This window comes from Nocardia sp. NPDC051756, assembly GCF_040681495.1.
GTDB lineage: Bacteria > Actinomycetota > Actinomycetes > Mycobacteriales > Mycobacteriaceae > Nocardia.
This window is the reverse complement of record NZ_JBFAYV010000006.1, coordinates 228,942-344,284: the sequence shown is the minus strand read 5'-3', so window position 1 is coordinate 344,284 and position 115,343 is coordinate 228,942. Positions and strand designations below refer to the sequence as shown.

The window sequence follows — 115,343 nt, the reverse complement described above, 5'->3', positions numbered from 1 at the left end:
GCTGGAAGGCAACGGCCATCGCCTCGACGGCGCACAGGCGCAACAGCTTTCGCTGGCTCGCGTGGTTATCGCCGACCCGCACACCGTTGTACTCGACGAGGCGACCGCGCAGATGGACCCGACGTCCGCGCGCGACACCGAGCGAGCACTGGGCGTCGTCCTCGAAGGGCGCACGGTGATCGCGATCGCGCACCGGTTGCAGACGGCACACGATGCGGATCGGGTCGCCGTGATGGACGCCGGTCGGATCATCGAACTCGGTACCCACGACGACTTGGTCGCGCGCGACGGAACCTATGCGGCGCTATGGCGCTCCTGGCACGGATAGCCCCGAAACATGCTGTGATTCAGTCGTTTTCCCCCACCGGCGAGTCGAGCTGCTTTGCGAGCCAGGCCAGCGACAGCGGGTAGCGGTAGTCGATCCCGCCGTGCTTGGCGTCGAACAGCTCAAAGTTGATGATGTCCGCGGAGACGCCGACGTCGAGCAGGGACTGCTGGAAGGCTTCGCCGCCGATGTCCAGATACCACTCGTCCTTGGTGCCGCCGTCGATCCAGATCGCGCGCATCGAGCGCATGGCCTCGGCGTGCACCGACACCATCCGGACCGGGTCCCACTCCAGCCAGCGTTGCCAGACCTCGGGTTTCAGCACGCCGGTGCGGGTGTCGAAGGGCAGCTCGGGACGGCCGTCCGCGGCCGGCGAGAAGCAGGCGGCGACCGCGTAGAGCGAGAGAAGTTCCATGTCTTCGGGTTTGGTGAACGCCACCCGGTTCCGGAACTCCGCCCACCAGCGCTCGATATCGCCGTCGTAGGCGCGCAGGTGGCGCACCGCGACGGGGAATTCGGGGAGGTAGCTGTACTCGTAGAGGGCGTCACCGGCGTGGGTCGCCAAGGCGCCGAACAGGTCCGGGCGCAGCATCGGGGTGATCATGGCGCCGAAGCCGCCGCTGCTCTTGCCGGTGATAGCGCGGTGGTCGCGGTCGGCGACCGTGCGGTAGTGGGCGTCCACCCACGGGACGATCTCGTTGCACAGGTAAGAGTGGTAGGGGCCGGTGCCGCGCGAGTCGACGAATTGGCTGCCGCCGTAGGCGGTCCAGGCATCGACGTAGACCACGATCGCCGGTGGCGCCTCGCCCGCCGCGAACACGGCATCGGCGGTTTCGGGGAACGGGCGGCGGAACGGTGTCCGGTTGCGCCACATCGTGACATGACCGGTGTAGCCCTGGATTACGTAGATCGAGGGATACCGCCGGTCGCTGTCGTCGTCGTAACCCGGTGGGACGTATACCCAGAGCGGGCGTTCGTGCGGGTCTTTCAACGGATTGTCGCGGAGCAGCGTGCTGTCGAAGATGTGTTCGTCGAGACGACCGGCAAGTTCGGCAGACCAAGGCAACATTCGTCCTACGTTAGTCGCGCCAGGCACCGTTCAATGCTGTTTCCGAACGGTCGGATCTCCGCTCACGAGCGAGCGGCCCTTCGAACAGCGTTACCGCACAGCATCGTTCGCCACGCTGCCCAGAGTTTGCCGATAGCGACTCGAGGATCGACTTCAGCCGGCCGTGGTGAACAGGTTGAGCTTGTAGGTCCGCACCGGCGGCGTCCACCCGATGACTTTGAGCCCGTAGCGGTATCGCGCCGGCCAGGTACCGGCTACCGCCGGTTGCGGGTTGGCGAAGGTGCGTGACTCGCGCATTCGCAACCCGTACTGGTCCAAGGTGGCCGGGTCGTCGCAGATCCATTTCATCCGCGCGGGAACGGCTTTGAAGACCGGGTTGCTGTCCTGATTGTTCATCATGATCGCGCCGCCGGTGTCGAAGGCGAACGGGCTGGCCGGGAACGTCGCGGCGATCCGCGTCAAGGTTTCGTGGACCTGGTCCGCGGGGAAATACAGCATGACCGCTTCGCTGAGGATGAAGATCGGGCCGGATCGCTCGGCGACCTGTGCGTACCAGTCGGTGTCGAAGAGCGACCCGGCGATCATGGTGTAGCGGTCGCTGTCGTCGAAGAACTTGCGCCGCAACGCCATTGTGTCCTCGACGTCCAGGTCGAACCACCGCAGGCGGCCGTTGTCCAGGCGATCGAACCGGGTCGACAGTCCGCAGCCCAGGTCGACGACCGTGCCTTCCGGATGCTCGCGCAGGAAGCCGCGTACGTACTCGTCGAAGATCGACGCCCGCAGCACCGACCCGGCCAGCGACGGGCCACGGAACTTGTCGAAGTCGTAGTCGATCGAGTCCACCAGCTCGATTGCCTTGCGGTCGCTCAGCACGCTCCGGCGTTGCCGGGCGTCCCGAGCACGCCCGTACAACGGGATCAGCAGTGTTTCCTGAACTTCGCCCAACGCCACGGTTTCAGCCACTCACGCAGCGTAACTTAGGGTTACCTAAGGTGTCTACCAGCGATTGTTCGGGGCCGGCGAATCGACGTTGTAGCGCAACGAGATCCCGCGAAGTAAGGTAACCCTTACTACCCCTTTTGGAGGCGTATATGACGACCACCTGGCTGGACACCCTGCTCCGACAAACCCGTCGAGGCGACTTCCCCTATCCGCACCAAGCCGCGTTCCTACTGGACAATCCCGTACGACGACTCTTCACGAACCCGCGCGACACCGTCGACCAACTCGAACTGACCCCGACCGACCAGGTGCTGGAACTCGGCCCCGGCCCCGGTTTCTACAGTCTCGAACTCGCCCGCGAACTCACCGACGGCAGGCTCGAGCTGTTCGACCTCCAGCCGCAGATGCTCGACAAGGCCCGCCACAAACTCGTGGCCGCCGGATGCGCCAACGTCGGCTTCCACAGCGGCGACGCCGGCGCGGGCCTGCCCTTCCCGGACAAAACCTTCGACGTCGCGTTCCTCGCCGCCGTGATCGGCGAGGTTCCCGACAAGCCCGCCTGCATCCGCTCACTCGGTCGCATCCTCAAAACCGGCGGACAACTCGCCTTCTTCGAACACTTCCCCGACCCCGACCGCCTGAGCGTGACGCAACTGCGGGAACTCGTTGAGCCCGAAGGCTTTACGCTGCTCGACGCAACCGGCACCCGATGGCACGACACCGTCCGCTTCACCCGCAACCCGTCCGAAAACTAGTCGGCGCGGCTTGTGCGGGAAGCCGATGCCGCAACCCCGATCCGCCGGTTCGTGAATACTCGCTGGTGTGCGTGTAGAGATCTGTGTCGAGTCGGTTGGTGGGGTGCGGGTTGCCGAGGAGGCGGCTGCGGATCGGATCGAGCTGTGCGGCGGTTTGTCCGATGGCGGGTTGACGCCGAGTTTGGCGCTGATCGAGCAAGCGGTGGCGTTGACGGTGAAAACCCAAGTGCACGTGTTGATTCGGCCGCGAGCGGGTGACTTCCGGTACTCGCCGGACGAGATTTCGGTGATGGTTCGCGACATTCAGGCGGCGCGGGCGGCGGGTGCGGATGGGGTCGTGGTGGGCGCGCTCGGCGCGGACGGGGGGCTCGATCCGGTCAATGCGGCGTTCGTGGAGGTGGCCGAGGGGCTGGAGGTCACGTTGCATCGGGCGATCGATGTGAGTGCGTCTTCGCGACAGGCGTTGGATCAGGCGGTCGCGTTCGGGTTCGCTCGCGTGCTGACTTCGGGTCGGCAGCGATCCGCGCTGGCAGGTGCGGCGGTGATCAAGGAGTTGGTGCGGCAGGGTTCCGGCGCGATCGAGGTGATGGCGGGCGGCGGGATTCGACCGTCGAACGTCGGCGAGGTGATCGACGCGACCGGAGTTTCAGCCGTGCATGCCGCAGTGCGCGCGCCGGTGCCCGGGGCCGCGGATCTTTTTGCGGGAGTTGGTGTCCCGCAAGGCTTTGATCGGTTCGACACCGATCCCGCGGAGGTCAGCGCGTTGTGTGAACTGGTCCGCAGCCGAAACTGAGAAGTGCGGTCCGGCCGCGGCTGCGACCGGACCGCCGTCCGCTCAGCGGGAGGCTTCGATCAGGCGCTGCCGCAGCCAGGTCAGCGGGGTGGCACCGCCGCCGATGGCGTAACCGGGGTAGCTCTGATGGATGCCGGACTTCAGGAAGTCGTCGACCTGACGCTTGCGCTCCTCGTAGGCCGAGTTGTTGAGCTGGTCGGCGAGCAGGCCGAGACCGCCGGCCGCCAGGGCGTCGGCGATGAGCGAGTTCGCCTGCTGCTGGTAGCTGCCGAACAGCGCCGGGTTCGGGTTCGACATCTGGGCGAACAGGCCGGCGAATCGCGCGGCGAAGTCGCCGTCGGGGGTCGCGCAGTACAGATCGCCCGCGGCGCAGAACGTGTAGGTCTGCGGGCTGAGCCAGCCGAAGCCGCCGATCCGCGGGCCACCCGCGCCGGCGCCCGCGACGGGCGGGCCGATCAGGGTGTCGGTGGGCGAGCGGCGCGGATCGGAGATGAGTCCGACCAGGGCGACGCGGTTCGGCGACACCACGCCGAGCCCGGTGCCGATCTCGGCGGCGAGGTCACCGGCCGCGTCGGCGCCCTGGCTGTAACCGAGCAGCGCGAATCGGGTGTTGTCGCAGTGCTGTGCCATGGTGGCGACCAGGCCGCGCGCATGGTCGATGGCCTCGCCCTTGGACCGGCCGTAGACATCGCCTTCCCACGGAAACGCGGTCGCCGGGTAGACGACGTAGTCGGTCCGGACATCGCCCGGCAAGTTGTCGGCGACCCCGGCGAGCATCCCCTTGCCCGGGTCGGAATTGGAGGTTTCCCAGGTTCCGGGAACCGCAACCACATACATCTCGGGGCAGTCCTGCGGGGCGGCCTGCGCGGTCGACGCGACACCGACCGGTAGGGCGGCCGTGACCATCGCTGCCGCGCATGCGGCGGTGTTCTTCCATCGCGATAACATCGTGTACTCCGTGTTCACTGCCGGGTGAGGCCCGGTCGGCGATGGCGCTCGGTGTCCGTTTGAGCGCCGATGACTGTCTTTTCTTCAGGTGGATATTTTCGTGTTGCCGTCGGGAACGTCCCCGCAGATGGGAACAGTGTCCCCAGAAAGTCCGCCCAGCGCCAGCGGTTCCGACAGTACGCGAGGTGTATTCGTGCTAACGCCTGGATTTCGGAACTCTCACGCAGCAGACAGCCGAAAGAACCCCAGGACCAACCCGGTCCGCGCCGGCGGTTGATCCTGGGGTTCAACAAGATAGCGATCCGCTATGACACGGAGTGGAGCACTCGACAGTTCCCGCCGGGCAACTACACCGCGGAGCTCATCGGCCGAGTTGCCTTGCCGACGCTGTGCAGGTGTTGCAACGCTTGGGCATACGAGTCGAACAGCCCGGTCTGGCAGTAGGGCACCCCGATCTCGGAGCAGAACTCGATGACAATCGGTTGCGCCCGGCGCAGATTGGATCGCGGCATGGACGGGAACAGGTGATGCTCGATCTGATAGTTCAGACCGCCGAGCGCGGTGTCGACCAGCAGGCTGCCGCGCACGTTGCGCGAGGTGAGCACCTGCCGGCGCAGGTAGTCGGTGGCGTCGTCTTCGGCCAGCACCGCCATTCCCTTGTGATTCGGGGCGAACGTGCACCCCATGTAGAACCCGAACAGCCCCTGCTGAACCAGGATGAACGCCACCGCTTTACCCGGCGAGAGCACCAGGAACACCGCGGCGAGATACCCGGCGAAATGCGCGCCGAGCAGCACGCCCTCCCACACCCGGTTGGGGATCGACCACCGGAACACCGCCCGCACGCTGGAGAAGTGCAAGCTGCCCGCTTCCAGCAGCAGCATCGGGAAGAACAACCAGCCCTGGTGCCGAAAAATGAAGCGCCGGAACCCCTTACCCGTCCGCGCCCGGCCATCGGAGTGGGCGAGGATGCCCATGATATCGGGATCGGCGCCCTCGGTGTTCGGGTGCGCGTGATGCCGATTGTGGTTGCTGGTCCACCACCCGATGCTCAGCCCGATCGCGAGATTGCCCGCGAGCACCCCGTACAGGTAGTTGGCCCGCCGGGTGCCGAAGATCTGCCGATGCCCCGCGTCATGCCCGAGGAAGGCGAACTGGGCGAACACCGCAGCCAGGAACACCGCGACGCCCAACTGCCACCACGAGTTGCCGAGCAGGAAGAACGCCGCCCACCCCGCGACGAACGCGCCGACGACGATCGCCGTCTTCCCGATGTAGTACCGCAATTGCCGGTCCAGCAGTCCCGCGTCCCGCACGCGGCGCAACAGCACCGCGTACTCGCTGCCCCGTTTCATCGGCCGGGTCGTCGTCGATTGCTCGGCGCTCTGTCCGCCCGGATCCATGTCCAACACGTCCGCGACCGTACTCGCCGTCGCGGCGGATCCCGGTGCCGCCGAGCCGGTAGATCTTCCTGTTACCACGGGGCGCCTACGCATCCTGTTAGCAGTGGTGTTCTGATGGCAATAACTGTCGCCTGCCAGGCCGCGGCCGATGACAGCGGGTAGCGGAAGTCGGCACCGTGCGGCTTGCCTGCCTCCATACAGGATCGTGCGGCAAGGCCACGATCAGGTGAACATATGTCCGGATCGGCGACACATCTGCGTGACAATTCCGCCCGGTCGACCGGCGGTTCAGGCGCCGAGCGCGCGTCCACCGTCGACCACGATGCGCTGACCGGTGACGAACCCGGCGCCGTCGGAGGCGAGGAAGCTGACCGCGTGCGCGATGTCCTCGACGGTCCCCATCCGACCGACCGGCACCGACGCGAGGTAGGCCGCGGTGTCCATCGCCGCCACTTCCAGCTGCCGCTCGTCGTGCCGCTCGAACGGAATATAGCCCGGTGCAACGGTATTGACGGTGATACCGAACGGCGCCAGCTCGCGCGCCCAACTCATCGCCACACCGATCTGGGCGTTCTTCGCGACCGCGTACGGGGAGTGTCCGGGCGAGGGCCGATGCGCGACCTCGGAATCGATGGTGACGACCCGGCCGAATCGCCGCTCCTGCATACCGGGAATCACCGTGCGCCCGAACAGAACCGGGCTCTTCACGAAGAACGCCAGCTGCGCCAGGTGATCTTCCCAAACGGTGTCGACAATGGCGGCACCCGGCTGCGGGCCGGTCGCGTTCAACACCAGCACATCGATGGGCCCCAGCCGCTCCCCCACCGAATCGACCAGCCCCGCTACCTGATCCGCGTCGGTCACATCCGCGGCGAACAGATCGGCGACGCCGCCCTCGCCCCGAATCGCGTCGACGACCTCGCGCGCCGCCGGACTCTCGCGTAATCCGTTGACCGCCACCGCCATTCCGTCCCGCGCCAGCCGCAGCGCGATCCCGCGCCCCAGCCCGCGCGAACTTCCGGTCACCAACGCCACCCGCCGCACACCCGCATCCATCCGCAGATCATCTCATTGCTCAGCAGCTTCGGCTCATGTCGTCCTGCCGGCCGTGCCCGCGCCTGCTGTTCGCCGCCGCGCGGACCGCCACCGACACCGCGAAAGCCGTCTGCCGGATCTGTCTGCTCGCCCGATCCACATCGAGACTCGACGCCGCATCCCCGATGGCCACCGCCGCGATCGGCCGACGCCGGTGCCCGTCCAGCACCGGACAGGCGACGCACCGGACGCCGCGCACGAATTCCCCGTCGTTGACCGCGATTCCGAGGTCGCGCGCGGCCGCGAGCTGCGCGCTCAGTTCATCGATATCGGTGATCGAGCGCGGCGTGACCGGGACCAGCGCGCCCGGCCGGGTCAGTTCCAGCGGCCGATCCGGCGCGTAGGCCAGCAGGATCTTGCCGATCGCCGTGCAGTGGGCGGGCGCGAAGGTGCGCCCGTAGGACGGCGTCCGCGCCGCCAGGTGCCCGTAGATCCGTTCGAGGTAGCGCACCTCCGAGCCGGCCAGCACACCGAGGGACACCATCGCCCCGGTCCGCACGTGCAGATCGACCAGGAACGGCACGGCCGACGCGCGCAGCAGCTCGTGGTCCTCCGGCAGCGCCGCGATGTGCACCAGTCGCGGGCCGACGACATACCCGACGTCTTGCCGTTCGACCAGGCCGTTCGCACTGAGAATCCGCAGCAGCCGCCACACCGTGGTCTTCGGTATCCCGGCCCATCGGGCGATATTCGACAGCGCTACCGGGTTCGCATGATCCCCCAGCAGATCCAGTACCCGCGCCGCCCGGCTCACCAGATTGTCGGCCTCCGGCGACTCAGACATCGAACCGGATCTCGACTCGGCGAACTACCGCACTCGACGACCGCGCACGACAATCGCGCATACCGCTCAGCGGGCTTTGTGACCGCGATGGAATCAACATTCGCAACTCCCTGATGAAAGGCCTGTTCCCGAGCCCGCGAATCCGGACTTTACGTCACGGACCACCCGAAACGGCACTTCCACATAGGGTTTGCACGTACACCGTGCAAAGCGCTGCAGCGCAGCTACACAACTAATGTCGCATCCCCGAGTTTAGTGCGCCAGCGTTTATCTACCCGCATAGCCGATTTCATGGCAATTCACGAACATCGAGTCGAATTCCGTTCGCCCTGGCGATGTTCCATGGCCCGGAACGCTCGCTTCGGTACACCCCGCCGCATATCTAAGGTCGCGGAGTAGTCGGCATTTTCCCGACCTTCTCGACCACAGCAAGTCAGGTGATAACGGTGTCACAGATGATCGAAATCGTCCTGGTCGGTGGACCTTCCGGCGAACCGGAACTCTGGCAGATCGACGAAGCCCAGGTGTCCGCACCGGTCAAGGTACCCCGCCTGAGTGGCTACGAACACTTCGATCCGACCGGCTACAACGTCGAACTCGACGGCAATTACTTCCCGGTCTTCCTCTGGTCGTTCCGCACCAGGGCGGCCGAGTGAGCGGCCGCCCGCACCGGTCGGACGTGTGCACCTGGGGCCGGTGGGCGCGCAGCTCCATGGCGGCTACCGTTCGAATCATGCCGGAGCTACCGATTCCCGACCCACCACTCAACGATAACGTTGTCGCGCTTCGCCTTTGGCGCACGTCCGACCTGCACCAACGGCTGGCCGGATACGCCGATCCGGAGTTCCGGCGCTTCTCGCTGCTGTCCGCCGAACCGGTCACCGAGGCACGCCTGCGCGAACATTTCGACCAGGAGACCCGCGATCGGGAGCGCGGCCGCAAACTCAGCCTCGCCATCGTGGACGCCGCCGATCCGCGGCACGTCTGGGGCGGCTGCTCGGTCTACGACATCGACCTCGAGCAGCAACGCGCCGGCGTGGGCTACTGGCTCGCGCCGCCGGCCCGCGGACGCGGTGCGGCGACCAGAACCGTTCGCCTGCTGGCCCATTGGGCCTTCGAGGTGCTCGACATCGCCCGCCTGGAGCTGACCTGCGCGCCGGACAACCTCGCCTCCCAGCGCGTCGCCGAACGTGCCGGGTTCGTCCGCGAGGGGCTCCTGCGCTCGCATATGCGCTCGCACGACGAGCGCCGCGACTCCGTGCTGTTCAGTTTGCTGCCCGGCGAGCTCCGCGAATCGGAGCAACCCCGGACAGAATGAAGGTTCCGCCTGCGGACAGGCGGAACCTTCAGTTCGATCGGGTCAGCGATACAGCCAGACGCCGCCGCCACCGAGGGCGATGACGCGGTCCAGCTGATGCGGAACACCGTTGTCGTCGTTCTGTGTGCAGTCGTACGGGAACAGCGAGTAGTGCCCGTCCCCACCACTGCACATGATCGGCCTGCTGGTGCCGTACGGACTGATCACGATCCGCGACGACAGGCGCAGGTTGTCCTGCGACATGAACTCACCGGACCAGTCGTGCCGGTTGGCAAGCCTGGCGTCGGCGTCGGGGTCAGCGGAGGCGATCGGAGCAGCGAACAGCAGAGCAGCGGCACCGATACCTACGCACGCGAGTACTCGTTTCATGCCCTGACTATCGGTGATACCGCCAGACTATTACAACCGACCGGTATCGCCCGCCCACATCCCGCGAGCCGGGCCCCGATCAGGCGGTCTTGGCGGCCGCGGTTTCGATGAGGTCGACGACGGCCTGCGGCTGGGACAGGGCGATGGCGTGGCTGCCCGCGTGCTCCACGACCGTGGCCTTGATCCTGGCGGCCATCTCGCGCTGTCCGGCCGGCGGAATCATCTTGTCGTCGGTGGCCACCAGGGTCCAGCTCGGCAGCGTCTTCCAGGCCGGTTCCGCAGACGGCTCGGTGAACGAGGCCACCGCGATGGGACGCTGTCCGGCCGCGAGCACCGCCGCGTCGGCGGCGGGCAGGTCCTGGGCGAAGAACTCGCCGAACTTGTCCTGCGCGATGACCAGTTCGGGCGCGTTGCCCTTCCCGTCCGGCAGCGGGTACTCGCGCGGCGCCGCGATCTTGCTGGCCGGACCGCCGAAGCGCCCGTCCAGTTCGCCGAGGCTTTCGCCCTTGTCGGGAGCGAACGCGGCGATGTAGACCAGTCCGGCTGCCTTGGGCGAGCCGGTCGCGGCATTGCTGATGACCGCGCCGCCGTAGGAGTGGCCGACCACGATGGTCTTGCCCGGCATGCCGTCCAGCACGCCGCGGATGTAGGCGGCGTCGTAGGTCAGGCCGCGCAGCGGGACCGCGGCGGTGGTGACCTGGTAGCCGTCACGCTGGAGCTTCTCGGCGACCTTGCTCCAGCTGGAGCCGTCGGCGAACGCGCCGTGCACGAGCAGCACCGACGGCTTCTCGAACGACTGGTCCGCGGCCGGGCTTTTGTCGGCCTTGGCCGAGCACGCGGACGCGGCCATGCTCAGCGCGACCGCCATGCCGATCAGCATGGTGCGGCCGACGCGAGTGCGCTTGGTCTTCATTGTCGATGTGCCTTTCGTGGTGAATCCGATGTTCAGGAATTGCGTGGTGCCGCTCAGGGAGTAAGCACCGCTTTGACCGTCGTGCCGGCTTTGACGTCGGCGACGGCGGTGTTGATCTGGGCCAGCGGGTAGGTGCGGACCAGCCGATGCACCGGGAATCGGCCTTCCTCGTACAGGCGCAGCAGCCGCGGAATCAGCACTCCCGGCGCCTGATGGCCCATCACCGAACCGGTGACCGTACGGCCCTTGAGCAGTTCGAACACGTTCGCCTGCAAGGCCGCCTCGGGCGCGGTCACGCCGAGGATGGCCGCCGCGCCCAGCGGTGCGAGCGCGGCGATGGCGGTGTTCATCACCGCGAGCACGCCGGTGGATTCGACGCTGTAGTCCACGCCGCGACCGCCGGTCAGCTCGCGCACGGCCTCGGCCGGGTCTACCTCGGTGGCGTCCACTAGGTGGGTCGCACCGAGTTCGCTTGCCAGCGTGAGCCGTTCGGCATTGCGATCGACCACGATGATCTGCGCGGCGCCCGCGACCACCGCGGCCAGCACCGCGCTCAGCCCGACCGCGCCCGCTCCGAACACGGCGACCGTGCTGCCCGCCTGCACCCGCAGCGAGTTCAGCACCGCCCCGGCGCCGGTGATCACGCCGCATCCCATCGGCGCGAGCACTTCCAGCGGTGTCCGCGAATCCACCTTGACCAGGCTGCGCGGATGCGCGAGCCCGTGGGTGGCGTGCGAGGACTGGCCGAAGAAGTGGTCGTGCACGGGTTTACCCGCGGCGTCGCGCAAGCCCACCGAACCATCGGCGCGTGCCGCGTGGAAGTTCAGCGGGATGTGGCGATCACAGTAACCGGGCTGACCGCCAAGGCAATTGACGCAGGAGCCGCAGGAATCCAGGCTCAGCAGCACCCGGTCGCCGGCCGCGAAACCGGTGACCGCGGAGCCCACCGCGACGACCTCGCCCGCGCCCTCGTGCCCGAGGACGACCGGCCGCGGTGTCGGCACGTTGCCGCGCGCGGCCTCCAGATCGGTGTGGCACAACCCCGAGGCGATGTAGCGGACCAGCACCTCATCGGGGCGCGGATCTTCCAATTCCAGCTGCTCGACTTGGAATTCGTCGATGCCCGCGCGGGCGACGGACGCGGTGATCGTGGTCGTCATCGGAGTTCCGCCGTCCGATCGAGGATCAGGTCGGCGGCCTTCTCACCGATCATGATGCTGGGGCCGTTGGTGTTTCCGCTGGGCAGCGTCGGCATGATCGAGGCATCGGCGACGCGCAGCCCGGAGAGGCCGTGCACGCGCAGTTCCGGGTCGACGACCGACGCCGCGTCCAAACCCATTCGGGCGGTGCCGACTTGGTGATGTCCGCTGACCACGGTGGCGCGCGCGTGATCGCGCAATTGCTCGCGCGTGCGCACCCCGGGACCCGGTACCGCCTCACCGTCGACCCAGTCCCGCATGGCGTCCTGGGCGGTGATCGCGCGCAGCATTTCCAGGTTGTCCACCAGGGTCTCGAGGTCGCGCGGATCGGCGAACACGCGCGGGTCCAGAATCGGCGCCGCGGTGGGATCCGCGGAGCGCAAACGCAATTCGCCACGGCTGTACGGGTGCAGCAACTGCGCGACCGCGGAGAATCCCTGCTCCGGCAGTTCGACACCCGGCAACGGATAGACCCAGGACAGGAACAGTGGCTGGATGTCCGGCGCGATCAGACCCGGACGGGTACCGGCGAAAAAATGTGCCTCCAAGCCCTGCGCGGCCCACGGCGGGCTCGGCTGCTTGGATCGCCAGACCAGCGGGCTGGACCAGTGGTCTTGCAGGTTCTGCCCGACGCCGGGCAGGTCCGCGCGCACCCGCAGCCCCAGCGACCGCAGGTGCTCCCCCGGGCCGACGCCGGAGAGCATGAGCAGCTGCGGCGACCCGAAAACACCTGCCGAGAGCACGATTTCGGCGTCGGCGTACGCGGTGTGCCGGAGTCCTTCGCGCAGGTACTCGACGCCGATCGCCTGATCGCCGTCGAACAGCACCCGGGTGGTCTGGGCGCCGGTGAGCACGGTCAGCTTCGGGTTGTCCTGCACGGGACGGCCGTAGCCGACCCAGGTGCTCTGCCGCTGGTGGTCGCGAATGGTGTGCTGGGTGTAGCTCACGCCGGTGATGTCGCCGGTGTTGTAGTCGTCGTTGAACGGCAGGCCGTATTCCTGCGCGGCGGCGACCCACGCCCGCACCAGCGGATCCGGTCCCGGGTTGCGCTGCACATACTGCGGCCCGTCGGTGCCGCGGCCGTCCGCGCCGTCCTCGAACCGCTCCAGGCGGCGGAAGTACGGCTCGACGCCGCGCCAATCCCAGCCTGCCGCACCCTGATACGCCCACGCGTCGTAGTCGGCGGCGATCCCGCGGACGTAGATCATGCCGTTGAACGCGCTGCTGCCGCCGAGGGTCTTGCCCCGCGGCCAGGGCAGCGAGCGGCCGTCGGCGTAGGTCTGCGGCTCGGTGCTGAACGCCCAGTCGACCTCGCTCCCCCACAGCTCGACCGAGCGGAGCGGGTCGTGAATCGCCGGATTGCTGTCTGCGGGACCGGCTTCCAGGAGCAACACCCGGTGTCCGGCGTCGACCAGACGACGCGCGAGGACCGCACCCGCGGAGCCGGCGCCGACAACGATGTAATCGTGGTTCACGTCATTCCTCATGCTGGAGTTACCGAACTTCGTTGCCGCGGTGCAGGGCCGCGGCGACCTCGATGGCCCGGCGGGTCTGGAATTCCATGGCGGCCAGCTCGGTCTCGCCCGGCGCGATCGCGCCGTTGTCCGAGACATGGCTTGTGCCGTAAGGGTTTCCGGACTTGTGCTGGATGGGGTCGGCGTAGCCGGGCGGGACGATGATCGCGCCCCAGTGGTAGAAGGTGTTGCCGATGGCCAGGATCGTGGTCTCCTGGCCGCCGTGCAGGGTGCCGGTCGAGGTGAACGCCGAGCACACCTTGTTCACCAATCCGCCGCGCGCCCACAGTCCGCCCGCGAGGTCGATGTACTGCTTGAGCTGGGCGGCGGGCAGGCCGAACCGGGTCGGCGAGCCGAACAGGATGACATCGGCCCAATCCATGTCGCCGACAACGGCTTCCGGGATGTCCCTGGTGGCCGCGAAGTGGGCGGCCCAGCGCGGGTTGGCCGCGATGGCCTCCGGCGGCGCCAGCTCGCGCACCCGGCGCAGCCGCACGGTCGCGCCCAGCTTCTCGGCGGCGTCAGCCGAGGCCTGGGCCAGTGCGTGCACGCTGCCGGTGGCCGAGTAGTAGATGATCGCGACGTTGATATCCGAACTCATGCACTTCCTTGTCTGAGAGCGAGTGCCGCGCGGGTGCCCGGCACTCGGCACAGATGATGTGGGCGGCAGCTCGAGGCCCACTGAACGGTTTCCGAACGCGCAGCTCAACGGCGGTGCGGAACGCCGCGTTCGAGGTCAGAGCGCGGCGAGCGCCGCGGCGCGGTCGACCACCTTGCCGAGGGCGCCGAACTCGTGCAGGTCGCCGAACACCTCGATACGGATCGACTGGTCGAGGCCGCCGACCGGGATGGGGTCGAAGCCTGCCGCGGTGATCAGCTCGGCGACCGTCTTACCGGCCGCCTCGTCGTCCGCGGCGTAGAAGCCGACCGCGAGTTCCGGGGTCCGGCGGGCGGCTGAACCGAGCGACTCGGCGGACAGCGTGCCGAAGGCCTTGACCAGCTTGGCGTTCGCCGGGACGAGGGCGGCCAGGATCTGACCCGCGGACTGGTCGGCGGGAATCGTCTTCACGAAACCGCCGTCGCCGGCCGGTGCGATCGGGTTGGACGGGTCGACCAGGATCTTGCCCGACAGCCGGTCGCCGTATTCGGCGAGCAGTTGCTTGGTGGTGTCGAGCCAGACGGCGAAGATGATCACGTCCGCCTGGTCGACGGCCTGGTCGACGGTGACCGCGGTCGCCCGCTCGCCCAGCTGCTCGGCGAAAACCTGAGTGCCGACGAGGTCGGTGCCCGCGAGCAGCAGGTCTACGCCGCCCGCGATGAGGTCGGCCGCCAGGCGGCTGCCGATGTTGCCGGTGCCGATGATTGCGGTGGTCATGGGAATCTCCTTGTGGGGTTGATTTTCGGGTGCGCGGGGCGGAGCCAGCGGCGCAGTGCGCGGGTGACCAGTGGCATGGACACGTAGGTCATCAGGACGCTGAACAGCACGGCGAAGACGGCGGTCCGCAGCACCAGCGGCAGCGCGGTCAGGTGCGGGGCGAGAATCGCGCTGCCGAGCAGGGAGATCGGGAAGATCCCGATCGCGGAGCCGGCCGCCATCTTCCACCGGGGCGGTGCCGCGGCGGCCGGGTTCAGGTCCGCGAACCAGGTCTCCATGCCGGTCAGTTCACGTCGCGCGACCTCGGTGTGCCGGTGTCCCGCGGAGTTGTCGAAGAACCTGGCCCGCCGCGGGGAGTCCAGCCACGCTCGCAGCGCGTGCTGATTCTTGAAGCGGTGCACGATGATCCACGGGTCGCCGTCCGCGGCCGGGTGGAACAGGCCGCCGCCCAAGTAGCCGTCCATCGTGGCGGCGGCCGCCAGGATCCCGCGCGCCCACTCCTGGAATGGCCGCTCGTGGCCCGGTTCGACCGTTCGGGCCACGATCAGCGCCACATCCCCGCGGTGCGCGAGGACAACGGACGACATGCTCAGCCTCGCGCGGCCGCGTGCACGAAATGCTTTGTCTCCTGGAACTCTTCGAGACCACGCAGACCGTTGAGCCGGCCGAGTCCGGACTGTTTGAAGCCGCCCTCTTCGAACATGTCGTGCACGATCGCCCAGGTGTTGGTCCAGACCGTGCCCGCCTTGATCTCCCGCATGACGCGCAGCGGAAGATCGACGTCGCGCGTCCAAATCGACGCCGCCAAACCGTATTCGGTGGCATTCGCGCGAATGATCGCCTCCGCTTCGGTGTCGAACACCTCGAAGGTGGCGACCGGGCCGAACACCTCGTGCTGCACGATGGGCGCATTCAGGTCGTCGACCTCGACCAGGGACGGGTGCAGGAACGCGCCGTCGCGCCGGCCCCGCACCAGCACCGTCGCGTAGGCGGCGGCGTCGGCGACGACACCCTCGACCCGCTCGGCATTGCGCTCGTCGATCATCGCGCCCATCTCGCTGTCCGGGTCATCGCCGGGACCGACCCTGACCGCCTCCAGCGCGGCGACCATCCGGCGCCGCAACTCGTCGGCGACGCCGCGCTGCACCAGGATTCGGCTGCCGGTCATGCAGAACTGGCCGGTGAACGTGGTGATCGCCTTGGTCAGCACCGGTACGGCGGCGTCGAGGTCGGCATCGTCGAAGACGATCATCGGACTCTTGCCGCCGAGTTCCAGCGACAGCGGCTTGAGCGTCGGCGCGGCGTTCGCCATGATCGCCCGGCCCACCGCGGTCGAGCCGGTGTAGCTGACCACGTCCACGTCGGGCGACGAAATGAGCAGCGGCGCACCGTCATTGCCGGACTCGGTGAAGACGTTCATGACACCGGCGGGCAGGCTCCGGGTCTGCGCGACCAGCTCGCCGATCAAGCCGTTGATCAAACCGGTCTGACCGGGCAGCTTCAGCACCACTGTGCAACCCGCGGCAAGGGCGGGCGCGAAGGACCGAACGGCAAGCACCAGTGGCGAATTCCACGGCGCGATGACTCCGGCGACACCCGCGGCTTCCCGAAGCGTCATGGAGTACAGGCCCGGCCGGACCTCGGCCGCGCCGCCATGGTCGCTCAGCGCGAGCGCGGCGTAGTACCGCAACTTCGGAATGGTGAGGTCGACCTCGAAAGTCGCGTCGCCCAGGATTTTTCCGTTCTCCCGGGCGAGCAGCGTGATGAATTCATCGCGGCGGGTCTGGAGGTGGTCCGCTATTTCGAACAGCGCCCTGGCCCGCAGAGTGCGGTCGCGGGCCCAGTCGGTGGTGTCGAAAGCGGTTCGGGCGGCGGCGATCGCGGCCTTGGCCTCGTCGGCGCCGGCATCGGCGAAGGTGCCGAGTACCTTGCCGGTGGCCGGGTTCAGGGTTTCGGTGTGCGTGGTGGAGTCGGTCCACTGACCGTCGATGTAGTTGCGGGCGTGCGGGAGACCGGAATTGGTCACAGTGACGATATTTCCTTCAGCCGAGCGAACAGGTGACAAATGGTGCGGTGGTTCAGATCTGGCGGGCGATGTGTTCGGCGGCGGCGATGACCGTGAGGTTGGTCGCCGCGGAGGGGACGTCGGGGAAGATCGAGGCGTCGACCACGCGCAGGCCGGGGACGCCGCGCACCGCGCCGAGCCGGTCGGTCACCGCGGTCGGGTCGTCGTCGGCGCCCATCGGGGCGGTGGAGGTCGGGTGGTGGTAGGTGTCCAGGGTGGCGAGCATCGACGCCTCGAGGTCGGCGGCGCTTACTGCTTGCGGTCCCGGGTTCAGCTCGCGCACAACTAGTTCGGCCAGCGGCAGGGTCCCGCCGAGGCGGCGGGCGAGTTCTATGCCCTCGATCAGGCGACGGCGGTCGTCGGGCTCGGCCAGGAAGTTCAGCTCGATGCGCGGCGCGTCCGCCGGGTCCCGGCTGACCAGGGTCAGGGTGCCCTGCGACTGCGGCCGCACCAACGCCACCGCGAGCACGAATCCGACACCGGTGGGGCTGGTGCTGTGGTCGAACAGGTGCGTGGCGGTGATGTGCAGATCCAGTTCCCCCGCTGCCGCTGCCGAACTCCCGGTCCAGACCTTCGCGCCGATCACCGGAGTCTGCGCCCCGATGCGGTCAGGGTCGGCGGCGTAGGCGTTGTAGTAGAAGGGGTGATCCTGCAATCGCAGCCCGACGGGCAGGTCCGCGATCAGCGGAATGTCCAGGGCGGCAAGGTCGGCGGCGGGGCCGATGCCCGAGCGCAACAGGATCGCGGCGCTGCCGTAGGCGCCCGCGCTGAGGATCACCTCGTCGGCGCGCGCCTCGGTGCCGTCGGCGAGGACGACGCCTGCCGCCCGCCCGTCCTCGACGAGCACACGGTCGACGAGCAGGCCGGCGCTGATGGTGAGATTGGGCCGGGCGCGCACTTCGTCGGTCAGGTAGGCCATGCCGGTGTTGACGCGGACACCGTCGCGCACGTTCATCGGGTAGGGGCCGACGCCGTCGGGGTCGGTGCCGTTGAAGTCGTCGACCCTCGACATCCCCTGGGCGAGAGCCGCATCGACGAACGCCCGCTGCATCGGACTGAGGTCGTCGCGGGTGAGCTGCTCGATGGGCAGCGGTCCGGTGCGCCCGTGCAGGGCGTCCGCACCCGCGCTGGTGGACTCCAATGCCCGGAAGGCAGGCAGCAGATCCGCATACGACCAACCCGCCAGCCCGCTCTTCGACCAACGATCGAAATCCGACGGAAGCGCGCGAACGGCGACGGAGCCGTTGACCGCCGAGCTGCCGCCGAGCACCTTGCCGCGGTAGGCCGCGACCGGGTGGCCGAGGTAACCGGGCTCGGAGTGGTAACCCCAGTCGTGACCGGTATACCCGCCGAGCACGCTGCTGTTCGCGACCTCGTCGGGATACCCGTCCGGAGCGTAGGCCGGGCCAGCCTCCACCAGGAGCACGTGGCGATCGGGATCCTCGGTGAGCCGGGCGGCGAGGACGGCCCCGGCCGAACCGCCACCGACGATGACGGTGAGCCGAGATGGGTTGTCGTCGTTCATGCCAACGACGCTATGAGTTCGCGCGCCGCCGGAAATCGGTCATCGAATAGGTCGGTGACCGACGTCACCGACCTAGGTCACGGCGAACTGTCGACCGTCAGGCGCAGACCGTTCTCGAAATCGATTCTGGCCAGTTCGCCGCGTCCGACGATGCCGAGTTTCGGGAAGACGCTGGACAGGTGGTGGCCGACGGTGCGGGGGCTGATCAGGAGTTGGGCGGCGATCTCGCGATTGGTGAGGCCGTCGGCGGCGAGCCTGGCGACTCGCAGTTCCTGCGGAGTGAGCGGGACTTCGATACCGCCCTTCGGCGATTCGGTGCGGCGCAGTTGCTGGCCGGTCAGTTCCTGCTCGTTCAGGCTGCGTTCGAGCATCGGCACGGCGCCGAGGCGGCGGAAGACCTCGGCGGCCTCGGCCAGTTGCACGCGTGCGTCGGTGCGGCGGCGGGCTCGGCGCAGCCATTCGCCGTAGAGCAGCCGGGTGCGCGCGTGGCAGAAGGGGCGCTCGGCCGCGCCCGGGACCTGAAGGGCGCGCTGGAACAGGTCTTCCGCGTCGTCGGTCGCAAGTAGCGCCGCGCTTCGGTACGCGGCGGCCACGGCCCAGGGTGCTCCGGTGCGATCCGCCCATTCCTGCAACGGGCGCAACGCGGCGGCACCCTGTTCGGCGCGTCCCGCCCGGCACGCCGCTTCCACGGTGTCTTCGGCGGCGAGCAGGGCGAAGGTCGGGTGCTCGGCGTGGTGTCCGGGTTCGGTCAGCCGGAGCAGGTCCTCCAGGCTCTCGCCCGGTCGGCCGGCGAACAAGGCGGCCTGGCCGCGGTGCCAGTAGGCGGCGGCGGTCAGCGCGCGCACGCCGCGTGGGATCGATAATTCCAGTGTCCGAGAGGTGAGTTCGGTGACCGCCTGCTGATCGCCGCGCAGTGAGGCGAGCCAGGCCAAGGAGTTACGGCATTGGGAGGCACCGTGTTCGGCGCCGATCTCCTCGGCGAGGCGCAGCGTCTCCGTCGCGTTGGCGGTCGCCTCGGTCCAGCGCCCGCGGACGATGTCGAGGGTCACCGTTTGCGAGGTCGTCAGGATCAGGCCGATGATCGCGTTCGTCCGGCGTAGTTCGTCGACCTTGTGCCGGTAGACATCTCGCAGTCGCAGTTCCAGGCCCCATGCCACGCCCAGCGGTGCGGGTGGCATCAGCCGCCAGGAGACCGCGTCGAGTTGAGCAACGGTGTCGTCCGTCCACGGCACGGGCTGCGGTCCGGGATCGGTACTCCACCACTGCCCGACGGTGGAGATGAGGGTGACCTCCGGGAATTCGGCGGCGGTCGCCAGTTCCGCGAGCCGGTGCAGCGCGTCGGCCTGCCGGGTGACCGACCCGCCCGACCAGCCGGCTCGGATCGCCAGGCACGCCAGCTCCACAGCCTCGGCCGCGTGGGCCACCGCGTGCGTGTCGCGCAGCAGCAATTGATTCGCGCGTTCCTGATCGCCGCAGGCGAATTCGATGATGCCGCGCAGGCCGCCGCTGCCCAGCGCCACGGCTTCCGCGGAGGCCAATCGGTCGGCGCGATCGAGCAGCTCGCGGGCCGTGTCGACCTGGCCAGCCTCCCAGCCGGATCGGGCGCCGAGTGCGAGTCGTCGGCCCGCATCCGCAGGCATCGGTGACAACGCCGCCGCCCGCCGCATCGCTCGCGCCGCCGTGGCATAACCGCCGCGTCGCCAGCAGTCTCGCGCGTGGTTCTCCAGCAGCGCGGCGATTTCCTCGTCGGCCTCGTCGGCGGCCGCGGCCAGGTGCCAGGCGCGCAGTCCTTCGTTGTCGTGGCCGCGCATCGTCTGCGCCAATGCACGGTGTGCCGATTGGCGTTCCGGGAAAGGCGCTTCCTCGTAGACGACGGCCGAGATCAGTGGGGTGCGGAACCGGGTTCGGCCGTCGGCGGCGACGAGCAGGCCGGACCGTTGTACCTCGTCCCAGGCCGCGGGGCCCGCGCCGAGGGTGGCCGCCGCCTCGCGGATCGCGCGCGCGTCACCACGGTTCTCCGCCGCCGCGACCAGCAGCAGGGTCCGGGCTTGCGGAGTGAGCCGGGCGGTGCGGGCACTGAACGCGCGGCGCAACAGCGGGCCGACCGGTGCGCGCTCTCCGTCGGCGTCGTTGATGCCGGGAAGTTCACGCAGCGCCAAGGGATTTCCCGCGGCCATTCGCACGGTGCGGCGGATGGTGTCCGCGTCGGCACCCTCGACTTCGTGCCGCACGTAGTCGCTCGCGTCGGCGTCGGACAGCGGGGCGACTTCCATCCCGGCGATCTGTTCCCAGGGTCCGCCGTGCGCGGGGTCGTCGTGTCCGGCGAGCAGCATCGCGATCGGTTCGGTGCGCAGCCGCCGGGCGATGAACGCGAGGCATTCGGCGGTCGGCTCGTCGAGCAGGTCGGCGTCGTCGACGGTGATCAGCAGTGGTCGTTCGGTGGCGAGATCGGAGAGCAGGGTGAGGGTGGCCACGCCGATCAGGAAGCGGTTCGCGGCCGCACCGCTGCGCCCGAGTGCGCCGTGCAGGGCGGCGGCCTGGGGCGCCGGCAGCGCGTCGATCCGATCGATCACCGGCCACAGCAGCTCGTGCAGTGCGGCGAAGGCGAGGCCGGACTCCATTCGGGTGCCGCGGCAACACAGCACGGTGAAGTCGGCCGCGGCCGAGGTCGCGTACTCCAGCACCGCGGTCTTCCCGATGCCCGGGTCACCCCAGAACATCAGCGCCGACCCCGTGCCGCGGCGCGTGCCGTCGAGCACCCGCTCAAGCTCCGTCTTTTCTTGGCGCCGTCCGAACAGTTTCATTTCGAAGGAATCGTACGGGAACCTGGGCGGCTGACCATCGGTGCGTAGCGCGCGTCACGCACGACCGATACGGTGACCGATTCGCTCTAGACCGGGAAGACCGTACGGTCGACAGAGTGAACAGCGATCCTCATGACGATGGCGCCTACCTCGCCGAACAGGTGGCGGCGGCGACCGGGGCAAATCTCGGGCAGCGACTGCTGCACGCGCGCGGCGGCTGGGCGACCGGCGAATTCATCCCGCACACGCGGGCGGCGCAGCTGAGCACCGCGGCGATCTTCACCGCGCCGAGCACCCCGGCGACGGCTCGCTTCTCCAGCACACTCGGCGACCTCGACGGGCACGACGGCAACCCCGGCGACCACGGCCTCGCGACCCGCGTCGGTGGCCTCGATCTGATCATGTTCACCCTGCCGGTCTTCTTCGTGCGCAACGGCGCGGACATGGTGGCCTTTCTGCGAGCCACCCAATCCGACGATCCGGCCGCCGTTCCGGCCTTCCTCCGTGACCACCCCGAGGCGGCCACGGCGCTGGGCCTCGCCGAAAAGTCCCGGCCCATCACCAGTTTCACCGGCGTGGAGTTTCACTCGGTGCACGCCTACGGAATGGTGGACGCGGCGGGCACGGCTCGATGGGCTCGATTGAGCTGGCGGCCATTGCGCCCCTTGCCGACTCTCGCCCCGGAGTCCGCGCAGGCCATGCCGCGCGACTACCTCGTGACGGATCTGACCGATCGTCTCCCGGTCCAGTTCGAACTCACGGCTCACCTGCCGGATGCCACCGACGAGGTGCACGACCCGACCCAGCTGTGGCACGGCGCGGAAACGATCCCGCTCGGCACGCTCACCCTCACCCGAAGCGAATCACCTTCGGCGGAACCGAATTTCGATACGCTCCGGGTGCCGGACGGCATCACCGCGCCGCAAGACCAGCTGTCCAAGGACCGCAGCAGGATCTACGACGCGGCTCGCGGATACCGGACCGGCCGGCTGGACCTGCCCGCTGCCGGATAGCGTCACTGGGTTTCGGCTTGCGGGCCGTGCTGGTCGGAGGCGAGTTCGACCAGCTCCGCGACCAACTCGTCGAGCGCGGCGGATTCCTGGACCAGCGTGGTGAGCACGCGAGCTTCCGCATCGGCGTCGAGTCCGGCGTTTTGCAGGAGTTCGGCGCTGCCGCGGATCGAGGTCAGCGGTGTGCGCAGTTCCTGGCTGGCGTCCTCGACCAGCCGGTGTTGCTGGTCGCGGGAGCGACGCAACGCGCTGAGCATCGCAGCGAAACTGCCGGTGAGGCGGCCTATTTCATCGCGGCCCGCGGCCGGTAGCGGAGTGGACAGATCCTGCGTCGAGCTGATGCGTTCGGTGGCAGCGAGCAGCCGGCGCACGGGTCGCAGGATGCGCCCGATCGCCAGCCAGCTCAGCAGCGCCGAGACCGCCACCGCGATCAGGGTGATCCCGATTGCGCGCCAGAAGAATTCGCGGGCGATCCGTTCGGGTTCTCGATAGCGCTGGGCGACCATCACCGCGCCGCCACCGGGGCGCGGCCTGGTGAGCAGACCGTAGGACTGGCCGTCGAAGTCCAGGTCGGATTCGACTGTGCCGCTCCCGGTTCGGGCGACCGCGCGATCCGCGTCGGAGATCGGTAGCGGTTGGTCGCCCGAGCCGAGCACCCGCACGGCGCCGTCGGGCGACAGGATCTGCTCGACGGTATCGGGTCGCGCAGACAGCGGGCGACCGGAGTCGAGTACGGCCAGGACGGTGTCCGCGCGGTCGTTCAGGCTGCGGTCGAGCTGATCCGCGACGACTCCGCTGGTCCCGCTGTAGAACGAGCCGACGATGACCACGATGGCCACCGCGGTCGCCGCGACCGCGACGGCGGTGATCCGCGCCCGCAGCATCACGCGACCCGGGCTCCGACGCCTCGGCGCAGCCCGGTCCCGTGCGGACGATCGACGGCAGTGATCATCCGGCTATTGTCGCTGGTCGGCCGGGCGCTGGTCGGCACAGGCCATCAGTTCGTGACCGCGGTCACCGCGATCGGCGGTATCCGGTCCAGGCAGGCGAGATCGTCGGCCGAGGTGGTCCGGACGAAGCGGGCAATGACGCCGAGGACGCATCCGCTCGGTTCCGGTCCGGGCACATGGCCGGTGTTCGGCACCGATACGAACGTGGCCCGCCGGAACTGTGCGGCCGCCAGCCGACCGTTGGTGTCGGGGGTGTTCGCGTCCAGATCGCCCGAGAGCACCAGCACCGGGACATCCGGCATGCCGTTCGAATGCGGTTGTGCGGAACCGGAACTCGGCCACTGCATGCAGATGTCGCCGCCGTCGCTCAATCCGCCGTCGAACCCCGCCGCGCTGAAAGCACCGAATTCGCCGGGGGCAGTCGCGGACAGGGCCTGTCGATATGCCGAATCACGTTGTGCTATCGGCAGATCCGGCGACCAAGCTTTGGCGTAGTCGTTGCAGACCACCGCCATCCCCAACGCGGCATCCCCGCCGCCCGACGGCACAGTCGCCTTGACGAACTCCGCCAGCGCCGAATCGTCGCCGCGCACCGCCTTGTGCAGCGCGGCAGGCAACGTGCCCAGCGGGGTGAGCGCTGCCGGGTCCCAGCCGATCCCGCCGCTGGCCGACTCGAATACCAAACTGCTGAGCTTGCTCTCGGTCAGCAGCAGGCTGTCGAGAGTGAGCGGGTTGGTCCGCAATCGATCCATGGTTGCCGCCAGATCGGCGACGGCGGTGTCGCCGTCACACTGCTTGCTGCGGTCGCAGATACGGTGCAGAGACAGCGAAACCGCCTGGGCGCTCGGCCGCGACAACGGGTCGAAATCGATCGGATAGGCGCCCGACAACACGATCGACTGCACGGTGCCGGGATGCCGCTGCGCGTAGATCGGCATCAGATACGTTCCATAGGACAGGCCGTACAGCACCAGTTTCGGGATGCCGAGCCGGTCACGCACGGCGTCGAAATCGTCGGCGGTCGCCGCGGACGTGTAGCCCGCCGCGTGCGGTCCGAGCCGCTCACCGCACTGCTCGACCACCTCCCGCTGCCGCGCGCGCGTATCGAGTTCGACCGCTTCGGTGCCGAGTCCGCAGTCCAACGGGCTCGACAATCCGGTCCCACGCGGATCGATCAACAGCAGGTCGTGATCGTCGAGAAGCGGTTCGGCCAATTTCACCGCCGACTCCGCCTGCTCGACGATGGGTCCGCCGGGCCCGCCCGGATTGGGCGCGATCGTGCCGGCCACGGGTACATCGCGACGGCTGTGTCGCACCAGCGCGTACCGGACGCCCAACTCACCCAGTTCCGGCCGATCCGCGACGACCGGACGCGCCAGCGTCCCGCAGGAAACCTCGTGCCCCAACACCTTCGGACACCAGGGCGAGCTGGTGGACTCGCTCCCGCCGCAGGCCGTGATCAGGCAGGCGGTCACCGCCAGCGCACTGATCATGCTGATCCCGGCCGGCATCTTGCTGCTCATCTCGCGCAGTTCCCTTCCTCGAATGTCGCCGAACCCCATGCTCTGCCGTTCACGGATTGTTGAACCGGACTTCGGGGAAGGCGGTGGCCAGGTGCTCCAGGCTCGGTTGCCCGATGCCGCGCAGCTGCTGATCGAAGAACGTGGCGACCAAGATACGCGTGAGATCGACGGCGCGGCCCGCACGCAACGCGGTCTCGCCCGGCAGCCCGACCTGCTCGGCGAGGGCACCGGTGTCGGCGAACGAGTCGTGGTCCGCGCCGACGAGGGTCACCCAGCGCTTCCATCCCCGCAGCCGGGTCCATGCCTCATCCCACGTCTGATCCCCGCCCGGACTGGTCTGGCCGTCGGCGCCGAGCAGCAGGAACGAGCGATCGCCGAGACCGGCGGCCGGCATGATGCCGGGGAAGGAGCCGTCCATGTCCGCGCCGGCCCGCACTCTCGCGTCGATCGCCATCGTGGCGGCGGCGCTCGCCCCGCCGATCGAGTGCCCGGCCATGCCGATCCGGGTGGCGTCGATGAGGCCCGCGTGCGACCAGGCGGGCGCGGGTCCGGTGAGCCGGTCGAGTAAGAAGGCGACGTCGTGCGCCCTGGTCTCGGCCACGGGCTTCAGTGCAGCCGGATCGGTCACCCGGTCACAGGCCACACATGTGGACATGCGGCCGCCGGGGAACTCGATCCCGAACGACTCACCGGCGTGATCGACCGCGGCGACCACATATCCGCGGCTCGCGAGTTCTTCGCTCAGCGCGGTGAGGGTGAATCGGGAAGCGGTGAAGCCGGGCGACACCACCACCATCGGGTAGGCGCCCGCGACCGGAGCCGCATCCACCACCGCGTTCGTGCCCGCCTGGCTCAACACCTCCGCGGGGACGCCCGGCATCCCGGAGCCGTCGAGCAGGAGCCGGGCTTCCCGGTCCGTCGCGTACGGTGCGCGCACACCATCGCTCCGCTGCGCCGGGTAGTACATGCTGACCATCAGCTCGCGCCGCTGCGCCGGTGTCCACGGATCGCTGCGGTCCGGGTCGACGAGGTGCAGCACGTTGCGCCCGACCGCGAAAGCGCCGGTAGGAGCGGGCAATTGGGTGAACGGACCGGCCACCGCCGAGGCCGGCGGCGCCATCGGCGCCGCGGTCTCGGACGCACCGGCGATACCGGCCACGGGCAGGGTCACAGCGAGCATGATGGCGGCGATTCTTCGCACCTTCCGAACTCCTCTTCCGTTCGATGCACCCGGCAGCCACCGGGTGTTCGTCGCTGATGCTGCGCGACCGTCGGCAAAGCAATGCGAGGCCGATGACAAAGGCACGTAAGAAAGTGGTTCCGGCCGCGAAATCATCCGCGAGAGGTAGGCGATGGTCAGCCTGTGGCGTGATTCGGAAAACGATTCGACTGCCTAGCGTCGGTCGGCATGAATCAGCCGATTTCCCCGCCACCACCACGCATTACGGTGCTCGACGCTCTACGCGGTTTCGCGCTCGGCGGCATCTTCCTGGTCAATATCATGGTGATGTCGAAGCCGGGCGGATTTACCGACGGACCCGCGCATTCCCTGGTGAACGCGCTCTTCTACGACAAGTTCTATGTGCTGTTCTCGTTCCTTTTCGGCTATTCCTTGACCATGCAATTCCGCTCGGCCGCGCGGGCGCGGGTCAGCCCGACCGCACGGACCGTGCGCCGTTGTTCGATGCTGATGGCAATCGGCCTGCTGCACATCGCTTTTCTCTTCACCGGCGACGTATTGTTCGGTTACGGGGTGGCCGGGCTCGCGCTGCTCGCGTTGAGCCGTTTGCGTTCGAAGACGGCGCTGATCGTGGCGGCGGTGCCGTTCACCGTGTCGCTCATCGCGATCACCGTGATGAACGTGCTGCACGTCGACCTGAGCATGACCGCCACCCAGCAGGAAACGGCGTTGGCGGCCATACGATCCGGCTGGTTGGACGCGGCGAGCTACCGATGGAACGTCTTCGCGGGGAACGCCTACGCCTTCTTGATGTTCGGGTTGCTCAACGCATTGCCCATGTTCGTGATCGGGATGGTCGCCGGAAAGGCAAGGCTGCTCGAACAACCCGAGCGCTACCTGCCGCTGCTCCCCCGCGTCCAGTGGATCGGCTTCACCGTCGCGACCCCGATCTGTGTACTGGCCGCCGTCACCGACTGGCCGCTCGCCGGTCCCGCCCATCTCGTCGCGCCGCTGCTCTCGGCGGCCTACGCGGCGACCATCTTGCGTCTGCTACACCATAATTCGACAGTTCAGCAGGTCTTCGCGCCCGCGGGGAAGATCGCGGCGACCAACTACATCGGTCAATCCCTCATCGCCGCGGTCATTTTCACCGGTTACGGGTTCGCGCTCGCCGGAAAGTTGTCGGAGTGGGCGGTTCTCGGCATCGCGGTCGTCGTCTATGCCGCACAACTGGCCGTCAGCGCCTGGTATGTGCGCAGACACCGCTACGGTCCGATCGAATGGGTGCTCCGCGCAGCCACTTACGGGACGCTGCGCCCCGGCCGGAGCAAGCCGCGCGGAAGGCACGCCGCATCGACCGGATAACTCAGCTCGGGTACACGTAGTGGATCGGCCCGTAACGTCCCGTCTGCGCGGAACCGGCCCACGGCACGTCGAGCGGGGCGCGGTTGAGCTTGTGCGGGTTGCCGTCGAGGTCGGCTTGCCAGCAATCCACCTGGACACCGTGGAAACCGGTGCAGACGATGCGGGTGCTGGTGCCGAACGGCGAGCTCAATCGGTGCCGCTCGGAGAACGGATTCCAGTAGTCGGGATCGCTCGGGACGGCGAAGTCCTTGGCCTCGAACACCGAGAGCCCGCCGTTGTTCGACGGCCATTCGTCGGCCGCGGCGTTGCCGGTGCCCATGAGCAGCGCCGCGCCGGTCACCGCGGCGAGCGCGGCACCTCGCGCGAGGCGTTCGGAATTGGTGGTCATCGCTTGTACTCCTTCCGATTCAACGTGCAGATTTGGCGTGCTGTGCAATATTACGTGTCGTGAAAGGTTGCAGCCCAAGCCTTTTCAGGCGAGTCCGCGATCAGCTGCCGGGCAGCACGATCGGCTTGATCGAGTCCGGGTCGACGCGCCCGCTGGTCAACGCGTCCGCCACCTGCTCGAGGCCGAATCTGCCGGTGACCAGCCTATCGAGATCGACCTGTCCGCCGGCCGCGAGCGCGATCGCGGTCGGCCAGGTGTTGGCGTAGCGGAAGGTCCCGGTCAGCTCCAGCTCACGTTCTTGCAGGTAGGGCAATGGCAGCGGCACATCGTCGCCGCCCATGCCGATGAGCACGACTCGGCCGGCCCTGGCCACGGTCCGCACCGCGGCACCGATCGCCGTCGGATGGCCGGAGCATTCCAGCAGGACGTTCGGCTCGAACCCGGTGTCGCCGAGCGCGGTGACTCCGACGTCCACCGCACGCGTGCAACCCAGTTCGGTGGCCAGTGCCAGCCGTCGCGGGTTCACGTCGGTGATCACCACTTCGGCCGCGCCGAACGCCGATGCCGTTTGCGCGCAGACGAGTCCGATCGGTCCCGCACCGTTGACCAGCACGCGATCGCCCGCGCTGACGCGCGCTTTCCGGCAGGCCCACACGCCGACCGACAGCGGCTCGAGCAGTGCGGCCGCCTCGTCGGTCAGCGAATCCGGCACCGCATGCGCGAATTCCTCGTGCAGCACCACGTATTCGCAGAACGCGCCATCGATCGGAGGGGTGCCGAAGAATCGTATGTCCGGGCACAGGTTGTAGCGACCCGCCCGACACTGCGCGCAGGTGAAGTCCGGCACGCCCGGCTCGAGCGAAACCCGTTGTCCGACAGCATGCCGGCGCGCGTTCGCACCGAGCCCGATCACCACACCGGATGCTTCATGACCGAGTACCAACGGCTGCTCGACCACATGCCCGCCGATCCGGCCGTGCTCGTAGTAGTGCACGTCCGACCCGCACACACCGACCGCACTGACCTTGATCAGGACCTCGGCCGGACCCGGTTCGGGGACAGCCCGTTCCACGATCGCGATCTTCCCGACCGTCGCCAAGACCGCTGCGCGCATGTCACTGCCTTTCGGAGCCCCGACTCGGCAGCGTCGGGTGTATCGATCAGATCACCGGATACCGCCCGCGCGCAGCCGAATGCGCCGGTTCAGCGCCGCGGTCGCCGGAACAATCGCCGCAGCCGCGCGCGGATCCCGCGCGTCTCTTCCGCTGCCGGAGCAGCGGTTTCGGCGGCCTGCTCGGCCGCGGTCGCCTGGGCGAAACGCACGTGTAGTTGTTCGCGAACCTGATCCGGTGTGTACGCGCGACGGCGACGCTCGGCCCGCACGACCACCACGCCGGTGGCGACCACACCGGCCGCGCCCGCCAATCCCACTGCCTTCCACCACCTCATACCGCATAGGCTACGGCCATGACGGGTACGAGCATCAATCTCGACCGAGCGCTCGAGCTCACGAGAACGGGCGACATCTGGCTGTTCCGCGGCCATTCGGCGGCTGACCGGGCGATTCGGATGACCACGAACAGTCCGGTGAACCATGTCGGCATGTCGGTGGTGATCGACGATATGCCCGCGCTGATCTGGCATGCCGAGCTCGGCCACTCGCTGACCGACATGTGGTCGGGCACCGCACACCGCGGCGTCCAGCTGCACAGCCTGCGCGACGCCGTGCTGGTGTGGGCGCACCGCTACGGTCAGCGGGCGTGGTTACGGCAGTTGAACCAGCCGGCCACCCGGGAGATGGAAGACAGCCTGCTGCGCACCATCGCGCGGCTGGACGGAACCCCCTTCCCGTCCACCGCTGGTCTCGCCGGACGCTGGCTGCGCGGGCGGGTGAGCCTGCCGCGCAAGTCTCGTCAGCCCTCCGCCCGGGAGCTGGAGAAGGCGTACTGCGCGGAGATCGTGGCCGCGACCTACCAGTCGATGGGACTGCTGCCGCAAGACCGCAGCCCCAATTGGTATGACCCAGGCCGCTTTTGGAGCGGCGACCGGCTGCGGCTGTCCAACGGCTTCGAACTCGGTGACGAAATCGCGGTCGAGACACCGCCGAAGCCGGACTGATCAGTTGTTGCCGGGCACCACGATGCCGGTTTCGTAAGCGAGAACGACCAATTGGGCGCGATCGCGGACATCCAGTTTCGTGAGCAGGCGCCCGACGTGGGTCTTGACCGTCGCCACGCTCACGAACAGGGTGTCGGCGATTTCGGCGTTGGATCGACCGGAGGCGATGTGCTCGAAGACTTCCCGCTCACGCTCGGTGAGCGCGGACAGCGCACCCGGCGGCGAGGTCGGCGCGGCGGGCTGGCGGGCGAACGCGCTGATCATCCGGCGGGTGATGCTCGGCGTCAGGAGCGCGTCCCCTTTGGCGACAACGCGGATCGCGTGCAGCAGTTCCTCGGGTGGTGAGTCCTTGAGGATGAACCCGCTCGCACCGCTGCGCAGCGCCTGGAAGACGTGCTCGTCCTGGTCGAACGTGGTCACTATCAACACATGTGGGCCGTCCGCGCCGCCGGCCGCGATGTGCCGCATCGCCTCGAGGCCGTCCATGATCGGCATCCGGATGTCCATCAGAACCACATCGGGTCGCAACTGACGGGTAAGCCTGACCGCTTCACCGCCATTGCCTGCCTCACCGAGCACGGTGAGATCCGGTGCGGAGTCGACGAGTACCCGGAATCCCGCGCGGACGAGCGCCTCGTCGTCGGCGATGAGTACCCGGATCGGAGCCGAATCGCTTGTCGTGGGGTCGGTTTCAGGCGACATCGGCATCCTCATCGATCGGGAAGTAGGCGGTGACGGCGAAGCCGCCCGCGGGTCGTGGGCCGGACTCGAAACGCCCGCCGAACAACGACACCCGCTCCCGCATCCCGACCAGGCCGAGACCCGAGCCGCTGCCGTCGGGCTGCTCGGCGGCCCCGGCCGCCGGTCCATCATCCTCGATGCACACCGTCAGCTCGTGCGGCGCATGCCGGATCTCGATCCGCGCGCGGTCGGTATGCGCGTGCTTGACCACGTTGGTGAGCGCCTCCTGCACGATGCGATAGACCGTGGTCTGCAACAGCGCGGGATAGTCGACCGGTTCGCCGGTGACGTGATACTCCACGGCCAGACCGTCATGCCGCAGGCCGTCGACCAAGGAGGCAACCTCGGCGAGCCCCGGGTCGCCCGGGTCGAGTTCCTGCCCGGGTTCGCGGGTCTGCGCCAGCACACGCCGCAGTTCGGTCAGCGCCGACCGGCTGGCCGTCTCGATCGCGCCGAGCGCCTGACGCGCCTCCCCCGGCTGCTCGTCGAGCAGCAGCCGGGCCACTCCCGAACGGACCGCGACCATGCTCAACGTGTGCGAGATCAGGTCGTGCACGTCGCGCGACACCCGCAATCGTTCCTCGGCGCGAATCCGGCGTTCTTCCGCCGCCGCCCAATTGCGTTGCTGCACCGCGAGACTGTTCCGGTAGTCGCGCCGAGTCCGCAGCATGTCGCCGATCAGCCAGGCCGGGATGGCGATCAGCAGCTGCACGAAGTCCTGTTCCTGATCGGGATGCAGGTCCGTGGCGATCCACCCGGTGATGTACAGCGCGACCAGCGCGACTCCGGTAGCGACCAACGACGCACGCCGCGTTCGCCGATCGGCCAGGGTGAGCACGGCGACGCCGAACGCGGGCCCGGTGTTGCTCACCCAGGGGGTGAATCGCACGCCGAACACCGCGGCCAGGCACAGCACCGCCGCCACGGCGACGAGTACCGCCAGCGGCCGGCGCCGCCGGACGATCAGCGGAACCACCGCCGCCGCACCGAATATCGCGATGGCAGGCAACGAACCGATCCCGCTGACGGTCCCCACCAGCAGCGGCAGCGTGAACACCGCGAAGCAGCCGACCGCGATCCCGATATCGATCGCATCCGGCCCGGTATCGCCCGAACGGTGCCGGAAGGCAGGCAGTCGCTGATGCCACGGTCGCGCGGTGTGCTCCGGCGGCAAGGTAGTAATCGCCATAACGCAAACGGTAATCGGCCCGATAGCGCTTATACATCGCCCCGAGGTCCAGCTCGCGAATCATCCGCAAGTCGGACATGCCGTGCGGCATCCACCTGGAGCGGGCACTCAGGTCTCGGCCCGAGGATGACGACAACGCCCAGGTCAGCGGGCGACAGTTGAGCCATGAACGCCTACGACACCGGATCCCGGGCACGCAGACTCCCTGCCGACCACATCCGCACCCGGCTATCGCGCCCGCTGCTCGTCATCACTGCTGTCTCCCTGACGGCAGGCATCGCGACCGGTGGCCTGAGCTACCTCAACCGCTCTGCGGACCAGGAAAACCACGTCGACGGCACCGCGGCGTGGGGAATACACGTCTTCCTGCTGGCAGCGACGATCGCCCTCACCGTCGTCGCAATCCGCCGACGCGGTACCCCTGCGTTCATCGCCATGCTGCTGTCTCCCCTGAGCACTACCGCAGCCCAGCGCCTCATCCGCACCCTCCGGTCGATCCTGAACCACCCGACCGCACTGCTCCGCCTGATCGTCGGCTTCCTGCCCATCGCCCTACTGATCTACAGCCCCTTCCGAATCGGCATCCAGATCCTCGGCGGCCTCGACCCGAACTTCACCGCCAACGCGTGGGGCGGCCCGACCTACCTCGGCGCCATGGCCTGCCACTACCTCGACGCGGCCCTGCTCATGGCAGCCGCAGCGTTTCTCCTGGATCGACTGCTGCTGCCTGTGCAGGAACTCGAACGCCGTTAGAGGCCGGCGGTGGTGAGTTGGTGGTCGGCTTCGAGGAGCATCCAGCCGCTGAGTTGCACGGAGAGGTCGCGGTTGGGGGTTGCGGAGGCGGCGATTCGGCCGTTCGACAGTCTTGTCCGGTCTTCGGGTTGGTCGGGGACGGTGGCCTGGGCCGACCAGTCGGTGCCGAACAGAGGTAGGCCGTTGACGTCGGCGCGGTTGGCCCAGGCAGCCTGGGCGGAGGTGTGGACGATGTGGGCAGCGGTGTTGTCGCGCAAAGTGATTGCGGCCAGGGTGAGGTAGCGGGCGAGGATGCCCATGAACAAGCCGCCGTCGCCGCCGCCTGCGCCGTTGATGACGCCGTTGGCGGTCATGGCTTTGCTAGTTGCCGCGATCAGCGCGGTTGCCCGGCGGCGGTATTCGGGAGTGCCTGTGCGCGCGGACAATTCGTTTTCCAAGCCGATCGCCGTGCCTTGGTTGTAGCTGTAGACGGCGGTCTCGAGCCGGCCGCCCGGCTCGTGGACGCCGTCGACGATCAGGCCGGAGTTGTTGTCGCGCAACCGAGTATCGAGGAAATCGGCGAGTCGGGTGGCGCGGGTCAGGTCGCCGAACCGGGCCAGTGCGATGCCGGTCGGGGCGTTCGTGCAGGCGTTGTAGTAGTCGGAGCCGACGCGCCAGCGCACCGCACCGACGTCCGGATTCCAACTCTCCGCCGAGGCCGCGCGCAGATCGTCGATGCCGTCCGGGAATCTGACTCCGAGTGTGCGGTCGGCTCGTTCGAGCGCCAGCAGCAGCCAGGTCATGTCGTCGTAGTACTGATTCGTCCAACCGGTGAGGTTGCGGGTGCGGATACCGCGGACGAGGGCGGCGACGCGATCGCGCCGCTCGGGTGCCGGTGCGCGCAGCGCGGCATCGATCGCGCAATCCACCAGGTGGGCCTGAAACCAGTAGTCCCACTCCTCGAAGACCTCTTCCAGCGGCGACGGCGGCCAGGCGGTCACACCGAGCAACGTGCCCGGCAAACCCCACACCGGCCGCACATGCCGGGCCACAATCGCCTGCTCCGCAAGCCCTGCCCGTTCCGCAGCCTCCGCGACGGCCGGCAGGGCCGCCGGCGCGGCAGCCGCCGGCACCGACGAGGCGGCCACCGCAGCCCCCACCCCAGCTGCCCAGAGCACCGTCCGCCTGCTTACCCCAGTTCGATCGCGATACATCGACCCGACCTCCTTCGCCCGGCGACTCTATCCGCTGTCCCCGCGCGAAAGCCGGAACGCTCCCCCGCAACTCGCGCACCATCGACAGAAACACCGGCCGGTACGTTGGACGTGTTCCGTCCCGAGCAGAGGGGAAACCTGGACCACCGACGTCCTACCGGACAGCGCAGCCCCCGAGATCGAAGCCTCGACACCCGAGCAGATGCAATGACTGAAGACTTCCGAGCCGACCGCATCGGCAGCGCCCTCCGCGGCGAAAACCCCACGGTACTGCGCAGATTGACCGCAGGATTCGCCGTGATCGGCGACGTTCAATTCCTCCCCGGCTACTCGGTGCTACTCACCGACGACCCTGCCGCGCAACGCTTGTCGGACCTCCCACGAAGCAAGCGAACCGCGTTCCTGACCGACCTGGATCACCTAGCCGAGGCCGTCGAACGCGCCTGTGCGCGTCTGGATTCCGCCTTCCGCCGCGTGAACCTCGAAATCCTCGGCAACACCGACCCATTCCTCCACGCCCACATCTGGCCCCGATTCGACTGGGAACCAACCGATCTGGTGCGCAGCCCGGTCTGGCTGTACCCTCGCGACCACTGGATCGATCAGCAACATGCTCTCGGTCCCCGACACGACGTCATCCGCCAGGCAATCAGCGAGGAGCTGGATCGCCTCGCACATTCTTGACAGCATTCGACTATGCGTGCGGGCACGTCATTCAGAGCCGGACTCACGCAAATGGATGAGGTTTCTGCGAGCCGCGGCGGTGAGTGGATGGTCTGGACCTTGCGTCCGCTCTAGGGCAGCGAGCGTGGTCGCGAAAAGTGTTATCGCCCTGTCAAACTGGCCTGACGAATAATAGGCGCTGGCGAGGTTGTTACGGGCGACCAGGATATAGAGGTCGTCGGGACCTAAGAGCTGCGCGTAGTCGACGAGCGTGGTTTCGAGGAATGAGATCGCCCGCTCGAGTTCGCCTGCCGATTGATACAGGCTGGCGAGGTGGTTGTGCGAGAGCAAGGTGGCCGGATGCCGCGGACCAAGGACTCGTGCACGAGCGGTGAAAGCCGATTCCAAAAGCAGTATCGCGCGGTCGAACTCACCTGCCGCCGCATAGGCGTCGGCGAGGTTGGTGCAGGAGATCAGGGTGTCCGGGTGATCCGGGCCGAGGACCCGTTTGCGGCCGGCGAGGGTGGTTTCGTGGATGCGCGTGGCTTTTTCGAGCTGACCCACCGATTTGTAGGCCTCGGCAAGGTTGTTGTGGGAGATGAGGATGGCAGGGTGATCCGGGCCGAGGACCTGCTCGCGAGTCGCCTGCGTCGTCTCGAGAATTGCGATGGCCCGGTCGAACCGACCAACCGATTGATAGGCGCTTGCGAGGTTGTTGGCCGAGGTCAGAGTGCCGGGGTGATCCGCGCCCAGAACCTGCTCGCGGCTGGCAAGCGTGGATTCGAACAGGGGTATGGCCTCGTCGAAGCGTCCTGCCGACTCGTAGGCGGCGGCAAGGTCGTTGCGCGAGGACAACGTGGCAGGGTGGCTCGCGCCCAAGGCCTTTTCGCGTTCGGCCAGGACGGCCACGCAAAGAGGTATGGCCTCGTCGAGTCGGTCCGCCGATCTGTACGCAATGGCCAGGTTTTCGCGCGCGACAAGGATGTGCGGATGGCCGTGGCCCAAGACCCGCTCATAATCGGCGAGGGTGGCCTCGTACAAAGGGATCGCGTTGTCGAACAGCCCCGCCGATGTGTAGGCGCACGCGAGATTGTGACGGGTGATCAGAGTGCCGGGGTGGTCCGGGCCAAGGACGCGCTCGCAATCGGCCAGGACGGCTTCGTACAGCGGAATAGCCTTGTCGAGACGCCCTACCGCTTCATGGACGTGAGCGAGATTGCTGCGGGATATCAGCGTGTCGGGATGATCCGGCCCCAGAATGCGCCCGCAATCGATGACGGTGTCGTGCGCGGCAGTCAACGCGCGAGCGAAGTCCGCCGCTTCGGTCAGCTGGATGACGGCCCACTTCCGGGTCCCGAATACCCGCTCGAGCAGTTCACCGTCCATCGTCTCGGGCAGGCCGGTGTGCCAGATCGCGTGGATCTGGTCGACGACGTGGAACCCTTCGAAACGTCGCGCCCACACCTCGCTCCGATCGATCAGCAGCGGTCCGACCACGGCCAACGCCGCGGACACGAAATCGCCTGCCATACCAACTGATTGGGCGCGCTCTCGAAAGACCCTGGCCACCAGCCGGTGCATGATCACCGCGTCGCCGTCCGCCGACCAGGACAGCAGCGAACCCGTCACGCACCGCTCCAGCGCCTCATCGAGACGGCCGTCGAGCTCGGGCAGAATCGACCGTCGCACGCCGGCCGGGGACAGCATCGACATCGCGGCCAGCAGCCATAACACCGCTTCGTCGCGATCGGCGTGCCCGGTGCGCGCTTCGACGATGTCGACCGACAGCAGAATCGCCTGCACCACCGACCGCGGATATTCGTGACCGGCCTTGCGCTCCAAGACCTCTGGCAGTGATCGCTGCTCGAGCAGCTCGCGGTAGCGGGCATAGTCGAGCCGCCGACCGGTGATCGTCGCGGCCGCACAGGACAACGCCAGCGGCAGATCCCCCAGCGCGGCGGCGACCAGACCGGCGTCCGCCGCGTCGGTCCGCCCGGTGGATTGAGCAAGGTAGCGCACCGATTCCGGCCGGGTGTAGCTGCCGAGGTCGACAGGCTCGCCCAAGGCATCGCACTCGCGATTAGTGCTCGTGATCAACACGCGCGTACCACCGGCGGTCGGCAGCAGTGGCCGGAGCACGTCGGGATCGACGGCGTTGTCGAACACCAGCAGCCCTGCCTGACGGCGGCCCGCCAGACAATCGCGCAGCCGCCGCGCCGACACGGCTGAATCCCCTTCCGGGTCAGCAACTCCCAGCCGCTCGGCGATCTCGGACAAACCGGCGCGAGCGGTTTCCAGGGTCTCCGCGTCGACCCACCCCACCAACTCTGTCCCGCTGTCGATTTCGTCGCGAACAACCGCCGCGGCGAGCTGAGTTTTGCCGACGCCGCGCATCCCGGTCAGCACCACCGGCACCCGGCCCAGCGCATCACGTAACTCGGCCAGCTCCGTCCGGTCCACAAAACAGCGCGGCCGCTGCGGAATCGGCCCCACCACCACTTGACCGACCGGCGGCGGCGCAACCTGATTGATCGTGGTCGCGACCGTGATATTCCCGGCGTGGACGTGCGCGAACGACGCCGAGACATGGCCCGGGCCGAAGGTCGGCGCGGCAGGATGTGCCGCCGCGCCTACTGAGGGTGGGGCGACTCCCCTTGCCCCGCACGCACATTAGAGATATCGATATCCCCGGCCAACTGCGCGTCCCGCACCCGCACCCCGCTACCGGACGACGCGACGTCGGCAATCCGCAGCGAATTCGCCTCGAACTGCGAAAGATCCACACCGACCACCGCCGCGGCCTCAGCAGCCTGCACCCGTGCCACACCGATCAATTCTTCAGCTGCGGCAAGCAATTCGGCATCCGCCCCGGCACCCTGGGCCTCGAGCTCTCCGGCCAACGCTTCCCGAGCATCGGCCGACTCCGGCGCAGCCTCCACCGCACCGACATCGACACCGCGAAAGCGACTACCGAGCAGCCGCTTCAACGCCGCATAAGCATCGCTCACCGACTGCTTGGCGGTATCCGTCACCCCCGCAGCAGCACCCACCGCCACCGCTGTAGCCACAATCGTCACCGGATCCACAGACCGACCTCCTCACAACCCCAACCGATCTTGCGCACAAGATTGCCACACAACAACACACCGGATGACATCCATGCCGGTATGGAGCCCTGCCGATTCAGGGCGCCGATGTTCGGGCATGCCAGACATTTTGGGCATCGATGGACCCTTGTGTGCCCTGACCATCGGTGGTTTCTGCACTTTCGCAGATGGCACCTGCGCATTTCCCCCTTGTCTGCGCACAGGTGGGCACCAATACTGACCAACCGAACCCGTGTGCGGTGGGTCACACGCGTGCGGGCAGCGTTGGGAAAGTAGAGGAACAACTCCGATGACGTCCACGATTGAAGAAGCAGGCTCCGAAACGGGACTCGCGCGGATCGCGCAGTCGCTCGCACGGTGGACGGAGAAGTGGTTCCCGGACGCGTATGTCTTCGCCTTAGCGGGTGTATTCATCGTGGCCCTCGCGGCGTTCGCCAACGGCTCGTCACCGAAAACGGTCGCCACCGCGTTCGGTGACGGCTTCTGGGATCTGACCGCGTTCACCTTGCAGATGACCATGGTGGTGCTCACCGGCTATGTCGTCGCCACGTCCCCGCCGGTCGCCCGGCTGATCGACCGGCTCGCGGTCATGCCGCAGTCCGCGGCCGGCGCGGTGAGTTTCGTTGCGCTGCTTTCGATGTCGATCTCGTTTCTCAACTGGGGCCTGAGCCTGGTCTTCGGCGGCCTGCTCTGCCGGGCGATCGCGCGCCGGACCGACCTGCGGGTGGACTATCGCGCACTCGGCGCGGCCGCCTTCATGGGACTGGGCGGCGTATGGGCACTGGGCCTTTCGTCGTCGGCCGCACAACTCCAGGCCACCGCCAGTTCGCTGCCGCCGGCCCTGCTGAAGATCACCGGCGTGCTCGACTTCGGGCGCACCATCTTCACCTGGCAGTCCCTGCTCATGTGCGTCATCCTCATGGCGCTGACCGCGGTGATCGCGCATCTCTCGGCGCCGAAGGGCGAGGCGATCAAGACCGCCGAGATCCTGGAGGTCGACCTGGACGACCAGCCCGAGGAGGTGACGCCGCGCTCCCGGCCCGGCGAATGGCTCGAGTACAGCCACATCCTGCCCGTCCTGGCCGGCCTGCTGACGTTGGCCTGGTTGATCTTTCAGCTGCTGGACAAGTCCGTGCTCACCGTGGTCAGCAGCCTGAACAACTACCTGCTCGTCTTCCTGATCCTCGGCCTGGTGCTGCAAGGAACGCCGCGCAAGTTCTTGCAGGCGGTCACCCTCGCGGTGCCCGCCACGGCAGGCATTCTCGTCCAGTTCCCGCTGTACGCCGCCATGGCCGCGATCCTCACCAAGGCGAAAGGCCGTGGCGGATTTACCGTTTCGCATCATCTCGCGGAGTTCTTCACCAGCATCGGTGGCGGGGGCAGCTTCGCGATCGTGATCGCCATCTACACCGTGGTGCTCGGCATCTTCGTCCCGTCCGGCGGCGGAAAGTGGCTGGTCGAAGCGCCGTACGTGATGCAGTCGGCGAACGATGTACACATGAATCTCGGCTGGACCGTGCAGATCTACAACGTGGCCGAGGCGCTGCCCACGCTGATCAATCCGTTCTTCATGCTGCCGCTGCTGGCGGTGCTGAAACTGCGAGCGCGCGATCTGGTCGGATTCACGTTCTTGCAGTTCATCTTCCACCTACCGGTGATTCTGCTGCTCGTATGGTTGCTCGGATTGACCTTCGACTACGTCCCGCCGATCATGCCGGCCGCACCGTGAGCTGAACCCCCGCGAATGTCGTAGCGCGAGAACGTATCCGGCGCTTCCTGCGGAACGATGCGACGGGTGTGCGCGTAGACCGCCGCGTGCACCCGATCGCGAACACCCAACTTGGCCAGCACATTCGAGACATGCGTCTTCACCGTCTGTTCGCCGACCCCGAGCGCCTCGGCGATCTCCGGGTTCGTATACGCCTTCGCGATGAGCATCAGCACCTGATGCTCACGCGCGGTGAGGTTCTCGACCTCCGGCGCGGCCGGGAACGGCTCGATGCCGGTGGCCAGACGGGTCACGAGCCGGCGGGTCAGGCCCGGATCGATCAGCGCATCGCCGCGCGCCGCCATCCGGATGGCGGAGATCAAGCCGGTGGACGGCAGCGTCTTCACGAGGAACCCGGACGCACCGAGACACAGTGCGCGGTAGAGGTTTTCGTCGGTATCCGAGCTGGTGAGCGTCAGGATCCGGGTGGCGCCACCCAGTGCCGCGAACGCGTCGATGGTGGCCGGTCCATGGAGACCGGGCATGTCCAGGTCGAGCAGGGCGACATCGGGCCGTAGCCGTTCGATCTCCCGGATCGCGGCGACCCCGTGATCGACCTCCGCGACGCATTCGATATCCGGCTGCGTGCCGATCGCCGCCCGCAGACCCGAACGGAATACCGCGTGATTGTCGGCCAGCAATACCGAAATCGTCGAACGCGAGGTGGCATCGGTGTCGGTCTGCGCCCGATCGAAATGCCGGTCGCAATCGATCGGCTGATGCGTTTCGACCGTGCTGCTCGCCGCGGCGGTGGCACTCGGCACGCCGGTGACCGACAGCGTCGCCGCGGTGATAGCGAGGACAAATGACGAAGCTACCTTGAGCAACGGGTGATTCGACGCTGAGTCCGACCGTGCATTCATCGTCAGCGCAGGAACCCTTCGTAGTTCTTGTTCATCACTTGACTCTCGAGCTGTTTGATCGTATCCAGTCCGACGCTCACCACGATAAGCGCGGAGGTACCACCGAACGCAAGACCCGGTGTCGCACCGGACGAACCGGCGCCGAGCAGCAGGTTCGGCAACACCGCCACCGCACCGAGGTAGGCGGCGCCGGGCAGGGTGATCCGGCTGAGCACGTGACTCAGGTAGTCCGCCGTCGGTTTACCGGGACGATAGCCGGGCAGGAACCCGCCGAACTTCCGCATCTCGTCCGCGCGCTCCTGCGGATTGAACGTGACCGCGACATAGAAGTAGGTGAAGAACACGATCATCGCGAAGTAGATCGCGACGTACACCGGACTGCCCGGGTTCACCAGATACTTCTGGATCAACTCCTGCCACATGGACTGCGGACCCGAGCTGTGTTGCGTCAGCTGCACCAGCAACTGCGGCAGATACAACAGCGACGACGCGAAGATCACCGGAATGACGCCCGCCTGATTGACCTTCAGCGGCAGATACGTCGACGAACCCCCGTACATCTTCCGCCCGACCACCCGCTTGGCGTACTGCACCGGAATCCGCCGCTGCCCCTGCTCGACGAAGATCACCCCGACGATCACCAGAAACACCGCCACGCACACGCCGGCGAAGACCAGCCCGCCCCGGCTGTTCAGAATCGACGTCCCCTGGCTCGGGATCTGTGCCGCGATGCCGGCGAAGATCAGCAGCGACATGCCGTTGCCGATGCCGCGCTCGGTGATCAATTCGCCGAACCACATGACCAGCGCCGCGCCGGCGGTCAGCACCAGCACGATGATGATCATGCCGAACAGGGATGTGTCGGACAGGATGTCCTTGGGACACCCGCGCAGCAACTGCCCCCGCGCGGCCAGCGCGACCAGCGTCGAGGCCTGCAAAACCGCGAGCGCCATCGACAGATACCGGGTGTACTGGGTGATCTTCGCCTGCCCGGTCTGCCCCTCCTTGCGCAGCTCCTCGAACCGTGGGATCACGACGGTCAGCAGTTGGATGATGATGCCCGCGGTGATGTAGGGCGTGATGCCGATCGCGAACACCGAAAGGTGCAGCATCGCACCGCCGGAGAACAGGTTGATCAGCTGGTAGATGCCGGCCGATTCACCACCGGACACGATCGCGATGCACTCACGCACCGACCGATAGTCGACGCCGGGTGACGGCAGCGTCGCGCCGAGCCGGTACAGCGCGAGTAAACCCAAGGTGCAGAGGATCTTCCGCCGTAGATCCGGGGTCCGAACTGCCGATACCACGGCGGAAAACACAAAATCCTCCAGACGAACGACGCGGTCGAACCGGGCGCATCCCGCGGGAAGCCACGGGAAATGCGCCGGTCAAGGGCCTTCGACGGTACGGATCATCGGTACGCGTCCACGTCGCCCGTGAGTCGGATTTCGTGCTCCCCCGATCGGGGGAATCGAGTGGTCTAGGTGCGCACCAGCAGTACAGCGCCGGCGGTGAGCAGCGCGAGCACGATCGCCGCGAGGCCGTAAACCAGGCGGTGCGAACGCAATACCGGCACGAAGCGGTCGACGGCATAGCGGCCGGGACCGGTCAGCGCGATGGACGCGGCGGCCGCGGTGAGGATCAGCTCGTACTCGATCCCCTTGGGCGCGAAGAACGCACCGGTGCCCTTGACCACGATCGCATTGAGCAGCGTACCGACCACCGCCGCCCCCGCCAGCGGGGTGAGCAGGCCGATCGCGAGCGCGAGCCCGCCGAAGGTCTCGGTCACACCGGCGACCAGCGCCATCGCCTCACCGGCCGGATAGCCCTTGCTGGTGAAGAACTTTCCGGTCCCCTCCAGTCCCCCGCCGCCGAACGAACCGAACAGCTTCTGCGCGCCGTGCGCGGCCATGGTCAGCCCGACCGCGATGCGCAGCAGGAGCAGTCCGACGTCGTAGGCGTGCGGGGTGGCGGCGTGGCCCGTGGTCGCGACCGGCGCCGCAGCGGCCTCGGTCCGCGAAGTCGTTGCGGTGTAACTCATCTCAGGTGTTCCTTTCGGTGGGGTGAGTTCGACCGGGTTCAGCCGAATTGAAGGGAGCGTTTGGCCAGGCCGAGCCAGAAGCCGTCGATCACGCTGCGCTGGGTGGCCAGGTCGGCCTCGGCCGCGCCGAGCGAAACGAACAGCGGCGCGAAGTGTTCGGTGCGCGGGTGCGCCAATTGTGCTGCGGGAGCCTTGTGTTCGAAGTCGAGCAGAGCATCGATGTCGGCCGCGTCGAGCGCGCGCTGCCCCCACTCGTCGAACTCGGCCATCACCGGGTGCACCGTTCCGTCGTCGTTCAGCGCCCGCAGGTTGTGCGTGAAGAAGCCGCTGCCGACGATCAGCACGCCCTGCTCGCGCAGCGGCGCGAGCTTGCGGCCGATCTCCAGCAGGCTCGCCGGATCCAGGGTCGGCATGGACATCTGCAATACCGGCACATCGGCCTCGGGATACATCTCCACCATCGGCACGTACGCACCGTGGTCGAGGCCGCGATCCGGCACGTCATGCACCGACGTACCCGGTCCGCGCAGCAATTTCCGCACGTCGTCGGCCAGTTCCGGGGCGCCGGGCGCGGGATAGGTCACGTCGTAGTAGTGCTGCGGGAAGCCCCAGAAGTCGTAGACCAGCGGGATGGTGGCCGTCGCGCCGATGGCCAACGGCGCGTCCTCCCAATGCGCCGAAATCATCAGCACCGCTTCGGGTTTCGGCAGCTCCGCCGACCATGCGGCGAGCTGGCCCGGCCAGATCGGATCGTCGGCCAGCGGCGGCGCGCCGTGCGACAGGTAGACAACCGGCATGCGCATCGGTCTCACCACTCCCTTCCGGTAGTTCAAATTTGAACTTCCCTGCTTCGATCGTAGATTATTGTTCGAATTTGAACAACCCCGGTAAGGTGGTCCAATGACCGAACCGCGCTGGCTTGACGACGAAGAGATGCGCGCCTGGCACGCGTTCCTCGCCGCGACGGCCCTGCTGAATCGCCGAATCGAGCAGCAGCTCAAGGACGACGCCCACCTGTCGCATGCCCAGTACGAGGTGCTCGTCCGACTGGAGCGAGCCCCCGGCCGCAACCTGCGGATGACCGAACTCTCCGACGCCCTGATCACCTCGAAGAGCGGCCTGACCTACCAGATCGACCAGCTGACCAAGGCCGGCTTCGTCCGCCGCAGCCCCGCCCCCGACGACCCCCGCGGCATCATCGCCACCCTCACCCCCGCCGGCCTCCGCAAACTGGAATCCGCCGCCCCCGGCCACGTCGCCCTGGTCCGCGACCTGTTGATCGATGTCCTGACGCCCGAACAGCGCACGGCGATCGCCGACGGCCTCGGCGAAGTCGCCGCCAGACTCCGTTCGAGTTAGCTCCGGCTCGCCTGCGGCACCGGGGCGCGATCCAGCCACGCCGCGTAGGCCTCGAAGGAGAAGGGGCGGCCGAGGAAGCCGGCCACCAGGTCGGCCGCGTCCCGTGCGCCGCCGGGCGCGAGGATCAGGTCGCGGTAGCGGTGCGCCACCGCGGGATCGAACAGGTCTTCGGCGTCGAAGGCGGAGAACAGGTCTTTCGCGATGACCAAACTCCACTGGTAGGTGTAGTACGCGGAGGTATAGCCGGCGAGATGCCCGAACGACGCCTGGAAATGGGTGCCGGGCAATGCGGGGAGCACGCCGTAGCGTTCCATCGCGTCCGAGACCGCCGCGGTGTGATCGGCGGGCCGGTCGCGGTGCAGCAGATACGACACGGCGGTGTAGCCGACCTGAGTCTGGACCGCCATTCCCTTGCCGAAGTCCTTGGCCGCCCGCATCCGGGCCACCAGCTCGGCCGGGATCGCCGCGCCGGTCTCGTCGACCGCGAACGTGCCGAGAATCGCTGCGTCCCAAGCCCATTCCTCGAGCATCTGGGACGGCGCCTCGACAAAGTCCCACTCGGTGGCCACGCCGGAGAACCGCGCCCATTCCTGCCGCCCGCCGAGCACATGATGGATCAGGTGCCCGAATTCGTGGAACAGCGTGACCACGTCCTGGTGTTCCATCAGCCCGCGGGAGAAGTTGCACACCAGCACGCCCTCGGGCAGCAGGCGGTCGGTGACTCCGCTGACGAGATCGAATTGCGCGGCGTGCTTGAACTTACCCTCGCGCGGATGCAGGTCGAGATAAATCCGGCCGCGCCGTTCACCGTCGGCGTAGACGTCGTAGGCAGCGACATCCGCATGCCAGCGCGGAACATCGACTTGGCGATATTCCAGGCCGAACAGCCGCCCGGTGACCGCGAGCAGTCCGGCCCGCACTCGGGTGAAATCGAAGTACCGGCGTACCTCCCTGGCATCGACATCGAACTGCTCGCGCCGGATCAGCTCGGTGTAATAGCCGATCGCGGAACGGTCGACAGTGCCTTCGGGGTCGTCCTCGCGTCGGCGCGCGATCACCGCGTCGAGGTCGCGCCGACCCGCGGCGGCCGCGGCGACCGAGATGCGCTCGATGAACTCGGCGATGGCGTCGCCGGTGCCGACCATCTTGACCGCCGCGTCGTAATCGGGCCAGCTGTCGTAACCGACGAGCCCGGCCTTCTCGTGCCGAAGGTCGAACATCTCGTGCAGGACAGCGTCATTCGCGGGCCAGCCGCGGCTCTCGAACTCGAGCGTGAGATCGCGGCGCGCGTCGGCGTCGCGGGCGTAGGCCCGGAACGGGCGGTAGTCCGGGTAGTCGGTGGTGACCGCGATCAGTCCGTCCGCGGCCGGTGGATGGGCCGCGATGAAGTCGGCGGGCAGCCCGTCCAACTGTTCGGGGGCGACGCGAATCGCGCGCACGTCGTCCCGGATGGCCCGGCCGAAATCCTGGTCGAGCACGGTGAGTCGCTCGGCGATCTCGCGCAGCCGAGCGCGGGTCCGATCGTCGCGGTCCACACCGCTGCGCCGGAAGTCGCGCAGCACGTGCTCGCGCATACGCGCGGCCGACTCGTCCAGACCCGCCGGGTCGGTGGCCGCGACCACGTCGTAGAGCGCGCGATCGAGGTCACGCTCGGTCCTGACCCGATCCACCTGCTGGACCAGCTCCTCACCGCGCCGGCGCACCTCGGGATCGGGGTGCACCTCGACGAACAACAAAGCAGCAGAGTCGGCGCCGCGCAGCGCGATGTCCGCGTCGTTCCACAAGCCGAGTACCTCGGCGGTGTCGCGGCGGCTGCCATCTTTGAGCCGCGCCAACGTCCCCGAGACGGTCTCCGGCCTGCTGGATACGTAATCGGCGAGCCAGTCGGACCAGTCGTCGGCGGGCAGGGCAAGCGGCTGCGGACTCATTCCTCGACATTAACGCGGAAGCGGAATTCGGCCCGAACGGTCGCGGCGCCGGAAACCTGCCAAATGGTTGCTGGATGGTGAATCAGCGTTTCACCCTGGCATGTCGTAGACACATCAACACAGGTCCACCCTAGAATTTCTGCGGTAGGTCCAGGATTCGCTCGCGCGGTGCTGGCCGATCTGGGCCAGGTCTGTAGCCGCGGTTGACACCAGGGAGACGGCTCATGACCTTGCGTGCATACTCCGGCGATACGCGTCGACTACCGGTGTGGCGGCAGTCGGTGGCGTTGGTGGCCGCGGCGCTGGCGTTGTCGGTAGCGCCGATCGCGCGGGCCGAGCCGGGCGATGTGCCGGTCGGGCTGCCGTCGCTCGGGCTCGGAACCTCGTTGACCTTCCCGGGCGCCGAGCATCAGGTCTCCGTGAACGTTCCGGTGTTGCCCGGTCTGGCGCCGACCGCGCTGATCGGCACGATTCAACTTCCGCCGCACGTGGCGCGTGGGTCGCTGGAGGTGCATTCGGGTGAGCGGCTCATCGACCGGATCGAGCTCCCGCTGGTGCCGCGCGGGCCGATCCGGTTGTCGCTGGCCGGCGCCGAGATCGTCGACAACGCGATCGCGGTGACGGTTACCTCGTCGCTCCTGTCGGAGGCCGGCGCCTGCGTCGTCGACTGGCTGGGGCGGCCGTTGACGCTGACCGAGGCCGCGGTCGTCTACAACGGCGAGGAGCAGCAGCCGACGACGGTCGCGGACTTCCTGCCGCCGGTGCTGCAAAAGCTGACGGTCTACCTGCCCGCCAGTCCGAGCAAGGTCGAGAGTGCCGCCGCGATGTCGCTGACGACCGCAGTGATCGCGCGCTATGGCAATCAGCCGGTGGCAGTGGATGTCCGGGCGGTGCGGCCAGGGGCGACGGTGCCCGACCATCCGCCAGGCTTCCTCGAGCGCCAAGTGGTGATCGGCGAATCGGCCGATGCGGCACTGCGTTTGGCGACCGGACCGACACCGTTGCTCACGATCAACGGGACCGACAAGAGCCTGCCCGACCAGATGCGTTTGCTGGTCAGCGATTTGGCCAAAGTGGCGATCTCCTCGGCCGCGACCGCGGTGGCGCTGCCGCCCGCACCCCAGATCGCCCCGGACAGCACGACCCTCGGCGCTCTGGGTCAAACCCAGCTCAGCGCGACGGCGATCGGCCCGGTGCGCGTCGATGTCGGCATCGATCAGTCGCGCCTCGGCCGCCCGTCGAAGGATGTGCGAGTTCGGTTGCGCGGCAGCTACACCCCGCTGCCGGACACCCTGAACGGTCAGCTCACGGTGAGCACGGGCACGACCTACATCGACAGCTGGCCGGTGGACGGGTCGGGCCGGTTCGACCGGTGGATCTCCATCCCGAACTCGATCCTCGGCCGATTCACCACGCTCTCGGTAACGCTCCAGCAGGCGGGACTCACGCATGGCTGCGGCCTGGAGGCGCCGCTGACGCTGACGATCGAGCCGAGCAGCGAGGTGACGAGTGCCGCTGCGACGCCGCCGATCCCGGGCGGCTTCGGCGCGCTGCCGCAGGCATTGCTCCCCGAGGTGCAGATCGGTTTACGCACACCGGGTTTCGCGGACACCGTACGCGCCGTGACGGTCCTGACCGGATTGCAGCGGTTGACGAGCATCCCGCTGCGACCCGAACTGGTCACGTTCGACCAGGCGGTCGCCGGCAAGTCGCCGGCGGTGCTGATCGCGGCGAACGGCGATGTGCCGGAATCGATCCTGCTGCCCCTGCGCCAGACCGATGCGGGTCTGGCGCTGACCGGCGACGACGGTAAGACGATCAGCAAGATCACGACCGACCCGGCGACTCCGTTCGCGTCGTTGCAGAGCACCTGGTCCGGCGGACGGACAGTCGTCGTCGGCTCGTCGAGCGATACACCCGAACACCTGGACCGAGTACTCAACTGGCTGAACGCCGATCTCAACCGATGGTCGCGGCTGCACGGCGCCGTACTGTTCCAGGCTGGTGATCGAACACCGGAGTTCCTCGATCCGGCGACTGCCGCCCCGACGACTTCCGATAGTTCCGAAATGAACTCTCTGGCAGAGATTCTCACCGCAGCCGGAGCCGCAGTGGTACTGCTCGGACTACTGATCGGCCTGATCCTCCTGCTGCGGCGCGGCAGGCGGTAGATGTCCACCGATACGGCGGCGCGCGGACACGTCCGCGGGACCGTCACCAGAATCACGGCGCGGATCGTGCTGATCCTCCTGGCCACCGCCGCCGCGTTCTGGACTACCTGGGTGCGGCTGGTGCACGACACCTGGACCGGTTCGAGCATCGGCTTCGTGTTCGTCCTACCGGTGCTGGCGATATTCTCGGCGATCGGACTGACCCTGCGCCGCGGGGCGGAGCTGCCCATCCACGACCGGCAGACCGACCTGATCGTCGGCCTGATCGGTCTCGGATTGTCCGCCTGCACACTGGGTTTGCTGACTCCGCGCTATCGCTACCTGTACGAGATGCTGCACCTGGACCTGCTGGCGGCCTGGCTGTTCGTGATCTCCGCCTGCATACTGCTGTTCGGTCTGCGCCCGGTCACCCGGTACTGGCCGTGCTGGCTGTTGTTGCTCGCCGCGTTCCCGCCACCGTATCGCGCGCTGCGCGTCATCATCGGCGGCGGCAGCGTCGCGGCGGGCGCGACCATGCTGCTGTTCGCCGCGTTCGCCGCCGCGATTGCGGTGGGCCGCACCCGAACCCGCGCCTGGGTCGGCGCGGGTCTCGCGTTCGCCGTCGGCTGCGTGGTCCTCGCGGTGCTGCGACTCTGGTGGCCGTCGGCGCGGGTGCTCGTCTATCAAGCGATTCCGTCGGTCGTCGCGGTCCTGGTCGTCGCCGCGGTGATGTACGTGGACTGGCGGCGCCGACGCGGGACCTCGCTCAAACCGCTGGAGCGCGTGCTCGATCCGCTCACCGCCCCGCAGGCGTGGGCGGCGGCGGCCACCGTGACCGTCGCCGCGATCTTGATCATGATCATTCCGATCCCCCCGGACTACGACCGCAACTTCCCGGTCGTGCCCGGACTCGTGGTCACGCAGCCGCACACCGTGCCGCCCGGCTGGAGCCGGCTCAGCGAGCGGCAATATCCGTGGGCGCAGAACTACTTCGGGCAGGGCACCTCGATGACCCGCCAGATGATCCGGGCCGACCAGCACAATCCGCTGTGGGACAACGAGTCCCGACGTCGCCGCATCGTCGTCGACACCGTGCGCGCCGAGGACCGGTACGCGATCGACCGATACCCGGAATTCGTCCTCTACAACATGCCGCAGCCGCGGATCAGTCCCCCGACCCGGATCGATCTCGGCCACGGCATCACCGCCCGGCTCAATACCGTCCTCGACGATCGCCGCCTGCTCAGCTGGACCTGGCTGACCTGGAATTGGCGCGGCGCAGGCGGTTCCGAGCGGATCAGCCTGATCGCGGCGGACAACCACGAGTCCGACGCCGTGTTCCCGCCGCCGCAGCCGTCGATGCTCGGCATCTTCGAGAACTTCCTGCATCAGTTCCTGCGCGGCAAAGCCGTTGTCCTGGACTCCGAATCCGAGGACGTCGACTCCGACGCCGAACACAAGGACCGCGACATGCTGCTCTCGGTCGCCCGGGCGATCGTGGCGGGAACGGGGGCAGCATGACGACCAGCGAAGCGCCGCAGCCGGATTCGGACAGCGCGCGGGCACTGCATTCGGCGGTGCACGGACTGCGTGAATCCGATCCGCTGGCCTCGGCCTCGGTGGCATTCCTGCCGTGGCAACGTAATACCGCGCTGGCCCTCCTGCTGCTGGTCGTGGTGTGCGCCGTGTTCTTCCCGATGGGAACCTGCGTCGTGCTCGTCGCCCTGTGCACCCTCGGCTATCTCGCCGCCATGGGCGATCGGGTACTGATCTTCCAGCGCGGCATGGCCAGGGACGCGATCATGACCGTCAGCGACGCGCGTGCGCTCGCACTCACCGAGGCCGAACTGCCGCCGTACACGATTCTCGTTCCCGCATACGGCGAACCCGAGGTGGTCGGCGACCTGATCGGCGCGATGACCGCGCTCGACTATCCCAAGGACCGGTTGCAGGTGCTGCTCCTGCTGGAGGAGGACGACTCCCCCACCATCGAGGCGGCCCGGCGGGCCGGCATCGGCACCCTGGCCAGCGTCGACCACGTCACCATCGTCCTCGTGCCGGAGGCGCAACCGCGCACCAAGCCCAAGGCCTGCAACTACGGACTGCATCAGGCCACCGGCGACATCGTCACCATCTACGACGCCGAGGACATTCCCGATCCGCTCCAATTACGGCGTGTGGTCGCGGCTTTCGCGGAACTGCCGCCGGAAGTCGTGTGCATCCAAGCCAAGCTGGCCTTCCACAACGGCCGCCAGAATCTGCTCACCGCCTGGTTCACCGCGGACTACGGGCTGTGGTTCGGCTTCTTGCTACCGGGGCTCATGCGCAGCAAGGCGCCGATTCCGTTGGGCGGCACGTCGAATCACTTCAAACGCGACGTGGTGACCGACATCGGCGCATGGGATCCCTACAACGTCACCGAGGATGCCGATCTCGGCGTGCGCATCGCGGTATCGGGTTACCGGACCGCGGTGATCGACTCGACCACCCTTGAGGAAGCCAACCCGGACCCGATCAACTGGGTTCGTCAACGATCCCGCTGGTACAAGGGCTACCTCCAGACCTGGCTGGTGCATACCCGGCGCCCGATCCGCTTGTGGCGCAGCATCGGCACGGTCAGCTTCATCCGGTTCACCCTGATCCTCGCGGGCACGCCGATCATCGCCTGCCTGAACCTGGTGTTCTGGTTCATCACCCTGTCCTGGATCCTCGGCCAGCCCGCGGTGATCGGCCAGCTCTTCCCCGCCGCCGTCTACTTCCCCTCGCTGATCGCGATGATCCTCGGCAACGGGGCGACCATCTACATGAACCTGCTCGCCTGCCGGGAGAACAACCGGTCGGATCTGCTGGTGGCGTGCCTGACCGTGCCGTTCTACTGGCTGCTGATGAGCATCGCCGCCACCAAGGGCTGCTATCAGCTGGTGCGTAATCCGTCGTACTGGGAGAAGACCTTTCACGGGCTCGGGACCAAGGAGGCCGCCGAGTGAGAACGCGCTGGATCTTCGCCGCGTCGACGCTGCTGTATCTCGCCGCGGGCACCTGGTTGAGTGCGGGCAACGGATTTCTGATGGGCGACGCGCTCAGCCGGGTATCCGCCACGCAGGCAACGCTGTTCAGCCGCGATCCACATCTCTCGGCGATCGGCTTCGTCTTCACGCCGTTGACCTCGCTGGCGCAGTTGCCGATGGTCGCTTTCGCGCAATGGTTTCCGGGCATCACCACCTGGGGGCTGTCCGGTGTGCTGATGTCGGCGTTGTTCATGGCCGGGGCCGTGGTGATGGTGTTCGGCATCGGCACCGATCGCGGTGCGCCGCTGTGGCTCAGCGGGGGCGTCGCGGTGCTGTTCGCGCTCAACCCGATGGTGGTGTTCTACGGCGCGAACGGGATGAGCGAGGCGCCGTTCCTGTTCTGCCTGTGCTGGGCTCTGCGCCGGCTCATCCGGTGGATGCGGACCGATGACGCGAACGACCTGACGGCATGCGGGATTGCGCTCGGGCTCGCCTATCTGACGCGTTATGACGCGCTGGCGCCCGCCGCCGCCGCGGGTGCGCTGGTCTTCGTGGTCGCCTACCGGCGCTGTCGCGGCGAAGACAACCGATGGCACAGCGCCATCATGGATTTCATCCTCGTCGTGCTGCCCGTGGCGGCCGCGTTCGTGGTGTGGGCGGCGACCAGCTGGTTGATCACCGGGTTGGCGTTCCAGCAGTTCAGTTCGCAGTACGGGAACTCCTCGATCTTGCAGCAGTCCAGTTCATCGGCGACCGAAACGACTGCCGCGCTGGAATATTCGACCGCCGCGACGCTGATTCTCGGACCGGCGCTGCCGTTGCTCGTGCCGATCGTCACCGCGCTCGCGGTGCGCAGGCGCGATACGCAGGTGGTGGTGCCGATCCTGCTGTGTGGTTCGGTGCTCGCCTTTCAAGCGTTCAGCTATGCGAGCGGGTCGACCTTCGCGTTCCTGCGGTTCTATGTGGCGGCGATTCCCTTGGCTGCCGTTCTGGCACTACAGGTTTCGCCCGTGCGCGGGTTTCCGCCGAGCCGTCGTCCGGGACGGCACGCGAAGACCGCGGCAACGGAGCCGGAGCCGGACCGGATCACCGGCAGGCATCGGGTTCGAACGGGTTGGCGCGCACCGGCAGTCGGGATGGCGCTGACGCTCATCCTACTGGCCGGTGCCGTTCCGCTGACCGCGTGGGGAATGTCGAGTCACGCCATCTCCGTACAGGAGTACTCGCTCGGGGCGGTGCTGTTCCCGGATCCGGACAACGCATCCGAGCGCCGGGCCGACGAACACCGGATCGCCGCCACATTCAGCACCGAGCGGCGACTGGCGAACTATCTGGACGCTATGAACCTGCCGCGCGGCGCGGTGCTGATGGACACCGTGTACGGCTTCGCCGTCGTGGTCGCCTCGCACCGGCCCGATCAATTCGTCGTGCCCTCGGACCGTGACTTCGTGCGGGTCCTCAACCGGCCCGCCGAGCGTGGCGTGAAATACATTCTCGCGGTGCCCAACACGGGACGAGGCACCTCGGACGCGGTCAATCGGCGCTACCCGACCATGTACGAGAATGGCAGCGGTATAGCTACATTGGCACTCGAAGCACCCAATGATGGCGCAGGCCAACCGGAATGGCGAATCTACCGAGTGCTCGGCGCGGACTGATCAACCCACGGTGGTTCGCTCAGCGGCCAGCGACCAGAGCGGATCATCCGTGCCTACATCGAAGGTGCACTGATCGGGCCGCGGATCGGGGACGAACGCCCAGATCAGCGCACCGCCCGAACCCGCGGCCCGCTGCGCGACGAACTTCGCGTCCAGATGCGCACGACGGTCCTCGAGACTGCCGCAGGACCCGGCTTCTTCGCCGATCTCGGCCACCAGCAACGGTTTTCCCAATTCGGCGGCCTGACGCAGCCGAACTCCCAAGCCGTTGAACCGATCTCCCGGCAGCGAGTCACGGAGGTAGTCGTGATATTCGACGACATCGACCCCCGTCGACGCACTGACCGTGCGGAACTCGTCGCCTTGCGTGCCACACTGCCCACCACCCGCAAACCCGGCGTAGATCAACCGCTGCGGATCCAGTTCCCGCACAATGGCTCCGGCGTCATCCATGAACTTGCGCAGCACCGCCGCCGCGTCCGGCGGGCAGGTGCGGGCGGGCAGGTCGCAATGATTGCCCGTGCAATTGCTCGGCTCCGGTTCGCCGACCAGCTCCCACCCGGCCAGGACCGGAATGCTTTTCCACCGATCCACGGCGGTCTCGACCCAGTCGCGAAAACTCATCACGGACCGTCCGTGCACGGGATTGAGCGTGCTCCAGCCCTTGACGTACCACTGCCGCTGTTTGAACTGCTCGTCCGCACAGCCGCCGTCTTGCGGCGAGAGCACCGGAAGCACGATCTGCCCGTACTTTTCGGCGGCCGTGAAAACCGCGTCCGCGGCGCTGAAATCCATTGCGCCGGTGCGTTTGTTGATCGACAAGGCCTGGAAAAGGTTGAAGCGGGTCAGCGAGTTCGCGGGTAGTGCGCCGAAATAGCTGTCCAGATCGGTCTGCGCGCCACAACCGAAGTTCACCGCCCAGTTCGTCGCCAACTGCGGTGCGTTGAATCCGGCGGGCCACCACGGCGCGCCCCGCAGCCGCAACCCCTGCGGCGTGGCGGTCACGACCGCCTCGGCGGCCGGACGCGACTCCCGCGGCGGCCGCTCGTCGGGGCGCGGGTAGGGCCCGTCCGAACAGCCACCCGCCACCAGACCGGCGATCACCAGCAGAACGGCGAGACGAACCCGCTCGGCAGCCATCGCTCGCCTACCGCCCGGACCCGACGGTGAAACCCGGGCAATCCTGCGCATCACACGTGGTCACAGCGATCACGCTACGCGCGGGACCCGCGCTCGCCTCGGCACCACGCCACAAGCACCTGCACGCTTCCCGGCACCGCGCGAACCGCCGCCCCCGCGGGCAGCGCCGCAGCTGGAGCTGGACCGGACCGGCATCGACGCTGCCAGCGGGTCGACATCGCGACTCGGCTCAACCAGTCGATAGCCGCGCGCCGCGAAAAGCGCTCAAACAATCAACCACTTTGTCGCAGGTAATGCACCAAACCCGTTTGCCCGCGACTATTTTCGTGCCCTGGCACTCCAGCGACACCCCCCATTCGGGGGGTATTCGTCCAACTGGACAAGTCGATCTCAGGCAAGCCCCAACTTCCGATGTCATTGGCGAGCAATCGATTTCGGGTATCCGGAATGAAGGTTCGGTGTAGCGTTGCGCAAACGTCCTACGGGGGGTACCGCGGAAACTCGGTGGGCGATACGGTGGCGACTCGCCGATGTTTTGTTTTTTAGTGGGTAGGAATTGCGATGGCGGACAATGAGATCGATGATTCGGCATCGGCTCGGCAATTGCCGGGTGCGGCAATTGCCGCCGATTCGAGACTGGCCCTGGATGGCGGCGACCCCATTCGGCGGACACCATGGCCGACGTACGACCGCGGCGCGGTCTGCGTTCATCCGGAGGACGAGGCAGCGGCGATGCGGGCGATCCGCAGCCACCTCTACTTCCGATACGACTACCGGGCCGCGCACGAGACCGAGTGCAGCCAGTTCGAGGCAGAGCTCTGTCGCCACTTCCGATGTAAGCACGCACTGGCAACGTCGAGCGGCACCACCGCTCTGGCCCTGGCCATCATGGCCGCGGGCATCGAGCCGGGCAGCCTGATCGCTTGTCCCGGTTTCACTTTCGCAGCGACCCCGAGCGCCATCCTGCTCGCCGGCTGCACTCCCTTCCTCGTCGATATCGACGAAAACCTCCACTTGGACGTCGCCGACCTACGCAGTCGATGGACCCCGCAGGTCAAGGCGATCATGGTGGTGCACATGCGCGGCTTCGCCGGCGACATGACCGCGTTGCTGCGGTTCGCCGACGAAATGGGCGTCCCGGTCTTCGAGGACGCGGTCCCGGCGCTCGGCGCGGAACTCGACGGCCGCAAACTCGGCACCTTCGGCCTGGCCGGCGGCTTCAGCACGCAGTCGGACAAGGCCCTCAACAGCGGTGAGGGCGGCTTCCTGCTCACCGACGACAGCACGCTATTCGCCCGTGCCACAGTGCTTTCCGGCGCGTACGAGGGTCGGCTGCGCCGCCACTTCCCGGACGGCGAGCCGCCGATCGCCACCGATCTGGACCTGCCGCTGCTCAGCTTCCGGATGGACGAGATCAGAGCCGCGCTGCTGCGCGCCGAACTCGAACGGCTGCCGGTCCGGCTGGCCGCCTTCCGGCGCAACTACGACTACGTCGCCGCGGCCCTGGCCGACGTCGACGGGATCCACATCCGCCGACCGGTCGCCACCGGCGCTTATCTCGGCGAGGCCTTCATCTTCCTGGTCCCGGCCGGCCGAGCCCAGTGGTTCGCCCGAGCGCTGTGCCACGAGGGCATCGAGGCCCGCAACCTGGGCTCGGACGACGATCACAACATCCGCGCCTTCTGGAACTGGCGGTTCATGTTCCGCGGCATGCAGACCCCGGCGATCAAGGAGCTCCTGCCCAACGCGACGCGCTATCTCCAACGCGCAGTGGACATTCCGCTCTCCTCGACGCTGTCGGAGGCGGACTGCGACGAACTCGTCGCGGCTGTGCGCAAGGTGGCCGCGAGCGACGACCCGATCGCCACCGGCGAAGGCTCCAGCTCCGCGTGGGCCGGACAACGATGACCGCAGCCTCGGAAACAGGGGCGATGCCGCGCCTCGCACTGGCCGGGGTATTCGGCGGACTGTTCTGCGGATACCTCGGCCTGTCCGCGGCGATCCCGGTCATCCCCGCCTACGTCCGGGACGAGTTCGGCGCTGGCGATTTCGCGGTCGGCATCGCGGTCACGGCCACCGCCCTGACCGCGCTGCTCACCCGCCCGATCTTCGGCGGACTGGCCGACCGCCACGGCCACCGCTCCGTCATGCGATTCGGCGCACTGGCCATCGCCGCGGGCGGGCTGCTCTACTTCCTGCCGATCGGCCTGATCGGCCTGCTGGCGGTGCGCCTGCTGGTCGGCGTCGGCGAGGCCGCGCTGTTCGTCGCGGGCGCGGTCTGGACCGTCACCCTCGCCCCGCACAACCGCCGCGGACAGGTGATCGGCCTCTACGGCGTCGCGATGTGGGGCGGCATCTCGCTGGGCACCGCGCTCGGTGCGGTGCTGCGCCACTTCGGGATCGACGCGGTCTGGGCCTTCTGCGCCATCGCTCCGCTGGTCGGTCTCGTGCTCATCAGCATCGTTGCGCCGCAGCCGCACGTCGAACCGTCCAGCGGCGGACGCGGGCTGCTCATCCGCCCCGCCGTATTGCCCGGCATCGGCCTCGCACTCGGCGCCGCCGGCTACGTCGGCCTGGCCGCGTTCGTCATCACCGGCCTGCAAGCCCGCGGAATCGACTCGGGCGTAATCGTTTTGAGCACCTTCAGCGCGGTCTACGCCGGCACCCGACTCGTCATCGGGCACCTGCCGGACAAGCTCGGACCGCGCAAGGTCGCAACCTGGTGTGGCGCAGGCGAAGCCGCGGGCCTGCTGATCATCGCCTGGGCCCCGAACCTGCCGATCGCGGTGCTCGGCGCCATCGTCATGGGCGTCGGATTCTCCCTGCTGCACCCGTCTTTGGCGTTGATGGTCATGAACAACACCGAAAGCTCGAAGCAGGGAGCCGCGCTCGGCGCCTACACCTCGTTCTGGGATCTGGGCCTGTTCGTCTGGGGCCCGGCGACCGGCGCGGTCGCGACCGGCTTCGGCTACCCGGCCGTCTTCGTGGTCGGCGCGGCCTGCGCGCTCGCCGCCTCGGTGCTGGCCATGACGCTGCGGCAATCGGTGACCATCGAGAAGGCAGTCGAGAGATGACCAACCCACCATCGGACAACGGCGAACCGCTGAAGGTCCTGTGCATCACCGGCTGGTGCCGCAACGGCAGCACCATCATCGGCAATATCCTCAACGAGATCCCCGGCTTCTTCCACGTCGGCGAGCTGCACTTCCTGTGGAAGAACGCGGCGGGCCGCGGGGTGAACGAGGATTGTGGCTGCGGCCGGAAACTGGTCGACTGCCCGGTCTGGTCCACCATCCTGCCGATCGGGCAACCCGCGGGAACCACCCTGGTGCAGCACGCCGACGAGGTCATCCGGCGGCAACTCGGCAACGTCCGGACCCGGCACACCTGGCAGGTGCTCCGGCGCGGCCTGCACAACGAGCAGATTCGGGCCCATGCCGACCTGATGACCCAGGTCTACCAGTCCGTGGCGAAACGCACCGAGTCGCGCGTGATTGTCGATACCACCAAGATCCCGGGCGAATCGGCGTTGCTCGAGCACCTCGACGGCATCACCCCGTACTACATCCATCTGGTCCGCGATCCACGCGCGGTGGCCCAATCGTGGAGCAAGCCGAAGGAATACGTGTACGCCATGGGGCCGGCCAAGAGCACCGGCTACTGGACCGGCTTCAATCTCGCCTCGCACGCGCTGACCCGGCGCTATCCCGAGCGGTCGATGTTCCTGCGCTACGAGGATTTCATCGCCGATCCGCGGGGCACGGTCGATCAACTGCTGCGGCTGTGCGCGAGTGACCCCACGGCGAACCCGCTCGACGATCGAACCGTCGAGTTGCACGCCAATCACACGGTCACCGGGAACCCGGACCGTTTCAACATCGGCGCCACCGTCATCCGCCCGACCGACGACTCCTGGCGGGCGGGCCTGTCGAAATCGGCGCAGCGGACCGTCGCGGCACTGTCGTGGCCGCTCGCCCGCCGGTACGGATACGACTTCGGCGCAGCGGATTCGAACGGAAAGGGCTGACCGAGTGGACCTGGGTCTCGACAACAAAGTCGCGCTGGTAGTGGGCGGATCGAGCGGTATCGGCCTGGCGATCGCCAGGGAACTGGCCGCGGAGGGCGCCCACGTCGCCATCGGCGCGCGCGACCCCGGCCGCCTCGCCGCCGCGGAAACCGCCGTCAAAGAGGTGGCCCGCGGGCGCGTGCACGCCACGAGCGTGGACATCACCGACAGCGCGGCCATCCGCCGCTGGATCGACGAGGTCGTCGCGGAATTCGGCGCGCTGCACGTCGTCGTCATCAGCGGCGGCACCCCGCCGACCGGCAGCGCGGCCAGCTTCGAGATATCGGACTATCGAACGGCGGTCGACGCAATCCTGATGCCTGCCGTCGACGTCGCCCTCACCGCATTGCCGCACCTCAGGACTGCGCGTTGGGGCCGGGTGCTGTTCGTCGCGTCGGAGACCGCGAGCGTCCCGATCAGCGGCCTGGCCATGTCCGGCGTGACCCGCGCCGCCATCGTGCGCTTCGCCCAGGCCCTGGCCGCCGAGGTGGGCCGCGACGGCATCACCGTCAACGTGCTCGCCCCGAGCGCGACCCGCACTCCCCTGCTGGAACGCGTTGCGGCACAACAATCTAGCGACGGCTCGGTCGAAGACCGGTTCGACGCCATGGGCAGGCACACGGCGGTCGGCCGGATCGCCCGCCCGGAGGAGATGGCCGCCGTGGCCGCGTTCGTGGCGAGCGAGCGCGCCTCCTATCTCACCGGCACGGTCCAGCTCGTCGACGGCGGCGCGAGCGTGCTCGGACCGACTGCGGCGCACCTGCCCTGGCAAGCCGACGTGCACGGACCCGCAGAACCGGAGTGAACAGTCTCGGCGCGGTGCCGATGACAGGGAAGGAAGCACTACATGCTGAAGACAGAGGGCATCAAAGAGACGCTGGCGCAGGTCGTCTCGGATCGCAAGAAGGAGCTTTCGCCGGGGCGGATGTTCGTCGAGGCCTGCGCGGAGAAGGGGCTCGACGCGTCGGTCGAGTACGACGTGACCATCACCGACACCCTGACCAGCTCGCGGCGCAAACCACGCTACCCCGCGCGCAATGTGCTCAAAGCCATTGACCTGTCCCGTGATCCGCGCCAGTTCTACTGGCACGAGAGCGCGCCCGGCGCGGACGATGTGCCGATCGAGGGCGCCGAGGTGCGCCGCGAGCTGGCCAGCCGGTTCCACAAGTCGCCGATCCCGGAGCTGCTCACCACCACCGCCTGGGTGCAGGTGCCGCCGCAGATGTGGGAGGACCCGGAGACGTTCGAGTCGTTCATCAACTACCGGCTGATCGTCCGGCTGTGCACCGCCGAGAACTACACGATCATCAGCGGCGAGGGTGGCCTGCTGAACATCCCCGGGATCGCCCGGATCACCGACCCCGGGCCGTTCGCCTCGACGATCCTGTGGGCCTGCAACGAAGTCGAGCAGATGGGCGGCACCGCGGACGGTCTGATCATCAATCCGGTCGACTACTACCGCGCCCTGGGCACCAGCCGCCTGATGGACGACCTCGAGCAGAACGGCGTGTTCATCTGCCGCACCCGCCTGGTCGAGCCGGGCAGCGCGATCGTCGGCGACTTCGGCCACGGCGCACAGCTTTTCGACGCCGGACGTTCGGTGATCCGGTTCGCCGAGCCGCCGCCCGGGACCTTCGCCGAGCCGGGACCGGCGGTCATGGCGGAGATCTATGAGCGGGTCGTGGTCAACCTACCGACCAACTTCTTCGTCGTGACCGTGTAGGTGGATCGTGACGAGTAACGAGGCGGCTCCCGTGCGCAACAGCCCCGATGTGGTGGTTGTCGGCGGCGGGGTCGCCGGTCTGTTCTGTGCCTATTACCTGCGGCGGAGCGGGGCTTCGGTCACCGTGCTGGAGCGTGGCCCGCTCGGCGGGCCGCAGTCGTGTTCGTATGGGAACACCGGTTTCGTCGGTACGCACGGCGCCGCGCCGCTGGCCGAACCGGGGATGCGATCGCTGCGCACGCTCGGCATGTTGAGCGCGGACGCGCCGTTCTACGTCAAGCTGCGGGCGGACCGCGAATTCCTCCGCTGGCTGGTGCATTTCGGGCGCGCATGCACTCCGCTCGACGCGGCGGCCGGCTTCCGTACGTTGATCGCGATGAAGAAGCGCAGTCTCGACATACTCCTCGAACTGTGCGAATCACCGAGCATCGCCGACACTTTCGAGTCGCCGGGCATCGTGCTGGCGTACAAGACCGCGCAAGGTTTCGCCGATGCCAGCCGAGCCGTCTCGCGAACCGTCGCCAACGGTGTGCCCCTGCGTGTGCTCGGTCCGGGGGAACTCGACGAACTCGAGCCGAAGACTCGCTTCGATATCCAAGGCGCACTGTACAACCCGGAGGGCGCGTACCTGCACGTGCCGGAGTTCGTCCTCGAATTCGGCAAGCTGTTGCGCGGCATGGGCGTCGAGATCTGCGAACACATCGAGGTGACCAGCTTCGCGGTCTCCGGCAGCAAAGTCGAACGGCTGCATACGAATCGAGGAGACTTCCGTCCCCGTGACGTGGTCATCGCGGCGGGCGCGTGGTCGACCGAATGCGCGCGCCTGGCGGGTGTCGGCCTGACGCTGCAACCGATCAAGGGCTACAGCGTCACCATGGACATGCCGCCCAGCGGCCCGGGTCGGCCGGTGTTGCTGAGCGAGGGCCGAATGGCCATGGTCCCCCTAGGCGACCGCCTCCGCATCGGCGGTCGCCTCGAACTGACCGGAATGAGCACCGCCGTGTCCGAACGCCGGGTGCGCGGCATGCTGCGCACGGTCACCGAATACCTCCCCGAACTGGAGGAAACGCAAACCCGCGAGACCTGGAGCGGTTTACGCCCCTGCGCGCCGGACGGCCTGCCGGTGATCGGCCGCACCGGACTGCGCAATCTCCTGGTCGCGGCGGGCTACGGCCACATCGGCATGGGTCTCGCCCCCGCCGGTGGCGAACTCGTCGGCCAAATCCTGGCCGGCGAAACACCGACGACCAACCCCGTTCCGCTCCGGCCGGACCGTTTCAGCAGTATCCGCTCGATAAGGCTCTAAAAGTGATCGAACAACCAGGTGTCAAGGGCGACACCACAATCGGCGTACTCTGCCTGGATACCGCCTTCACCAAAATTCCCGGCCACATCCGCAATCCGACGACTTTCGATTTTCCGGTCGACTACCAGGTGGTGCACGGCGCGACCCCGCAACGCATGGTCACCGAGGCCGACCCGACCCTGCTCGACCCGTTCATCATCGCCGCCAAGGAACTCGAGGCCCGCGGCGTCGCGGCAATCACCAGCGGTTGCGGCTTTCTCGTCATCTTCCAACAGCAACTGGCCGACGCCGTCCAGATCCCGCTCTACAGCTCGAGCCTCATCCAAGTGCCGATGGTGCACCGAATGCTCGCCGCGGACCGAAAAGTCGGGCTGCTCGTCGCCAAGAAGGCCGCCCTCACCCCACGCCACCTGAACGCGATCGGCGGCGAATCCGTACCGATCTGCGTAGCCGGAATGGACGCCCAACCCGAATTCCGCGAAGTCATCCTCGAAGGACGGCGCGACGAACTCGACGCCGACCGCCTAGGCGAGGAAGTTCTCCAGGAAATCGACCAACTCGCCGCCGCGAATCCCGACATGGGCGCCCTGGTGATCGAATGCACCGACCTGGTCCCCTACGGCCACGCCATCCAGGACCGCCTGGGCCTTCCCGTGTTCGACATCGTCACGCTCACCGAGATGGTTCACCGCACCTTGAGGCATCGCCCGTTCCCCAGGAAGTAGATCAGCTCATCAGACCGCTCTGATAGGCCAGCACGACGGCCTGGGTGCGGTCGCGGGAGTCGGTCTTGGCGATAACGTGTGCGACGTGCGTGCGGGTGGTGGCGGCGCTGATGAACAGTTCGGCGCTGATCTCGGCGTTGGAGCGGCCGCGGGCCATGAGCACCAGCACTTCTCGTTCCCTGGCGGTCAGGGTCGACAAGGTGGTCGGTGCGGCGACGGCGCGGGGTCCGGCGCGGCGGAGCGCACCGAGCACGCTGCCGACGATGGCGGGATCGAGCCAGCCGTCGCCTGCCGCGCACCGGCGGATGGCCTCGGCGAGGTCGGCGGGAGCGGCGTGCTTCAGCAGGAACCCGCTGGCACCCGCGGCGAGCGCTTCCTGGACGGCGGAGTCCTCGTGAAAGGTGGTGAGGACCAGGACGGCCGGCGCGTCGGGACCGGCGGTGATCGCCCTGGTCGCCTCGATGCCGTCCATGATCGGCATCCGTAGATCCATCAGAACGACCTGGGGTGCAAGGGTTTTCACCGCATCTATTACGGCCGCACCGTCACCGACCGCGCCGATCACCTCGATGTCGTCGGTCGCGCCGAGCAGCATGATGCAGCCCGCGCGCACGAGTGCCTCGTCCTCGGCGACCACCACGGTGATCGTCATGACGCCTCGATCGAGGCGTGGGCGGGCAATGTGGCATGGACGCACCAGCCGTCGTCGTCGGGTCCAGAGGTCAACGCACCACCCAGCGCGCCGAGACGTTCCTCGAGTCCACGCAGCCCATTGCCGGACGACAACGCCGCTACGGCCGGCGCGGCGCGACCACCGGTGCTGCGCACGGTGAGGTCGAGCGCGCGTTCGCTCCAGGCGATGTCGAGCGTGACCATCGCGTCCCGACCCGCGTGTTTGCTGACGTTGGTCAGCGACTCCTGAACGATCCGGTAGGCCGCGAGGTCCGCGTCGGGCTCCAGCGACCGCGCGGCCCCCGTGACGTCGATCCGCACGTTCAGCCCTGCGCGACGGGCGGATTCGAGCAACTGCTCGACATCGGCGAGCCGGGCCGGTGCGCTGCCGTCGGAATCGGTCGAGCGCAGCAGTCCGAGCATGGAGTGCAATTCGGTCATCGCCTCGACACCCGCCTGCTCGATCACCTCCAGCGCCTGCCGCACCCGCGGATCGGCGCCGGTGGCCAGCCCCCGTGCGGCACCGGCATGCAGGATCATGCCGGCCACCGCACCGGTGACGCTGTCGTGCAACTCGTGCGCGAGCCGCAAACGCTGTGCGGCGAGCGCCTTTTCGGCTTCGGCGGCGAGCCGTTCCCGCTCGGCTCGCGCATGCTGTTCACGCGCGTGCGCCAGCCTGCCCAGACCCCAGGCGATGGACAGGAACAGCGCCCACGCCGCCGCGGCGGCGACAAACCCGCGCAGCTGGTCTTCCGGCGGTTCGGCCTGCGCGAATCGATAGCTGAACAGGCCGAGCGGCAGCACCGACGCGGCCAGCACGAGCCGAGCGGTCGTGCCAGGTACCCGGTTCGCCACCGAATAGACCGCCACGAGCAGGTAGGCGAACGGAAAATACCCAGGGACAACAAGATTCACGCCGGTACCGAGCCACACCAGCAGCCACACCCGCAGCGGGAACCGGCCGCGCAACAGCAGCGCCGCGCACAGGCCGACGGCGAGCGTGGGCACCACCCAGACCGGCAGCGTCGCACCGCCGACCAGGTCCCGGTCGCCACCCCAGAAGATCAGATCCACTGCGCCGGTGACGATCACGAAGATCACGGCGGCGATCCGGCGGAGCAGAGCAGGTGTCATGAGCGGCAGTTCCCGGCGGTGGGATCATCCGCCGCCGAAGAGGCGGAAGACGAACCGGAGCGGATCCTCGACGGGATTCTCGGGCAGTCCGGGCGGCGGCGGGGCCTCGGCGAGCACCACCCGCACCGCCGCGACGATCTCGGGGATGCTCGGCGGCTGGAACTCGATGCCGAGCCGATCGAAGTGCAGCTCGACCGGCACGCCACGGGCCGGCGCCGTGGACGCGGCGGCGAGCTGGAGCAGCACCAGGTCCGGGGCATCGGGCACCACCCGGACCTGGGCCACGTCGATGACCTCGGCGATGCCGTCCGCAGCGGCGAACACACCGACCCGCAGCTGCCGTGACTGATCCGCGAGGGCCTGGTTCAACGGTGGATCGACCAGCACGAACTCCGGCTCGATCAAAGTGGCCGCCCCGAGGAGTTCCCCGGTGGCGCCCGCATCACCGACCGCGTACACCGCGACCGAGGTCCGCCTCGTCATGGGCAGAAGTGTCGCACGAATCGTGCTGCTACGACGGGGTGATGAGGGTTCTCATCGCGGCGCGGTAGGCCGGGAACACCGCGGCGGGCCGATTCGCGCGAGCCCCGTCCTCAGCCATTCTCGAATTGTTCGATTCCCCCGGCGAACAGGCCGAATCCGAGAAGGACGGGACCATGATGCTCCAGGATACGGCGTTCACGTTCGCCCACCCCGACTACTACGAGCCCTTCGAGCGCACCGATCCGGGCCGGCGCTACAACCCGACCCGGCCGCCCGCAGGCTGGACCCGGCATCAGTTCGAGGTGTGGACGCATTGGGCGCCGCCGAATACCGAACTGCCCGAACAGGGTTGGAAGGTGCACGTGTCCAGCCCGCTCGGCTCCGCGCAGCAGGTGCTGGATGTGGTGAGCACCGCGTGCGCCGAACTCGGCGTCTCGTTCAAGCATCTCACCGGCAAGCAGTACTTCCTCTGGATGCACGGCAAGCACGGCAGCCGAGTCCAGAGCGGCAAGTTCTGCGCCCTCTATCCGCCGACCCCGCAGCTCGCCTACGCCCTGCTCGAACGGCTGGAACGCGAGTTGTCCGGTGTCGCAGGACCCTACGTGCTCACCGACCGGCGCTTCGGATCGTCGCAGTGTGTGTCGTACCGCTACGGCGCGTTCCGTGCCCGGCATCGGCTGCAACCCGATGGCACCCGGCTGCCGACCATGCTCGCCCTCGACGGCACCGAGGTCCCCGACGAGCGCCGGCCCGAATTCCTGCTGCCCGCAGGCACCGCCGACCCGTTCGGCAGCGTGCCCGAGGCCGACGACACCGACGAGGTGAGCTTCCACGGCTACACCTTCGAGAGCGTGCTGCAACCGAGCAACGCGGGCGGCGCCTACCGGGCCCGGCGCTCGGACGGCAGTCCCGTGTTCGTGAAAGAGGCTCGCGCACACAACGGTTACAGCGGCGAAGACGACGCCCGCGGCCGGCTCGAACGCGAGTACCTGATGCTGCGTGCCCTGCACGCCGGCGCGCCGGGCCTGGCCCCGGAACCGGTCGAGCTGTTCACCGAGTGGGAACACACCTACCTGGTCACCGAATTCATCCCCGGCCGCACGCTCACCAAGTGGATGGTCGCGACGAATCCGGCGATCCACGCCGGGGCGGATCCGACCGCGTTCGCCGACTACTACCGGCGATGCACCCACATCCTCGCTCAGCTCGCCGAGCGGCTGGCCACCCTGCACGGACTCGGTTACGCCTTCGTCGACGTCTCGCCCGGCAATATCCTGGTCGATGACGACGACACGGTGCGCCTCATCGACTTCGAGGCCACCCAGCCCGTCGACCATCCGCTCGGCCTGCTCGGCACACCCGGTTACGAACCGCCGGAATCGCGCTCACCGGGCGGTCGGGCCAAGACCGATCCGCTGCACGTGGACGCCTACGGGCTGACCGCGATCGCGCAGCTGCTCGTCTTCCCCATGCACGAGACCGCCCGGCGCTGCCCGGAAACCCTGGACCACCTGTACGCGGATCTGGCCGAATCATGCCCGCCGCCAACGGATCTGTGGGCAACCGTGCTGCGATCGCGAACCGCGCCGAACGCGATCCACTTGCCGACGCCGGCCCAGGTGCGTGCCATACCGGAGGACGCGGTGCGCTGGCTGCGCGACCGCACGGCCGACGCGCTGGAACGCATGGTCGATCTCACCAATCCGCGCTGGACGTATCCGACCGCGCCGGAGGGACTTCGGTCCAACACCCGGTGCGTCGCCTACGGCACCGCCGGTGTCCTGCACGCACTGCACGCGGCGGGCCGCGAGATCGACCCGCGGGTGATCGAGCGGCTGCGCACCATCGCCCTGCGCGACCGGAAGACGACCGGGCCGGGACTGTTGTTCGGCAATGCCGGAATCGCCTGGGTCCTGGACGATCTCGGCGACCGCGACGCGGCGACGACCTTGCTCGCCGAAGCCGGCGAGCACCGGCTCGCGACCGAGGCGGCCGCCTGGGGCGGCGGAGCGGCGGGCGTCGCGATGACGCACCTGTCGTTCTTCCATCGCACCGGCGACCCCGACCACCTCGATCAAGCCCAGCGGCTGCTCGACGCCGTGCCCGACGGCGACGCGCTGATCCCCGCGCTCGGCCCGGACCATCCGTCCGGACTCGTGCACGGCCGGCCCGGCATCGCCCTTGCGCTGTACTACCTTTCGGCCTTCACCGGCGCCGACGAACCGTTCGAGCGCGGGCTGCGGCTGCTGCGCGACGAACTCGTCCACGTCGAGCCATTGCCGGTCGACGCCAACGGTTTTCGCGTATCGGACGCCGATCGGCGCAACATGCCGTACCTGGCGTGCGGCAGCGCGGGTTACGCCCACGTGCTGGCTCGCTATCTCGCCCGCAGGCCCGACGCGGAACTCCTCGAACTGCTGCGCAGTTGCGTTCGCGCCGTCGGCATCCGGTTCACCGCGGCCCCGGGCTTGTTCCAGGGGCAGGCCGGACTTGCCCTCGTGCACGCCGACGTGGCCGCCCGGTTCCCCGACGAGAACTTTCTGCCCGACCCGCCTGCCCGGCCGACCGCGCTGTTCAAGTACGCGATCGGCGGCGAGACCGGCGTCCGCTGGCTCGGCGGTCGCGGGCAGCGGCTCAGCGCCGACCTGGCCACCGGTTCGGCCGGCCTCCTGCTGGCCCTCCAGCACGCCACCGGCGGCGTCACCGACCCGCTGTTCACCCTCGACCACTGCCTCGACGGCACCGTGCCGACCTCACAAGCCATCCAGCCACGACGAGATCACCAGAGGAGGTGAACCACATGACCAAGGTACTCAAGCTCCAGTTGCACTCCGACCCGGAACTCGGCGACGACGCACCGCTCAGCTCCTACAGCGAGCACCACTGCAACAACGCCGAGGAAACCCTCTGACCCGAGGGCTAGACCACCGAGAACGGAGACGAACCACATGACCAAGGTGCTGAAGCTGCAAGTGCAGCCGGACCCCGAAGTCATCGAAGACGCACCGATGAGTGCCACCAGCGTGCACCTCTGCACCACCGAAGCAGAGCTGCGCTGAACCGAATACGACACCCACGAATCGAGAGGAGGTGAATGACATGACGAAGGTTCTCAAACTGCAGCTGCAGTCCGATCCGGAGCTCGGCGACGACGCGCCGATGAGCTCCTACAGCGAGCACCACTGCGGCGGCCAGGGCGGCGGCTCGGAGGAGGTGCTGTAGTCCGATCATTCGCCGGGCGCGGGTCACTCCCGCGCCCGGCGAAATCTCTTGTACACCAAGCTAATCAAAGGAAAGCACATGGAAATCAAGAACATGGTGACGCTCGCGGCCATGAACACCGACGACGATCTGTTCGACGACGCGCCGATCAGCGTGTTGAGCGTCGCCTACTGCGACGACGCGTATTTCGGGTGAATCGATGACAACAGCAGCTACCGCGGCCTCGCCCGAGGCCGATCTGCGGACCTACCGGGTCGCGCAGGCGGCCTCGACGTTCGGCAGCACCCTCACCGGCACCGCGGTCTCCGTGGTCGCGGTGGTCGGATTGGGGGCTGGGCCGCACGAGGTCTCGCTCATCGTGACCAGCGCGATGATCCCGCCGCTGGTGCTCGGCCCGGCGGCCGGGGTGCTATTGGATCGCGTGCGAAAGCCGCGGCGGCTGCTGCTCGCCGCCGACCTGGTCGCCGCGGCCGCGGTGCTCGGCTGTGCGGCGGGAACGAGCGCGGGTGTGCTGACCATCGCCGGCCTGGCCGCGCTGTCCTTCGTCCTCGGTGTCGCCCGGGTGGTGATCGAGGGCCTGTATTTCGGCCATCTGACCACGCTCGGGGTCACCGATCTCGGGCGGGCGCGGGCGGGATTGCAGTCCACGACCATGGTGTCGCGGTCGGTCGGCGCATCGATCGCGGGCCCGCTGGTGGCCTCGGTCGGCGCGGCGGCCATGTTCGCCTGCGACGCGGTCACCTATCTGTTCAGCGCCTATTGCCTCACTCGGATCGCCGCACCCGACCAGCGGACGACCGAACAGCGGCACGGCTTCGCCCGCGAATTCCTCGACGGCGTCAGGGCTTTGCGCGGTCACACGCTGCTCGCGGCATTGGCGGTTTATCTATTGGCGGGCGGAGCAGCCTCGGGCGGTATCGCCGCGCTGCGGGCGGTGTTCCTGCTCGACGACGTCGCGTTGCCCGTTGCGGTCTACGGGATTCCGGCCGTGGTCGCCACGCTGTTCTCCGCCGCGGGCGCGCTGCTGGCCCCGCGCATTCACGCCAAGGGCATACCCGCGCGGCGCGTGCTGGCGGTCACGGTGCTCGGCGGCGCGATCGGCACGGCCGCGTTGCCGATGGCGACCGGGCCGACGGCGGCGGTGTTGCTCGCCGCCTGCCTCGGCGCGGCGGTGCCGATGTTCTTCGGCGCGGTGCTCAACATCGCGCTGGTGACGGTCATGGGCGAGGTCGGCGACGGGTACTTCGCCCGGGTCGGCGCGCTGCTGGCCACCGGCACCACCGCGGCGAATCTGCTCGGCGCGGTACTCGGCGGCGTGCTGGGCGAACGCTGTGGCGCCCGCACCGGGATCTGGGCGTTCGTCGCCGCGGATCTGCTTGCCTCCGTGATCTTCCTGCTGATCATCGGGCGCACCCCGGCGGCTCGCCGCGACACCAACGAATCGATTGTGAAGGTGGCACGATGAATGCCGAATACCCCGACGCCCCGATGTCGGATGTGTGGGATGTCCTGCACGGCAAGCGGATTCCGGATCCGTACCGGCCGCTCGAGGACGCGGACGATCCGGGCAACCTCGCCTGGGTGGCGTCTCAGCGGCAGCTGACCGAGGACTATCTCACCGCACTGCCCGGCCAGGATCGGTTGCGAGAAGTGCTGCGCGACATCATCGTTCAGGGACCGACCGCCTCTCCGGTGAAATCCGCAGGCGCTCGCCGCTTCCGGGTCGGCCGCGCACACGTGGGCGGACCGTGGCAGTTACAGGTCGCCGATGCGCCGACCGCCGACTGGCGGACGCTGCTCGATGCGTCCACCCTCGGCGCCGGAGCGATCCTGCGGCGCTGGACGCCCTCCCCCGACGGCCGATTCGTGGCCGTGCAGGCGAGCGTGGGCGGATCCGAGGATTCGACGCCGCTCGCGCTGATCGATGCCGCATCCGGCGAAGTGGCACAGACGTGCACATTGACCCGGTACTCGCCGGTGGAGTGGCTGGCCGACGGCAGCGGCTACTTCTATGTGCGCCGCCATGACAATCGTTGCGGCAGCGGCGTTTACCGACATCGTGTCGGCACCGCGATCGCCGACGACGAACTACTCGTGGGCGACGACAACCCGGTGGGCCGCTACCACCTCACCTTCTGGCACGACCGATGGCTCATCCTGACCGGCCGCTCCGGCACCAGCCGGACCACTCGCGTGTCGATCGCCGATGTGACCGAGGGCGGTTCGCCCCGGCCGCTCGAACTCGGCGGGCTCTCCTCGGCCGGTGTCGTACTCGACAGTGCGGGGCGCATTCTCGCGATCTCGACCGCCGCGTGCGAGTTCGGCCAGTTGCTCGTCGCCGAACCGGAGCCGTCGGGCGGCTGGGGTCCGTGGCGGGTGCTGGTCCAGGCCGACGAGCCCGCGGTGCTCGCCGCGTTCGCGCTGGCCCCGACGGACGGCGCCGATCGGCTGCTGATTCTGCGCACCCGGGACGGCTACGCGGAGTTGTCGGTGCACGACGCGGCGGACGGCACCTGGCTGCTCGACGCCGAATTGCCCGGCGCCGGAACGGTCGCGGCGATCAAGTCCACCGACGAGCCGGGCGTGCTGGTGCTCAGCTACACCGACTGGATCCGGCCGCTGGGAGTGTGGCGACTCGATCTGCGGTCGGGCCGGGTCACCTCGGAGGAGCCCTCCGCGCGCCTGCTGCCCGGAATCACCGTCACCAGAACGACTTACCGCTCCGCCGACGACACCGAGGTGCCGGTGACGGTGCTCGCCCCGGCCGGGTCGCACGTGCCCCGGCCGACCATCCTCAGCTGCTACGGCGGCTTCGGCATCACCTTCCGGCCCGGTTATCAGCCGGACGGACTGACCTGGGTGCTGGCCGGCGGCGTGATGGCCATCGCGGGGGTGCGCGGCGGCGGCGAACGCGGCCGCCGCTGGCATCTCGACGGTGCGGGCGTGCACAAGCCCAACGCGTTCACCGACCTCCATGCCGCCGGCGATTGGCTGGTGGAGACCGGCTGGACCCGGCGCGGTGAACTGGCGCTGCTCGGCGGCAGCAACGGCGGACTGATGGCCGTCGGCGCGATGGTGCAGCGGCCGGGCGACTACGCCGCGGTCGTGAGCGCGGGCGCTCCGCTGGACATGGTGCGCTACGAACGATGGGGGCTCGGGCGCGCGTGGCGCGAGGAATACGGCTCCGTCGACGATCCGGCGGCACTTGCTGTCCTGCTGCGGTATTCGCCGTATTACAACGTCACGGCCCGGACCGGCGAGCCGTCGCACCGATGGCCGCCCGCGCTGTTCACCACCGGCGACAGCGATACCAGGGTGCCCGCGGTGCACTCGTGCAAGATGGTGGCCGCGCTCCAGCACGACGGCGGCGGGCCGGTGCTGCTGGATGTGATCGTCGGCAAAGGACATGCCGGCGGCGGTCCCGCCTCGGACAACGGGCTCATCTGCCTGCTCGCGTTCGTCGCCCGGCATACCGGACTGCGGCTCGACGACTGATCCCGCAGATGTCTTGTGCCGGTGTGCGATTCGCCGATCAGGCGGGTTGGTCAGCCGACGGGATGCTCAGCGCGAGTAGCGCGGTGTCGTCGTCGACACCTTCGCCGAAGCCGGCCAGCAGGTTCGTCACCGCTCCGATCACCGCGGGTGCGGTGGTCGGGGCGAGCGGACCGAGGAAGGTCAGTAGCTCGTCTTCGCTGTGCCGGATCGAGCCCGATGTGCGGGCTTCGGTGAGGCCGTCGGTGTAGAGGAGCAGGGTGTCGCCGGGGTCGAGGCGGAATTCGACGGTGGCGAAATGCGCGTTGGGTAGTGCACCGACCAGTTGTCCGCCGGGGGTGTCGAGGAAACGCGCGCCACCGGCCGCATCGAGCAGTACCGCGGGCGGGTGTCCGCCGCTGGCAAGGGTTACGGTGCAGCCCTTGGCATCCGGGATCAACTGGCCGTAGATCACGGTGCAGAAGCGGGGATCGATGCCGTGGTATTCGTGGTTGAGCACGGTGTTCAAGATGCCCAGTGCGGCAACGGGTTCCGGGTCGGAGGCGGCCGCGGCGCGCAGGGTGTAGCGGGCCAGCGAGGTGACCGCGGCGGCGGGGGCGCCCTTGCCCGCTACGTCACCGATGAAGAACCCCCAGGTGTCACCCTTCAGCGGGAAGATGTCGTAGAAGTCGCCGCCGACCTCGTCGACCGAGGCGGTGTGATAGTAAGCGGCGAGGGCGATTCCGGGAATTTCCGGCAGCGTGGGCGGGAGCAAGGTGCGCCGCAGCGTGGTGGCGAGCTTCTGTACACGGTCGCGTTCCCGGTCGGCGTCTTGGCGGGCGCGCAATAGTTCCAGCTCGTAGGCGCGGCGGTCGCGGGCGTCGAAAATGGTGGTGCGGATCAGCTGGGCGGTGCCGTCGGGGCCGCATTTGACCACCGAGGTCACCAGCACCGGTAGTCGAGTTCCGTTGGCGGTCTTCAGTTCCAGGGCCAGGCCGCCGATTTCGCCGTGCATGCGCAGGGACGGCGCGATGTGCGTCTCGTGGTAGATCCGGCCGCCGATGGACAGCAGGTCGGTGAACCGGCGCCGGCCGACCAGCTCGTCGCGGTCGTAGCCGAGCCAATCCAGCAGTGTGCCATTGATTTTGGCGATCGTGCCGTCCATCAGCGTGGAGAGGTAGCCGCACGGCGCGTGCTCGTAGAGATCCTCGGCGCTGTCTTCCAGCAGCGCGGAGAACGCCGAATCATCGGGTTGGTCGGCCTCGCCGGGACCGCCGCCGGTGCGGTCGTCGTCGGCGTGCCGGATCACGGCGCGCTCGCCGCCGCGAACTCCGCTATCGCTCGAATGGTGGCCTCGGGATCACTGAGCTGCGGGCAATGTCCGGTCGAATCCAGCGTGACCAGGGTGCTGCCCGGGATCTGATCGTGCACGAACCGGCCGACCGCGGGCGGGGCGATCGCGTCCTCGCGGCTCTGGATGATCAGGGTCGGCGTGGTGACCTTCGGCAGATCGGCGCGGTTGTCGGACAGGAAGGTGGTCTGCGCGAAGACGCGGGCGATCGCCGGGTCCGTGCGGCAGAAACTCTCGGTCAGCTCGGCCCCCAATTCGGGGCGTTCGGGATTGCCCATGATCACCGGCGCCATCGCCGCCGACCATCCCAGGTAATTGCTGTCGAGTGATTCGAGGAGTTCCTCGATATCCGAGCGACTGAACCCACCCCGATAGTCACCATCGTCGATATAGCGCGGCGAAGGGGTCAGCAGCACCAGCTTCGCGAACCGGTCTGGGTCGCGCACCGCGGCCAGGACGGCCATCATCGCCGAGACCGAGTGCCCGACCAGCACGACGTCCCGCAGCTCGAGCTCGGCACACAGCTCGACGATGTCGGCGGCATATCCGTCCAGCGTGCTGTACCGCTCGGCCGACCAGGCGTGCAAATCGGATTTGCCCGCCCCGACGTGATCGAACAGCACCACCCGGAATTGCTCGGCCAACGCGGGCGCGACCAGCCGCCACAGATTCTGGTCGCAGCCGAATCCGTGCGCGAGCACCACCGTGGGACCGTCGTCGCGACCGGTTACCACCACGTTGTTCTTGCTGCGCGCATCCACCTACCCATCCTGCCACCCCGTGGGCCGAACGCCGGACGTGGCCGCAGATCAGAGGATGTCGTTCAGCATCCGGCCGACCAGACTCATCATTTCGGGGCGATCGAAGTCACCGTGCGCGCAGTCCACCTCGATCACGTCGATGCGGCCACCGATATACCCGCGCCACGCTTGTTCGAGTTCATTCTTGACATCGATCGTGCGATTTCCGGCCTGGTCCAAAGTCGCGCCGAAGACGGTCAGATCACCGGCGTAGAACGGCGAGGAATAGCCGTCCCACAGTTTGCAGTTGTTGATCAGAACTGTGGTCAACCGCTCCACCAGTTCCTGAATCACCGGCGCGTCGAGCTGTCCGTCGAATCGCTCCTCCGCCCAAGCCCGCACGCCGGCCATGGCCTCCTCGTCGGTCACGTCGAAATCCGCGGCCGATCCGCGCGGCGGCTGGCTGTCCAGCACGCCGACGAAGCCCACTTCCATTCCCCGCCGGGACAATTCGGCCGCCATGGCCTGCGCGACGACCCCGCCGTACGACCAGCCCAGCAGGTGGTAGGGACCTTCGCTCTGCAAGGTCTGCATCCGGTCGATGTAGTCGGCCACCATCTCCGCCATCGACCCCGCCGTCGGACCACCGTCCAGCCCACGGGATTGGATGGCGTAGACCGCCCGATCGGGCAGGTGCCGGCCGAGTTGCTGGTAGAACCAGCCGAGACCGCCACCGGGATGCAGACACCACAGCGGCTTCTGCGTGCCCGAGCCCTTCAGGATCAGCACCGGATCGAAATCCGTTCCCCCGGCGGCCCCTTCGTCGAGCCGCGGCGTCAACAGGGCGACGGTCGGAGCGTCGAAGATCAGCCGGACCGGAACATCGACGCCGACCACCGCCCGGATCCGGCTGGTGAGGCGAGTAGCCAGCAGGGAATGCCCGCCCAACTCGAAGAAGTCGTCGTCGATCCCCACACGCGGGAGGCCGAGGATTTCCGCGAACAGCTCCGCCAGGGTCCGCTCCCGGTCGGTGCGCGGTTCCCGATAGTCCTTGGCGGACAAAAGTTCCGGGTCGGGCAATGCGGCGCGATCGAGCTTTCCGTTGGCGGTCAGCGGCACACTGTCGATCACCAGCACGGTCGCGGGCACCATGAATTCGGGCAACCGCTCGGCCGCCCAGCGCCGCACCTCGGCCGCGAGCATACCGGCCTGCGGATGGTTGGCGTAGACGCTCGGATCTGCCACCGGGCCGGGCGCGATATACGCGTCGGCCAGTGCGCGGCCCTGCGCCGTCGCGGCGTCGACGAAGACCGCGTCCATGTGCCCGGGTTGCGCGGACCAGGTGACCGCGGTGACGTATCCGAGTTGCTGCCCGATCGCGTGCAGATCCTCGGGCACGACACCCACATCGATCCGCGCGGTGCTGTCGGCCACGATTCCTTCGAATCCCACTGCCAGCGGGACGATGTGTCCGGTGGCGGGCACCGGGTCGCCGGACCGGATCCGGTTCGCGGCTTCGAGCTGGCCGGTCAGTCCGGCATGCGGGATCCCGGTTATCCGGATTCCGCCGGGATGGTTGGTGCGCAGCAGCGCACGCAACCAGACATGATCGCGGAACTCGACCTTCGCCGCGTCGGCCACCAAGAGGGCCGCCACCGGGGCGGTGTGCAGGACCACGTCGTAGCGGTACCTGGTCAACTCGTTCACCGCGAATCCGCGTTTGAGCCCGACATCCACGGCCCCGAAGCCGAGCAGCCGATTCAGCGACAGGAAGTACTCGGGCGACAACAGCAATTCCTGTTCGGCGGCGATGTCGCGGCGCACCCGATCGGCCACGACCGCGGCATCGTCGCCGCCGTTGCGGCTGATCTGGACCGCCGTGGTGAACTCCTCCAGCAGCGCCAGATTGCGGATGTCGCCGACGAATACCGCACCGCCGGGTGCCAGCAGCGTCAGTACCTGTTCGAGGACTCGACGCAGATACTGTTCGCTCGGGAAGTACTGGATCACCGAGTTCAGCACGACGGTGTCGAAGTAGTTCTCCGGCAGTCCGGCGGTGTCGTCGGCGCCGCGCACGCTCATCACGACCCGGTCGACCCAGTCCTCGTTCAGCTCGCCCAGCCGTTGGCGCAGCGTGGTGATCGTCGCGGCGGAGAAGTCCGTGGCCCAGTATTCGTCGCAGTCGGGGGCCAGTTGCGACAGCAGCAGGCCCGACCCGACGCCGATCTCCAGCACCCGCCGCGGCGCCAGCCCGCGAATCCGTTCGACGGTGGCCGACCGCCATTCCCGCATCTGGTCCAGCGGAATCGCGGCCCCGGTGTAGCTGCTGTTCCAGCCGCCGAAATCCGCGCCGAACCGAATGCCGCCGGTCGCATCGTCCGCCGGGCCGTCGGGGTCTTCGGCGGAGTACAAGTCGTCGTATACCCGACGCCACTGCCCGACCAGCTCGTCTTCGCCGACCGCGGGCCCGGACCGGTCGGGGACCACGTATCCGACCAGCTGCTTGCCGCCGATGTCGCTGTCGCGCACGACAACCACCGCACGCGACACCGAGGGATGTTGGGCCAGAATCGATTCGACTTCGCCGGGCTCGACTCGGAAGCCGCGGATCTTGACCTGATCATCGACGCGGCCGACGAACTCCAGCGCTCCCGCCGAATTCCAGCGCACCACGTCACCCGTGCGATACAGGCGACCACCGGCCGGATCGAACGGGTCCGCGACGAAGCGGGTGGCGGTCAGCCCGGTCCTACCCTGGTATCCGCGGGCCAACTGCTCGCCGGCGACATACAGCTCACCGGCGACCCCGGTCGGCACCGGCATCAACCACGCATCCAGCACGTAGGCACGCATATTGACCAGCGGCCGCCCGATCGGCACCGACCCCTCGACTGCCGGGTCGGCGGCGAAGGTCGTCGCGAATACCGTGGTCTCCGTCGGACCGTAGCCATTGAGCACCTGAACATCCGCAGCGACCGCCTGTACCCGGCGCACCAATGTCGAGGCGAGTTCAGCACCACCGGCGATCACCTGCGTCAGTCCCTGGAAAGCATTGCCGGGCAGCGTTTCCGCGTGATCCAACAGCACCGACAACAGCGCCGGTGTCACGAACAGACGGGTAACCGAGCGAGTGGCAATCAGGTCCAGCATTTCCGTTGGGTCCGAACGCAACTCACCCGCCAACACCAAACCGCCGCCGGCACACAACGCCGCCCACATCTCGTAGGTCGAGGCATCGAACGCCATCGACGAGTGCACCAGCACCCGCTCGGCGGAACCGGGCAACCACCCCTGGGACACGTGATTCACGACGTTCCGGTGCGTAACCCCAACGCCTTTCGGGACACCGGTCGAACCGGACGTGTAGATCACGTAGGCCAGATTCTGTGCCCGCGCCGGAACCCGGACAGCCGGATGCCCCGCATCCACGACGCCGGCCTCGTCCAGCAACAGTCGCGGCGCGGACGTTTCCGGCAACGCCTCGGCGATGGCCGGATCGACTACGACCACGACCGGTGCCGCGTCGGTCAGGATGAACGCCAACCGATCCGACGGATACGCCGGATCTATCGGCAGATACGCACCACCGGCCTTCAACACCGCGAGCAACGCCACGATCAACTCCACCGACCGAGGCACCGCCACGGCCACGATGCTGTCCGGCCGCACACCACGCGAAACCAGCACTCGCGCAAGCCGATCGGCACGAGCATCCAACTCGCGATAGGACACCTCGGTGTTCGAGTGGATCGCGGCGACCGCGTCGGGCGTCCATGCGACCTGCGCCTCGAACAACCCCACCACGGTGAGATCCGGTTCGATCGCGACCGCGGTTTGGTTCCACCGCCGCAACACCACGTCGCGCTCGGCGGTGTCGAGTACATCGACGGCCCCCACCGGTGCACCCGGATCCGCCACCATCGCCGTCAGCATCCGGACGAACCGCGCGGCCAGCGTCTCGACCGTGCCGCGATCGAACAGCTCGGTCGCGTACTCGATGAGCCCGCTCCACGGATAGCCCGCGGGCGCGTCCCCGATATTGAAGAACAGGTCGAACCGGGAGGCGCCGATGGACGCGGCGTAGGGCTCGAACCGGACGCCCGGCAGCTCCAGGCTGGCCAGGTTGTTGTTCTGGAAGGCCAACGTCACCTGGAACAGCGCGTGCCGGGCAGCCGAGCGGACCGGATTGAGCAGCTCCACGAGCAGCTCGAACGGCGCGTCCTGGTTCTCGTAGGCGGCCAACGCCTTCGTCCTGACCTGCCCGAGCACCTCGGCGCACGAGGCCGACGGCGAGATCCTGGTCCGCAACACCCAGGTGTTGACGAAGAACCCGACCAGTTCCGCCAGCGCCTCGTCGGTGCGGCCGGCGATCGGCGAGCCGAGCGGAATGTCCTCTCCGGCACCGAGTTTGAACAACAGCATGGCCAGCGCCGATTGCAGCACCATCGACACGGTCGCGCCCTCGCGCGCCGCCAGCCGCTCCACCCCGGCCCGCAGCCCGGGATCGATGTCGAACATCACCATGTCGCCGCGATAGCTGGCCACCCGCGGCCGCGGCCGATCGGTCGGCAACCGCAGCTGCTCGGGCAAGTCGTCCAGCTCGCCGCGCCAGTACTCGAACTGCTGCGCCAGCAGGCTGTCCGGATCCTCGGCTGAACCAAGCAGTTCGTGCTGCCACAGCGTGTAATCCGCGTACTGCACCGGCAGCGATTCCCACTCCGGCGCCCGGTCCTGAACGCGGGCCGCATACGCCACCGACAGGTCACGCAGCAACGGCGCCATCGACCAGCCGTCGCCGGCGATGTGGTGGATCACCAGCACCACCACGCAATCCTCGGTGCCGGGACGCACCACCGTGACCCGGATCGGGATCTGGCCGGCCAGGTCGAACCCGAACCGCACGGCCGCGTGCACCGCGGCATCCAGCTCGGCGGGGTCCGCGTCGGTGACGACCACCGGCACCTCGATCGAGTCCGCGTCGAGCACCTGCTGTGCGGGCGTGCCGTCCACCTCGACGAAGATCGTGCGCAGGCTCTCGTGCCGGGCGATCACGTCGCGGATCGCGGCACGCAGCACCGAAACGTCCAGTCCACGCATCCGCACCGCCAGCGGAATGTTGTAGGTCGCCGACGGTCCCTCCAGCCGATGGATGAACCACAACCGCCGCTGGGCGTAGGACGCTGGCACCACGTCCGGGCGCGAGTGGGCCACCAGCGTGGGGCGCATCCGCACGTCGGCGTCGAGCCGGGTCGCCAGCCGTGCCACCGTCGGCGCGTCGAAGACCGTCCGGATCGGCACCTCGATCCCGAGCTCCGCGCGGATCCGGCCGGCCAGCCGGGTGGCGGACAGGGAGTGGCCGCCCAACTCGAAGAAGTTGTCGTCTATCCCGACCCGGTCGCGGCCGAGGACCTCGCCGAACAACGCGGCCAGCACCCGTTCGTCGTCGCCGCGCGGCGCGCGATACTCCGCGGACGAGGCGAACTCCGGCATCGGCAGCGCCTGCCGATCCACCTTGCCCGCGACGGTCAACGGCACCGAGTCGAGCACCAGCACCGCCGACGGCACCATGTAGTCGGGCAACAGCTCGGCCACGAATCGGCGTACCTGTCCCGGGTCCAGCGCGGTCGAGACGGTGCGATCGGTGACCACGTAGCCGACCAGTTGTTTGCCGCCTGCCTCGGTGTCGTGCGCTACCACGAGCGCCTGCGATACCGAAGGATGCTGCGCCAGCACGCTTTCGACCTCGCCGGGCTCGATCCGGAAGCCACGGATCTTGACCTGATCGTCGACCCGGCCCAGGAATTCCAGCTGCCCGGAGCCGTTCCAGCGCACCACATCGCCGGTGCGGTACAGCCGGCCGCCGCCCGCCGGATCGAACGGATCGGCCACGAAACGGGTCGCCGTGAGTCCTGGCCGGCCGTAATACCCTCGCGCCGTTTGGGATCCGGCGATGTACAGCTCACCGGCGGTCCCGATCGGCGTCGGCGTCAGCCACGCGTCCAGGACGTACGCCCGCACACCGGCCAGCGGTCGCCCGATCGGCACCGCCCCGGTCCGCATGGTCGCGGCGTCGGCCAGGCATACCGTGGCGAACACCGTCTCCTCGGTCGGACCGTAACCGTTGACCACCTCGATGTCGGGCGCGATTGCCCACACTCGGCGCGCGAGCGCCGCGGACACCTCTGCCCCACCGGCGACCACCTGTGCCACGGTCCGGAACGGATTGCCCGGCATGGCTTCGACTCGATCGAGCAGCACCGGCAGCAGGCCCGGCGTCGAGAACACCCGCGTCACCACCTTGGCCTCGATCAATTCGACCATTTCGGCGGGGTCCGAACGCGGCGCGTCGGTCAGGACGAGTGCGTGACCGTCGCACAGGGTCGGCCAGATCTCGTAGGTCGAGACGTCGAACGACACCGAGGTGTGCATCAGCACCCGCTCGTTCGGGCCGGTCGACCATTTCTGCATGACCAGGTTGGCCACGTTGCGGTGCGTGATGGCAACGCCTTTGGGCACCCCGGTGGAGCCCGAGGTGTAGATCAGATACGCCAGGTTCTGCGGCCCAGCCGCGATGCGACCGGCGGGTTCCGCCATGTCGAGTTGGTCGGCCGTGTCGAGATAGATTCGTGGCGTTGATGTTTCGGGCAGGATGCTCGCCGTGGCACGGTCGGTCAGCACGACGACCGGCGCGGCATCGGTGAGGATGAACGCCAACCGATCCGACGGATAGGCCGGATCGATCGGCAGATACGCACCACCCGCTTTCAGCACCGCGAGCAAGGCCACGATCAACTCCACCGACCGAGGCACCGCCACGGCCACGATGCTGTCCGGCCGCACACCCCGCGAAACCAGCGCTCGCGCAAGCTGATCGGCGCGGGCTTCGAGTTCCGCATACGACACCTCGATACCAGTGCCGATCAGGGCGACCGCATCCGGCGTCCGGGCGGCCTGAGTTTCGAACAGTCCCACCAGGGTTCGACCCGGCTCGACCGAGGCGGCGGTGTCGTTCCACCGGCGCAACACCAACTCGCGTTCGTCGGCGCCGAGCAGGTCGATCGACCGCACCGGGATGCCCGGATCCGCGACCACCTGCCGCAGGATCCGCACCAGCCGGTCCGCCATGGACTCGACCGCCGGCCGACCGAACGAGGCCGGGTGATATTCGAGCTGGAGAGTCAGGGTGGGCGCGGTATTCGCGATGACGGTCATCGGATAGTGCGTAGGCGCGTTCGGACGGGCGGCGCTGATGGCGAGGCCGCCGGTAGTCGTGGCTTCGCCGATTCCGGTGTGGTCGATGGGATAGGACTCGAACGCGATCAGGGTGTCGAAGAGGACATGCACCCCGACGGCCTGATGGATGTCGCTCAAACCGACATGGTGATGGTCCAGCAACGCGGTCTGCCGAGCCTGCAAATCCGTCAGCAGTTCGGCGAGGGTGCCGCGGGGGTCGAAACGCACCCGGACGGGCACCGTATTGATGAACAACCCGACCATCGAATTCACCCCGGCGATCGCCGGCGGCCGACCGGAAACGGTGGCGCCTGCGATCACATCGTGGCTGCCCGTTGCCGCGGCCAGGAGAATCCCCCACGCGCCCTGCACCACGGTGCTCAGGGTCGTCCCGAGTTCCGTGGCCCGCCGGGTCAACTCCAGTGCCGTCGCCGAGGACAGCGGCACCTCGACCCGGTCCACTTCCGGCAGCCCGGAACCCTCGCTTGCGCCGCCGACGCTGTCGGCGAGCAGCGTGGGCTCGCGGACACCGTCGAGTTCCCGACGCCACGCCCGCACGCCCGCGTCGGCGTCCTGCTCCCCCAACCACTTCAAGAACTCTTTGTATTCGGCAACCGGCGGCAGCACACCGGACCCGCCATACAGCCGGAACAGATCCACGACCAGCAGCGGCAATGACCACCCGTCGACAAGCACGTGATGCGCGGTCAACACCAATTCCGACCGATCCGCACTCAATCGCACCAACATCAACCGCAACAACGGCGGAGCCGTCACATCGAAATGCGCATCCCGATCCTCGGCCAGCAGTTGCTGCAAAGCCGCATCCCGTGCATTTTCGGCCAGTCCACTCAAATCCTCCACACGCCAGGGCAATTCCACCCGGTCCAGCACAACCTGAACCGCGTCGCCTCGGCGATCGGAAACGAACCCCACCCGCAGATTCGCGTACCGGTCCAATATCCCTTGACCGGCCGCCCGCATACGTTCAGCATCGACCTGGCCATCCAGGCCGAACACGATCTGCATGTGGTACGCATCGAATCCGGACCCGGCCAATACCTGATGGAACAACAGCCCGGACTGCATGGAGGTCAGCGGCCACACGTCCACCAAACCCGGATACCGGTCTTCCAGCACCTCGATCTCGTTCTGCGGCAAACCCTTCGACAGCACGTCGGAGGGCGACAGGCCACCGCCGCCCGCTGACACATGCCCGGCCAAACCGGCCACCGCGTCCCGCCACAGGTCAGCCAGTTCCTGTATCTCGTTCTCGGCCAGCACTTCCGCGGGCGCGGCGAACACCGCCTGCAACACCGGTCCGTCGCCGGTGTCGAGCACGATCGTGTTGACATCCAGCACCGCCATCGCGGGCATCGCCGCCAACGCCGGATCGACCGGGCTGATCAGTTGCCCGGCGTCGACCGACGGGGTCCAGCCCGCGCCGCGCAGCCGATGCGGCAGCAGATCCGTCGAGGTGAACCGGCCGAGGTAGTTGAACCCGATCTGCCCTGCCGAATACTGTTCCAGCACTTGCTCGGTCGCGGGATTCAGGTACCGCAGCAAGCCGTACCCCATGCCCTTGTCCGGCACCGCGCGCAACTGTTCCTTCACCGACTTGACCAACGCGCCCGCGGCCGGGCCGCCGGCACACAGGTCGTCCCACGCTGCCGTGGGCGTGGTCAGCCGAACCGGGAACATGCTGGTGAACCAGCCGACGGTCGTCGACAGATCCGCGCCGGGAACGACGTCTTCCTCGCGACCGTGGCCCTCCAACCGGATCAGCACCGAGGCCTCGCGGACACCCCTGCGCTCACGCCAGCGCTGCACGGCGACCGTCAGGGCCGCCAGCAGGCCGTCTTCGACGCCGCCGTGGAATGCGGCAGGCAACGTGGTCAGCAGCACCTCGGTGGCCGCCACCGGAATACGCACCAGCGCATGACCGGCTTCGGCCATCACATCGATGGCCGGATCCAGTGGCCTGCGGCCGAGCATCGGATCGGGGCCGTCCAGAACCGAACGCCACCAGGACAACTCCGCCACTCGCTCCGGCCGGCTCGCCTGCTCCACCAAACCGTGCGCCCACCGCCGCATCGAGTTTCCCGACCGCGCCAGCACCGGCGTCAGCCCGGTCGACACGTCCTGCCAGGCGTTCGCCAAGTCCGGCAACAGAATTCGCCACGACACGCCGTCGACCACCAGGTGGTGCGCCACTATCGCCAGCCACCCCGCCCGACCGGGGCCCGCGTCGAACCACACGAACTGCGCCATGACGCCCGCCGCCGGGGCCAACCGGCCCACGGCAGTTCCCATCTCCGACACCACGAATGCCGAGATGTCGTCCACCCCGGCCACCGATACGCGGGATACCAGCCCGTCCACGTCCACCGAACCCACCGGCCCCACGTCGAGCCCGGCCCCACGTTTGTCATCGACCAGTCGTGCGCGCAACATGTCGTGGCGATCGATCACCGCCGACAATGTCGCGACCAACCCGGCCCGATCGATGCCTACCGGCAGATCCAGCACCATCGACTGGGTGAAACTGTCGAAGCCGCCACCCAGGTTCCGCACGAACCGGGCGACCGGCAGCAACGGCATCCACCCCACCGCGCCGGTGGGCAATTCCGCCAATACCGGGCCGGTGACTTCGCGCCCGGCCGCGATGGCGGCCAAGGCCCCGGCGGTCTGGTATTCGAACACCTCGCGTGGCGTGACCTCGACGCCCAACTCGCGTGCTCGCGACACCACCTGAATCGAACGGATGCTGTCGCCGCCCAGCTCGAAGAAGCTGTCGTCCACGCCTACTCGGTCGAGGCCGAGCACCTCGGCGAATACCGATACCAGGACCCCTTCCTCCGTCGACACCGGTGCCCGGTACGCCCGTGACGACGTCAGTTCCGGGTCGGGCAGAGCCTTGTGGTCCACTTTGCCGTTCGCGGTCAACGGCACCGCGTCGATTACCATCACCGCCGTCGGCACCATGAAGTCGGGCAGCCGCTCGGCGACGAAGTCACGGACCTGCGCGCCGTCGACCGATCCGGTCCGATCGGCGACTACGTACCCGATCAGCTGCTTGTTGCCGGTATCGGTACCGCGCACAACCACCAACGCACGCGACACCGAGGGATGTTGCGCCAGAATCGATTCGACCTCGCCCGGCTCGACTCGGAAGCCACGGATCTTCACCTGATCATCGACGCGGCCGACGAACTCCAGCGCTCCCGCCGAACTCCAGCGCACCACGTCACCCGTGCGATACAGGCGACCACCCGCCGGGTCGAACGGGTCGGCCACGAACCGTACCGCGGTCAGCGCCGCCTGACCTTGATAGCCCCGCGCCAACTGGGTTCCGGCGATGTACAACTCACCCGCGACACCCACCGGCACCGGTGCCAGCATCGAGTCCAGCACGTAGGTCCGCATATTGACCAGCGGTCGTCCGATCGGCACCGACCCCTCGTTGGCCGGATCGGCAGTGAAGGTCGTCGCGAATACCGTGGTCTCCGTCGGACCGTAACCATTGACGATCTCTACGCCCTCGGCGAGGTGATGTACCCGGCGGACCAATGTCGAGGAGAGTTCGGCACCGCCGGCGATCACCTGGCTCAGTCGCGCAAATGGATTGCCGGGCAGCGTTTCCGCGTGATCAAGCAGCACCGACAACAGCGCCGGAGTCGCGAACAGCCTTGTGACCGCACGATTCGCGACCAGGTCCAGCATTTCCGTTGGGTCCGAGCGCAACTCACCCGCCAACACCAAACTGCCGCCGGCGCACAACGCCGCCCACATCTCATAGGTCGAGGCGTCGAACGCCATCGAAGAGTGCACCAGGACCCGCTCGGAGGAACCCGGCAGCCAACCCTGGGACACGTGATTCACGACGTTCCGGTGTGTGACACCAACGCCTTTGGGCGTACCGGTCGAGCCAGACGTGTAGATCACGTAGGCGAGATTCTGCGGCTTCGGCGAGGCACCGACACCTGCCTGGCTCTCCACAATCTCGAGGGCGTCGAGGTACACCCTCGGCGTTGTCGTATCGGGCAGGGTGTCCGCGGTCGCACGGTCGGTTACCACAACCACCGGCGCGGCGTCAGAGAGGATGAACGCCAACCGATCCGACGGATAGGCCGGATCGATCGGCAGATACGCACCACCTGCCTTCGAGACCGCCAGCACCGCCACGATCAAGTCCGCCGACCGCGGCACCGCCACGGCGACAATGCTGTCCGGCCCGACCTGGCGCGAAATCAGCACTCGCGCAAGCTTGTCGGCCCGATTGTCGAGTTCGCGATAGGACACTTCCGCGTTCGCGAAGGTGAGTGCGACCGCGTCCGGCGTCTGGGCAACCTGCGCCTCGAACAGTTCGACGAGCGTGGTGTCGCGGATTTCGCCGCCGGTGTCGTTCCACCGACGCAGCACGAGTTCGCGCTCGTCGGCACCGAGAATATCGATGGAGGTCACCGGCACATCCGGGTCCGCAACCACTTGGCCCAGAATCCACACCAAGCGATCAGCCATCGATTCGACCGCGGCCCGGCCGAATTCATCGGTGCGGTAGTCGAAATACAGCGTCAAGGTCGGTGCGGCACCGGCGATCACCGTCAACGGATAGTGCGTCGACGAGGTCGGGCGCAGGTCGCTGATGGCGATGCCGCTGGTGTCGGTGGCCGCCGCGATCCCGGTCCGGTCGACGGGGTAGGACTCGAACGCGATCAAGGTGTCGAAGAGGACGTTCACCCCGACGGCCTGATGAATATCGCTCAAACCGACATGGTGATAGTCCAGCAGCGCGGACTGACGGGCCTGCAAGCCGGTCAGCAGATCGGCAAGCGAGTCATGCGGACCGAACCGCACCCGGACCGGCACGGTATTGATGAACAGACCCACCATCGAGTCCACGCCGGCGATAGTCGCCGGTCGACCCGACACGGTGGCACCGACGATGACGTCATGCCGCCCGGTCAAAGTAGCGAGCAGAATCCCCCACGCGGCCTGGACGACCGTGTTCACCGTGATTCCGAGTTCGCCTGCCCGCCTGCCCAATGCCGTACCAGTCTCGGCGGTCAGCGGTACCTCGACCCGTTCGACACCTGCGGTACTGCCCGCGCCGCGCACACTGTCCGCGAGCAGGGTCGGTTCGTGCACGCCGTCGAGTTCATGCCGCCACGCTTGCACGCCGGCTTCGGCGTCCTGCTCCCCCAACCACTTCAAGAACTGCTTGTACGCGGGGGCTTGCGGCAGATCCGTCGCCGACCCGGCAGATCCGTAGAGCCGCAACAGCTCTCGGATCAGCAGCGGCAGCGACCAGCCATCCAGCAGCACATGATGGGCGGTCAACACCAACTCGGCCTGCCGGTCGCTCAACACCACCAGCGTCAATCGCAGCAACGGCGGAACCGTCATATCGAAATGCGCGCGTTGATCTTCGACGAACAGCCGCGCCGACGCGGCATCCCGCCCGGCCTGGTCGAGGTGCCGCAAATCCACCACCCGCCAGGGCAATTCGACGTCCGCCACGACGACCTGAACCGACTTGCCTTGCGGGGCAGCGGCAAAGCCCACCCGCAGATTCGGATACCGATCCAGCAGCCCCTGGCCCGCCGCCCGCATCCGTTCCGGATCCACCTGTCCGGCGAGTCCGAAGACGACCTGCATGTGATACGCGTCGAAACCCGGCTCGGCCAGGGCCTGGTGGAACAGCAGCCCCGACTGCATCGGGGTCAGCGGCCACACATCCACCAGCCCCGGATACCGGGTCTCCAGCGCCTCGACCGCACCCTGGTCCACCCCATCGAACAACACGTCCGATGGCGTCAGGCCCCCTGCGCCCGGCGTCTCGGCGTGCCGTACGAATCCCGTCAGCGCCCTGCGCCACAGATCGGCGAGGTCCTCGGTCTCCGCCTCCTCCAACACCCCGGCCGGTGTCGCGAACACGGCTTGCAGGACCGGGCCCTCCTCGGAGTCGACGACCATCGCGCTGACGTCCAGCACCGCCATCGCCGGCATCGCCGGATCAAGGGCGGCATTCGCACCCGCGGCGTCCTCGACCGGGCCCCACGCCGTGCTCTGCGATCGCTGCGGCAACAGATCCGCGGAGGTGAGCCGACCGAGGTAGTTGAACCCGATCTGCCCGGCCGAATACCTTTGCAGCACAGCGGCGGTGTCCGGGTTGAGGTATCGCAACAACCCGTATCCCATGCCCTTGTCCGGCACGGACCGCAACTGCTCCTTGATCGATTTGAACACGGCACCGGCAGCGGGACCACCGGCGCACAGCTGTTCCCATTCCGTCGCGGTCGCCGCCAAGCGCACCGGGAACATGCTGGTGAACCAGCCGACCGTGCTGGACAGGTCGGCGCCGGGAACGGTGTCCTCTTCGCGCCCATGGCCTTCCAACCGGATCAACACAGACTCCTGGCCCATGCCGTGGGTGTGCCGCCAGCGGATAACCGCGGCCGCCAAGGCCGCGAGCAATCCGTCCTCGACCCCGCCGTGGAACAGCGCGGGCAAGGAGGTCAGCAATACTTCGGTGTCGGCGACCGGAATCTGCACGCTCACGTGGTCCAACGTCGACATGACGTCGACCGCCGGGTCCAATGGCCGGGTGCCCAATGTCGGATCGGGTCCGTCGAGAACCGAACGCCACCAAGACAATTGCTCCACCAGCCGCGGGGCCCGCGCTTGCTCGACGAGTCCGTGCGCCCACCGCCGCAGCGATGTGCCGGTCTCCGCCAGCACCGGCGACAGACCCGCCGACACGTCCTGCCACGCAGACGCCAAGTCCGGCAACAGAATCCGCCAGGACACGCCGTCGATCACCAGATGATGCGCGACGACCGAGAGCGATCCCGTCCGCGTGGGTCCGCCGTCGAACCAGACGAATTGCAGCATCACACCGGCCGCCGGAGCCAGCCGATCCACCGCCGCACGCACATGCGAGGCAACCACCTCTGCATGCAGTTCGCCGACAGACGCTTCGACACGGTGCAGCAAACCGTCCACATCGATCGAACCCGTCTGTGCCACCTCCAGCCCCGCACCACGCTCGTCGTCGACCAACCGCGACCGCAACACATCGTGCCGATCGATCACCGCGGCCAACGTCGCCACCAAGCCCGCTCGATCAATCCCCACCGGCAGCTCGAGCAACAGCGACTGCGTGAAACTGTCGAACCCCGCACCCAACTCCCGCACGAACCGAGCCACCGGCAGCAACGGCAACCAGCCCACGCCACCACCGGTCAACTCCGCCAAGACCGGCACGGACGTGTCCCGACCGGCAGCAACGGCGGCCAACGCGGCAGCCGTCTTGTGCTCGAACACTTCCCGCGGGCTGATGTCGACGCCCAGCGCCCGAGCCCGCGACACCACCTGAATCGAGCGGATGCTGTCGCCGCCGAGTTCGAAGAAGCTGTCGTCCACGCCGACCAGGTCGCGGCCCAACAGCTCGGCGAACACGGTGGTCAAGACCTGCTCTTCGGTGCTGCGGGGCGCGCGATACCGCGCCGAGGAGGTGATCTCCGGCTCCGGCAGCGCGGCGTGATCGAGCTTTCCGTTCGCGGTCAGCGGTATCGAGTCGATGACCAGCACCACGGTCGGGACCATGTAGTCCGGCAGCCGTTCGGCGACGAACCCGCGCACCTCCGCGCCGTCGAGCGCGGACCCGTCGGCGACTACGTAGCCGATCAGTTGTTTGCCACCGCCGGTCTCGCGAGCAACGACCACCGCTTGGGACACCAAAGGATGCTGTGCCAGAACGGTTTCGATTTCAGCGGGCTCGACGCGGAAACCGCGGATCTTGACCTGATCATCGATCCGGCCGACGAACTCCAACTGCCCCTGACTGTTCCAGCGCACCACGTCGCCGGTGCGATACAACCGGCCACCGGCGGTATCGAACGGATCGGCCACGAACCGCGCGGAGGTCAGGCCTGCTCGGCCGAGGTAGCCGCGGCCCAATTGCACGCCGGCCACATACAACTCACCGGTGACGCCGACCGGGACCGGCACCAACCAGGAGTCGAGCACGAATACCCGGACGTTCCCCATCGGCCGGCCGATGGGAACTGCGCCACCGATAGCCACGCCGGCGTCGTAATCGGTGACGCACGCGGTGGTTTCGGTCGGCCCGTACCCGTTCATCACCTGGGCATCGGGGTACTGGGCGTTCAGTCGATCCACGACAGCCGCGGTCAGCTCGGCACCGCCGGCGATGATCCGTCGCAGTGTCCGCAACGGGTTGTCGGGCAACGACTCCACGTGTTCGACCAAGGCCGACAGCAGCGGTGGTGTGGTGAACATCTTCGTCACCGACCGGCCGGCGATCAACCCCGTGACCTCGTCCAGGTCCGACCGCGCCGCATCGGCCAGCACCAATGTCGCGCCACCGCACAAGGTAGGCCAGATCTCGTAGGTGGAGGCATCGAAGGCGATGGACGAGTGCACCAGCACCCGGTCCTCAGGAGCGACCGACCAGGCCTGAGCGACCAGGTTCACCACGTTACGGTGCGTGATACCAACGCCTTTGGGGACACCGGTCGAACCGGACGTGTAGATCACGTAGGCCAGGTTCTGCGGTGCCACCGCGACGGTCCGACCCGGTATACCGCTGGATTCGAGGGCGTCGAGGTGAAGGTGCGGAGTTTCGCTGTGCGGCAAACCCTTCGCAGTGCCGGTATCGGTCACGATGACGACCGGGGCAGCATCGGCGAGGATGAAAGACAACCGATCCGACGGATACCCCGGATCGATCGGCAGATACCCGCCGCCCGCCTTCAGGACCGCCAGCAGCGCCATGATCAGGTCGACCGATCGTGGCAAGGCCACCGCGACAACACCATCCGGCCGTACCCCGCGCGCGATCATGATCTGCGCGAGCCGATCAGCCCGGGCATTCAGCTCCCGATAGGACACCTCGACCGAACCGCTGAGCACGGCAGTCGCATTCGGAGTCGCGGCGACCTGCGCCTCGAACAACCCGATCAGGGTGGTGTCCTGGACCTCGACGGCGGTGTCGTTCCACCCACGCAACACCATCGCCCGCTCATCGGCGTCGAGCACATCGATCGAACCCACTGCTGCCGCGGGGTCGGATACGACCAGCTCCAGCGTCCGCACCAACCGCGCGACCATCGTCTCGACCGTGGACCGATCGAACAGCTCGGTGGCGTACTCCACCAATCCGTTCCACGGCTGACCGGCCGCCGAGTCGGCGATATTGAAGAACAGGTCGAACCGCGCGGTCGTCACGGACGCGTCGTACGGTTCGAATCGAACCCCGGGCAGCGCCAAGGTGGGCAGGGTGTTGTTCTGGAAGGCGAGAGATACCTGGAACAGCGGGTGATGCGCCGCCGATCGGGCCGGGTTGAGCAACTCCACCAGCAGCTCGAACGGGACGTCCTGATTCTCGTACCCCGCCAAGGCTTTCACCCGGACCTGGCCCACGATCTCGGCGAACGACGTTCCCGGCGATACCTTCGTCCGCAGCACCCAGGTGTTGACGAAGAAGCCCACCAGATCGGTCAGGGCATCGTCGGTCCGCCCAGCGATCGGCGAGCCGAGCGGAATGTCCTTCCCCGCACCGAGTTTGAACAACAGCACGGCCAAGGCCGACTGCAACACCATCGATACCGTGGCACCTTCACGACCGGCCAACCGCTCCACTTCAGCGCGCAGCGACGGATCGATATCGAAGGCGACCATGTCCCCGCGATAGCCGGCGACCCGCGGTCGCGGCCGATCGGTCGGCAACCGCAGCTGCTCCGGCAACTCGTCGAGTTCGGTACGCCAATAGTCGAATTGCCGAGACAGCAGGCTGTCCGGATCGGTCGATGACCCGAGCATTTCCTGCTGCCACAGCGTGTAATCCACGTACTGCACCGGCAACGGGCTCCACTGCGGCCCGCGCCCCTCGATGCGCGCCGCATACGCCACCGACAGGTCCCGCAGCAACGGACCGGCCGACCAACCGTCACCAGCGATGTGATGGATCAACAGAACCAACACGCACTCGTCGGCGCAACACCGAAACACGGTGGTGCGGACGGGAATCTCCGCCGACAGATCGAATCCGTAGCCCATTGCCGCAGCGACCGCGGCGTCCACCTCGGCTGGATCGACGTCGGTCACCGCGATGGGCACGTCGACGCCGTCCGCCTCGAGCACCCGCTGGGCGGGCACGCCATCGTCTTCGATGAAGATCGTGCGCAAACTCTCGTGCCGCGCAACGACATCCCCGATCGCGGCGCGCAGCGCCGACTCGTCCACCCCGTGTAACCGCACCACCAGCGGCATGTTGTAGGTCGCCGAAGGCCCTTCCAGCCGGTGGATGAACCACAACCGCCGTTGCGCGAACGACAATGGAACCGTCTCGGGGCGCTGCCGAGCCAGCAACGCCGGACGCAGCCGAGTGCGGTCCTCGAGCCGAGTCGCCAACTGCGCCACCGTGGGAGCGTCGAACACCGTCCGAATCGGCACCTCGGCGCCCAGGACGACGCGAATCCGGCTGACCAGCCGGGTGGCCAGCAGCGAATGGCCGCCGAGCGCGAAGAAGCTGTCGTCGATGCCGACCCGGTCGAGTCCGAGGATCTCGGCGAACAACGCGGCCAGCATCTGCTCCTGGATGGTCGTCGGCGGCCGATACGCCACCGTCGACCGGAGATCCGGCACCGGCAGCGCCTCGCGATCCAGCTTCCCGTTCGTGGTCGACGGCACCGAGTCGATCACCAGCACCACCGCGGGCACCATGAAGTCCGGCAGCCGCTCGGCCACGAACCGGCGCACCTCCGCGCCCGCGAGCCCGTTGCCCTCGACGGAACTGGATCGGTCGGCGACCACGTAGCCGACCAACTGCTTCCCGCCCTCGGCGTCCCGCGCCACCACGACCGCCTGGGCGACCGAAGGGTGTTGTACCAGTGCGGTTTCGACCTCACCGGGCTCGACCCGGAAACCACGGATCTTGACCTGATCGTCGACCCGGCCCGCGAACTCCAACACTCCGTCCGCGGTCCACCGCACCACGTCACCGGTGCGATACAGCCGGCCACCGGACGGATCGAACGGATCGGCCACGAACCGGCCTGCGGTCAGCCCGGGCCGCCCGTGATAACCCCGCGCCAGCTGGGCGCTGGACACATACAACTCACCGGGCACCCCCACCGGAACCGGCGCCAGCCACGAGTCCAGCACGAACACCTGGGTATTGGCCACCGGCACACCGATCGGCACCAGCGCATCCACCACGTCGTCGGGCACGACGAATGCCGTCACATCGACCGTCGCCTCGGTCGGGCCGTACAGGTTGTCGATCCGACCGACCCCGCATTTGGTCTTGAGCGCGTCGACGAGTCCCGAGGTGAGCGTGTCCGCGCCGGTATTCACCTGCCGCAGACTCCGGAATGGATTGTCGGGCAACGATTCCACGTGATCGACCAGCGCCGACAACAGCGGTGGGGTCGCGAACATCTTCGTCACGGACCGTGATTCCACCAGCCGGGTGATCTCGACCAGATCCGACCGCGGCTCGCTCGCCACGATCAGCGTCGCACCGCCGGCCAGCGCGGGCCAGATCTCGTAGGTCGAGGCGTCGAACGCGACCGAGGAATGCACCAGCACCCGGTCATCGGGGCCGGCCGACCACGCCTGAGCGATCAGGTTCACGACGTTACGGTGCGTGATACCAACACCTTTGGGGATGCCGGTCGACCCGGAGGTGTAGATCACGTACGCCAGATTCTGTGGCCGCACCGCGACATCCAGACCCAGATCCAGGTCAGTGACCTCGGCCGTGTCGAGATAGAGGTGTGGTGTTTCGTTGTCGGGCAACACCTTTGCGGTGGCGGAATCGGTCACGACAACGACCGGCGCGGCATCGGCCAGCACGAACGCCAACCGATCCGAGGGATAGCCCGGATCGATCGGCAGATACCCGCCACCTGCCTTCAACACGGCCAGCATCGCCACGATCAGGTCCACAGACCGCGGCAATGCAACGGCGACAACACCATCCGGGCCGACACCGCGCGAGATCAGCACGCGCGCCAACCCGCTGGATCGGATATCGAGTTCCTGGTAGGTCATTTCGGAGTCTGCGCAGACGACTGCCGCAGCATCCGGCGTTCGCGCGACCTGCTCCGCGAACAGATCGACGAGAGTGCTGTCCTGCCCGGCCACGGCGGTGTCGTTCCACCGATGCAGCACCAGCTCCCGCTCCCCGGTATCGAGCGCATCGATCGCCCCCACGGGGACAGCAGGATTCGCCACGACCAGTCGCAGCACCCGGACCAGCCGCGCGACCATCGTCTCGATCGTGGACCGATCGAACAGATCGGTGGCGTACTCGACGTACACATTCCACGCGGTCGGCCCGGCATCGCTGATGTTGAAGGTCAGATCGAACTGCGAGGTCTTCGCCGCAAGGGCATACGGCTCGAACTCGACCCCCGCGAGCTCCAAGGTCGGCGCGGCGTTGTTCTGCACGCTGAGCAGCACCTGGAACAGCGGATGATGCGCCGCCGACCGCGCCGGATTGAGCAGCTCGACCAGCAGCTCGAACGGGACGTCCTGATTCTCGTAGGCGGCCAACGCCTTCGCCCGGACCTGCGCCACGATCTCGGTGAACGCCTGCCCCGGCGCGACCGCGGCCCGCAGCACCCAGGTGTTCACGAAGAACCCGACCAGATCGTTCAAAGCGTCGTCGGTCCGTCCGGCGATCGGCGCACCGAGCGGAATATCTTCCCCCGCACCGAGTTTGAACAACAGCACGGCCAAGGCCGACTGCCAGACCATCGAGACGGTCGCACCCTCGCGGGCCGCGAATGTCTCCACCTCGGTACGGATCTCCGGATCGACCCGGAAGACGACCATATCGCCGCGGTAGCTGGCCGCGCGCGGCCGCGGCCGATCCATCGGCACCCGCAACTGCTCCGGCAGCCCCGCCAGCTCAGCCCGCCAATACTCGAACTGCTGCGACAACACGCTGTCCGGATCCTCGTGCGAGCCGAGCAATTCCTGCTGCCACAACGTGTAGTCCACATACTGCACCGGCAGTGGCTCCCACCCCGGCGCCTGCCCCTGCCGACGTGCCGCGTACGCCTCCGACAGATCCCGCAGCAGCGGTCCCATCGACCACCCGTCACCGGCGATGTGATGGATCAGCAGCATCACCACGCAGTCCTCGTCGCCGACCCGAAAGACGTTGGCGCGGATCGGAATCTCGGTCGACAGGTCGAACGCGTACCGCGACGCCGCGATCACCGCGGCATCCAGCTCGGCGGCGCCTACGTCGGCGATCGTCACCGGCACGTCGACGCCGTCGACGTCGAGCACCTGCTGGCCGGGCACGCCATCCGCCTCGACGAAGACCGTCCGCAGGCTCTCGTGCCGGGCGACCACATCACCGACCGCGGCCGCGAAGGCGGGCGCATCGAAGACACCGGTCAGCCGCACGGTCAGCGGCATGTTGTAGGTGGCCGACGGCCCCTCCAGCCGGTGGATGAACCACAAGCGCCGCTGCGCAAACGACAATGGAATCATCACAGACCCACCTCTCGATTCATTCTGCGCAGAGCTGGTCGGCGCGAAGGCGCCAGCTGCGGCCATTTAGCGGCGAGTTCGGCGACGGTGGCGGCCTCGAACATCACCCGGATCGGCACTTCGACTCCCAGCACCGCTCGAATCCGGCTGGCCAGGCGGGTAGCCAGCAGGGAATGACCGCCCAATGCGAAGAAACTGTCGTCCACCCCGACCCGGCCGACGCCGAGGATTTCGGTGAACAGCTCGGTCAGGATCTTTTCCCGCTCGGTGCGCGGCGCGCGATATGCCCGCGCGGACACCAACTCCGGGTCCGGCAATGCCGCGCGATCGAGTTTGCCGTTCGCGGTCAGCGGCACCGAGTCGATCACCATGACCGCGGTCGGCACCATGAAGTCGGGCAATCGCTCGGCCGCGAATCCGCGCACCGCCGCAGGCAGAAGTGAATCGTGCGGGTTGTTGGCGTAGACGGCGGGATCATCCGATATTTCGGCCGACAGATACACGTCGGTCAGTCGTTGGCCCGCCGCGGTCGCGGAGTCGAGGAATATCGCATCCATCTGTCCCGGTTTCGTGGACCAGGTGACCGCGGTGATATATCCGAGTTGCCGTCCGAGTTCGTACAGATCCTCCGGCAGCATGCCCGCGTCGACGCGTGGGCCACGGTTGGCGAGGATTCCTTCGAAATTCACCGCGCGCGGGTCGGTTTGGCTGCCTGCGGACACCGGCTCGCCGGTCCGGATGCGGTGCGCGGCGTCGATCTGCCCGGTCAGTCCGGCGTGCGGAATTCCGACGATGCGAATGGCGTCGGGGTCGCCGGTGTGCAGGACGGTACGCAGCCAGGCCAGGCCGTAGAACTCCACGGCCGGAATGTCGGCCACCGAGCGTGGTGTCGTCGGTGCCTTGTGCAGCACGACGTCGTACCGATATCGGGACAACTCGTTCACCGAGAATCCGCGTTTGAGCTGGATATCGACGGCGTCGAAGCCGTTGTCGCCGCGGCAGATCGCCAGGAAGTATTCCGGGGCCAGGAGCATTTCCTTCTCCGCGGCGACTTCCCGGCGGACTCGATCGGCGACGACCGCGGGGTCGTCATCGCCGTTGCGGCTGATCTGGACCGCGGTGGTGAACTCCTCCAGCAGCGCCAGATTGCGGACATCGCCGACGAACACCGCACCGCCCGGCGCGAGCAATCCCTGTATCTGCTCGAGCACTCGACGCATATACCGTTCGCCGGGGAAGTACTGCGCGACCGAGTTCAGCACCACCGTGTCGAAATAACCGTCCGGCAATCCGGTGGCGTCGTCGGCTCCTTGGACACTCAACGCGACCCGGTCGACCCAGCCCGCTTTCAGCTCGGCCAATCGACGGCGCAAGGTCGTGATGGTCGCGGCGGAGAAGTCCGTCGCCCAGTATTCCTCGCAGTCGGGGGCCAACTGCGACAACAACAATCCCGAACCGACGCCGATCTCGAGGATGCGTCGCGGTCCGAGGTCCCGGATCCGGTCCACCGTGGCGGAGCGCCATTCACGCATCTGTTCTTCCGGAATCGCCGCGCCGGTGTAGCTGCTGTTCCAGCCGCCGAAGTCGGCGCCGAATCCGGCGCCGGTGACGCGGCGAGCGCCGTTCCCATTGCCATTTCCGTTGCTATTGCCGGCGTATACGTCGTCATACATCCGACGCCACTGCCCCACCAGCTCTTCCTCGGCGGCCACCGGACCTGATCGGTCGGCGACGACATACCCGATCAGCTGCTTGCCGCCGGCCTCGGCCTCGCGCGCGACGACCACGGCGCGAGACACCGAAGGATGCTGCGCCAGAATCGTTTCCACTTCACCGGGCTCGACCCGGAACCCGCGAATCTTGACCTGATCGTCGACCCGGCCCGCGAACTCCAACACGCCCGCCGAGGTCCACCGCACCACATCACCGGTGCGATACAACCGTCCGCCGCCGGACGGATCGAACGGATCGGCTACGAACCGTGCCGAGGTCAATCCCGCTCGACCGCGGTAGCCCCGTCCCACTTGCGCGCCGGCCACGTACAACTCGCCCGCGACGCCGACCGGAACCGGGACGAGCCACGAATCCAGCACGAACACCCGGGTATTCGCCACGGGCAGGCCGATCGGCACCGCACCGTCGATCTCGTCCTCCGCGTCGTAATCGGTGACGCACGCGGTGGTTTCGGTCGGCCCGTACCCGTTCATGACCTGGGCCTCGGGATATTTCGCGTTCAGCTTGTGCACGACCGACGCGGTCAGCTCCGCACCACCGACAATCACCCGGCGCATCGACCGCAAAGGGTTCTCTGGCAGGGCTTCGACGTGATCGACCAGTGCCGACAGGAACGGCGGCGTCGTGAACATCTTCGTCACCGACCGGGTCTGGATCAGCCGGGTGATCTCCGGCAGATCGGAACGCTGCTCGCCGGTCAGCACCAGCGTCGAGCCGCCGCACAGCGCGGGCCAGATCTCATAGGTCGAGGCGTCGAAGGCGATCGAGGAGTGTGCCAGTACTCGATCCTCGGCCGAGGCAGTCCAGGCCGAGGCAACCAGGTTGACCACGTTGAGATGCGTGATGCCAACACCTTTCGGAATGCCGGTCGAGCCGGAGGTGTAGATCACGTACGCCAGATTCTGTGGCGCGGCCGTCGTTTCGACGCTGGACTGATCGTTCAGATCCGTAGTGTCGAGGTGGAGTTGCGGTGCATCCGACTGCGGCAGCATCGGTGCGGTCACCGAATCGGTCACCACCACGACCGGCGCGGCGTCGGAGAGGATGAATTCCAGCCGGTCCGAGGGATAGCCCGGATCGATCGGCAGATACGCGCCACCGGCCTTCAGCACACCCAGCAATGCCACGATCAGTTCCACGGATCTGGGCAGTGCGACCGCGACGACGGTGTCGGGCCCGACCCCGCGGGCGATCAGACCGTGCGCCAACCGATCTGCCCGGGTATCGAGTTCCCGGTAGGTCAGTTCGGCATCCACGCAAGCCACCGCGACCGCATCCGGGGTCGCCGCGACCTGGGTACGGAACAGCCCGACGATGGTGTCGGCGGTGACGTCGGCCGTGGTGTCGTTCCACCAGCGCAACACCCGGTCGCGCTCCTCGGTGTCGAGCACATCGATCGATCCGACCGGTGCGCTCGGGTCCGAGGTGAGCTGCCGCAGTATCCGCACATATCGAGCCACCATCGACTCGACCGTCGGCCGGTCGAACAGCTCGGTCGCGTACTCGACCAGGCAATTCCACGGTTGACCGGCGGGCGCGTCGGCGACGTTGAAGAACAGGTCGAACCGCGCGGTCGCGGTGGTCGCGATATACGGCTGGATCCGCGCACCCGACAACTCCAGGTCCGGCAGGGTGTTGTTCTGGAAGGCGAGCGACACCTGGAACAGCGGGTGATGCGCCGCCGAACGGGTCGGATTGAGCAGCTCGACCAGCAATTCGAACGGAACGTCCTGATTCTCGTAGGCGGCCAGCGCCTTCGACCGGACCCGGGCCAGCAGCTCGGTGAACGCCGCCGCGGGTGCCACTTTCGCGCGCAGCACCCAGCTGTTGACGAAGAACCCGACCAGATCGGTCAGTGCCTCGTCGGTGCGGCCGGCGATCGGCGAGCCGATCGGAATATCCTCTCCGGCACCGAGTTTGAACAGCATGACCGCGAGTGCCGACTGCAACACCATCGATACCGTGGCGCCCTCACGGCTGGCCAAACGCTCTACCGCGGTGCGGATCTCGGGATCGATGCCGAACAGCACCATGTCACCGCGATAGCTGGCCACCAGCGGGCGCGGACGGTCCGTCGGCAGACTCAACTGCTCCGGCAAATCGTCCAGCTCGGTGCGCCAGTAGTTGAACTGCTGCGACAGCAGGCTGTCCGGATCGGTATGTGCGCCGAGGACTTCGTGCTGCCACAGTGTGTAGTCCACGTACTGCACCGGCAACGGCTGCCAGCCCGGCGCCCGATGCTCGAGGCGGGCCGCGTACGCCTCCGAGAGGTCGCGCAGCAGCGGCGTCATCGACCAGCCGTCGCCGGCGATGTGGTGAATCAGTATCGCGGCAACGCATTCGTCCGTACCGCACCGGAACACGCCGGCCCGGATCGGGATTTCCGTCGACAGATCGAATCCGTAGCGCACGGCGGCGGTCACGGCGGCATCCACCTCGGTGGGGTCGACGTCGGAAACATCCACGGGGACGTCGACGCTGTCGAGCACCCGCTGCGACGGCACGCCGTCGGCGTCGACGAAGACCGTGCGCAGACTCTCGTGCCGCGCGACGACATCACCGATCGCGGCGCGCAGGACCGAGATGTCCACACCGTGCAGCCGTACCGCCAACGCCATGTTGTATGTCGCGGAAGGACCTTCGAGCCGATGGATGAACCACAGCCGCCGCTGTGCGAACGACAACGGCACCACATCCGGCCGCTGCCGGGCCGACAACGGCTGGCGCACGCGCACTTCCGCGTCGAGCCGGGTCACCAGTTCCGCCACCGTCGGGGCATCGAAGACCGTGCGAATCGGCATCTCGACACCCAAGACCGCCCGGATCCGGCTGGCCAGACGGGTAGCCAGCAGCGAGTGACCGCCCAGCACGAAGAAGCTGTCGTCGATCCCCACCCGGTCGAGGCCGAGGATCTCGGCGAACAGATCGGCCAGGACCCGTTCGCGCTCGGTGGTCGGCGGCCGGTATTCCAGCGAGGAGGCGAACTCCGGGTCCGGCAAGGCCGCGCGATCGAGCTTGCCACTCGCGGTCAACGGCACCGCGTCGATCACCATGACCGTCGCGGGGACCATGAACTCGGGCAGCCGATCGGTCGCCCAGCGGCGGACGTCGGCGGCCAGCAGGCCGGATTGCGGGTTGTTGGCGTAGGCGCCGGGGTCGTCCACGGGTGCCGATACGGCATAGATGTCGGTCAGTGGTTGACCCTGCGCCGCCGTGGCGTCGAGGAAGACCGCGTCCATCCGGCCCGGCTCCGCGGACCAGGTGACCGCGGTCGTGTATCCGAGTTGTTCGCCCAACAGGTAGAGGTCTTCGGGCAGCAGGCCGCGCCGGTCGGCGGCGGGGTCGAGCGTCCCTTCGAATCCGACGCCGAGCGCGTCCGTGGTGGTGCCGGACAGACCCGCCCGGATCCGGTCGGCGGCCTCGACCTGCCCGATCAGTCCGGCATGCGGGATCGCGGTGACCCGAACACCTTCGGTATGTCGGGTGTGCAGCAGGGTGCGCAGCCAATCATGGCCACGGAAACCGGCTTTCGGCGTATCGGCGACCGATCGCGGTTTCGTCGGCGCCTTGTGCAGGACGACGTCGTAGCGATATCTGGTCAGCTCGTTGACCGAGAAGCCGCGTTTGAGCTGGATGTCGACGGCGTCGAATCCGGTGGCATCGCTGCACATTCCGACGAAGTACTCGGGAGCGAGCAGCAGCTCCTGTTCGGCCGCGATGTCGCGGCGAACGCGATCTCCGACCGCTACCGGGTCGTCGTCGCCGTTGCGGCTGATCTGGACCGCGGTGGCGAACTGCTCGAGCAGCGCGAGATTGCGCACGTCGCCGACGAAGACCGCGCCGCCGGGGGCCAGCAGGCCCTGGATCTGCTCGAGGACGGTGTGCAGGTAGTTCTGGCTCGGGAAGTACTGGATGACGGAGTTGAGCACCACGGTATCGAAATGACTTTCCGGCAGGCCGGCGATGTCGTCGGCCGCCTGGGCGCTCAGGACGACCCGATCCGCCCAGCGCTCATCGAGTTCCGCCAACTGCTGGCGCAGGACGGCGATCGTCGCGGCGGAGAGGTCCGTGGCCCGGTACTCCTCGCAGTCAGGGGCCAACTGCGACAACAACAAACCCGAACCGACGCCGATCTCCAGTACCCGCTTGGGTTTCAGACCGCGGATGCGTTCGACGGTGGCCGCGCGCCATTCGCGCATCTGCTCGACCGGGATCTGGGTCCCGGTGTAGCTGCTGTCCCAGCCGTCGAAACCGGCGCCGAACTCGGCTCCATCGCTGGAGACGGGTTCGATGCCGGCCGCTTTGGCGATGTCGGCCTCGGAGTACAGGTCGTCGTACACCCGACGCCACTGCCCCACCAGCTCGCCCTCTCCGACGATCGGTCCCGATCGATCGGCGACCACGTAGCCGACCAGTTGCTTGCCGCCGGTGTCGCTTTCGCGAGCAACGACCACAGCTTGCGTGACCGAGGGATGTTGTGCCAGCACCGTTTCGACCTCGGCGGGCTCCACCCGGAACCCGCGGATCTTGACCTGATCGTCGGCGCGACCGGCGAACTCCAGCTGTCCGCTGCTGTTCCAGCGCACCACATCACCGGTGCGGTACAACCGGCCACCGGCCGGGTCGAATGGATCGGCGACGAACCGCGCCGCGGTCAGCGCAGGCCGACCGTGATAGCCACGGGCCAGCTGCGCACTGGCGACATAGAGTTCGCCTGCGACGCCCACCGGTACGGGCACCAGCCACGAATCCAGCACGAACACGCGCGTATTGGCCACCGGGGCACCGATCGGCACCACCGCACCGGTGCTCGTCGCGTTGTCGGGGACGGTGTGGGAGGTGACATTGACCGTTGCCTCGGTCGGGCCGTACAGGTTGTCGATCCGCGCAATCCCACAGGTGCTCGTCAGCGCGTCCGCCAGGCTTGCGGTAAGGGTGTCGGCCCCCGTGTTCACCTGGATCAGACTCTGGAACGGATTGTCGGGCAACGAATCCGCGTGTTCGACCAGTGCGGACAGCAGGGGTGGCGTCGCGAACATCTTCGTCACCGAGCGGTTCGCGATCAGCTGCGTGATCTCGACCAGATCCGACCGCTGCTCGCCGGCGACCACCAATGTCGCGCCGCCGCACAGGGCAGGCCAGATCTCATAGGTGGAGGCATCGAACGCGACCGATGAGTGCACCAGCACCCGATCCTCGGTGGATGCCGACCAGGCCTGCGCGACCAGGTTGACGACGTTACGGTGCGTGATACCAACGCCTTTGGGCACACCCGTCGAGCCGGACGTGTAGATGACGTACGCCAGGTTCTGCGACGCCACCGCCATCGACTGATCCGGACCGGTCCAGTCCTCCTCGTCGGTGGTGTCGAGGCACAGACGCGGCGTCATCGCCTGCGGGAGCAAGGGCGCGGTGACGGAATCGGTCACCACGACGACCGGTGCGGCGTCGACGAGGATGAACCCCAGCCGATCCGACGGATAGGCCGGATCGATCGGCAGATACCCGCCACCGGCCTTCAACACCGCCACCAGCGCGACGATCAGTTCCGCGGAACGCGGCAACGCAACGGCGACCACACCATCCGGACCGACTCCACGCGAGACCAGCACCTGCGCCAGCCGACCGGCCCGCTTGTCGAGTTCACGATAGGTCAGTTCGGTGTCCGCGCAGACGACCGCGACCGCATCCGGCGTCCGAGCGACCTGCGCCCCGAACAGCTCGACCAGCGTGGTGTCCGAAACCGCGAAGGCGGTGTCGTTCCAGTGATCCAGCACCCGTGCGCGTTCCACGCTGCCGAGCACGTCGATCGACCCCACGGCGGCCGCTGGTTTCCGCACCAGCAGTTGCAGGATCCGCACCAACCGCTCCGCCATGGTCTCGACGGTGCAGCGATCGAACAGCTCGGTCGCGTACTCGACGAACCCGTCCCATCCGGCCCCGGCCGGCGCGTCGGCGATATTGAAGAACAGGTCGAACCGTGCGGTCGCGGTGCCCGCGGGGTACGGCTCGATCCGCACCCCGGACAGGTCGAGCGCGGGCAGGGTGTTGTTCTGGAATGCCATCGTCACCTGGAACAACGGGTGATGGGCCGCCGAGCGGACCGGGTTGAGCAACTCGACCAGCAGCTCGAACGGGACATCCTGATTCTCGTACCCGGCCAGGGCTTTTGCCCGGACCTGGCGCAGCAGCTCGGTGAACGAGGCAGACGGGGACACGTTGGCGCGCAGCACCCAGGTGTTGACGAAGAACCCGACCAGGTCGGTCAACGCCTCATCGGTGCGGCCGGCGATCGGTGCGCCGATCGGAATATCTTCTCCGGCACCGAGTTTGAACAGCAGCACCGCGAGCGCCGATTGCATCACCATCGACACCGTGGCGCCCTCACGGGCGGCCAGCCGTTCCACCGCGCGACGGGTCTCCGGATCGATGTCGAAGAGCACCATGTCCCCGCGATAGCTCGCCACCCGCGGCCGTGGCCGATCCATCGGCAACCGCAGCTGCTCGGGCAGGCCGTCGAGTTCGTCACGCCAGTAGTTGAACTGCTGCGACAGGACACTGCCGGGATCGGTGGCGGAGCCGAGCAATTCGCGCTGCCACAGCGTGTAGTCCACGTACTGCACCGGCAGCGGGCTCCACTCCGGGGCGTGACCGTCGAGTCGCGCCGCGTACGCCACGGACAGATCCCGCAGCAACGGCGACAGCGACCAGCCGTCGCCGGCGATGTGATGGATCAGCAGCACCAGCACGCAGTTGTCGGCGTCCGTGCGGAATACGTCGGCGCGGATCGGGATTTGCGTGGACAGATCGAATCCGTACCGCACCGCCGCGGTCACCGACGCCTCGAGGTCGGCGGTAGCGGTCTCGGTGACCGCGAACGGCACCTCGACGCGGTCGGCGGCGAGTACTCGCTGTGACGGGACCCCGTCGGCGTCGACGAAGACGGTGCGCAAACTTTCGTGCCGCGCAACGACATCCGTGATCGCCGCGCGCAGTGCCGACGCGTTCATCCCGTGCAACCGCACCGCCAGCGCCATGTTGTAGGTGGCGGAAGGCCCTTCGAGCCGATGGATGAACCACAGTCGCTGCTGCGCGAACGACACCGGAACCACTTCCGGCCGTTGCCTTTCCAGCAACGCCGGGCGCACCTGCACGCCGGCGTCGAGCCGGGTGACCAGCTGCGCCACCGTCGGAGCGTCGAAGATGGTCCGAATCGGCACCTCGACGCCAAGGGCGACGCGGATCCGGCTGGCCAGCCGGGTGGCCAGCAGCGAATGCCCGCCCAGCTCGAAGAAGCTGTCGTCCACGCCGATCCGGTCGCGGCCGAGCACCTCGCCGAACAGTTGGACCAGGGCCCGCTCACGCCCGCTGCCCGGCGCGCGGTATCGCACCGAGGACACCAGTTCCGGATCGGGCAGTGCCGCGCGATCCAGTTTTCCGTTGGCGGTCAACGGCACCGCGTCGATCACCAGCACCGCGGCCGGAACCATGTACTCGGGCAGCCGTTCCGCGACGAAGGCCCGCACCGCCGCGCCGTCGACCGAATCGCTCCGGCCGGCCACGACATACCCGATCAGCTGCTTGCCGCCGTCGGCGACGCGGACGACCGCCACCGCCTGGGAGACCGAGGGGTGTTGCGCCAGTGCGGTTTCCACCTCACCGGGCTCGACCCGGAAACCGCGGATCTTGACCTGATCGTCGACCCGGCCCACGAACTCCAACTGCCCCGCCGAATTCCACCGCACCACATCACCGGTGCGATACAACCGGCCACCCGCCGGATCGAACGGATCGGCCACGAACCGCGCCGCGGTCAATGCCGCCCGCCCGTGGTAGCCCCGCGCCAGCTGCGCACCGGCCACATACAGCTCCCCCGCGACCCCGACCGGAACCGGCAGCAACGACGAATCCAGCACGAACACCCGCACATTCGCCAGCGCGGACCCGACCGGCACCGACGCCCCATCGAAGTGCTCCGCCGCCGCAAAGGCCCGGCGGATCGCGAATGTTGTTGTCTCGGTGGGCCCGTACACGTGCACGACGCGGGTATCCGGCAGCATCCGCAGGGCGCGCCCGAACACCTCCGGCGGCATCTCCTCGCCACCGGTCCAGACCTGGCGAAGCCCGGCGAGGGCGTCCGGGCAGTCATCGATGAACAGCTCGAACAGCCGCGTGGTCAAGAACGCGGCCGTGACCCCGTTCACCACCATCAGCCGGCGCAACGCCGCGATGTCGGTGCGCTCCGGTGGCGCGACGACTACTCGGCCGCCGGCCAGCAGTGGAACCCATATCTCGTAGGTCGAGGCATCGAACGCGACCGAGGAGTGCACCAGGACCCGGTCGTGCGCGCCGCCCCGCCACTCCGGCTTACGCGCGAAGGTCACGACGTTGCGGTGCGTGACGGCAACACCTTTCGGCACGCCGGTCGAGCCGGAGGTGTAGATCAGGTAGGCCAGATTGCCCGGCCGCGCCTCGACGGACCGGTCTCGACGGCCCGTCTCGGCGATGTCGGTATCGAGATAGAGGTGTGGCGCGGTGCTGTGCGGCAAGGTGTTCGCGGTGGCCTGGTCGGTGAGGACGACCACCGGGGCCGCGTCGGCGAGGATGTACGCCAAGCGATCCGAAGGGTAGGCGGGATCGATCGGCAGGTATCCACCACCGGCTTTCAACACCGCGAGCAGGGCCGTGATCAACTCCACCGACCGTGGCAGTGCCACCGCGACAACGCAATCCGGGCCGACTCCGCGCGAGATCAACAACTGCGCCAATCGATCGGCGCGTGCATCGAGATCCCGATACGACACCTCGGCATCCGCGTGCACGATTGCCACCGCATCCGGCGTTTCGGCGGCTTGCGCCTCGAACAGCTCGGCGATCGTGGCGTCCTGCTCGACCGGAACGGTGGTGTTGTTCCATCGATGCAGCACCAGGTCGCGCTCGTCGTTGTCGAGGACGTCGATCGACCCCACCGAAGTGGCCGGGTCTCGCACCAGTTGACGCAGTGTCCGCACCAACCGGCCCGCCATGGCCTCGACCGTGGAGCGGTCGAACAGTTCGGTGGCGTATTCGATGTACCCGTCCCATCCGAGCGGTGCCGGGGCGTCCCCGTTGGTCCGCCGTACGGCTACGGCGTCACCGATGTTGAAGGTCAGGTCGAATCGCGACGTGGTAGTCGGCGGCGTATAGGGCTCGACCGCGACTCCGGGCAGCGCCAGGGTGGGTACGGCATTGTTCTGCAAAGTCAGCAGCACCTGGAACAGCGGATGATGCGCCGCCGAACGGGCCGGGTTGAGCAACTCCACCAGCAACTCGAACGGTGCGTCCTGATTCTCGTAGGCGGCCAACGCTTTCGCCCGGACCTGACTCAGGATTTCCGCGCCGGATGCGACCGGTGTGACGGCGGCGCGCAGCACCCAGGTGTTGACGAAAAATCCGACCAGATCGGACAGGGCGTCATCGGTGCGGCCGGCGATCGGCGCGCCGATCGGAATATCCTCTCCCGCACCGAGTTTGAACAGCAATATGGCCAACGCCGACTGGAGAACCATCGAGACGGTCGCGCCCTCGTGGGCGGCCAACCGCTCCACTTCGGTGCGCAGTTGCGCATCGATGCCGAACAACACCGCGTCTCCGCGATAGCCGGCGACCCGTGGCCGCGGCCGATCCATCGGCAACCGCAACTGCTCCGGCAGACCGGCGAGTTCGTCGCGCCAATAGTTGAACTGCCGGGACAGCACACTGTCCGGATCGGTCGACGAACCCAGCAATTCCTGTTGCCACAGTGCGTAATCCACATACTGGACCGGCATCGGCGACCACTCGGGCGCCTGCCCCTGCCTGCGCGCCGCGTACGCCGCCGACAGATCCTCCAACGTCACCGTCGCCGACCAGCCGTCACCGGCAATGTGGTGAATCAGCAACACCAGCACCCACTCATCGGGACCACAGCGAAATACGCTGGCCCGCAACGGAAGCTGAGTGGACAGATCGAAACGATGCTGGGCCGCCTCGGCAACCGCATCGGCGATGTCGGCGGGATCGACGTCGGTCACCGTGATCGGGACCTCGACGCTGCCGGCCGCCAGCACCCGCTGAGTCGGGACGCCGTCGGCTTCGACGAAGATCGTGCGCAGACTCTCGTGCCGCGCAACCACATCGGCAACCGCCGCCGCGAACGCCGTCGGATCGAACGCGCCCGTCAATCGCGCGGCCAACGGCATGTTGTAGGTGGCCGACGGGCCTTCCAGCCGGTGGATGAACCACAATCGCCGCTGCGCGAACGACAACGGCACGACCTCCGGCCGCGGCCGTACCTGCAACGTCGGCCGCATCTGCACTCCGGTATCGAGCCGCGGCGCCAACTGCGCCACCGTCGGCGCGTCGAAGACCGTCCGAATCGGCACCTCGACGCCGAGCACCGCCCGGATCCGGCTGATCAGGCGGGTGGCGGACAGCGAATGGCCGCCCAGCTCGAAGAAGCTGTCGTCCACACCCACCCGGTCGAGCCCGAGCACCTCGGCGAACAACCCGGCCAGCACCCGCTCCCGCTCGCTGCCCGGCGCCCGATACGCCACCGAGGAGGCGAACTCCGGCACCGGCAGCGCGGCCCGATCGAGCTTCCCGTTCGCGGTCAACGGCACCGCGTCGATCACCATCACCACGGACGGCACCTGGAACTCCGGCAGCCGCTCGGCAGCGAAGCGACGCACCTGCGCCCCGTCGAGCACGTGGCCGTTGCCGTTGCCCGTGACCGAGCGAACTCGGTCGGCCACGACATACCCGACCAGTTGCTCACCGTCGTCGGTAGCGCGGGCCACCACCACCGCCTGCGTCACCGAAGGATGTTGCGCCAGAACCGCTTCGACTTCACCCGGCTCGATCCGGAACCCGCGGATCTTCACCTGATCGTCGGCCCGGCCGAGGAACTCCAACACCCCGCCCACGGTCCACCGCACCACATCGCCGGTGCGATACAACCGGCCACCGGACGGATCGAACGGATCGGCCACGAACCGGGTCGCGGTCAGATCCGCCCGACCGTGATACCCGCGCGCCAACTGCGCGCCGGCCACATACAACTCCCCCGCGACCCCCACCGGAACCGGCATCAACCACGGGTCCAGCACGAACACCCGCATATTCCCCAGCGGAGAACCGATCGGGCTGCCGCTGCGCGGGTCATCGGCCGCCGACAGGTCGAGCTTGGTGACGTGCACCGTGGTCTCGGTGATCCCGTACATGTTCACCAGCGCCGGACCGGCGTCACGACCGGACGACCGCCACGGTCGCAGGTTCGCCGGATTCAACGCCTCCCCACCGAAGATCACCATCCGCAAGGCGGAATCGGTGTTGCCGCACGCCGATCGAGCCTCGGCCAACGCGTAGAAGGCCGACGGCGTCTGATTGAGGACGGTCACCTTCTCGCCGACCACCAGATGCCACAGCTGTGCGGGCGTGCGCACCACGTCCCACGGCACGACCACCACTCGGCCGCCGTGCAGCAGCGCACCCCAGATCTCCCAGACCGAGAAGTCGAAGGCCTGCGAATGGCACCACGCCCAGACATCGTCCGCGCCGAAGTCGCACCAGGCAGCGGTGCTCAGGAACAGCGACGTCACGTTGCGGTGGGCGACGGCGACGCCCTTCGGCGTACCGGTGGAACCGGAGGTGTAGATCAGATAGGCGAGGTTGCCGGGCCGCGGCGCGACCGGCCGCGCCACCTCGTGCCGCTCGGCCTCTTCGAGGACGAGATGCGGAACTTCGCTGTGCGGCAGCATCTTCGAGGTGACCGTGTCCGTGAGCACCGCGATTGGGCGGGCATCGCCGAGCACGAACGCCAACCGTTCCGCGGGATAGGACGGATCGATCGGCAGATACGCGCCACCGGCTTTCGACACCGCCAGAATCGCGACGATCAGCTCCACCGACCTCGGCAGTGCCACCGCCACCACGCTGTCCGGGCGCACACCGCGCGAAATCAAGCTGCCCGCAACACGATTCGCCCACGCATCGAGTTCCCCATACGAAAGCCGCACATCACCGGACACCACCGCCACCGCGTCCGGCCCCCGCTGCACCTGCTCGGCGAACAACCCGACCAAGGTCGCCTCCGGATCGACCGGCACCGCCGTGTCGTTCCACTCCTCGACCACCAGCGCACGATCCGCGCCGAGGATGTCGAGCGCCCCGATCGGCGCACGCGGGCCGGAGATCGCCTGCCGCAGATACCGAGCGATGGACGCGAGGTAGCCCTTCAGGTCATCGTCGGTGTAGAGCTGCGCGTCCCCCTCGATCCGCAGGTAGCCGCCGCGCGAGGACTCCCGTTCGTAGTAGAAGACGATCGACAGATCGCCGCTGTTGCCGGCCGAGAACAGTTGCAGGTCGGCCTCGCCGCCGGTCATCTTCAACGCGCCGAAGAACGACATGACGTTGATCACCGGTCCGAACGGGTTCCCTTGGGAGTTCGGCATTTTCAGGTCACGCCGGATCTCGGACATGCCGTAGCGCAGGTGGTCCCTGGCGCTGGAGATGGTGCCGTGGATCCGCTCGGCCAGCTCGCCGAGCGAGAGCTCCCGGCTCGAGTCGACCAGCATCGGCACGGTGTCGGAGAGTTGGCACGGCGTCCGGCCGGAGATGTCGTCCCGGTTGGAAACCGGTATCTGCACGCAGAATTCGTCCCGCAGCGCATAGCGCTGGATGGCGGCCGCCGCGACGGACATCAGCAGGTAGGGCAGCTTGACGCCGAACGCCTGCGCGGTGCTCATCAGCTCGCCCAGCTCCGCCCCGGAAAAGCCGTGGGTGCAACCGATTCGCCCCGGCCCGGTGCCGGGTTCGGCGCTGCCGGGGAGGCGCAGCGGGTCGATCCCGGCCGGGATCTGACCGCACCAGTAGGCGCGATCGGCCGCTTCCCGGCTGCGGCGGTACGCGTGATCGCTGTCGATGATGTCGTCGATGTGCGCGAATCCCGGTGGCGCGATCGGCGTTCCGGCGTTCATCGCGCAGTACACGTCGAGCACCCGCTGTGCCCAGGAGGCGACGCCGACGCCGTCCATGATGATGTGGGCGAAGCACATCGACAGGATGTAGTGCTCGGCGCCGACCTCGAGCAACGCGACGCTCAACAGCGCGTCGTGCTCCAGATCGAAACCGACCTCGCGTTCCCGCGTCATGTAATCCAGCGCGGCCGCCACCGGATCCGGTTTCTCGGTGAGATCCAGATATGACGGCGCCCAGTCGGCGATATCGCGTTCGACCTGCATCGGCCCGTCCGCACCGCGAACGAAATTCACGGTCAGCGACTCCGATTCACCGAATACCTGACGAGCCGCCGCAAGAAACTGACCCGGATCCAGGTCGGCGCGAATGTCGATGTAAACGATACAATTATTAGGAATATCTGCCAGCTCGTGCGCTATCCACAATTCTTTCTGAATAGAAGTCAGACTGCGCAGCAGTGATTTGTTACCGGATTGCATGGCAAACTCCCTCGCTTATCACCTGTGCCGGGCGGTATCGATCTGCTACTCACCGAACGACATAGTTTTCGGCGATACCGACCCTCCGCACACCCATCGCAAGACGACACCGCCCATCCCGAATCCCCATGAGCGACAACCTCGTCCGCGACCCGCGGCAGCACGACAAAACTGCGTCCCGGTTGGTGCACCGTGCGTTCGAGACACCAACTGGACGCTTGACCATGTTCGGGCGGACTGTCGCACACCGGACAGTCGGTCGACTGCCGATGAACTCGTATCCCCCGAATCATGCTGTCGCACACTCGATCAGGATGTCGCAGTCTGCATAACTGACGCTGTACTAGCGCGTAAATGACTGGTCAAAGTGGTAACTATCGCCCGATCCGGCATGTGACACGTCCTGCGCCACCTATGCTCAGCGCTGGCAGCACATGGTTCAGGAGGGCTTGTCCATGGCGCAAACACAGATCAGATACGGCGTGCTCGGCTCGTTCACGGCATGGTGTGATGACCGTGAAATCGAGTTGGGTCCAGCGAAACAACAGGCGGTCCTTGCGGCACTCCTGCTAGAAATGAACCGTCCAGTTTCGGTGAATGCAATTATCGACGGGGTGTGGGGCGAACACCCGCCGAGCGACGCGCGCAACGGTGTACAGACCTACGTCAGCCGCCTGCGCCGGGTCCTGGCGCCGCGCCGCCGGGTCGCCGAACCCGCACTGGTGCGGGCGGATACCGGCTACGTGCTGCACGGCGACCCGTCGCTGTCGGACCACGTCGCGTTCGACCGGCTCATCGCCACGGCCGAGCGTTGCCGGCGCGACAGCGACCTGGCCGCGGCCGCCTCACATACCGACGCCGCGTTGGCGCTGTGGCGGGGCGAGCCGTTCAGCGGCCTGGCCGGACCGACCATCGAGGCCGAACGCCGCAGGTTGCAGGAGCGGTACCTGGCCGCGCTCGAGCACCGCGCGGGGATCAAGCTCGCGCGCGGTCAGCACGCCGAGGCGGTGGCCGAGCTCGCGCCGCTGGTCAGCTCGTATCCGCTGCAAGAGCGGTTTCGCACGCTGCTCATGCTCGGCCTCTACCACTGCGGCAGGCAGGCCGAGGCGCTGATGGTGTTCCAGGACGCGCAGCGCAGGCTCGCCGACGAGATCGGCATCGAACCGGGGCGCGAGCTGCGTGAACTGCATCGACGGATCCTGCGCGACGAGATCGAGCCGCCGCTCGAGGCCACCAGGACACCGACCGGCCGGAATGAATCCGGCTACAACGTCGCGGATTTCACCGGACTCGAGCAGCTGCCGCCGCCCGCTGACCTGCCGATGGAGGCCGGTTCCGCCGCCGACGTGACGGTCCGCGGCAGCAATACAGAATTTCGCCCGGACGTGGTGCCCAGCCGGAACCAGTTGCCCGGCGATATCGCGGACTTCACCGGTCGCGACGGTGAGATGGCCCGGTTGCTGACCGATATACCGCCGGTGGCGGTCCGGCCGACCGTGCTGATCAAAGCGATCGACGGGATGGCCGGTGTGGGGAAGACGACGTTGGCGATCCATGCGGCGCATCAGCTCAGCGCCCGTTTTCCCGACGCCCAGCTGTATCTCGACCTGCACGGGCACGCCGCGGAGAGCACTCCCCTGGATCCGATGGTGGCGCTGGAGCGGCTGTTGCGCGCGCTGGGCGTGCCGAGCGAGTCGATCCCGCCCGATCTGGACGCGCGAGCGGCATTGTGGCGCACCGAAATCGCGACCCGGGCGGCCTTGCTGGTGTTGGACAATGTCGCCGATGCCGACCAGATTCGGCCGCTACTGCCCGGTACGCCCAGTTGCCTGGTGCTGATCACGAGCCGACGCCGGCTGGTGGATTTGGAGGTCTCCAAAACCCTTTCGCTGGATGTGCTTTCGCGCGAAGACGCGACGGCGCTGTTCACCACGATCGTCAATGACGAACGAATTATGGCCGAGCCCGACGCGGTGGAGGAAACGGTTCGACTGTGCGGATATCTTCCGCTGGCGATCCGAATCGCGGCCGGACGGCTGCGCGCGCGACCGGTCTGGCCGATCGATCGGCTGGCCGAGCGGCTTCGCCACCCCACCAATCGGCTCGAGCACTTGTCCGCGGGATCTCGTAGCGTGGCCGCCGCGCTTTCCGCCAGTTTTCACGATCTGCCGGTCGATCAGCAGAACGCGTTCCGGCTGCTCGGATTGCACCCCGGTCGTGACTTCGATACCTATGCGACTGCCGCTCTTGCCGACATCGGGATAGACGCCGCCGAGCAGCTGCTTGAAGCGCTGGTAGATGTTCATCTGCTGGAACAGGTTGTCTCCGAACGCTACCGGTTCCACAACCTGGTGCGCGATTATGCCGCGACCCTGGCGCAGGCCTCTGACCTCGAAGACGGCGCCGCGCTGACCCGGCTGTTCGACTACTACCGGTATTGTGCCTGGGCGGTGGGCAGCAAGATTCTGCCCGATCGGACCAGTCGCATCATCGACCTGCCGGTGCCGGGAACACCGACACCCGCGCTCGCCAGTCACCAGGAATGCGTGGCCTGGTTGCACAGCGAACGACTCAATCTGCTGGCCATTGCGCGCGAGGCGACGAGGGGGCGGTGGTCTGATTACACGAGGCTGTTCTCCGAAATCCTGTGGTGGCCGTATGTGACCGGACTTCGATGCTCCGACGACGCGATCACGTTGCACTTCGATGCGGTCGAGGTCGCGCGCAACAGCGGCGAGCAGGCCGAGGAGTGCCGCCTGCTGGTCAATCTCGGGTACACGCTGTGGCGGATGCGGCACTGCCGGCAGGCGCTGGTGGTGCTCAACGACGCGGTGCGGCTGGCGCACGGAATGAACGACTTCGCCAGTGCCGCAAGGGCTATGCACCACAGCGGGCTGGTCTACTTCCGGCAGGGCCGGTATCGGGACTCGCTGATGGGGTACCACCAGGCGCTGTCGTTGTCGCGGTGGAGCGGCGACAAGTTCATGGAGGGCTACGCATTACAGGGCTTGGGGCAGGTGCACGAGCGGATGGGTTACTACGACGACGCGTTCGACTACCTGCGCCAGGCGGTCGACGTCGCGGACGAGACCAACGATCCGTATCTGCGCGCCTGCGCGCTGATGCGGATGAGCGACACCGACATGCGGATCGGCCGCTACGACGATGCGCTCGCGCACCTGGAGGACGCGCGCAAGGCGCTGTCGCCGATGCCGTCGAATACGTTGTTCCACAACTACTTCTCGATCCGCATCGGCAATGTGTACTGCGCGTTGAAGCAGTTCGACATGGCGCTGGACGGGTTCCGGACCGCGTCGGCGCGGGCCGAGCGGAACAACGATCTGATCCTCAAGTGCTGCACGCATCTCGGGATCGGCGACGTGCATCGGCGGCAGGGTCAGTATCGGGAAGCGCTTACGCAGTACGAGCGGGCGCTGCACATCGCCTATGCGTCCGGGTCGCCGTACGAGGAGGTGCTGGCCAACGATGCGATCGCCACGGTGCACTACTGCTCGGCGCACTTCTCCGTGGCCCGGCAGCGGTGGAAGGCGGCGTTGACCATCGCGGCCGGGCTGGGGATCCCGGAGACGCAGCGGATCGCCAACCACGTCGCGAGCATCGACTCGACGTTCCTTGCCGGCACGGCGACCAGGACGGCGGAGACGCAGTCGGCGGAGTTCCGGCGGGCCGCGGATCTGATCCGGAGCAATATGACGCCAGCGCTGCGTGCGTCGGCTATGGCCGCGATGGTCGATCGGGAGATGTCGTGAGGTATTCGTGCGCATCGTCGCGCTGCGCCCACCAGCGTCTGGACAGCAGGCCTGCGACCAGGGCACCGACGGCGTTCAACAGGACGTCGTCGATGGATGAGTGGCGGCCGATGGCGAGGGCGTATTGCAGGGTCTCGACCGTGATCGAGGCCACCGCACCGGCCAGCAGAATGCGGGACGGGTGAGCGAACCAGGGTAGGCGGATCGGCAGCAGAAAGCCGAGGGCGGCGAAGACGAGGAGGTTTCCGCCGAACTGTTCGATGACCCGGTTGTCGGACAGCTGTTCGGTGAGGTCGCGTAGCGGTATGAGGTTTAAGGAGCGCCCAGTTCCCTTGGGCGTAAGGATCATCCACAGCCACGGCGCGGTGCCCAACACCATGCCGACCTCACATAAGGCGGCTCGTCGGCCGCGGCGTCGAGCGAGCCACCATGCCGCAATACCGGCCAGTGGTATCGCGGCGATCGCCGCGAGTACGACGTCGCCCCACGCTTCCCAAGTCCCGTTCACGTCGCCAGTCTCATCCGAATACCTTGTGCCACAACTCAGCTCCGCGAAACATCTACACAATTCACACCGTATCCACACCGATCAATGGTCGATGGGGCGCAGACCGATCATCGTGTGGGTGGCGGCGTAGACGTAGCGCCCATTGTTGCGGGCGGCCAATTGTCCACTGCCGGTAATGGCTTCGGGATTGTCGTGCACGGCGCGGAATGGGATGTCCCAAACCGTCGTACCGGTTTTTGGATCGATCGCCCAGAGACCGGTGGAGTCGGATAGGACGACGACGTGTCCGTCCCAGGCGTCCGCCGTGCCGGAGCGTTGGGTATCGATCTGCCAGAGTCGGCGTCCGGTTCGCATGTCCAGACCGGACATCTTGTGCGCGAAGTCATCTCGCAGCAATGCGACGTCGCCGAGGATGGCGATCGCGGTGCCGTTGGTGGCGACGAGGTCGGCGCTGGTCCAGACCACCGTCCCGGTGCGGCGGTCGCGGGCGCCGTCGCCGAGCAGGACGGGGATGGTGTCGTCGGTGGGTTGGTCGAGTGAAAGCGATTGGGTCGCTTTGACATCGCTGGCGGCGAGGACGCGTCCGGTGCGGTCGAGGAGGTCGGTGCCGGCGATCCCGTTGCCGGAACAGTCGGAGATGGTCCGGACGACCAGCGCCGCGCTCGTCGCGTCGGTGCTGGAACAGCCGGTGAGGTCCGCGGTCCAGGTGGATACGCCGGTGCCGAGGTCGAATCCGGCGGTATGGGCGCCGAGAGTCAGCAGGCCCTGTCCATGGGCGACATCCAGCGCGTCGGTCGAGACGTCTTCCCAGGAGGTGCCCATGGGGAATGCGCGGGACCAGTTCGCCTCGGGGTGGTCGACGGTTCCGGCGTGCACGCGGACGTCGTCGGATTCGACGTCTCCCTCTGCGACATACACGCGATCAGCGGTGGTCGCGAGCGCGAAAATCAGCCAATCCTTCGGTGTGCGGGTGATTTTGCCGCTGGCGACGTCGTAGCCGACCAGCGCGGCGTGGTCGGCGTACGGGGCAGTGAAGCACACGAGGTGGCCGGCCACCGGGACGCGACCGCAGCCACCCAGTTCCGCGGCGGGCGTTCGCCAGCGCACCGCACCGGTCGCCGCATCGATCCCGACCATCGTCGGATCCTGTAACGACATACCGCCATTCGAGGTTCCGGTCAGCGTGACCAGGATGTCGCCGGCCTCGACGAATCCGGCGCCGCCGATGTCGAACTCGGTCCCGCCGATCGGAGTACGGAACTCCGCCTTCGGGTGCCCGTCGGTGGCGGCGTCGACCGACCAGGCGAGTCCGGGCGCCGCGTCGGCGGTGCCGGTGATCTTGCGCGTCCCGTCCGCCGGCTGGATCAGGACGAAAACCGCTCCGGCACTGGCGATCACCGCCGCGGTGGCCGCGAGAATCAGGCCACGTAGGCCCGGGATCGATGCCATCACCGCACCTCGAGACCCGGGGCCGTGGCGATGGCCTCCAGCTGGTCGAACGGCAAAGCATCGATCGAGCCTTCGGCGATGGAACTCACTTCGACCTGGGTGCCCGATCGGCGAGTGACCGTGACGATCCGGCTGATCTCCGGAATGGGCTGTGCGCCTGTCGCATTCGCGTACTTCGTGGACCGTGCCTCCCGGCTCTCGACCACTGCTCCGTCCGGCAGTTGCCGGGACTGGACGCGCTCACCGGCGTTCCCGGTGGCCGTGGTCTCCGGCACACGCTGTCCCGCAGCGATGACGATGTACAGCAACGATTGCCGCCCCGGGGTGGTCACCCGAACGGCCTGACACACCTCACGCGCGCCGAACCCCGAAGGTCGCAGCTGGCCGAGCGGCCGGTCGAAGGTGAGGTCGTCCACCGAGATTCGCGCCAGCACGGCATCCAGCTGGTGGGCCGCCGCCGCATCGATCGTCGCACCGGTATCCCGTCCGCCGTGGCAGGACTCCGGCACGTCCGGCGTACCCGGTGGCACCGGTGCGGTGACGCGGAGTCCGGCGGCGGTGGCGACCGCAGCGAGCTCGTCGAGGCTCATCGGCACCGTGCCGGAGCGGCTGCGGCCGTCCGTGCCGTCATCGGTCGACGTGGCGGTGGCGACGGTGCCGTCGGGCAGGTACGCGTACGCGGAACGGGACAGCATGCGCACGCCACGACTCTCGCTCCAGGTGTCGTGCACATCGACGATCGTGCCGTCGGCCAGGCGACGGCGTTCGTCGAGATCGCCCGCGACACAGGGCGGAACCGGTGCCGTGGACTGTTTGACCGACACCGTCAACTGCCCCGGCTTGCCGCCGTGCAGCAGCGGCCCGTAGGCGGTGGTCCAGCCCGCGCCGACGGCCCGCTCGCCGGAATCGTTGGTCGGATCGAAGATCGGCTCGAACAGCAGCGACTGCTCGACCGGCGCGAACCCGACCTCGACCCCCTCCGGCAGTGCGTCGCGCAGCGCCTGCGACATCGCCACCGCTTTGGGGCCGGAGAACCACGGATAGGCCGGATTGTCGTAGTCCGAAGGTTCCGCTTCGACGAACGACATCGACGGACCCGAGCTGGGCGGCTCGACGACCGCACACCCCGGGATGTCCACGGGGTACACGACCGGCGGGGTGATATAGGAATTGTCGACCTCCGGCGGAGCCGTAGTCGACGACGGAACCACCGGTGCGGTGGTCAATTCCGGTTCCCGGCTGTGCAGCAACCCGCCGACGATCACGCCGCCGGCCACGATCGCCACACAGGTCAGCGCCACCGTCCAGCCGGTCATCCTCGGCGACGGCTCCCGCCGGTCCCGATCCTCGCCACTGTCCATCTGCTGTCTCGCCCCTGTCCGTCGAGTCCGGATGCAGCCTGCCCCACACGCGGAACCCGTCCATGATTCGGCATGGGTGCGCAGGGCCGA

71 protein-coding genes (1 of these 71 only partly in view) are annotated in these 115,343 nt (G+C 67.7%); 28 read left to right on the top strand and 43 right to left on the bottom strand.

Annotation, left to right across the window (positions count from 1 at the left end; genetic code table 11):
- Positions 1 to 328: the final stretch of an ABC transporter ATP-binding protein gene (locus AB0M22_RS27735; RefSeq protein WP_364732749.1), read on the top strand. 1,412 nt of this gene lie to the left of the window's left edge; the window shows 328 of its 1,740 coding nt (coding positions 1,413-1,740); its start codon lies off the left edge, out of view; it ends in the stop codon at positions 326 to 328.
- 19 nt (positions 329 to 347) lie between these two features.
- On the opposite strand, the gene AB0M22_RS27730 is transcribed toward AB0M22_RS27735, so the two are convergent.
- On the bottom strand, positions 348 to 1,394 hold the full coding sequence (locus AB0M22_RS27730; protein WP_364732746.1) for an alpha/beta hydrolase-fold protein: 1,047 nt from the start codon (positions 1,392 to 1,394) through the stop codon (positions 348 to 350).
- Positions 1,395 to 1,547: 153 nt separating this feature from the next.
- Complete coding sequence (locus tag AB0M22_RS27725) at positions 1,548 to 2,357, bottom strand: class I SAM-dependent methyltransferase (RefSeq protein ID WP_364732743.1); 810 nt, start codon at positions 2,355 to 2,357, stop codon at positions 1,548 to 1,550.
- A gap of 143 nt (positions 2,358 to 2,500) precedes the next feature.
- On the opposite strand from AB0M22_RS27725, the gene AB0M22_RS27720 reads away from it, so the two are divergent.
- The gene (locus tag AB0M22_RS27720; RefSeq protein ID WP_364734012.1) at positions 2,501 to 3,091 is read left to right on the top strand and encodes a class I SAM-dependent methyltransferase; all 591 of its coding nucleotides are present in this window, start codon (positions 2,501 to 2,503) and stop codon (positions 3,089 to 3,091) included.
- Between the two features lie 67 nt (positions 3,092 to 3,158).
- Positions 3,159 to 3,884 carry a copper homeostasis protein CutC gene (locus AB0M22_RS27715; protein WP_364732740.1) on the top strand — a complete coding sequence of 242 codons (726 nt, stop codon included), beginning with the start codon at positions 3,159 to 3,161 and terminating at the stop codon, positions 3,882 to 3,884.
- A 42-nt stretch (positions 3,885 to 3,926) separates the two neighbouring features.
- Here the strand turns inward: AB0M22_RS27715 and AB0M22_RS27710 are convergent, their stop codons facing one another.
- From AB0M22_RS27710 to AB0M22_RS27695, 4 genes are all read right to left on the bottom strand, one after another.
- On the bottom strand, positions 3,927 to 4,832 hold the full coding sequence (locus AB0M22_RS27710) for a cutinase family protein (protein ID WP_364732737.1): 906 nt from the start codon (positions 4,830 to 4,832) through the stop codon (positions 3,927 to 3,929).
- Between the two features lie 347 nt (positions 4,833 to 5,179).
- Positions 5,180 to 6,235 (bottom strand): fatty acid desaturase, encoded by a 1,056-nt coding sequence (locus AB0M22_RS27705; protein ID WP_364734009.1) that lies wholly within the window; start codon positions 6,233 to 6,235, stop codon positions 5,180 to 5,182.
- Positions 6,236 to 6,523: 288 nt separating this feature from the next.
- Positions 6,524 to 7,291, bottom strand: a complete 768-nt coding sequence (locus AB0M22_RS27700) for an SDR family oxidoreductase (RefSeq protein WP_364732734.1) — start codon at positions 7,289 to 7,291, stop codon at positions 6,524 to 6,526.
- Positions 7,292 to 7,310: 19 nt separating this feature from the next.
- A complete protein-coding gene (locus tag AB0M22_RS27695) occupies positions 7,311 to 8,114 on the bottom strand; it encodes an IclR family transcriptional regulator (RefSeq protein ID WP_364732731.1) in 804 nt (267 codons plus the stop codon).
- A gap of 455 nt (positions 8,115 to 8,569) precedes the next feature.
- On the opposite strand from AB0M22_RS27695, the gene AB0M22_RS27690 reads away from it, so the two are divergent.
- Complete coding sequence (locus AB0M22_RS27690) at positions 8,570 to 8,770, top strand: DUF5988 family protein (protein WP_150401298.1); 201 nt, start codon at positions 8,570 to 8,572, stop codon at positions 8,768 to 8,770.
- Between the two features lie 77 nt (positions 8,771 to 8,847).
- Positions 8,848 to 9,432 (top strand): GNAT family protein, encoded by a 585-nt coding sequence (locus AB0M22_RS27685; RefSeq protein ID WP_364732727.1) that lies wholly within the window; start codon positions 8,848 to 8,850, stop codon positions 9,430 to 9,432.
- A gap of 42 nt (positions 9,433 to 9,474) precedes the next feature.
- Here the strand turns inward: AB0M22_RS27685 and AB0M22_RS27680 are convergent, their stop codons facing one another.
- The 10 genes from AB0M22_RS27680 to AB0M22_RS27635 form a co-directional block, all read right to left on the bottom strand.
- Positions 9,475 to 9,801 (bottom strand): hypothetical protein, encoded by a 327-nt coding sequence (locus AB0M22_RS27680; protein WP_364732724.1) that lies wholly within the window; start codon positions 9,799 to 9,801, stop codon positions 9,475 to 9,477.
- A 79-nt stretch (positions 9,802 to 9,880) separates the two neighbouring features.
- The gene (locus tag AB0M22_RS27675) at positions 9,881 to 10,714 is read right to left on the bottom strand and encodes an alpha/beta hydrolase (protein WP_364732721.1); all 834 of its coding nucleotides are present in this window, start codon (positions 10,712 to 10,714) and stop codon (positions 9,881 to 9,883) included.
- Positions 10,715 to 10,767: 53 nt separating this feature from the next.
- Entirely contained in the window at positions 10,768 to 11,874 is a 1,107-nt protein-coding gene (locus AB0M22_RS27670; RefSeq protein ID WP_364732719.1) for an NAD(P)-dependent alcohol dehydrogenase, read from the bottom strand.
- A complete protein-coding gene (locus AB0M22_RS27665; RefSeq protein ID WP_364732716.1) occupies positions 11,871 to 13,388 on the bottom strand; it encodes a GMC family oxidoreductase N-terminal domain-containing protein in 1,518 nt (505 codons plus the stop codon). Before AB0M22_RS27665 ends, AB0M22_RS27670 begins: the two co-directional genes overlap by 4 nt.
- 19 nt (positions 13,389 to 13,407) lie before the next feature.
- A complete protein-coding gene (gene wrbA, locus AB0M22_RS27660; RefSeq protein WP_364732714.1) occupies positions 13,408 to 14,028 on the bottom strand; it encodes an NAD(P)H:quinone oxidoreductase in 621 nt (206 codons plus the stop codon).
- Between the two features lie 135 nt (positions 14,029 to 14,163).
- Positions 14,164 to 14,802: an NAD(P)-binding domain-containing protein gene (locus AB0M22_RS27655; protein WP_364732711.1), complete on the bottom strand. Its 639-nt coding sequence runs from the start codon at positions 14,800 to 14,802 to the stop codon at positions 14,164 to 14,166.
- On the bottom strand, positions 14,799 to 15,389 hold the full coding sequence (locus tag AB0M22_RS27650) for an antibiotic biosynthesis monooxygenase (protein ID WP_364732709.1): 591 nt from the start codon (positions 15,387 to 15,389) through the stop codon (positions 14,799 to 14,801). The genes AB0M22_RS27655 and AB0M22_RS27650 overlap by 4 nt, the downstream gene beginning before the upstream one ends.
- Positions 15,390 to 15,391: 2 nt before the next feature.
- The gene (locus AB0M22_RS27645; protein ID WP_364732706.1) at positions 15,392 to 16,828 is read right to left on the bottom strand and encodes an aldehyde dehydrogenase family protein; all 1,437 of its coding nucleotides are present in this window, start codon (positions 16,826 to 16,828) and stop codon (positions 15,392 to 15,394) included.
- Positions 16,829 to 16,880: 52 nt separating this feature from the next.
- Positions 16,881 to 18,392 carry a GMC family oxidoreductase N-terminal domain-containing protein gene (locus AB0M22_RS27640; RefSeq protein ID WP_364732704.1) on the bottom strand — a complete coding sequence of 504 codons (1,512 nt, stop codon included), beginning with the start codon at positions 18,390 to 18,392 and terminating at the stop codon, positions 16,881 to 16,883.
- A 77-nt stretch (positions 18,393 to 18,469) separates the two neighbouring features.
- A complete protein-coding gene (locus AB0M22_RS27635; RefSeq protein WP_364732701.1) occupies positions 18,470 to 21,196 on the bottom strand; it encodes an AAA family ATPase in 2,727 nt (908 codons plus the stop codon).
- A 116-nt stretch (positions 21,197 to 21,312) separates the two neighbouring features.
- Here AB0M22_RS27635 and AB0M22_RS27630 point away from each other — a divergent pair, with 116 nt between their 5' ends.
- Entirely contained in the window at positions 21,313 to 22,209 is an 897-nt protein-coding gene (locus AB0M22_RS27630; RefSeq protein WP_364732698.1) for a catalase, read from the top strand.
- 2 nt (positions 22,210 to 22,211) lie between these two features.
- Here the strand turns inward: AB0M22_RS27630 and AB0M22_RS27625 are convergent, their stop codons facing one another.
- The 3 genes from AB0M22_RS27625 to AB0M22_RS27615 all read right to left on the bottom strand — a co-directional run bounded on the left by AB0M22_RS27625 (position 22,212) and on the right by AB0M22_RS27615 (position 25,880).
- Positions 22,212 to 23,090, bottom strand: coding sequence for a HAMP domain-containing sensor histidine kinase (locus AB0M22_RS27625; RefSeq protein WP_364734006.1), 879 nt, complete (start codon positions 23,088 to 23,090; stop codon positions 22,212 to 22,214).
- A gap of 113 nt (positions 23,091 to 23,203) precedes the next feature.
- Complete coding sequence (locus tag AB0M22_RS27620; RefSeq protein ID WP_364732696.1) at positions 23,204 to 24,679, bottom strand: alpha/beta fold hydrolase; 1,476 nt, start codon at positions 24,677 to 24,679, stop codon at positions 23,204 to 23,206.
- A 49-nt stretch (positions 24,680 to 24,728) separates the two neighbouring features.
- The gene (locus AB0M22_RS27615; protein ID WP_364732693.1) at positions 24,729 to 25,880 is read right to left on the bottom strand and encodes an alpha/beta hydrolase; all 1,152 of its coding nucleotides are present in this window, start codon (positions 25,878 to 25,880) and stop codon (positions 24,729 to 24,731) included.
- A gap of 207 nt (positions 25,881 to 26,087) precedes the next feature.
- Here AB0M22_RS27615 and AB0M22_RS27610 point away from each other — a divergent pair, with 207 nt between their 5' ends.
- Entirely contained in the window at positions 26,088 to 27,224 is a 1,137-nt protein-coding gene (locus tag AB0M22_RS27610; protein ID WP_364732690.1) for a DUF418 domain-containing protein, read from the top strand.
- Between the two features lies 1 nt (position 27,225).
- Here the strand turns inward: AB0M22_RS27610 and AB0M22_RS27605 are convergent, their stop codons facing one another.
- The 3 genes from AB0M22_RS27605 to AB0M22_RS27595 form a co-directional block, all read right to left on the bottom strand.
- On the bottom strand, positions 27,226 to 27,612 hold the full coding sequence (locus AB0M22_RS27605; RefSeq protein WP_364732688.1) for a hypothetical protein: 387 nt from the start codon (positions 27,610 to 27,612) through the stop codon (positions 27,226 to 27,228).
- 100 nt (positions 27,613 to 27,712) lie between these two features.
- Positions 27,713 to 28,726, bottom strand: coding sequence for an NAD(P)-dependent alcohol dehydrogenase (locus AB0M22_RS27600; RefSeq protein WP_364732685.1), 1,014 nt, complete (start codon positions 28,724 to 28,726; stop codon positions 27,713 to 27,715).
- A gap of 89 nt (positions 28,727 to 28,815) precedes the next feature.
- Positions 28,816 to 29,061, bottom strand: coding sequence for a hypothetical protein (locus AB0M22_RS27595; RefSeq protein WP_364732682.1), 246 nt, complete (start codon positions 29,059 to 29,061; stop codon positions 28,816 to 28,818).
- A gap of 18 nt (positions 29,062 to 29,079) precedes the next feature.
- Between AB0M22_RS27595 and AB0M22_RS27590 the strand changes: the two genes are divergently transcribed.
- Positions 29,080 to 29,730: a hypothetical protein gene (locus AB0M22_RS27590; RefSeq protein WP_364732679.1), complete on the top strand. Its 651-nt coding sequence runs from the start codon at positions 29,080 to 29,082 to the stop codon at positions 29,728 to 29,730.
- On the opposite strand, the gene AB0M22_RS27585 is transcribed toward AB0M22_RS27590, so the two are convergent.
- Both AB0M22_RS27585 and AB0M22_RS27580 read right to left on the bottom strand, forming a co-directional pair.
- Positions 29,731 to 30,432 carry a response regulator transcription factor gene (locus AB0M22_RS27585; RefSeq protein ID WP_364732676.1) on the bottom strand — a complete coding sequence of 234 codons (702 nt, stop codon included), beginning with the start codon at positions 30,430 to 30,432 and terminating at the stop codon, positions 29,731 to 29,733. It lies immediately after the preceding gene.
- Positions 30,422 to 31,660: a histidine kinase gene (locus AB0M22_RS27580; RefSeq protein WP_364732674.1), complete on the bottom strand. Its 1,239-nt coding sequence runs from the start codon at positions 31,658 to 31,660 to the stop codon at positions 30,422 to 30,424. Before AB0M22_RS27580 ends, AB0M22_RS27585 begins: the two co-directional genes overlap by 11 nt.
- 165 nt (positions 31,661 to 31,825) lie before the next feature.
- Between AB0M22_RS27580 and AB0M22_RS27575 the strand changes: the two genes are divergently transcribed.
- Positions 31,826 to 32,413: a hypothetical protein gene (locus tag AB0M22_RS27575; protein ID WP_364732672.1), complete on the top strand. Its 588-nt coding sequence runs from the start codon at positions 31,826 to 31,828 to the stop codon at positions 32,411 to 32,413.
- On the opposite strand, the gene AB0M22_RS27570 is transcribed toward AB0M22_RS27575, so the two are convergent.
- The gene (locus tag AB0M22_RS27570) at positions 32,410 to 33,570 is read right to left on the bottom strand and encodes a glycoside hydrolase family 76 protein (protein ID WP_364732670.1); all 1,161 of its coding nucleotides are present in this window, start codon (positions 33,568 to 33,570) and stop codon (positions 32,410 to 32,412) included. The genes AB0M22_RS27575 and AB0M22_RS27570 overlap by 4 nt on opposite strands.
- A 243-nt stretch (positions 33,571 to 33,813) precedes the next feature.
- Here AB0M22_RS27570 and AB0M22_RS27565 point away from each other — a divergent pair, with 243 nt between their 5' ends.
- On the top strand, positions 33,814 to 34,290 hold the full coding sequence (locus AB0M22_RS27565; protein ID WP_364732667.1) for a diadenosine tetraphosphate hydrolase: 477 nt from the start codon (positions 33,814 to 33,816) through the stop codon (positions 34,288 to 34,290).
- A 27-nt stretch (positions 34,291 to 34,317) separates the two neighbouring features.
- Here the strand turns inward: AB0M22_RS27565 and AB0M22_RS27560 are convergent, their stop codons facing one another.
- Positions 34,318 to 36,768 carry a tetratricopeptide repeat protein gene (locus AB0M22_RS27560; RefSeq protein WP_364732664.1) on the bottom strand — a complete coding sequence of 817 codons (2,451 nt, stop codon included), beginning with the start codon at positions 36,766 to 36,768 and terminating at the stop codon, positions 34,318 to 34,320.
- Positions 36,769 to 36,899: 131 nt separating this feature from the next.
- Positions 36,900 to 37,355 (bottom strand): hypothetical protein, encoded by a 456-nt coding sequence (locus AB0M22_RS27555; RefSeq protein WP_364732662.1) that lies wholly within the window; start codon positions 37,353 to 37,355, stop codon positions 36,900 to 36,902.
- Positions 37,356 to 37,665: 310 nt separating this feature from the next.
- Between AB0M22_RS27555 and AB0M22_RS27550 the strand changes: the two genes are divergently transcribed.
- Entirely contained in the window at positions 37,666 to 39,105 is a 1,440-nt protein-coding gene (locus AB0M22_RS27550) for a TIGR00366 family protein (RefSeq protein ID WP_364732659.1), read from the top strand.
- On the opposite strand, the gene AB0M22_RS27545 is transcribed toward AB0M22_RS27550, so the two are convergent.
- The 4 genes from AB0M22_RS27545 to AB0M22_RS27530 form a co-directional block, all read right to left on the bottom strand.
- Positions 39,072 to 39,971 (bottom strand): response regulator transcription factor, encoded by a 900-nt coding sequence (locus AB0M22_RS27545; RefSeq protein ID WP_364732656.1) that lies wholly within the window; start codon positions 39,969 to 39,971, stop codon positions 39,072 to 39,074. The genes AB0M22_RS27550 and AB0M22_RS27545 overlap by 34 nt on opposite strands.
- 38 nt (positions 39,972 to 40,009) lie before the next feature.
- Positions 40,010 to 41,329 (bottom strand): preprotein translocase subunit SecY, encoded by a 1,320-nt coding sequence (gene secY, locus AB0M22_RS27540; protein WP_364732653.1) that lies wholly within the window; start codon positions 41,327 to 41,329, stop codon positions 40,010 to 40,012.
- 161 nt (positions 41,330 to 41,490) lie between these two features.
- Positions 41,491 to 42,051 (bottom strand): DoxX family protein, encoded by a 561-nt coding sequence (locus AB0M22_RS27535; protein WP_364732651.1) that lies wholly within the window; start codon positions 42,049 to 42,051, stop codon positions 41,491 to 41,493.
- A 38-nt stretch (positions 42,052 to 42,089) separates the two neighbouring features.
- The gene (locus AB0M22_RS27530) at positions 42,090 to 42,848 is read right to left on the bottom strand and encodes a class III extradiol ring-cleavage dioxygenase (RefSeq protein ID WP_364734003.1); all 759 of its coding nucleotides are present in this window, start codon (positions 42,846 to 42,848) and stop codon (positions 42,090 to 42,092) included.
- Positions 42,849 to 42,951: 103 nt separating this feature from the next.
- Between AB0M22_RS27530 and AB0M22_RS27525 the strand changes: the two genes are divergently transcribed.
- The gene (locus tag AB0M22_RS27525; RefSeq protein ID WP_364732648.1) at positions 42,952 to 43,410 is read left to right on the top strand and encodes a MarR family transcriptional regulator; all 459 of its coding nucleotides are present in this window, start codon (positions 42,952 to 42,954) and stop codon (positions 43,408 to 43,410) included.
- Here AB0M22_RS27525 and AB0M22_RS27520 read toward each other — a convergent pair.
- Positions 43,407 to 45,338, bottom strand: coding sequence for a M3 family metallopeptidase (locus AB0M22_RS27520; protein WP_364732646.1), 1,932 nt, complete (start codon positions 45,336 to 45,338; stop codon positions 43,407 to 43,409). The genes AB0M22_RS27525 and AB0M22_RS27520 overlap by 4 nt on opposite strands.
- A gap of 224 nt (positions 45,339 to 45,562) precedes the next feature.
- Here AB0M22_RS27520 and AB0M22_RS27515 point away from each other — a divergent pair, with 224 nt between their 5' ends.
- From AB0M22_RS27515 to AB0M22_RS27500, 4 genes are read left to right on the top strand one after another with little or no spacing between them, the layout of a single operon-like run.
- A complete protein-coding gene (locus AB0M22_RS27515; RefSeq protein ID WP_364732643.1) occupies positions 45,563 to 47,509 on the top strand; it encodes a hypothetical protein in 1,947 nt (648 codons plus the stop codon).
- Positions 47,510 to 49,009, top strand: a complete 1,500-nt coding sequence (locus AB0M22_RS27510; RefSeq protein ID WP_364732641.1) for a hypothetical protein — start codon at positions 47,510 to 47,512, stop codon at positions 49,007 to 49,009. It abuts the gene before it with no gap.
- Positions 49,006 to 50,475 (top strand): glycosyltransferase, encoded by a 1,470-nt coding sequence (locus AB0M22_RS27505; protein ID WP_364732638.1) that lies wholly within the window; start codon positions 49,006 to 49,008, stop codon positions 50,473 to 50,475. Before AB0M22_RS27510 ends, AB0M22_RS27505 begins: the two co-directional genes overlap by 4 nt.
- Positions 50,472 to 52,154 carry a glycosyltransferase family 39 protein gene (locus AB0M22_RS27500; RefSeq protein ID WP_364732636.1) on the top strand — a complete coding sequence of 561 codons (1,683 nt, stop codon included), beginning with the start codon at positions 50,472 to 50,474 and terminating at the stop codon, positions 52,152 to 52,154. The genes AB0M22_RS27505 and AB0M22_RS27500 overlap by 4 nt, the downstream gene beginning before the upstream one ends.
- On the opposite strand, the gene AB0M22_RS27495 is transcribed toward AB0M22_RS27500, so the two are convergent.
- Complete coding sequence (locus tag AB0M22_RS27495) at positions 52,155 to 53,294, bottom strand: beta-mannosidase (RefSeq protein WP_364732634.1); 1,140 nt, start codon at positions 53,292 to 53,294, stop codon at positions 52,155 to 52,157. It lies immediately after the preceding gene.
- Between the two features lie 561 nt (positions 53,295 to 53,855).
- On the opposite strand from AB0M22_RS27495, the gene AB0M22_RS27490 reads away from it, so the two are divergent.
- The 7 genes from AB0M22_RS27490 to AB0M22_RS27460 are packed head-to-tail and all read left to right on the top strand — an operon-like array spanning position 53,856 to position 61,114.
- Entirely contained in the window at positions 53,856 to 55,202 is a 1,347-nt protein-coding gene (locus AB0M22_RS27490) for an aminotransferase class I/II-fold pyridoxal phosphate-dependent enzyme (protein WP_364732631.1), read from the top strand.
- 23 nt (positions 55,203 to 55,225) lie between these two features.
- Complete coding sequence (locus tag AB0M22_RS27485) at positions 55,226 to 56,368, top strand: MFS transporter (protein WP_364732629.1); 1,143 nt, start codon at positions 55,226 to 55,228, stop codon at positions 56,366 to 56,368.
- Positions 56,365 to 57,321, top strand: coding sequence for a sulfotransferase (locus AB0M22_RS27480; RefSeq protein ID WP_364732627.1), 957 nt, complete (start codon positions 56,365 to 56,367; stop codon positions 57,319 to 57,321). Before AB0M22_RS27485 ends, AB0M22_RS27480 begins: the two co-directional genes overlap by 4 nt.
- 4 nt (positions 57,322 to 57,325) lie before the next feature.
- Positions 57,326 to 58,165, top strand: coding sequence for an SDR family oxidoreductase (locus AB0M22_RS27475; protein ID WP_364732625.1), 840 nt, complete (start codon positions 57,326 to 57,328; stop codon positions 58,163 to 58,165).
- A 42-nt stretch (positions 58,166 to 58,207) separates the two neighbouring features.
- Positions 58,208 to 59,083, top strand: coding sequence for a family 3 encapsulin nanocompartment shell protein (locus AB0M22_RS27470; protein ID WP_364732623.1), 876 nt, complete (start codon positions 58,208 to 58,210; stop codon positions 59,081 to 59,083).
- Between the two features lie 7 nt (positions 59,084 to 59,090).
- Complete coding sequence (locus tag AB0M22_RS27465) at positions 59,091 to 60,389, top strand: FAD-dependent oxidoreductase (RefSeq protein WP_364732621.1); 1,299 nt, start codon at positions 59,091 to 59,093, stop codon at positions 60,387 to 60,389.
- 2 nt (positions 60,390 to 60,391) lie between these two features.
- Entirely contained in the window at positions 60,392 to 61,114 is a 723-nt protein-coding gene (locus tag AB0M22_RS27460) for an aspartate/glutamate racemase family protein (protein WP_364732618.1), read from the top strand.
- A gap of 1 nt (position 61,115) precedes the next feature.
- On the opposite strand, the gene AB0M22_RS27455 is transcribed toward AB0M22_RS27460, so the two are convergent.
- Genes AB0M22_RS27455 through AB0M22_RS27445 form a run of 3 tightly spaced genes read right to left on the bottom strand, consistent with a single transcriptional unit; the run spans position 61,116 to position 63,403 of the window.
- Positions 61,116 to 61,766 carry a response regulator transcription factor gene (locus AB0M22_RS27455; RefSeq protein ID WP_364732616.1) on the bottom strand — a complete coding sequence of 217 codons (651 nt, stop codon included), beginning with the start codon at positions 61,764 to 61,766 and terminating at the stop codon, positions 61,116 to 61,118.
- Complete coding sequence (locus AB0M22_RS27450) at positions 61,763 to 62,920, bottom strand: histidine kinase (protein ID WP_364732614.1); 1,158 nt, start codon at positions 62,918 to 62,920, stop codon at positions 61,763 to 61,765. Before AB0M22_RS27450 ends, AB0M22_RS27455 begins: the two co-directional genes overlap by 4 nt.
- 24 nt (positions 62,921 to 62,944) lie before the next feature.
- The gene (locus tag AB0M22_RS27445; RefSeq protein WP_364732612.1) at positions 62,945 to 63,403 is read right to left on the bottom strand and encodes a hypothetical protein; all 459 of its coding nucleotides are present in this window, start codon (positions 63,401 to 63,403) and stop codon (positions 62,945 to 62,947) included.
- A 173-nt stretch (positions 63,404 to 63,576) separates the two neighbouring features.
- Between AB0M22_RS27445 and lanKC the strand changes: the two genes are divergently transcribed.
- The 4 genes from lanKC to AB0M22_RS27425 all read left to right on the top strand — a co-directional run bounded on the left by lanKC (position 63,577) and on the right by AB0M22_RS27425 (position 70,120).
- Positions 63,577 to 66,198 carry a class III lanthionine synthetase LanKC gene (lanKC, locus tag AB0M22_RS27440; protein WP_364732610.1) on the top strand — a complete coding sequence of 874 codons (2,622 nt, stop codon included), beginning with the start codon at positions 63,577 to 63,579 and terminating at the stop codon, positions 66,196 to 66,198.
- Between the two features lie 304 nt (positions 66,199 to 66,502).
- Complete coding sequence (locus tag AB0M22_RS27435; RefSeq protein ID WP_364732608.1) at positions 66,503 to 66,625, top strand: hypothetical protein; 123 nt, start codon at positions 66,503 to 66,505, stop codon at positions 66,623 to 66,625.
- Between the two features lie 199 nt (positions 66,626 to 66,824).
- Positions 66,825 to 68,090: an MFS transporter gene (locus tag AB0M22_RS27430; RefSeq protein ID WP_364732606.1), complete on the top strand. Its 1,266-nt coding sequence runs from the start codon at positions 66,825 to 66,827 to the stop codon at positions 68,088 to 68,090.
- Positions 68,087 to 70,120, top strand: a complete 2,034-nt coding sequence (locus AB0M22_RS27425) for a prolyl oligopeptidase family serine peptidase (protein WP_364732603.1) — start codon at positions 68,087 to 68,089, stop codon at positions 70,118 to 70,120. The genes AB0M22_RS27430 and AB0M22_RS27425 overlap by 4 nt, the downstream gene beginning before the upstream one ends.
- A 37-nt stretch (positions 70,121 to 70,157) precedes the next feature.
- Here the strand turns inward: AB0M22_RS27425 and AB0M22_RS27420 are convergent, their stop codons facing one another.
- The 4 genes from AB0M22_RS27420 to AB0M22_RS27405 all read right to left on the bottom strand — a co-directional run bounded on the left by AB0M22_RS27420 (position 70,158) and on the right by AB0M22_RS27405 (position 108,165).
- Positions 70,158 to 71,324, bottom strand: coding sequence for a SpoIIE family protein phosphatase (locus AB0M22_RS27420; RefSeq protein WP_364734000.1), 1,167 nt, complete (start codon positions 71,322 to 71,324; stop codon positions 70,158 to 70,160).
- Between the two features lie 77 nt (positions 71,325 to 71,401).
- Positions 71,402 to 72,208 (bottom strand): alpha/beta hydrolase, encoded by an 807-nt coding sequence (locus AB0M22_RS27415; protein ID WP_364732600.1) that lies wholly within the window; start codon positions 72,206 to 72,208, stop codon positions 71,402 to 71,404.
- A 48-nt stretch (positions 72,209 to 72,256) separates the two neighbouring features.
- Positions 72,257 to 92,956, bottom strand: coding sequence for a non-ribosomal peptide synthase/polyketide synthase (locus tag AB0M22_RS27410; RefSeq protein ID WP_364733996.1), 20,700 nt, complete (start codon positions 92,954 to 92,956; stop codon positions 72,257 to 72,259).
- On the bottom strand, positions 92,956 to 108,165 hold the full coding sequence (locus AB0M22_RS27405) for an amino acid adenylation domain-containing protein (protein WP_364732597.1): 15,210 nt from the start codon (positions 108,163 to 108,165) through the stop codon (positions 92,956 to 92,958). The genes AB0M22_RS27410 and AB0M22_RS27405 overlap by 1 nt, the downstream gene beginning before the upstream one ends.
- 434 nt (positions 108,166 to 108,599) lie before the next feature.
- Here AB0M22_RS27405 and AB0M22_RS27400 point away from each other — a divergent pair, with 434 nt between their 5' ends.
- Positions 108,600 to 111,935, top strand: coding sequence for a BTAD domain-containing putative transcriptional regulator (locus AB0M22_RS27400; RefSeq protein ID WP_364732594.1), 3,336 nt, complete (start codon positions 108,600 to 108,602; stop codon positions 111,933 to 111,935).
- Here the strand turns inward: AB0M22_RS27400 and AB0M22_RS27395 are convergent.
- The 3 genes from AB0M22_RS27395 to AB0M22_RS27385 all read right to left on the bottom strand — a co-directional run bounded on the left by AB0M22_RS27395 (position 111,901) and on the right by AB0M22_RS27385 (position 115,253).
- A complete protein-coding gene (locus tag AB0M22_RS27395; protein WP_364732591.1) occupies positions 111,901 to 112,443 on the bottom strand; it encodes a VanZ family protein in 543 nt (180 codons plus the stop codon). The two genes, AB0M22_RS27400 and AB0M22_RS27395, sit on opposite strands and share 35 nt — an antisense overlap.
- Positions 112,444 to 112,524: 81 nt before the next feature.
- Positions 112,525 to 113,892: a PQQ-binding-like beta-propeller repeat protein gene (locus AB0M22_RS27390; protein ID WP_364732588.1), complete on the bottom strand. Its 1,368-nt coding sequence runs from the start codon at positions 113,890 to 113,892 to the stop codon at positions 112,525 to 112,527.
- Positions 113,892 to 115,253 carry a hypothetical protein gene (locus tag AB0M22_RS27385; RefSeq protein ID WP_364732585.1) on the bottom strand — a complete coding sequence of 454 codons (1,362 nt, stop codon included), beginning with the start codon at positions 115,251 to 115,253 and terminating at the stop codon, positions 113,892 to 113,894. The genes AB0M22_RS27390 and AB0M22_RS27385 overlap by 1 nt, the downstream gene beginning before the upstream one ends.
- Positions 115,254 to 115,343 lie beyond the last annotated feature (90 nt).

Excerpts from the sequence above, each read along its gene's own strand:
- AB0M22_RS27730 (WP_364732746.1), bottom strand. The coding sequence starts at position 1,394 with ATGTTGCCTTGGTCTGCCGAACTTGCCGGTCGTCTCGACGAACACATC.
- AB0M22_RS27710 (WP_364732737.1), bottom strand. The coding sequence starts at position 4,832 with ATGTTATCGCGATGGAAGAACACCGCCGCATGCGCGGCAGCGATGGTC.
- AB0M22_RS27705 (WP_364734009.1), bottom strand. The coding sequence starts at position 6,235 with ATGGATCCGGGCGGACAGAGCGCCGAGCAATCGACGACGACCCGGCCG.
- AB0M22_RS27700 (WP_364732734.1), bottom strand. The coding sequence starts at position 7,291 with ATGGATGCGGGTGTGCGGCGGGTGGCGTTGGTGACCGGAAGTTCGCGC.
- AB0M22_RS27695 (WP_364732731.1), bottom strand. The coding sequence starts at position 8,114 with ATGTCTGAGTCGCCGGAGGCCGACAATCTGGTGAGCCGGGCGGCGCGG.
- AB0M22_RS27690 (WP_150401298.1), top strand. The coding sequence starts at position 8,570 with ATGATCGAAATCGTCCTGGTCGGTGGACCTTCCGGCGAACCGGAACTC.
- AB0M22_RS27685 (WP_364732727.1), top strand. The coding sequence starts at position 8,848 with ATGCCGGAGCTACCGATTCCCGACCCACCACTCAACGATAACGTTGTC.
- AB0M22_RS27680 (WP_364732724.1), bottom strand. The coding sequence starts at position 9,801 with ATGAAACGAGTACTCGCGTGCGTAGGTATCGGTGCCGCTGCTCTGCTG.
- AB0M22_RS27675 (WP_364732721.1), bottom strand. The coding sequence starts at position 10,714 with ATGAAGACCAAGCGCACTCGCGTCGGCCGCACCATGCTGATCGGCATG.
- AB0M22_RS27670 (WP_364732719.1), bottom strand. The coding sequence starts at position 11,874 with ATGACGACCACGATCACCGCGTCCGTCGCCCGCGCGGGCATCGACGAA.
- wrbA (WP_364732714.1), bottom strand. The coding sequence starts at position 14,028 with ATGAGTTCGGATATCAACGTCGCGATCATCTACTACTCGGCCACCGGC.
- AB0M22_RS27655 (WP_364732711.1), bottom strand. The coding sequence starts at position 14,802 with ATGACCACCGCAATCATCGGCACCGGCAACATCGGCAGCCGCCTGGCG.
- AB0M22_RS27650 (WP_364732709.1), bottom strand. The coding sequence starts at position 15,389 with ATGTCGTCCGTTGTCCTCGCGCACCGCGGGGATGTGGCGCTGATCGTG.
- AB0M22_RS27640 (WP_364732704.1), bottom strand. The coding sequence starts at position 18,392 with ATGAACGACGACAACCCATCTCGGCTCACCGTCATCGTCGGTGGCGGT.
- AB0M22_RS27635 (WP_364732701.1), bottom strand. The coding sequence starts at position 21,196 with ATGAAACTGTTCGGACGGCGCCAAGAAAAGACGGAGCTTGAGCGGGTG.
- AB0M22_RS27625 (WP_364734006.1), bottom strand. The coding sequence starts at position 23,090 with ATGCTGCGGGCGCGGATCACCGCCGTCGCGGTCGCGGCGACCGCGGTG.
- AB0M22_RS27620 (WP_364732696.1), bottom strand. The coding sequence starts at position 24,679 with ATGAGCAGCAAGATGCCGGCCGGGATCAGCATGATCAGTGCGCTGGCG.
- AB0M22_RS27610 (WP_364732690.1), top strand. The coding sequence starts at position 26,088 with ATGAATCAGCCGATTTCCCCGCCACCACCACGCATTACGGTGCTCGAC.
- AB0M22_RS27605 (WP_364732688.1), bottom strand. The coding sequence starts at position 27,612 with ATGACCACCAATTCCGAACGCCTCGCGCGAGGTGCCGCGCTCGCCGCG.
- AB0M22_RS27600 (WP_364732685.1), bottom strand. The coding sequence starts at position 28,726 with ATGCGCGCAGCGGTCTTGGCGACGGTCGGGAAGATCGCGATCGTGGAA.
- AB0M22_RS27595 (WP_364732682.1), bottom strand. The coding sequence starts at position 29,061 with ATGAGGTGGTGGAAGGCAGTGGGATTGGCGGGCGCGGCCGGTGTGGTC.
- AB0M22_RS27590 (WP_364732679.1), top strand. The coding sequence starts at position 29,080 with ATGACGGGTACGAGCATCAATCTCGACCGAGCGCTCGAGCTCACGAGA.
- AB0M22_RS27585 (WP_364732676.1), bottom strand. The coding sequence starts at position 30,432 with ATGTCGCCTGAAACCGACCCCACGACAAGCGATTCGGCTCCGATCCGG.
- AB0M22_RS27580 (WP_364732674.1), bottom strand. The coding sequence starts at position 31,660 with ATGGCGATTACTACCTTGCCGCCGGAGCACACCGCGCGACCGTGGCAT.
- AB0M22_RS27575 (WP_364732672.1), top strand. The coding sequence starts at position 31,826 with ATGAACGCCTACGACACCGGATCCCGGGCACGCAGACTCCCTGCCGAC.
- AB0M22_RS27565 (WP_364732667.1), top strand. The coding sequence starts at position 33,814 with ATGACTGAAGACTTCCGAGCCGACCGCATCGGCAGCGCCCTCCGCGGC.
- AB0M22_RS27550 (WP_364732659.1), top strand. The coding sequence starts at position 37,666 with ATGACGTCCACGATTGAAGAAGCAGGCTCCGAAACGGGACTCGCGCGG.
- AB0M22_RS27535 (WP_364732651.1), bottom strand. The coding sequence starts at position 42,051 with ATGAGTTACACCGCAACGACTTCGCGGACCGAGGCCGCTGCGGCGCCG.
- AB0M22_RS27530 (WP_364734003.1), bottom strand. The coding sequence starts at position 42,848 with ATGCCGGTTGTCTACCTGTCGCACGGCGCGCCGCCGCTGGCCGACGAT.
- AB0M22_RS27525 (WP_364732648.1), top strand. The coding sequence starts at position 42,952 with ATGACCGAACCGCGCTGGCTTGACGACGAAGAGATGCGCGCCTGGCAC.
- AB0M22_RS27520 (WP_364732646.1), bottom strand. The coding sequence starts at position 45,338 with ATGAGTCCGCAGCCGCTTGCCCTGCCCGCCGACGACTGGTCCGACTGG.
- AB0M22_RS27515 (WP_364732643.1), top strand. The coding sequence starts at position 45,563 with ATGACCTTGCGTGCATACTCCGGCGATACGCGTCGACTACCGGTGTGG.
- AB0M22_RS27510 (WP_364732641.1), top strand. The coding sequence starts at position 47,510 with ATGTCCACCGATACGGCGGCGCGCGGACACGTCCGCGGGACCGTCACC.
- AB0M22_RS27505 (WP_364732638.1), top strand. The coding sequence starts at position 49,006 with ATGACGACCAGCGAAGCGCCGCAGCCGGATTCGGACAGCGCGCGGGCA.
- AB0M22_RS27495 (WP_364732634.1), bottom strand. The coding sequence starts at position 53,294 with ATGGCTGCCGAGCGGGTTCGTCTCGCCGTTCTGCTGGTGATCGCCGGT.
- AB0M22_RS27490 (WP_364732631.1), top strand. The coding sequence starts at position 53,856 with ATGGCGGACAATGAGATCGATGATTCGGCATCGGCTCGGCAATTGCCG.
- AB0M22_RS27485 (WP_364732629.1), top strand. The coding sequence starts at position 55,226 with ATGCCGCGCCTCGCACTGGCCGGGGTATTCGGCGGACTGTTCTGCGGA.
- AB0M22_RS27480 (WP_364732627.1), top strand. The coding sequence starts at position 56,365 with ATGACCAACCCACCATCGGACAACGGCGAACCGCTGAAGGTCCTGTGC.
- AB0M22_RS27470 (WP_364732623.1), top strand. The coding sequence starts at position 58,208 with ATGCTGAAGACAGAGGGCATCAAAGAGACGCTGGCGCAGGTCGTCTCG.
- AB0M22_RS27455 (WP_364732616.1), bottom strand. The coding sequence starts at position 61,766 with ATGACGATCACCGTGGTGGTCGCCGAGGACGAGGCACTCGTGCGCGCG.
- AB0M22_RS27450 (WP_364732614.1), bottom strand. The coding sequence starts at position 62,920 with ATGACACCTGCTCTGCTCCGCCGGATCGCCGCCGTGATCTTCGTGATC.
- AB0M22_RS27445 (WP_364732612.1), bottom strand. The coding sequence starts at position 63,403 with ATGACGAGGCGGACCTCGGTCGCGGTGTACGCGGTCGGTGATGCGGGC.
- lanKC (WP_364732610.1), top strand. The coding sequence starts at position 63,577 with ATGATGCTCCAGGATACGGCGTTCACGTTCGCCCACCCCGACTACTAC.
- AB0M22_RS27435 (WP_364732608.1), top strand. The coding sequence starts at position 66,503 with ATGACGAAGGTTCTCAAACTGCAGCTGCAGTCCGATCCGGAGCTCGGC.
- AB0M22_RS27430 (WP_364732606.1), top strand. The coding sequence starts at position 66,825 with ATGACAACAGCAGCTACCGCGGCCTCGCCCGAGGCCGATCTGCGGACC.
- AB0M22_RS27425 (WP_364732603.1), top strand. The coding sequence starts at position 68,087 with ATGAATGCCGAATACCCCGACGCCCCGATGTCGGATGTGTGGGATGTC.
- AB0M22_RS27410 (WP_364733996.1), bottom strand. The coding sequence starts at position 92,956 with ATGATTCCATTGTCGTTTGCGCAGCGGCGCTTGTGGTTCATCCACCGG.
- AB0M22_RS27405 (WP_364732597.1), bottom strand. The coding sequence starts at position 108,165 with ATGCAATCCGGTAACAAATCACTGCTGCGCAGTCTGACTTCTATTCAG.
- AB0M22_RS27400 (WP_364732594.1), top strand. The coding sequence starts at position 108,600 with ATGGTTCAGGAGGGCTTGTCCATGGCGCAAACACAGATCAGATACGGC.
- AB0M22_RS27390 (WP_364732588.1), bottom strand. The coding sequence starts at position 113,892 with ATGGCATCGATCCCGGGCCTACGTGGCCTGATTCTCGCGGCCACCGCG.
- AB0M22_RS27385 (WP_364732585.1), bottom strand. The coding sequence starts at position 115,253 with ATGGACAGTGGCGAGGATCGGGACCGGCGGGAGCCGTCGCCGAGGATG.